At 37.2% G+C, this 115343-nt stretch carries 99 protein-coding genes and 2 riboswitches; of the genes, 31 read left to right on the top strand and 68 right to left on the bottom strand.

From position 1 onward, the window contains the following. A partial coding sequence (locus Q0R51_RS02330; protein WP_294756407.1) for a hypothetical protein occupies positions 1–247 on the bottom strand: 247 nt, incomplete at its 3' end. 58 nt (positions 248–305) lie between these two features. On the opposite strand from Q0R51_RS02330, the gene Q0R51_RS02335 reads away from it, so the two are divergent. The 7 genes from Q0R51_RS02335 (at position 306) to Q0R51_RS02365 (ending at position 17007) form a co-directional block, all read left to right on the top strand. Then, positions 306–656, top strand: coding sequence for an LPXTG cell wall anchor domain-containing protein (locus Q0R51_RS02335; protein ID WP_294756409.1), 351 nt, complete (start codon positions 306–308; stop codon positions 654–656). A 138-nt stretch (positions 657–794) separates the two neighbouring features. Further along, complete coding sequence (locus tag Q0R51_RS02340; RefSeq protein ID WP_294756410.1) at positions 795–4235, top strand: BspA family leucine-rich repeat surface protein; 3441 nt, start codon at positions 795–797, stop codon at positions 4233–4235. 633 nt (positions 4236–4868) lie between these two features. Further along, entirely contained in the window at positions 4869–9323 is a 4455-nt protein-coding gene (locus tag Q0R51_RS02345; protein WP_294756411.1) for an SLAP domain-containing protein, read from the top strand. Positions 9324–10030: 707 nt separating this feature from the next. Beyond that, complete coding sequence (locus Q0R51_RS02350; RefSeq protein WP_294756412.1) at positions 10031–11671, top strand: SLAP domain-containing protein; 1641 nt, start codon at positions 10031–10033, stop codon at positions 11669–11671. Positions 11672–11932: 261 nt separating this feature from the next. After that, a complete protein-coding gene (locus Q0R51_RS02355) occupies positions 11933–13933 on the top strand; it encodes a BspA family leucine-rich repeat surface protein (RefSeq protein WP_294756413.1) in 2001 nt (666 codons plus the stop codon). 300 nt (positions 13934–14233) lie between these two features. Beyond that, positions 14234–15307 carry a P1 family peptidase gene (locus tag Q0R51_RS02360; protein WP_294756414.1) on the top strand — a complete coding sequence of 358 codons (1074 nt, stop codon included), beginning with the start codon at positions 14234–14236 and terminating at the stop codon, positions 15305–15307. 83 nt (positions 15308–15390) lie between these two features. Beyond that, positions 15391–17007: an alpha-glucosidase gene (locus Q0R51_RS02365; protein WP_294756416.1), complete on the top strand. Its 1617-nt coding sequence runs from the start codon at positions 15391–15393 to the stop codon at positions 17005–17007. 159 nt (positions 17008–17166) lie between these two features. Here Q0R51_RS02365 and Q0R51_RS02370 read toward each other — a convergent pair whose 3' ends face one another. After that, positions 17167–18771: an ABC transporter ATP-binding protein gene (locus Q0R51_RS02370; protein ID WP_294756418.1), complete on the bottom strand. Its 1605-nt coding sequence runs from the start codon at positions 18769–18771 to the stop codon at positions 17167–17169. 345 nt (positions 18772–19116) lie between these two features. After that, a complete protein-coding gene (locus Q0R51_RS02375; RefSeq protein WP_294756419.1) occupies positions 19117–19623 on the bottom strand; it encodes an O-acetyl-ADP-ribose deacetylase in 507 nt (168 codons plus the stop codon). 418 nt (positions 19624–20041) lie between these two features. Between Q0R51_RS02375 and Q0R51_RS02380 the strand changes: the two genes are divergently transcribed. After that, on the top strand, positions 20042–21334 hold the full coding sequence (locus tag Q0R51_RS02380) for a gluconate:proton symporter (RefSeq protein WP_294756420.1): 1293 nt from the start codon (positions 20042–20044) through the stop codon (positions 21332–21334). 53 nt (positions 21335–21387) lie between these two features. Beyond that, positions 21388–22275, top strand: coding sequence for a dihydrodipicolinate synthase family protein (locus Q0R51_RS02385; protein WP_294756421.1), 888 nt, complete (start codon positions 21388–21390; stop codon positions 22273–22275). Positions 22276–22412: 137 nt separating this feature from the next. Here the strand turns inward: Q0R51_RS02385 and Q0R51_RS02390 are convergent, their stop codons facing one another. From Q0R51_RS02390 to Q0R51_RS02425, 8 genes are all read right to left on the bottom strand, one after another. Further along, positions 22413–23270 carry a sugar ABC transporter permease gene (locus tag Q0R51_RS02390; protein ID WP_046325641.1) on the bottom strand — a complete coding sequence of 286 codons (858 nt, stop codon included), beginning with the start codon at positions 23268–23270 and terminating at the stop codon, positions 22413–22415. A 2-nt stretch (positions 23271–23272) separates the two neighbouring features. Then, positions 23273–24631: a carbohydrate ABC transporter permease gene (locus Q0R51_RS02395; RefSeq protein ID WP_122038130.1), complete on the bottom strand. Its 1359-nt coding sequence runs from the start codon at positions 24629–24631 to the stop codon at positions 23273–23275. A gap of 66 nt (positions 24632–24697) precedes the next feature. After that, positions 24698–25921 (bottom strand): extracellular solute-binding protein, encoded by a 1224-nt coding sequence (locus Q0R51_RS02400; protein WP_294756424.1) that lies wholly within the window; start codon positions 25919–25921, stop codon positions 24698–24700. 70 nt (positions 25922–25991) lie between these two features. Next, positions 25992–27098 carry an ABC transporter ATP-binding protein gene (locus Q0R51_RS02405; protein ID WP_122038132.1) on the bottom strand — a complete coding sequence of 369 codons (1107 nt, stop codon included), beginning with the start codon at positions 27096–27098 and terminating at the stop codon, positions 25992–25994. Between the two features lie 4 nt (positions 27099–27102). Then, positions 27103–27780 carry a beta-phosphoglucomutase gene (pgmB, locus tag Q0R51_RS02410; protein WP_294756428.1) on the bottom strand — a complete coding sequence of 226 codons (678 nt, stop codon included), beginning with the start codon at positions 27778–27780 and terminating at the stop codon, positions 27103–27105. Beyond that, positions 27765–30038, bottom strand: coding sequence for a glycoside hydrolase family 65 protein (locus Q0R51_RS02415; RefSeq protein WP_294756430.1), 2274 nt, complete (start codon positions 30036–30038; stop codon positions 27765–27767). Before Q0R51_RS02415 ends, pgmB begins: the two co-directional genes overlap by 16 nt. 146 nt (positions 30039–30184) lie before the next feature. Next, complete coding sequence (locus tag Q0R51_RS02420; RefSeq protein ID WP_294756432.1) at positions 30185–31909, bottom strand: glycoside hydrolase family 13 protein; 1725 nt, start codon at positions 31907–31909, stop codon at positions 30185–30187. 11 nt (positions 31910–31920) lie between these two features. Next, the gene (locus Q0R51_RS02425; protein ID WP_294756433.1) at positions 31921–33588 is read right to left on the bottom strand and encodes an alpha-glucosidase; all 1668 of its coding nucleotides are present in this window, start codon (positions 33586–33588) and stop codon (positions 31921–31923) included. Positions 33589–33799: 211 nt separating this feature from the next. Here Q0R51_RS02425 and Q0R51_RS02430 point away from each other — a divergent pair, with 211 nt between their 5' ends. Continuing rightward, positions 33800–34918 carry an NAD(P)-dependent alcohol dehydrogenase gene (locus tag Q0R51_RS02430; protein ID WP_294756434.1) on the top strand — a complete coding sequence of 373 codons (1119 nt, stop codon included), beginning with the start codon at positions 33800–33802 and terminating at the stop codon, positions 34916–34918. A gap of 580 nt (positions 34919–35498) precedes the next feature. Here Q0R51_RS02430 and Q0R51_RS02435 read toward each other — a convergent pair. From Q0R51_RS02435 to glpK, 3 genes are read right to left on the bottom strand one after another with little or no spacing between them, the layout of a single operon-like run. Continuing rightward, positions 35499–36449, bottom strand: coding sequence for a LacI family DNA-binding transcriptional regulator (locus Q0R51_RS02435; protein ID WP_294756573.1), 951 nt, complete (start codon positions 36447–36449; stop codon positions 35499–35501). 12 nt (positions 36450–36461) lie between these two features. Then, entirely contained in the window at positions 36462–37235 is a 774-nt protein-coding gene (locus tag Q0R51_RS02440) for a tyrosine-protein phosphatase (protein ID WP_122026614.1), read from the bottom strand. Between the two features lie 26 nt (positions 37236–37261). Then, a complete protein-coding gene (gene glpK / locus Q0R51_RS02445; protein ID WP_294756436.1) occupies positions 37262–38764 on the bottom strand; it encodes a glycerol kinase GlpK in 1503 nt (500 codons plus the stop codon). A gap of 141 nt (positions 38765–38905) precedes the next feature. On the opposite strand from glpK, the gene thiD (Q0R51_RS02450) reads away from it, so the two are divergent. Beyond that, positions 38906–39718 (top strand): bifunctional hydroxymethylpyrimidine kinase/phosphomethylpyrimidine kinase, encoded by an 813-nt coding sequence (thiD, locus tag Q0R51_RS02450; RefSeq protein ID WP_122026616.1) that lies wholly within the window; start codon positions 38906–38908, stop codon positions 39716–39718. Positions 39719–39783: 65 nt separating this feature from the next. Then, positions 39784–40461: a type 1 glutamine amidotransferase gene (locus Q0R51_RS02455; protein ID WP_294756437.1), complete on the top strand. Its 678-nt coding sequence runs from the start codon at positions 39784–39786 to the stop codon at positions 40459–40461. Positions 40462–40589: 128 nt separating this feature from the next. On the opposite strand, the gene Q0R51_RS02460 is transcribed toward Q0R51_RS02455, so the two are convergent. From Q0R51_RS02460 to Q0R51_RS02470, 3 genes are all read right to left on the bottom strand, one after another. Beyond that, positions 40590–40790, bottom strand: coding sequence for a hypothetical protein (locus Q0R51_RS02460; RefSeq protein ID WP_294756439.1), 201 nt, complete (start codon positions 40788–40790; stop codon positions 40590–40592). 216 nt (positions 40791–41006) lie between these two features. Continuing rightward, entirely contained in the window at positions 41007–41648 is a 642-nt protein-coding gene (locus tag Q0R51_RS02465; protein ID WP_294756440.1) for a Fic family protein, read from the bottom strand. Continuing rightward, a complete protein-coding gene (locus Q0R51_RS02470) occupies positions 41641–42063 on the bottom strand; it encodes a helix-turn-helix transcriptional regulator (protein ID WP_052724676.1) in 423 nt (140 codons plus the stop codon). The genes Q0R51_RS02465 and Q0R51_RS02470 overlap by 8 nt, the downstream gene beginning before the upstream one ends. Positions 42064–42739: 676 nt before the next feature. On the opposite strand from Q0R51_RS02470, the gene Q0R51_RS02475 reads away from it, so the two are divergent. Then, on the top strand, positions 42740–43084 hold the full coding sequence (locus Q0R51_RS02475; RefSeq protein WP_294756443.1) for a hypothetical protein: 345 nt from the start codon (positions 42740–42742) through the stop codon (positions 43082–43084). Positions 43085–43226: 142 nt separating this feature from the next. Here the strand turns inward: Q0R51_RS02475 and Q0R51_RS02480 are convergent, their stop codons facing one another. Together Q0R51_RS02480 and tenA are read right to left on the bottom strand one after the other, a co-directional pair. After that, positions 43227–43643, bottom strand: coding sequence for a hypothetical protein (locus Q0R51_RS02480; RefSeq protein ID WP_294756444.1), 417 nt, complete (start codon positions 43641–43643; stop codon positions 43227–43229). Between the two features lie 495 nt (positions 43644–44138). Next, on the bottom strand, positions 44139–44798 hold the full coding sequence (tenA, locus tag Q0R51_RS02485; protein ID WP_294756445.1) for a thiaminase II: 660 nt from the start codon (positions 44796–44798) through the stop codon (positions 44139–44141). A 214-nt stretch (positions 44799–45012) separates the two neighbouring features. Then, positions 45013–45111: riboswitch (TPP riboswitch) on the top strand. A gap of 75 nt (positions 45112–45186) precedes the next feature. Between tenA and thiM the strand changes: the two genes are divergently transcribed. Genes thiM through thiE form a run of 3 tightly spaced genes read left to right on the top strand, consistent with a single transcriptional unit; the run spans position 45187 to position 47466 of the window. Next, positions 45187–45975: a hydroxyethylthiazole kinase gene (thiM, locus tag Q0R51_RS02490; RefSeq protein ID WP_294756446.1), complete on the top strand. Its 789-nt coding sequence runs from the start codon at positions 45187–45189 to the stop codon at positions 45973–45975. 11 nt (positions 45976–45986) lie between these two features. Further along, positions 45987–46790, top strand: a complete 804-nt coding sequence (gene thiD / locus Q0R51_RS02495) for a bifunctional hydroxymethylpyrimidine kinase/phosphomethylpyrimidine kinase (RefSeq protein ID WP_294756448.1) — start codon at positions 45987–45989, stop codon at positions 46788–46790. 13 nt (positions 46791–46803) lie between these two features. After that, on the top strand, positions 46804–47466 hold the full coding sequence (thiE, locus tag Q0R51_RS02500) for a thiamine phosphate synthase (RefSeq protein WP_294756451.1): 663 nt from the start codon (positions 46804–46806) through the stop codon (positions 47464–47466). 101 nt (positions 47467–47567) lie between these two features. Here thiE and gap read toward each other — a convergent pair whose 3' ends face one another. Further along, positions 47568–48587, bottom strand: a complete 1020-nt coding sequence (gap, locus tag Q0R51_RS02505) for a type I glyceraldehyde-3-phosphate dehydrogenase (protein ID WP_265667343.1) — start codon at positions 48585–48587, stop codon at positions 47568–47570. A 105-nt stretch (positions 48588–48692) separates the two neighbouring features. Here gap and Q0R51_RS02510 point away from each other — a divergent pair, with 105 nt between their 5' ends. Then, positions 48693–49424, top strand: a complete 732-nt coding sequence (locus Q0R51_RS02510; RefSeq protein WP_294756452.1) for a LysR family transcriptional regulator — start codon at positions 48693–48695, stop codon at positions 49422–49424. A gap of 92 nt (positions 49425–49516) precedes the next feature. On the opposite strand, the gene Q0R51_RS02515 is transcribed toward Q0R51_RS02510, so the two are convergent. The 3 genes from Q0R51_RS02515 to Q0R51_RS02525 form a co-directional block, all read right to left on the bottom strand. Further along, the gene (locus tag Q0R51_RS02515) at positions 49517–49720 is read right to left on the bottom strand and encodes a hypothetical protein (protein ID WP_294756453.1); all 204 of its coding nucleotides are present in this window, start codon (positions 49718–49720) and stop codon (positions 49517–49519) included. 124 nt (positions 49721–49844) lie between these two features. Then, entirely contained in the window at positions 49845–50660 is an 816-nt protein-coding gene (locus tag Q0R51_RS02520; protein ID WP_294756454.1) for a LiaF transmembrane domain-containing protein, read from the bottom strand. Then, positions 50660–51121 carry a LytTR family DNA-binding domain-containing protein gene (locus Q0R51_RS02525; protein ID WP_294756574.1) on the bottom strand — a complete coding sequence of 154 codons (462 nt, stop codon included), beginning with the start codon at positions 51119–51121 and terminating at the stop codon, positions 50660–50662. Before Q0R51_RS02525 ends, Q0R51_RS02520 begins: the two co-directional genes overlap by 1 nt. A gap of 269 nt (positions 51122–51390) precedes the next feature. Between Q0R51_RS02525 and Q0R51_RS02530 the strand changes: the two genes are divergently transcribed. Together Q0R51_RS02530 and Q0R51_RS02535 are read left to right on the top strand one after the other, a co-directional pair. After that, positions 51391–51663, top strand: coding sequence for a type II toxin-antitoxin system RelB/DinJ family antitoxin (locus tag Q0R51_RS02530; RefSeq protein ID WP_046325662.1), 273 nt, complete (start codon positions 51391–51393; stop codon positions 51661–51663). Positions 51664–51675: 12 nt separating this feature from the next. Continuing rightward, a complete protein-coding gene (locus Q0R51_RS02535; protein WP_187157070.1) occupies positions 51676–51993 on the top strand; it encodes a type II toxin-antitoxin system PemK/MazF family toxin in 318 nt (105 codons plus the stop codon). Positions 51994–52152: 159 nt separating this feature from the next. Here Q0R51_RS02535 and Q0R51_RS02540 read toward each other — a convergent pair whose 3' ends face one another. The 4 genes from Q0R51_RS02540 to Q0R51_RS02555 all read right to left on the bottom strand — a co-directional run bounded on the left by Q0R51_RS02540 (position 52153) and on the right by Q0R51_RS02555 (position 56986). Then, positions 52153–53964, bottom strand: a complete 1812-nt coding sequence (locus tag Q0R51_RS02540; protein WP_294756455.1) for an FAD-binding protein — start codon at positions 53962–53964, stop codon at positions 52153–52155. 36 nt (positions 53965–54000) lie between these two features. Next, complete coding sequence (locus Q0R51_RS02545) at positions 54001–54192, bottom strand: hypothetical protein (RefSeq protein ID WP_294756456.1); 192 nt, start codon at positions 54190–54192, stop codon at positions 54001–54003. A gap of 205 nt (positions 54193–54397) precedes the next feature. After that, a complete protein-coding gene (gene purB, locus Q0R51_RS02550; protein WP_294756459.1) occupies positions 54398–55693 on the bottom strand; it encodes an adenylosuccinate lyase in 1296 nt (431 codons plus the stop codon). A 3-nt stretch (positions 55694–55696) separates the two neighbouring features. After that, a complete protein-coding gene (locus Q0R51_RS02555; RefSeq protein WP_294756460.1) occupies positions 55697–56986 on the bottom strand; it encodes an adenylosuccinate synthase in 1290 nt (429 codons plus the stop codon). Between the two features lie 196 nt (positions 56987–57182). Here Q0R51_RS02555 and Q0R51_RS02560 point away from each other — a divergent pair, with 196 nt between their 5' ends. After that, on the top strand, positions 57183–58175 hold the full coding sequence (locus tag Q0R51_RS02560; RefSeq protein ID WP_294756462.1) for a GMP reductase: 993 nt from the start codon (positions 57183–57185) through the stop codon (positions 58173–58175). Positions 58176–58438: 263 nt separating this feature from the next. On the opposite strand, the gene Q0R51_RS02565 is transcribed toward Q0R51_RS02560, so the two are convergent. From Q0R51_RS02565 to lysA, 13 genes are all read right to left on the bottom strand, one after another. Next, complete coding sequence (locus Q0R51_RS02565) at positions 58439–60340, bottom strand: helix-turn-helix domain-containing protein (protein WP_294756464.1); 1902 nt, start codon at positions 60338–60340, stop codon at positions 58439–58441. Positions 60341–60394: 54 nt separating this feature from the next. Beyond that, positions 60395–61453 carry a tyrosine-protein phosphatase gene (locus Q0R51_RS02570; protein WP_294756465.1) on the bottom strand — a complete coding sequence of 353 codons (1059 nt, stop codon included), beginning with the start codon at positions 61451–61453 and terminating at the stop codon, positions 60395–60397. Further along, entirely contained in the window at positions 61453–61944 is a 492-nt protein-coding gene (locus Q0R51_RS02575; protein ID WP_046325671.1) for a PTS sugar transporter subunit IIB, read from the bottom strand. Before Q0R51_RS02575 ends, Q0R51_RS02570 begins: the two co-directional genes overlap by 1 nt. Continuing rightward, positions 61919–62362 carry a PTS sugar transporter subunit IIA gene (locus tag Q0R51_RS02580; protein WP_110446782.1) on the bottom strand — a complete coding sequence of 148 codons (444 nt, stop codon included), beginning with the start codon at positions 62360–62362 and terminating at the stop codon, positions 61919–61921. Before Q0R51_RS02580 ends, Q0R51_RS02575 begins: the two co-directional genes overlap by 26 nt. Before the next feature lie 18 nt (positions 62363–62380). Next, complete coding sequence (locus Q0R51_RS02585) at positions 62381–63217, bottom strand: PTS system mannose/fructose/sorbose family transporter subunit IID (RefSeq protein ID WP_294756467.1); 837 nt, start codon at positions 63215–63217, stop codon at positions 62381–62383. After that, a complete protein-coding gene (locus Q0R51_RS02590) occupies positions 63214–64032 on the bottom strand; it encodes a PTS sugar transporter subunit IIC (protein WP_294756469.1) in 819 nt (272 codons plus the stop codon). The genes Q0R51_RS02585 and Q0R51_RS02590 overlap by 4 nt, the downstream gene beginning before the upstream one ends. 204 nt (positions 64033–64236) lie before the next feature. Next, positions 64237–65307 (bottom strand): aspartate-semialdehyde dehydrogenase, encoded by a 1071-nt coding sequence (locus Q0R51_RS02595; protein WP_294756471.1) that lies wholly within the window; start codon positions 65305–65307, stop codon positions 64237–64239. Beyond that, a complete protein-coding gene (locus tag Q0R51_RS02600) occupies positions 65304–66491 on the bottom strand; it encodes an aminotransferase class I/II-fold pyridoxal phosphate-dependent enzyme (RefSeq protein ID WP_294756472.1) in 1188 nt (395 codons plus the stop codon). Before Q0R51_RS02600 ends, Q0R51_RS02595 begins: the two co-directional genes overlap by 4 nt. A 16-nt stretch (positions 66492–66507) precedes the next feature. Beyond that, the gene (gene dapB / locus Q0R51_RS02605; protein ID WP_294756473.1) at positions 66508–67266 is read right to left on the bottom strand and encodes a 4-hydroxy-tetrahydrodipicolinate reductase; all 759 of its coding nucleotides are present in this window, start codon (positions 67264–67266) and stop codon (positions 66508–66510) included. Beyond that, the gene (dapA, locus tag Q0R51_RS02610) at positions 67266–68189 is read right to left on the bottom strand and encodes a 4-hydroxy-tetrahydrodipicolinate synthase (RefSeq protein WP_294756475.1); all 924 of its coding nucleotides are present in this window, start codon (positions 68187–68189) and stop codon (positions 67266–67268) included. The genes dapB and dapA overlap by 1 nt, the downstream gene beginning before the upstream one ends. An 18-nt stretch (positions 68190–68207) precedes the next feature. Beyond that, complete coding sequence (locus Q0R51_RS02615) at positions 68208–69347, bottom strand: N-acetyldiaminopimelate deacetylase (RefSeq protein ID WP_294756476.1); 1140 nt, start codon at positions 69345–69347, stop codon at positions 68208–68210. A gap of 4 nt (positions 69348–69351) precedes the next feature. After that, positions 69352–70062 (bottom strand): 2,3,4,5-tetrahydropyridine-2,6-dicarboxylate N-acetyltransferase, encoded by a 711-nt coding sequence (dapD, locus tag Q0R51_RS02620; protein ID WP_294756477.1) that lies wholly within the window; start codon positions 70060–70062, stop codon positions 69352–69354. Positions 70063–70071: 9 nt separating this feature from the next. Further along, positions 70072–71385: a diaminopimelate decarboxylase gene (gene lysA, locus Q0R51_RS02625; RefSeq protein WP_294756478.1), complete on the bottom strand. Its 1314-nt coding sequence runs from the start codon at positions 71383–71385 to the stop codon at positions 70072–70074. A gap of 85 nt (positions 71386–71470) precedes the next feature. Then, a riboswitch (Lysine riboswitch) is annotated at positions 71471–71649 on the bottom strand. A gap of 279 nt (positions 71650–71928) precedes the next feature. Here lysA and Q0R51_RS02630 point away from each other — a divergent pair. Together Q0R51_RS02630 and dapF are read left to right on the top strand one after the other, a co-directional pair. Next, the gene (locus Q0R51_RS02630; protein ID WP_294756479.1) at positions 71929–73281 is read left to right on the top strand and encodes an aspartate kinase; all 1353 of its coding nucleotides are present in this window, start codon (positions 71929–71931) and stop codon (positions 73279–73281) included. 17 nt (positions 73282–73298) lie between these two features. Then, positions 73299–74288 (top strand): diaminopimelate epimerase, encoded by a 990-nt coding sequence (gene dapF / locus Q0R51_RS02635; protein ID WP_294756481.1) that lies wholly within the window; start codon positions 73299–73301, stop codon positions 74286–74288. Between the two features lie 146 nt (positions 74289–74434). Here the strand turns inward: dapF and Q0R51_RS02640 are convergent, their stop codons facing one another. Genes Q0R51_RS02640 through Q0R51_RS02650 form a run of 3 tightly spaced genes read right to left on the bottom strand, consistent with a single transcriptional unit; the run spans position 74435 to position 78578 of the window. After that, entirely contained in the window at positions 74435–76297 is a 1863-nt protein-coding gene (locus tag Q0R51_RS02640) for a beta-glucoside-specific PTS transporter subunit IIABC (protein ID WP_294756482.1), read from the bottom strand. Then, on the bottom strand, positions 76294–77145 hold the full coding sequence (locus Q0R51_RS02645; RefSeq protein WP_294756483.1) for a PRD domain-containing protein: 852 nt from the start codon (positions 77143–77145) through the stop codon (positions 76294–76296). Before Q0R51_RS02645 ends, Q0R51_RS02640 begins: the two co-directional genes overlap by 4 nt. Positions 77146–77165: 20 nt before the next feature. Beyond that, entirely contained in the window at positions 77166–78578 is a 1413-nt protein-coding gene (locus tag Q0R51_RS02650; RefSeq protein ID WP_294756489.1) for a glycoside hydrolase family 1 protein, read from the bottom strand. Between the two features lie 297 nt (positions 78579–78875). Between Q0R51_RS02650 and Q0R51_RS02655 the strand changes: the two genes are divergently transcribed. The 3 genes from Q0R51_RS02655 to Q0R51_RS02665 all read left to right on the top strand — a co-directional run bounded on the left by Q0R51_RS02655 (position 78876) and on the right by Q0R51_RS02665 (position 81974). Then, complete coding sequence (locus Q0R51_RS02655; RefSeq protein ID WP_294756491.1) at positions 78876–79772, top strand: alpha/beta hydrolase; 897 nt, start codon at positions 78876–78878, stop codon at positions 79770–79772. Between the two features lie 70 nt (positions 79773–79842). Continuing rightward, positions 79843–80721, top strand: coding sequence for an AraC family transcriptional regulator (locus tag Q0R51_RS02660; protein WP_294756493.1), 879 nt, complete (start codon positions 79843–79845; stop codon positions 80719–80721). A gap of 74 nt (positions 80722–80795) precedes the next feature. After that, positions 80796–81974: an MFS transporter gene (locus Q0R51_RS02665; RefSeq protein ID WP_294756494.1), complete on the top strand. Its 1179-nt coding sequence runs from the start codon at positions 80796–80798 to the stop codon at positions 81972–81974. A 79-nt stretch (positions 81975–82053) separates the two neighbouring features. Here Q0R51_RS02665 and Q0R51_RS02670 read toward each other — a convergent pair whose 3' ends face one another. From Q0R51_RS02670 to Q0R51_RS02700, 7 genes are all read right to left on the bottom strand, one after another. Beyond that, positions 82054–83457, bottom strand: a complete 1404-nt coding sequence (locus tag Q0R51_RS02670) for an APC family permease (protein WP_122026651.1) — start codon at positions 83455–83457, stop codon at positions 82054–82056. Positions 83458–83466: 9 nt separating this feature from the next. Continuing rightward, a complete protein-coding gene (locus Q0R51_RS02675) occupies positions 83467–84195 on the bottom strand; it encodes a gamma-glutamyl-gamma-aminobutyrate hydrolase family protein (protein WP_294756495.1) in 729 nt (242 codons plus the stop codon). 173 nt (positions 84196–84368) lie between these two features. Beyond that, on the bottom strand, positions 84369–85922 hold the full coding sequence (locus Q0R51_RS02680; protein WP_294756496.1) for an ATP-binding cassette domain-containing protein: 1554 nt from the start codon (positions 85920–85922) through the stop codon (positions 84369–84371). 274 nt (positions 85923–86196) lie between these two features. Next, positions 86197–86640, bottom strand: coding sequence for an ASCH domain-containing protein (locus tag Q0R51_RS02685; protein ID WP_294756497.1), 444 nt, complete (start codon positions 86638–86640; stop codon positions 86197–86199). Further along, complete coding sequence (locus Q0R51_RS02690) at positions 86640–87032, bottom strand: cytidine deaminase (protein WP_046325692.1); 393 nt, start codon at positions 87030–87032, stop codon at positions 86640–86642. Before Q0R51_RS02690 ends, Q0R51_RS02685 begins: the two co-directional genes overlap by 1 nt. 43 nt (positions 87033–87075) lie before the next feature. Next, on the bottom strand, positions 87076–87561 hold the full coding sequence (locus tag Q0R51_RS02695; protein WP_294756498.1) for a GNAT family N-acetyltransferase: 486 nt from the start codon (positions 87559–87561) through the stop codon (positions 87076–87078). 144 nt (positions 87562–87705) lie between these two features. After that, positions 87706–88593, bottom strand: coding sequence for an SDR family oxidoreductase (locus Q0R51_RS02700; RefSeq protein ID WP_046325694.1), 888 nt, complete (start codon positions 88591–88593; stop codon positions 87706–87708). Positions 88594–88753: 160 nt separating this feature from the next. Here Q0R51_RS02700 and Q0R51_RS02705 point away from each other — a divergent pair, with 160 nt between their 5' ends. Both Q0R51_RS02705 and Q0R51_RS02710 read left to right on the top strand, forming a co-directional pair. Further along, positions 88754–89119, top strand: a complete 366-nt coding sequence (locus Q0R51_RS02705; protein WP_198202936.1) for a DUF805 domain-containing protein — start codon at positions 88754–88756, stop codon at positions 89117–89119. Between the two features lie 368 nt (positions 89120–89487). Continuing rightward, complete coding sequence (locus Q0R51_RS02710; protein WP_294756501.1) at positions 89488–90045, top strand: hypothetical protein; 558 nt, start codon at positions 89488–89490, stop codon at positions 90043–90045. A 159-nt stretch (positions 90046–90204) separates the two neighbouring features. On the opposite strand, the gene Q0R51_RS02715 is transcribed toward Q0R51_RS02710, so the two are convergent. The 5 genes from Q0R51_RS02715 to Q0R51_RS02735 form a co-directional block, all read right to left on the bottom strand. After that, entirely contained in the window at positions 90205–90396 is a 192-nt protein-coding gene (locus tag Q0R51_RS02715) for an IS3 family transposase (protein ID WP_294756504.1), read from the bottom strand. 273 nt (positions 90397–90669) lie between these two features. Then, positions 90670–91836, bottom strand: coding sequence for a MalY/PatB family protein (locus tag Q0R51_RS02720; protein ID WP_294756505.1), 1167 nt, complete (start codon positions 91834–91836; stop codon positions 90670–90672). Positions 91837–91841: 5 nt separating this feature from the next. Then, on the bottom strand, positions 91842–92732 hold the full coding sequence (locus Q0R51_RS02725; RefSeq protein WP_294756506.1) for a DUF3737 family protein: 891 nt from the start codon (positions 92730–92732) through the stop codon (positions 91842–91844). A 434-nt stretch (positions 92733–93166) separates the two neighbouring features. Then, positions 93167–94282, bottom strand: coding sequence for a glycoside hydrolase family 172 protein (locus tag Q0R51_RS02730; protein ID WP_294756507.1), 1116 nt, complete (start codon positions 94280–94282; stop codon positions 93167–93169). Position 94283: 1 nt separating this feature from the next. Continuing rightward, complete coding sequence (locus Q0R51_RS02735; protein ID WP_158593832.1) at positions 94284–95630, bottom strand: glycoside-pentoside-hexuronide (GPH):cation symporter; 1347 nt, start codon at positions 95628–95630, stop codon at positions 94284–94286. A 160-nt stretch (positions 95631–95790) separates the two neighbouring features. Between Q0R51_RS02735 and Q0R51_RS02740 the strand changes: the two genes are divergently transcribed. After that, complete coding sequence (locus Q0R51_RS02740) at positions 95791–96804, top strand: LacI family DNA-binding transcriptional regulator (RefSeq protein WP_122026665.1); 1014 nt, start codon at positions 95791–95793, stop codon at positions 96802–96804. Between the two features lie 55 nt (positions 96805–96859). Here the strand turns inward: Q0R51_RS02740 and Q0R51_RS02745 are convergent, their stop codons facing one another. Further along, the gene (locus Q0R51_RS02745) at positions 96860–97609 is read right to left on the bottom strand and encodes a sulfite exporter TauE/SafE family protein (protein WP_294756509.1); all 750 of its coding nucleotides are present in this window, start codon (positions 97607–97609) and stop codon (positions 96860–96862) included. 99 nt (positions 97610–97708) lie between these two features. Between Q0R51_RS02745 and Q0R51_RS02750 the strand changes: the two genes are divergently transcribed. Continuing rightward, positions 97709–98266, top strand: coding sequence for a TetR/AcrR family transcriptional regulator (locus Q0R51_RS02750; protein WP_294756511.1), 558 nt, complete (start codon positions 97709–97711; stop codon positions 98264–98266). Between the two features lie 65 nt (positions 98267–98331). Next, positions 98332–98940 carry a hypothetical protein gene (locus tag Q0R51_RS02755; protein ID WP_294756513.1) on the top strand — a complete coding sequence of 203 codons (609 nt, stop codon included), beginning with the start codon at positions 98332–98334 and terminating at the stop codon, positions 98938–98940. Between the two features lie 267 nt (positions 98941–99207). On the opposite strand, the gene Q0R51_RS02760 is transcribed toward Q0R51_RS02755, so the two are convergent. The 5 genes from Q0R51_RS02760 to Q0R51_RS02780 form a co-directional block, all read right to left on the bottom strand. Then, positions 99208–100230 carry a branched-chain amino acid aminotransferase gene (locus Q0R51_RS02760; protein WP_294756515.1) on the bottom strand — a complete coding sequence of 341 codons (1023 nt, stop codon included), beginning with the start codon at positions 100228–100230 and terminating at the stop codon, positions 99208–99210. Positions 100231–100533: 303 nt separating this feature from the next. Then, a complete protein-coding gene (locus Q0R51_RS02765) occupies positions 100534–102630 on the bottom strand; it encodes an ATP-dependent Clp protease ATP-binding subunit (RefSeq protein ID WP_294756516.1) in 2097 nt (698 codons plus the stop codon). A gap of 205 nt (positions 102631–102835) precedes the next feature. After that, entirely contained in the window at positions 102836–105367 is a 2532-nt protein-coding gene (locus Q0R51_RS02770) for an ATP-binding cassette domain-containing protein (protein ID WP_294756518.1), read from the bottom strand. After that, the gene (locus tag Q0R51_RS02775) at positions 105367–106233 is read right to left on the bottom strand and encodes an alpha/beta hydrolase (RefSeq protein WP_294756519.1); all 867 of its coding nucleotides are present in this window, start codon (positions 106231–106233) and stop codon (positions 105367–105369) included. The genes Q0R51_RS02770 and Q0R51_RS02775 overlap by 1 nt, the downstream gene beginning before the upstream one ends. A 3-nt stretch (positions 106234–106236) precedes the next feature. After that, a complete protein-coding gene (locus tag Q0R51_RS02780) occupies positions 106237–107532 on the bottom strand; it encodes a PTS sugar transporter subunit IIC (protein WP_294756520.1) in 1296 nt (431 codons plus the stop codon). Between the two features lie 148 nt (positions 107533–107680). Here Q0R51_RS02780 and Q0R51_RS02785 point away from each other — a divergent pair, with 148 nt between their 5' ends. Continuing rightward, a complete protein-coding gene (locus tag Q0R51_RS02785; protein ID WP_294756521.1) occupies positions 107681–107914 on the top strand; it encodes a hypothetical protein in 234 nt (77 codons plus the stop codon). A gap of 61 nt (positions 107915–107975) precedes the next feature. Here the strand turns inward: Q0R51_RS02785 and Q0R51_RS02790 are convergent, their stop codons facing one another. The 7 genes from Q0R51_RS02790 to Q0R51_RS02820 all read right to left on the bottom strand — a co-directional run bounded on the left by Q0R51_RS02790 (position 107976) and on the right by Q0R51_RS02820 (position 114832). After that, on the bottom strand, positions 107976–108683 hold the full coding sequence (locus tag Q0R51_RS02790) for a DUF975 family protein (protein ID WP_046325716.1): 708 nt from the start codon (positions 108681–108683) through the stop codon (positions 107976–107978). Between the two features lie 235 nt (positions 108684–108918). Next, positions 108919–111201 (bottom strand): D-alanyl-lipoteichoic acid biosynthesis protein DltD, encoded by a 2283-nt coding sequence (gene dltD, locus Q0R51_RS02795; protein WP_294756524.1) that lies wholly within the window; start codon positions 111199–111201, stop codon positions 108919–108921. After that, on the bottom strand, positions 111194–111433 hold the full coding sequence (gene dltC / locus Q0R51_RS02800) for a D-alanine--poly(phosphoribitol) ligase subunit DltC (protein WP_046325719.1): 240 nt from the start codon (positions 111431–111433) through the stop codon (positions 111194–111196). Before dltC ends, dltD begins: the two co-directional genes overlap by 8 nt. A gap of 31 nt (positions 111434–111464) precedes the next feature. Continuing rightward, complete coding sequence (gene dltB, locus Q0R51_RS02805) at positions 111465–112709, bottom strand: D-alanyl-lipoteichoic acid biosynthesis protein DltB (protein WP_294756526.1); 1245 nt, start codon at positions 112707–112709, stop codon at positions 111465–111467. Further along, positions 112709–114223, bottom strand: a complete 1515-nt coding sequence (dltA, locus tag Q0R51_RS02810; RefSeq protein ID WP_294756527.1) for a D-alanine--poly(phosphoribitol) ligase subunit DltA — start codon at positions 114221–114223, stop codon at positions 112709–112711. Before dltA ends, dltB begins: the two co-directional genes overlap by 1 nt. A 13-nt stretch (positions 114224–114236) precedes the next feature. Next, the gene (locus tag Q0R51_RS02815; RefSeq protein WP_046325722.1) at positions 114237–114389 is read right to left on the bottom strand and encodes a teichoic acid D-Ala incorporation-associated protein DltX; all 153 of its coding nucleotides are present in this window, start codon (positions 114387–114389) and stop codon (positions 114237–114239) included. A gap of 122 nt (positions 114390–114511) precedes the next feature. Beyond that, a complete protein-coding gene (locus tag Q0R51_RS02820; protein WP_294756528.1) occupies positions 114512–114832 on the bottom strand; it encodes a hypothetical protein in 321 nt (106 codons plus the stop codon). Positions 114833–115343: the final 511 nt, after the last annotated feature.

Consider the following 115343-nt stretch of genomic DNA (forward strand, 5'->3'; position numbering starts at 1 on the left):
ATGGATCAACACCTTCTGATGGATCAACACCTTCTGATGGATCAACACCTTCTGATGGATCAAACACTCCTGGTGGATCAGCCACTTCTGATGGATCAAGCTCTTCTGGTGGATCAACACCTTCTGGTGGATCAACTACTCCTGGTGGATCAACCACTCCTGGTGGATCAACTACTCCTGGTGGATCAACCACTTCTAATAGTTCAAATAACTCTAGTGATTCTAATAGCTCCAATGGCTCTATCACTTCAAATGGCTCCAATAGTTCCAATGGTTCAGGATCAAACAATAGTAGCGGCAGCAATGTGACTAACAATAAGTCAAAGAAGAAGTCTACTAAGAAGTCACATAAAAAACACCGCATGGATAGGCAGAATAATTCTAAAACTGTTAAGCACTATCAGAATGCTAATAAAGGATTTAGAGAGAAGCATAAAGCTGATCGTCAAACTAATTTGACAGCAGCAAGTGGCAAATTAAATAAAGCTGCTAACACCAATAACCCACAAAAAGGCATGATGGGTCAGGACAGCAGAACTGATGTATTGCCACAAACTGGTACAGAAAAGCACAATAGTTTAGCCATGCTGGCCTTAGGCAGCTTAGCCTTAGCAACTGCCCTAGGAGCTGCTTGGCTTAACCGTAAGAAAGACTAGTTAAATTATAATAAGTAAAAAACGTTCTATATTATTAAATATTGGGCGTTTTTTGCTCTAGCTTAGCTTAGTTTGACTTTTACTAAGCTCAGCAATATACTAAACTTATATTAACATGCTGTTTAGAAGAGGAATTATATGAATACACATAAGAATGCTAACAAGCAAGGAGAAAAAATATTGCTCGGTGGCGTGGCCGCTGCTGCTTTAGGCTTAATTAATGCCAAGCCCCAGACGGTGAAAGCAGCTAATCAAAATGGCACTCGTGCCACCAAGAAGACTGCGAGAAGAGCGGTCAAGACTAAATTAAACTATCAAAGTGAAACTGCTTCAGAAACTGAAGGTGAAACAGCTACTGACGGCCCTACTAACCAAACCAGCAGCAGTCAAACTGCTGGCAGTGAGGCTAATGTAGGAACAGCAAGCAGCAAACCTGAAAGTGGACAGGAACAAGCTGGTGCTAATAGCAGTACAGCAAGTGGCAGTAGTCAAGATGCAATCACAGGTAATACCAGCGATCCAAGCACCACAGACAATACAAAAACTGATAAGCACGAAGCGGGCTCTACACAATTTGACCCTGCTAAAGCCACTAGGGCAAGCTTTCCAAGTAAATGGCAAGGATTAGACATCAGTTTCGACGATGAAGGTGATATATTAAAAATTAGTGGTGGTACAATTGATAACAGTGATAATCATACTATCAGCTTGTACTACAACCTAAATAGTCAAAATCAAACGTTAGCTGCTGATATTAAAGAAATTGATATCACTGGCAAACTCAAAATTATTGGCTCTGCAGCGGATCTGTTTACTAGCCTTGAGAATTTAGAAACTATCAAAGGTCTAGATAACCTTGATACTTCTGAAGTTACCAGCATGGAAAACATGTTTAGTAAAGATAAAAAACTAAAAAATATCGATTTATCTAGTTCAACTACTTTTAAAACAGATAAAGTGACAGACATGTCATATATGTTCGCTAGTGACGAGTCTTTAACTAAGTTAGATTTATCCCACTTTGATACCTCAAATGTTACTAACATGACGCATATGTTTGAAAGCTGTGTGGGACTTCATAGTTTTGCATTCCCAGCTACTTTTAAAACAGATAAAGTAACAGACATGTCATACATGTTTGATAACTGTAGTCAAGTTTGGTCAATTGACGTAACCAAATTCAATACTTCTAATGTTGAAAACATGGCATATATGTTTTATAATTGTCAAAGTTTTCTTACGTTAGACGTATCAAGCTTTGATACGTCAAAAGTGACAGATATGTCATATATGTTTGGTGCTTGTGTTAATTTGCTTAAATTAAATCTGCCGACTACCTTTGTTACCGACAATGTTCAAAATATGAAGGGAATGTTTAGCGGTTGTGAGTACATAACTGAGTTAGACTTATCAAAGTTTAATACTGCTAAAGTAACTAATATGGCGAATATGTTCGGAGGTTGTAGCAAATTGACAAAGATTACTGCCTCTGATAACTTTACTACCGCAAATGTTACTAACATGAGTGACATGTTTTCTGGCGATATCGTAATTACTACTGATAGTATAAACAAATTAATATCCAGATTCGATACTAGCAAAGTCACAGACATGACAGAAATGTTTGATGGCTGCTCACAAGTAACTTCACTTGATTTGTCTAAATTTGATACTGCAAATGTCGGAAATGTTTCTGAAGAACTATCTCGTGCTGGTATGGAAAGAATGTTTAGTGGCTGTGGTAACTTAACTACTTTAGACTTAAGCAATTTTGATACTAAAAATGTCCGTGATATGAGCTGGATGTTTAATAACGATAAAAATTTAGAAAGTATAAATCTTAATCTTTCTCTTTTCAATACCTCTAACGTTATTGACATGAATCACATGTTTGAAGATTGTCATTCATTAACTAGTGTTGATGTCAGTCATTTTGATACTTCAAACGTACGTGATATGAGTTACATGTTTGATGAATGTATTAAATTAACTGCAATAGATGTTAGTCATTTTAATACTGCCAAAGTAAAAGATATGACGAATATGTTTGCATATTGTGAGTCTTTACCAAGTTTAGATGTCACTAATTTCAACACGGCAGCTGTTACTGATATGTTAAAAATGTTCTGGCAATGTTCAAATTTAATCAGTTTGGACCTATACAACTTTAATACCAGAACAGTTTCTGACTATACTGACATGTTTCAAGGCTGTGATAAACTAGCAAAACTTGACCTTAGTAGTTTTGATATGAAAATTTCAGCATCAACTATTGGTGATATGCTTAGTGATCTTCCATCTCTTGAAGTGCTTATACTAGGCAGAAGAAATGATTTGAATATAGTCAATAATTTTTGGGACGGTGGTTTAGGCAACAATCATGATGGCAAAGAAGAAGATGTCTGGGTTAACATGGGAGTTAATAAAGACAACGGTGGTCTTCAGCCTAGAGTTCATTCTTGGACTGGTGCTGATTTAATGAAAAATTATGATGGCAGTAAGGATTATGATGTGTACGTTAATATCAATAAAATTCCAAATCCTTGCAGTATTACCATTAATTATCAATTGGGAGATGATAAAACAGCCAAACTCTCGCCAAACGATTATCAATTCGGTACTGCTGGTAATGATGTGGTTATTCCAATCACAGCCAGAAAGTTGCCTACCTACAAACTTGCTTACGTTGAAATTAATGGCAACAAATATACCACAGATAAATATGAAGATGCGTTGAGTAAACTAAAGTTTACTAATGATCCTCAAACTGTTACCTTTGGATACGAAAAGAGTAGTACTGGGACTAGTAATGGCTCTAACAGCAACGGTTCTGACAGCAATGGTTCCGATAGCAACGGCTCTGATAGTAATGGCTCTGGCAGCAATGGCTCTGATAGTAATGGCTCTGGCAGCAATGGTTCTGACAGCAATGGTTCCGATAGCAACGGCTCTGGCAGCAATGGTTCTGACAGCAATGGCTCTGGCAGCAATGGCTCTGGCAGCAACGGTTCTGACAGCAATGGCTCTGGCAGCAATGGCTCCGGTAGTAACGGATCTGGCAGCAATGGCTCCAGCAGCAACAGTTCCGGCAACAGCAATCCTAATACTTCAGTTCCAAATAACACTAACAGTTCTTCTGGAAATAATGGCTCAGTCAATAATCCTTCGTCTTCTAATAGCCAAGGATCCAATAGTCAAGGCAGTAACACTGGCAATTCTAACAACAATTCCAGTTCTGGCAGTAATGGTCAAAATAATGGCAGCAACTTGCCTAACAATGAACCAAATAACATTCCATCACTTGTGAATCGCAAACCCAAGACTGTTAAACCTCATAAAACTTTTAATAAGGGATTTAATATCAAAGGTAAAAATGCAATTCGTGACCAGCAACTAGCAAATAGTCTAGATTACAATGGCCCTACTTCAACTGCACGAACCACCTCAGATGATAGTTTAACTGATCCCTTGCCGCAAACTGGTAACGACAAGCATAGCAGTTTGGCAATGCTGGCTCTAGGCAGTTTAGCTTTAGCAACTGCCTTAGGTGCAGCCTGGTTTGGTCGCAAAAAAGACTAGCTAAGTTTTAATTAATAAAGAATGTTCTAAATTGCTATTTATCATAATTTACATCTTTATGATCACAAAGGTAGCCATAAAGCCGGCTAATATTATAGTGATGCAAGTATTACAGCTATGGTAAGACCTATATTCAAAGTTAAGAATACTATGACTTGGGTAATGATATGTTTGTCAAAACTAATAAAGTTTCTGGTAGTAGCCGTAGGCTAAACTAAAACATAACACTTATATTTACGCTATAAAATGTAAACGCTATGGGAAAAAACCTAAAGGTTGTATGATTGAGATCTGTAGATGCCCTATCATAACAATATTACAGGTCATAATACATTTCAGGCAAAAATCAGTATTTTAAAAAAGCCAACTTCTAATAAATAACAAAAAACAAAATATTCGTAAACGTCTCTCTGATTTTAGTAATCGAGAGACTTTTTTTATATATATTAGATATTCATGTATAAATAAATATGTTAAAAAAATGATATTTCACAATAACTTTTTTATACAAAAATTTATTTATTAAAAAATTTATAAGATTATTAGTATAAACTACTTTGCTTTTCCCAAACTTTACCTGTATATTTAATGGCATGTATTTTTAATAAGTGTATGTATACCTTGGAGGGTAAAATGTATAAACGAAAGAGTGTAAATCAAACTAATAAGAAATTCTTATTTACCAGTGTCGCGGCTACTGTTTTAAGCTTAATCGCAATTAATCCTGACTCTGCCAAAGCAGATACTATATCTGACACGGGTAGTCCATATCATGATTCAAATAACAATATCACTAGTACTGCTTCAAATAATTTTGGTGATGACACAAGTTCTGCTACACCCACATCAGGAAATAGCTCAGATTCTGCCACAACTACTATAACTTCAAAAAGTACTAACTCCCCTAGTACTCAAGATGAAAAAGTTCCTACTCAATCAACTTGGAATGGTTTAAAAATAACTTTTGATAAGAAACAAGGGATATTAACTATTTTTGATGGTGCCATTCATAATGAAGATGGTAAATTAGACCTTGGCTTTCACATTGCAGATGACGTTAACATCACAACTGACGTTAAAGAAATCAGGTTTAATGGAAATGTTAAAATTTACGGATCCGCCCATGGCCTTTTTAATGGTCTCAATCAATTAACGTCAATAAAAGGACTTGATAAGCTAGATACTTCTGACGTTACTGATATGTCAAACATGTTTTCTTTTTGTGGAGAACTAATTGATCTCGATCTATCCAGCTTCAATACTGCAAAAGTTACTAATATGACTTCCATGTTTCAGAGCTGTAAAGCATTACAAAAGCTTGATATCAGTAATTTTGATATGAAAAATGTCCCTGTTGACTCGCAGGACTTGGAGAATAAGGATAAGAATAAGACTATAAACATGCTTGTAGACTTGCCAAGTTTATGCGCTATAGGTATCAGTAGTAAAAATAAGCTAGAAGGTTCAAATCTAATTGATAATACCTATCCCAATAAATGGATCAATGTGGGTAATGGAACAGAAAATAATCCTCAAAACAGTTATCCATTGAGCTCAGGTTTACCAGAATTACCGTGGACTATACATAATATAGTATTTAATTATAAAAAATTAACTGAAGAGGAATTTATTCGCTATAACGTTATAGTGCATTACTATGATGATAGTAAGAATGATATTACACCAATTGGTTATGCATATGTAGCTGATAATGACTTTAGTAAATTAACACCAAAGAACATAGCTGGCTATACTTGTCAATCTGACAACCTTCCTACTAAGCTGGAAAAAGATCAGGGTACTATACCAGAATTCTATTTTACGTATACTAAGAATAAAGATACAACTGATGGCAATGGCACTGGTAGTAACGACTCCGGTAGTAACGGTTCTGACAGCAATGGATCCGATAGCAACGGTTCCGGCAGTAATGGATCTGGTTCCGATAGTAACGGATCTGGCTCTAATGGATCCGACAGCAACGACTCCGATAGTAACGGGTCTGGCAGCAATGGATCTGGCTCCAATGGTTCCGGTAGTAATGGCTCTGATAGCAATAGCTCTGACAGCAATGGATCCGATAGTAACGGATCTGGTAGTAACGGATCCGACTCCAACGAATCCGATAGTAACGGATCCGGTAGTAATGGATCTGACAGTAATGGGTCAGGTTCCAATGGTTCTGGTACCAACGACTCCGGCTCCAATGGATCCGACAGTAACGGCTCTGGCTCCAATGGTTCCGACAGCAACGACTCCGGTAGCAATAGCTCTGATAGTAACGATTCCGGCTCCAACGACTCTGGCAGTAATGGTTCCGACAGCAATAGCTCCGACAGTAACGGGTCTGGGTCCAATGGTTCCAGCAGCAATGGCTCAGGTAGCAACGGTTCAGACAGTAATGGATCCGACAGCAACGGTTCTGGCTCTAATGGTTCTGGTAGTAACGATTCCAGCTCTAATGGTTCCGACAGCAATAGCTCCGACAGTAACGGGTCTGGGTCCAATGGTTCCAGCAGCAATGGCTCAGGTAGCAACGACTCAGGCAGCAACGAATCCGACAGTAACGACTCCGGCTCCAATGGTTCCGACGGCAATAGCTCTGGCAGCAATGGCTCAGGTAGTAACGATTCCGGTAGCAACGGATCCGACAGCAACGAATCCGACAGTAACGGATCTAGCTCCAATGGTTCCGGTAGTAACGGATCTGACAGCAACGACTCTGATAGCAACGACTCCGGCAGTAATGATTCCGACAGCAATGGTTCTGACAGCAATGGATCCGATAGTAACGGTTCCAGCAGCAACGGCTCTGGTAGCAATGACTCCAATAGCAATGGTTCTGACAGCAATGGATCTGATACCAACGACTCCGGCTCCAATAGTTCCGACAGTAACGGGTCCAGTAGCAACGACTCCGATAGTAACGACTCCGGCTCCAATGGGTCCGATAGTAACGGATCTGGCAGCAATGAATCCGATAGTAACGGGTCAGGCTCCAATGGCTCTGGCAGTAATGGATCTGATACCAACGACTCCGGCTCCAATGGGTCCGATAGTAACGGATCTGGCAGCAATGACTTAGGTAGCAACGACTCAGATAGTAACGACTCCGGTAGCAATAGCTCCAGTAGTAACGGTTCCGGTAGTAATGGATCTGATAGCAACGGATCCAGCAGTAATGATTCTGGCTCCAACGATTCAGATAGTAACGGGTCCAATAGTAACGGATCTGGCAGTAATGGTTCTGGCAGTAACGAATCCGATAGCAACGGATCCGGTAGTAATGGATCTGACAGCAATGGGTCAGGTAGTAATGGATCTGATACCAACAACTCCGGCACTAACAACTCCGACAGCAATAGCTCTGAAAGTAATGGTTCTGGCTCCAATGGTTCCGATAGCAATGGTTCTGACAGTAACGATTCCGGTAGTAATGGCTCTGATACCAACGACTCCGATAAAAACGACTCCGATAGTAACGGATCTGGTAGTAACGAATCAAGTAGCAACAACTCAGACAGTAACGGGTCCGACAGCAACGACTCCAGCAGTAACGACTCCGACAGTAACGACTTAGGTATCAACGGGTCCGGCTCTAATGATTCTGGTAGTAACGATTCCGACAGCAATAGCTCTGATAGTAACGGATCCGACAGCAACGACTCCGACAGCAATGATTCTGATAGTAACGACTCAGGCAGCAACGACTCAGGCAGCAACGTTTCTGGTAGCAATAGCTCTGACAGCAACGACTCAGGCAGCAACGGCTCAAGCAGTAATGGTTCCGGTAGCAATGGCTCCGATAGCAATAGCTCTGACAGCAACGGCTCAAGCAGTAATGGTTCAGGCAGCAACAACTCCGGTAGCAATAGCTCCGATAGTAATGATTCCGGCTCCAACGACTCAGGCAGCAACGGTTCTGACAGTAACGACTCCGACAGCAACGACTCAGGCAGTAATGATTCCGACAGCAATGGATCCGGTAGTAATGGATCCGGTAGTAATGGATCTGACACCAACGACTCCGATAAAAACGACTCTGGCAGTAACGGATCCGGCAGCAACGGATCCGACTCCAATAGTTCCGACAGTAATGACTCCGACAGCAATGGATCCGATAGTAACGGATCTGGTAGTAACGGATCCGGTAGTAATGGATCTGATAGTAACGACTCCGGCTCCAATGGTTCTGACAGTAACGAATCAAGTAGCAACAACTCAGACAGTAACGACTCCAGCAGCAATGATTCTGACAGCAATGGATCTGGCAGCAATAGTTCCGACAGCAACGACTCCAACAGTAACGGATCTGATAGTAACGACTCCGGCTCCAATGGTTCTGACAGTAACGGATCTGGTAGTAACGGGTCAGGTTCTAATAGTTCCGACAGTAACGGATCCGGTAGTAATGGATCTGACACCAACGACTCCGATAGTAACGTCTCAGACAGCAACGATTCCGACAGTAACGGGTCTGGCAGTAATGGTTCTAACAGTAATGGTTCTGACAATAACGGATCTGGCAATAATAACCCCGGTAATGATGGTTCTAGCAACCCAATTTACCCTGTTTATCCTATTATCTCGGTTAACCCAAGTAACCCAATTATCTCTGTTAATCCTGTTAGCTCGGATAAACCAGATGTTATCAAGGTACCGGTTCAACATAATTCTCAAACTGCAGTTATCAGAACTGTGCATCACAATTCTTACATATATGACCGGAATGGCAAGCGCAGACTTGAAGAATACTTTGTCGGCAAAAAGGTTAAAACTTATGGCGTTATAGTCATTAAAGGTAAGAAGTTTTATGATTTAGGTAATAACCGCTACATTAAAGTAAACAACGTTTCCGGTGTTATCCGTAAATTGAAGCACAACGCTTATATTTACACTAAGAAGAATAATAAAGTTAAGCGCCTTGGACGTAAAGTTTTAAAGAAGAATAAGAAAATTAAGCGTCTTGGACGTAAAGTTTTAAAGAAGAATAAGAAAGTTAGAACTTATGGTGGTGCAGTCAAGATGCACAACAAGTGGTACTACATTGTAGGTAAAAACCAATATGTAAAGAAAGCTAACTTTTAGAAATTAGGTATAGCTAAAATATTCTTACACTACTTTTGATAGTTTAATTTAGAAGTAAGACTAGGCATGACATCCTAACAAGATAGTTGGGGTGTCATGCTTTTTTTAATAAAAAAGCAACTAGCGCTAGCAACGCATCAATGAAGATACTCCGTAAAACACGTTAACTTTTCGAAGCTTTTTATTAACAAGATTATGAATAAAAAATGTTAATGAAATCACCCTAAGTAAAAGTATTACTAACTATATAGGGAGGTAGCTACATTACATCAGGTAAGACTTCAAAAAAGAAAATGATCAGATAATATTTAGTACTTAAAGGCTTTCATAATTTAATCAAATTATTTTTAATAATGAAAATAATAGTAAAATGTTGGCCATTAACAGCAGGAAAAACAAGCAAAATTTAACTGAAATCAGGATAGGTAAAAGCAGCAGTCTAGATAATGAAATCTTTTAGAACTAGGCCCCATTTGCTAGCTTAATTGGCATATAGTTCAAGGGCAGAAAAACGGACTCAGACTTTAATTATACCCTATTCTTTTTTGACACTCTTAATTTATAAATTTACATTTTTACTTTATTTACTTGTACCAAAAAATTTCTAAAACTGTATAAAAACACATTTTATGATATTTATTTGTATGAGATATGTGTATATAATAAATTACAATGTAATAAAAATTTAATGGAGGAAGAGTGTTAATATGCATAACAATTTTTATCATAAAGGTAAAAAGATTTTATTCACTAGTATGGCAGTTGCTGCGTTAAGCGTAATTGCAGTTAGTCCTGTTGCAGCTAAGGCTGCCGAAGCACAGGGAGAGCAAACTTCTAAGACTCCTGAAGTTAATTCCGGTGATAACGCTGGCGAAAATGATTCACACATGCTATGGGCTTCAAGTTGGACTAAGGGCATTTATAGTTATGACGAAAAGACTAAGACTTTTACTATTAGACTAGGTAAAGAAAATAAATTTAACAATCATTATGCAGGTGATCAAGAACCACCTATCAATCCCGCCCGAATAGCTTGGAATATTGATGATGTTAACACAGATGAAATTGAAACCATTAACATTGACGGTCCTGTTATTTTCGAAGGAGATGCCAGTTTATTATTTGCTAATTTACCAAACTTGAAGAAAATTGAGGGATTAAACAACCTTAATACAAAAGAAGTTACTAGCATGAAAGAAATGTTTGCCAATGATCCTAAATTAACTTCAATAGACCTGTCAAACTTTAACACTTCTAACGTAACTGACATGATGGGTATGTTCTTTGGCGATGAAGCATTAAGTACTTTAGATGTATCCAACTTTAAGACAGATTCAGTAGAAGACATGTCTTATATGTTTAGTGATGATTCAAGTTTAACCAAAATTGATGGCTTGGAAAAATTCAACACCGAAAAAGTTACTAAGATGTGGGAAATGTTTAAGGGTGATAAGGCTTTGACATCCCTAGACATTAGTAGTTTTAAGATGCTTGAAAATAATGAAACCATTAAAGATAACGTTTCTGACACTAACAATACCGATGATAATAAAGGTACTACAAAGCCATCTCATCAAACATATACCATTGATCAAGATATGTTATCAGGTATGGATAGCTTAAATGATATTAAACTTGGTGCAAACAATATCATTAACAATTCAGGACTCCCTGGTTCAGTAGAAGAGAGTCTATATAATGGAAAAACTAGCTGGCTTTTAAAGGACAGTAAAAATAAGAAGTTAAGTTCAGTAGAACTTATGCAGAAATTTGACGGTAAAAATGATGTTACTGATTATGTAGGTGAATACACGGCTACAAAACCAGTAGATAACAACAATACACCAGCTACTCCATCTACTCCAAGTATGCCAACTACACCAAGCAATCCAAGCATACCAGTTGCCCCTTCTATTCCAAGTACGCCAGTTACTCCATCCAACAACAATACTACAACTAAGCCAAACACTAACGTCAAGAAGGGCGTTAAGAGAGTTGTTACTCACAATGCTTACATCTTTAACCAAAATGGTGTACGTGTAAGTGGTGAATTTTATGTTGGTGATTCCATTACTACTTATGGCACTAAGTATATTAACGGCAAGAAGTTCTATGACTTAGGTAACGATCGCTTCGTCAAGGCCAACAACGTTACAGGTATTAACCGTAAATTAAAGCATAATGCTTACATTTACACTAAGAAGAATAATAAAGTTAAGCGCTTTGGACGTAAAGTTTTAAAGAAGAATAGGAAAGTTAGAACTTACGGTGGTGCAGTCAAGATGCACAACAAGTGGTACTATATCATTGGCAAGAACCAATTTGTTAAGAAAGCTAACTTTAGATAATAAAAAATACTTTTCATAAATAAAGAAACCCAATTAGTAGGTGTCACTGCTAATCGGATTTCTTTTTGCTTGGAATAATAACTCCTAGTGTAAGCAAGCCAGCTTGGCAATTTATTAATCAAATTAACTATTTGTTCTTTTCAAATAAAAGTGTATAAATTATGTTAATAAACTAAAAGGATGTATAATACCTTTAATAAATTATAAGCTAAATATTAATCATGTATACATTTATTTTATTGTTGAAGAAGGAATAGTAACATGAGGAAGAAAAAGAATTCTAAGCAAGCAGAAACTTCATTAATGTACTTTAGCATTGCTGCTGCCACCTTAAGCTTATTAGCCATGACCCCTAAAACAGTTAAAGCCGATGAGACAGTGCCTTCATCCCTTACCAAGCAAACTGTTGCTGGTAAAAATTATGCTAACAATAAAGTTGCGTTCCCTAAATCTACCACAAACGATCAACCAAAAGTTTACACTCCAGAATCGCCTCAAGCTCAAGATTCAACCCCTACTCCAAGTCCTGATACTTTTAAGTGGGGAAACCTCAACGTCACTTATAGTAACCACGCAGTTACTGTTCCCGGCGGCAGTGTTACTCAACCCGGATCTATGGCCTACATTAATGGCATTAACAAGGATGATATTCAGGAAGTGAAGTTTACTGGTCAATTAAAAGTTAATTCGGCTGCAGAATTGTTCAGGGGCTTACCTAATTTAACTAAAATTACCGGTCTAAAAAATCTTGATACATCTGATACCATTGACATGAGGTACATGTTTGCAAATTGTGAAAATTTAACCAGCATAGACGGCATTGGTAATTTACAGACTCCCAAAGTTACTAATATGCTTTATATGTTTGCGGATTGCGGTAAATTGACTGACCTGGATTTGTCCGGCTTTGATACCACCAACACACAATATGTAGAAGGTATGTTTCAAGGTTGTAAAAATTTGCAGAGCATTAAGTTTTCACCTAAATTCACAATAGCTAATGTAAACAGTATGAAATTCATGTTCGATGGTTGCTCCAGTTTAACTGCTCTAGACCTTAGCAAATTTAATACTAGTAATGTTACCAACATGATAAGAGTTTTTGAAGATTGCTTCAGCTTAACCAAGTTAGACTTGTCATCGTTTGACACTTCTAAAGTGAACGATATGATGGGAATGTTTAATGGTTGTAGTAATTTAAAAGAACTTAATCTCAGCAGTTTCGTCATAGATCCCGGTATTGACAAGGGTTATATGTTAGATGGACTTACTAAATTGAATACCCTTAAACTGGGTAAAAGTACCCATATTAATGAGTCATATCTTGATACTCCAGGAACATGGGTTAATGTTGGCAATGGCACTGAAGACGCACCACAAGCAAATCAGAAATTGAATTCCAATGATTTAGCGTCCCAAGGAATTGGTGATACGTATATCCGTCCGGGTGCAGCTATTAAGGCTTTTTATTTAGATATTGACGGCAAGTCTATTGCGGATGAAACAGGTTTAAATGGTAAAATCGGTAACAGCTATAAATTGAGACCTAAAACAATTCCAGGATATATTATCAAGGAAATTCCCGCTAACGCCAGTGGCTTTTTCACTGATCAGCCGCAAAGTGTCAAGTTTGTTTATTCCGCTGTTCCTGTATCCGTCCCTTCTATTCCAGCCGCTTCAACCCCAGTCAAAGCCGCAAATGTGATTGTTCATTATCAAGATGAAAGCGGCAATAAACTTGCACCCGATACGGTATTACAGGGTAATGTCAGCGATGGCTATATTACCTCTCCTGTAGAAATTGCAGGCTATACGCTAAAGACCAGGCCTGATAATGCTACTGGCTTTTACAGTGATCAAAATCAAGACGTTACTTACATTTACACTAAAAATGATACTGGTTTAAGTCCTGTTACAAGAACTGTCTTCCATAATTCATACGTTTATGATGCAAATGGCGTCCGCAAAACGGGTGAGTATTTTGCTGGCGAAACGGTCAAAACTTATAGTACTAAGCTAATTCAAGGCAAAAAGTACTATGATTTGGGCAATAATGACTTTGTCAAAGCAGTTAATATAACTGGAGTTAACCGTAAATTAAAGCATAATGCTTACATCTACACTAAAAAAGCTAAACGTTTGGGCCGCAAGGTATTGAAAAAGAAATATACGCTAACAACATATGGTGGAGCTATTAAAATTAATCATAAGTTATACTATATTGTTGGTAAGAATCGTTATATTAAAAAAGCCAATTTTTAGCAATTTAAAAATAATTAATTAGCAAATTTCTGACTCTTTAGCAAATACAGTTAATAAAGATTAAATAGAATCAAGCGGTTAATAAACTGTTTGGTTCTTTTTCTTTGCCTTGTTTTTCTGCCAATCTGATCCTGACTAGCAGATTGTGGAAATTGTTGTGGCCAAAAGTTATGCACTATGCTATGTTGACTACCTACTCTTACGTCAGATTATCTTTGTAGAGTTGTTTTTGTCTTGCATTAAAATTGGCAAACCGTTTTAATAAGAGAAGAAAATTTTTAAAAAACAAAAGGAGTAAAAATGGGACTTAACAAACCACTTTTATTTGCGCTTAGCGATACTAAGCCTGGACCAAAAAACTTAATTACAGATGTTGCCGGAATTACAGTTGGCCACAAGACAATTGTCACTGATAGACTCAGAACCGGTGTCACTGTAATCAACCCTTGCCCAGACAACATTTTTCGGAAAAAAATGCCGGCTGCTACACATGTGATTAACGGCTTTGGCAAAAGTACAGGTTTAATTCAAATTAATGAACTGGGTACAATCGAAACGCCTCTAGTGTTAACCAATACTCTCAGCGTGGGCACTGCCTCGATGGCTTTGGTCAAAAGAATGCTGGCCGAAAACCCTGAAATTGGCCTTTCAACTGGTAGTGTCAATCCGATCATTATGGAATGTAATGACAGCTCAATTAATCATATTCGCGATTTGGGTGTCACTGAAGATGACGTTAACGATGCTTTTGCCACTGCCACAACTGATTTTGCTGAAGGAGGCGTTGGTGGCGGTACAGGTATGCGCTGCTATGAACTTAAAGGTGGTATTGGCTCTGCATCAAGGCAAGTCGAGATTGACGGTAAGACCTTTACAATGGGCGCGCTAGTCATGTCCAATTTCGGTCTTAGCACTGATCTCAATATTTACGGCCATGCTATTGGTAAAAAGTTTGTGGATAACAAAGACAGTAAGGAAAAAGGCAGCATTATCACAATAATTGCTACCGATATTCCGTTTAACTCGAGGCAATTAAAACGCATTGCCAAGCGTTCTGGTATTGGCATTACACGCACTGGCTCCTTTAGTGGTAATGGCAGTGGTGAGGTTACCCTAGCTTTTTCTACTGCTAACCGCGTAAGTCATTTTCCTGACCAGGAATTAAGCACAATTCAGGCAATTACTGATGACAAAATTGACCGCTACTTTAGGATTACAGTTGATATTGTCAATGAAGCCATTCTCAGTTCTTTGGCTCACGCACAAACAACACCTGATCGTGACGGCAAGCCCATGTTATGCTTAAAAGATGCTTTATTGCAGCTGGGCAATGACGAAGAAGCACTGCAATTACGCTCAGATTTAGGACTTTAATCAGATACCGGTAACATTAATTCTCATTATTCTGCAGTGTTATAATTAACTGATAATGTTAGCGATTGCAAAGGAGAATTAATATGACACCTTGGTGGAAAAATGCAGTAATTTATCAAATTTATCCCAAGTCCTTCCAAGATAGCAATGGTGACGGTATCGGAGACCTACCCGGCATTATTAGTCACTTGGATTATTTACAAAAATTGGGGGTTGATGCAATTTGGCTTTCGCCAATTTACAAATCTCCTGGCATCGATAATGGTTATGATATTGCTGATTATGAAGCAATTGATTCGCAATATGGCACCATGCAAGACATGGACAGGCTGATCAGTGAGACTAAAAAACGCGGCATTCGGATCATCATGGACTTAGTTGTTAATCATACCTCTGATCAACATCAATGGTTTATTGAGGCACGTAAAAGTAAAGATAATCCTTACCGCGATTTTTATATTTGGCGTGATCCTGTTGCTGATCATGAACCAAATGATTTAAAATCTGACTTTTCAGGTTCTGCCTGGCAATTCGATGATCAAACGGGCCAGTATTATTTACACTTTTTTGCCCCGCAACAACCAGATTTGAATTGGCAAAATCCGCAATTACGGCACAAAATATACGACATGATGAACTTCTGGCTTGATAAAGGCATTGGCGGCTTCCGGATGGACGTAATTGAACTGATTGGCAAGGAACCTGATCGTAAAATTCGCGAAAATGGTCCACAACTTCATCATTATCTTCAGGAAATGAACCAAGCTGTTTTGGCTAACCGTGATGTAGTCACTGTTGGTGAGACTTGGAGTGCCGACCTTGACAGCGCCCGTAAATATTCAGATCCCGCTCGACATGAACTCTCAATGATTTTTCAGTTTGAAGATCAGAATATTGATAAGCAAGCAGGAAAACCAAAATGGGATCTCAAGCCGTTTAAAGCCAGTGATCTTAAGGAAGTTTTGCTTAAATGGCAGACACAAATAGATTATAACCACGGTTGGAACAGTTTGTTTTGGGAAAATCATGACATTCCCCGTGTCATTTCACGTTGGGGTGATGACGGTAAATACCGCGTACAATCTGCCAAAATGTTTGCCATTGCCCTACATTTAATGCGTGGTACCCCCTATATTTATAATGGTGAAGAAATTGGTATGACTAACTGCCCGGTCAAAGATATTTCAGAAATTGAAGACCTCGAGAGTATCAATATGTATAATGAGCGAATCAAGCAAGGTTATACCAAAGAAGAACTTATCAGGTCAATCAATGCCAAAGGACGCGACAATGCCCGCAGGCCGATGCAATGGTCAACGGCTAAAGCTGCTGGCTTTACTACTGGTAAGCCTTGGCTGGCACTTAATCCTAATTATCAGGATATTAACGTTCAAGCTGCTTTGGCGGACCCACAATCAATTTTTTATACCTATCAAAAACTCATTAAATTACGTCATGAAAACGAAATTATCACTAATGGCAGTTTTACCCCTGTTCCTGCGAGTTCTAACGTCTTAGCTTATTACCGTGAACTTGCTGGTGAGCGCTGGTTAATCGTTGCCAATTTGACTGGTAGTATTGAACAGTTTTCTGCACCAGATAAAATTGACCAAGTTTTAATTAGTAACTATAATGCACCGCAATCACTTAACAACATTAACTTAAGGCCATATGAAGCCTTTGCCATGATTGTAAAATAAAAGCTTTGTTTATGTGAAAATACCTCCAAATTTGTCCTAAATTTGGGGGTATTATTGTGACTAAATTACCAAAATAAGATTTAGTAATTAAAAAGCTATCACTGGTGAAGCTTTGCCGTCACTTTACCACAAATAATGCTTTGAATTCAGTTTCACAGCCTATTTATCTAAAATAATATTTCCGTCAAATAAGTCAGCTGTTTCTTTTTGTAGATGATGTGTTACTAAAACAACGGTTTTATTTTTCTGAGCCAAAATCAACTTTTCCAAGGAAATGCTGGCCGCCTTATCTAATGATGAGGTCGCCTCATCAAAAAGATACACTGGTGTATCACGTAAAAGTGCCCGTGCAAGCGCAATTCTCTGCTTTTGCCCACCAGATAAATTAGACCCCTGATTTGCCAGTATCGTGTTGATGCCAGCTGGAAGATGGGCAATTATTTTATCAATGCCACATGCTGCAATGACCTGGTTTAGCTTTGCAGGAGCAACCTTTTGCCCCAAAGTTAAATTCCATTTTAAACTAGCCGCGAAAATATAGGGCGTTTGTTCGACATAAGAAATTACTCGATGCAACTGGGTGTCAGTTATTTTAGCATAGTCTATGCCACCCAATTTAAGCGTGCCAGTATAATTTTTTAGCAGACCACTAATAATATTAAGCAGTGTTGATTTGCCTGCAGCAGAATCACCGAGCAAGAGGTACTTTTTCCCTTCTTCAATAGTTAAATTCAGATTGTCTAAAATTGGTTGGTTCTTCCCCTGATATGTATACGAAAGACCCTTAATTTGAATTTGACTGGCAGCAATTTCAGTTTTTTGATCAGGCTGCGTGACCGTTTTAATATTTGCCAGCTTATCCATAATTGGTTTAAGTGATCTAAATTCTTGCCAGTTAAAGCTAATACCGCTTAATTCGGCAAAAATTGTACCGGCAAAATATTGCGCACCACTAATAGTTCCCACTGGCGTAAGATGCCGCAAAATCAAATAGCCACTCTGGGCTAAAACAATTACTTGGCTTAAATAGGCAATACAATTGGTAAATGATTGGGTAAAACCAGTTGCCTTAACGTAATCAACAGCATTTTTCTTTACATCTTTAGATCCCTGATTAATTCTTTTAACAATTACCTGGGGTAAATTTGCTAAAAATAAGGTATTGAAGCCATTCAGGACATCATTAATTTTATTAACCAATCGTTCTTGCGCATGGGAGAATTCAAGGGAACGTTTAGATAACCATTTTGAAAACAAATTAGGTACCACTGCCATAATTGCAGTTAAGATAACAACAGTGGCAAGTAAGCTAACCTGAAAATATGCTAAAGTGACTGCTCCCAGCAAGATTTCGCTAATTTGTTGCACAATCATCATCAGGTCGTCTACGCCAAAGTCATTAATCGTGTTAATATCATTCGTTAGCCATGACGCGTAAGTTGCAGTTGTTTGCTGATGAAAGGACTGATACTCCGACTGGGCCAACTTTTGTGCCACATCCTGCCGAATTAGCAGATCAATTTGCTGCTTCAATTTTGTTTGATTGATTGAAATTAAGTAGGTAAAGATCGCGTACATGACATAGGCAGCAGCCATAATTGTGACCCAAATAAAAAACAGTTGGGCATGCAGTTTGGTGACCTGAGTTAGGGCATTTGCACTGGCAATTCCTGCAAGTGTTGAAAAGCCGGAATTAATAACAGTTAAGGCAATTACTATACTAAATTGCCACTTAGCTCTTTTAAAATATTTGATTAAAGGCATATTCCTCCTAATTTTTATTTTTTATTAATATTTTTAATTAATAATATTACTTTTTTCATTTTTACTCAAGTTTATCTAGCATTAATTTTAGCTTGTCCTGCCTCACAACTACGAAATTGGCGACACTCTACCAGTAGTCGAGGTCCAGCAACTAATGAACGTTTATAGTTAGTCAACTTTCAGAACTGTTTTTATATAAAAAACCAAGTCATGTTACTGGCTTGGTTATTATTTTATAGACAAGTTAATTATAATTTAATAAAAAAGTTAAAGGGATAGCTCGACATTAGTAAGATTAATTTTTGAAAAGCAATTAAAATTAACCTTCTTAATTTATACGCAAGCCTATTTTTTAACTTCTGTTCGGTATAACTCTGCTGTTTTAGCATCAAACGCACACATAATAATCTTCATTTGATAGTCAGAATGTTCCGTGAGCCAATTCCGCACGGCTGTAAAAGCAATATGGGCAGCTGGTGCAGCAGGAAAACCGTAAGCTCCAGTAGAAATTGCCGGGAAAGCAATGCTATGCAGATTATGATCTTTAGCTAAATCTAACGAATTTATATAACAGTTCCTTAATAACTCATTATCTTGTTTAGAACCTGAATAAATTGGTCCCACAGTATGAATGACAAATTTAGCAGGCAACTGATATCCTTTGGTAATCTTAGCCTGACCTGTTTCACAGCCATGAAGCTGTCTGCACTCGGCCAGCAGTTCTGGTCCAGCTGCTTGGTGTATTGCACCATCAACGCCCAAGCCACCTAATAAAGACTTGTTTGCGGCATTAACAATTGCATCTATAGTTAATTTAGTAATGTCGCCTTGAATAATTTTGAGATTTTCCATAAGCATAGCCTCTTTTTTATTTCATTCTAAACCTAAAAAGATTTTTTACTTAAAATGTTATCTGTAAACTCTTTTTTATAATTAACTATTTTTAGTCAAAGTCTCAAGGTTAAGTAATTCTACATCATAAAAATTCTTTATTTTGCCAATAAAATTATCTCCATTAGTTTCTATTTAATCGCTGTTTTAAGGTATATGTGTATGCGATCAGTAAAAAACTTTCCCAAAAGTATTGCTTTTTTCTTCCTAATGTATCAGAATTAAACATAGGTAAGCGCTTACCTAAAAATATATTTATTGCAAATAAAAAAAGATAGGTGAAATAGCTAAGTCTTTGACTAAATTACTTATTCGGTTTATTTGTAGTTTTATACTATCAATTTAGATTTGTTTTTAAGCTAATTAAGGAAGAAAAATTATGGTTTCATATATAATTCCGATTTTACTATTAATCAGCTTTTTCCTTTTTATTTATTTCATACTAAAGGGCGGCAATTTAACAATTGGCCTATTTGTGATGGCTATCTTGTGGGCTATCATTGGACTTGTTCCCTTTGACACAGCTATCAAGAAAATATTCACTGAACCAGTTCTTGGTTATGGACCAACAATTATTTATATCATCTTTGGTTCCTGGTTTGGCCGAGTACTAGTTGAAAGTGGCATAGCGTCTTCTATTTCTGAAGAAACAAATAGGATTGGTAAAAAGAAACCTTTATTATCGGCAATTTTAGTTTTATTGGTTACTTCGTTTATTTTTATCAGTGCATACGGAGTTGGCTCAGTTATAGCTATCGGGGTAATTTTATTACCGATTATACTATCAGTAGGCATTCCGCGCGACTTGGCTTTAACAACTTTTTGTTTAGCTATCGGTGCGCCAATGTACATTAATGTGGTTTTATTTAATCAAATAAAACCTTTCTTTCCATCCGTTACCTATGATAACAAGTATCTGAAATTCGCTTGGATAGCAGCGATTATCCAACTGGCATTCGTAATACTTCTGCTCGTCTTAAATCGTAAAAAAATCGACCCTGCAAAAGCACAAGAAAACCTCGCAGTTATTGGTGCCAAAATTGACAACAGTGATCAGCAACCAAAAATTTCAAAAATTGCTTATATAGTACCAATTGTCCCAGTCGCAATGAATATGCTTTTTAAGTGGGATGCTGTACCGTCACTTACTTTAGCTGCAATATTAGCCATGCTTTTGACGAAAAAAATGAATAACTATAAGAAATTAGTAGATTTCATTAATGATACTGTCAAAAAAGCTATATCAGATATTGCTGGTTTAATCATGTTCTTAATGGCACTGACAATGTTTACAGGAGCCGCCAAAATTGACGCAGTTCATTTTAAGCCCCTGTTCAGTGCAATTTTGCCTCATGGTCACTTAATATTAGCGCTGATATTTGGAGTATTAGCTCCATTAGCACTATTTAGAGGTCCTCTACACGTTTGGGGAGCTGGTGCGGCTACTGCTGCAGTTCTTTCAGGTACCCATTTATTCAGTGATTATTTCTTACTACCACTGTTACTGATTCCAAGTTTACTTGCAGTGTCTACTGACGTTACACAGTCTTGGAACATTTGGGGACTTGATTATATGAAAGTTGATACCAAGAGTTTCCTAAAATATGGGGTGCCAACAATGTGGATTGTGTCTATTATCAATGAAGTTGTGGCCTTTATGTTTTTCGGCTAAGTATTAGTTAAAATTGGAAATTAAAATTATTATACAGAAATGGAGACAGAAAGATGAAGAAAGAATATATTTGCCCTATTTTGACTATTTTAAAAGATGAAAGTACTGTAGATTTTGACGCTATGCATAAGCTGTATGACCGCCTGATTGAAGATGGAATTTCAGAAATTGCTCTTTTAGGCAGTTGTGGAGAATTCTATGCTCAAACCTTTGAAGTTTGTCAATCTTTAGTAGAAGATGCAATTAAGTATATTGACCACCGGACTAAAGTTTTAGTCGGTGCCAATCGTATGGATGATCAATTAACTATTAAATTTGCTAACAAAGCTCTGGAACTTGGTGCAGATGGCATTTTGCTTGTAGGACCATATTACATGTCTTGTGATAGAGCTGGTATTATTACCTTCTATAATAAGATGGCTAAAGCTATTAAAGGTGATATTATAATCTACAATTATCCTGACAGAACTGGTTATGATGTTAACGCTGACATTCTCTTAACTTTATTAAAAGACAATTCCAATATTGTCGGAATTAAAGATACTGTTGGAGACGTCAACCACACTCTCAACACTATCAAAGTTGTAAATGCAAAGTACCCTGAATTTAGAGTTTACACTGGCTATGACGGTAATGTAATTGATGTAGTTAAAGCTGGCGGTCAAGGTGTAGTTGGCGGATTATCTAACCTCTACAGTCATGTTTGTGTTGACTTGTTAAGAAACTATGAGGCTGGTAATGATGAGCAAGTGGCAAAAGAACAAAAGACAATTGCTGAAGCTTCTGAACTATTAAATATAGTTAACCCATTTATGACTTTATTCAAATATATTCTCGATCAAAGAGGAATTCCGAATAACGTTGTGGCTTTAACACCATCTTCTCCAATGTCAGATGAACAAAAGCAAAAAGCTTTAAGCATTTATGACAAGACAATATAAACTAGTTTATATATGACATACAAGGTTTGGTTCTGATGCAATAGGTTGGAAGCAAGCCTTTTTTGTTCTATTTTTATATGAAAATTTTGAGTAACAAAAAATGCGACTCTTGTGAGCCGCATTTTTCTTACTAAGTCCTATCCCTTTTCTGCGCCAGCCGTAATACCGTTGACGTAAAACTTCTGCATGAAGACGAATAAGATCGTGATTGGAATAGCGATAATCACACAACCAGCAACAAACTCCGCAAAGTACGCGGTAGCATTGCCTTTAGTGTTGTGCACCATGTTATAAAGTCCGTACGCAATTGTGTATGTTTTAGGATTGCCAGAGGTTGACAAAATAATTCCCGAGAAAATAAAGTCAGTCCACGGACCAATAAAGGCTGTTAAAGCAGTGTAAACTATCATGGGCTTAGCTAATGGCAAATCAACGTGCATGAAGATTTGCCATTTAGTGGCCCCGTCAATTTCAGCTGCTTCATCAATTGAAAATGGTACCGTGTCAAAGAAGCCTTTGGCAACGTAGAATCCCAGTCCGGCACCACCGACATATACCAGTAGCAGGCCGCCAAGGTTTAACATGTTTAAGCCCTTTAAAATGTAATAAAGAGCAATCATTGACATAAATCCAGGAAACATTCCTAAGACTAGTGCAATCTGCATGAATGGCTTTCTAAACGAAAAGCGTAGCCGTGATAAAACATAAGCAACCGAAATCGTTAAAAAAGTAGAAATGATCATTGAAAGTATAGAAACAATTAATGTGTTAATAATCCAGCTGACTAGTGGGTACTGTGAATTAGTAAAAATACCAATGTAGTTGTCAAAAGTAAATTTTTCAGGCCAAAAAGTTGAAACAAATCCCGTATCATTATAGGAAAAACTGGCTAATATTATCCAGATAATTGGTAAAATCCAAACTACAGCCAGGATAATTAATAATAGGTAACGAAAAATGAGTGAAAGGCGTTTTTGATTTTGATATGATTTCATTTTTAGCCCTCCTTAAAAGCATTGGTATGGCGGTATGCAATTAATGAAAATACCGCACTAATAATAAAGATGAGAATACCCAAGACCGCTGATGCATTGTAGCGTTGCTCCTGACCAAAGGTTAAGTTGTACAGCCACGTTACCAACAGGTCGGTAGAACCTGCACCATTATACTTGTTATTCATTGGTGCTCCTCCAGTTAACAGGAAGATCACGTTAAAGTTATTAATATTACCAATAAACTGTTGAATAAGAGAAGGCGCCATCACAAATAATATTTGTGGAAAAGTAATTGACTTGAATACCTGTAAGGCATTAGCACCATCGATTTTTGCGGCTTCAATTTGATCCGTTGGCAAATTTTGAATAATCGCAGTCGAAACCAGCATTGAGACCGGGATACCGATCCACATATTAACAATAATAACCGTTATTCGTGCTACCAAAGGTGAGGCTTGACTGTCAATAAAATGTAACGGATGAGAAATCCAGCCGATATTCATTAAGATATTGTTGAGTGCGCCCTGATAATCTAAGAACTGAGCCATCATTAACAAAGAAACAAACTGAGGTACAGCCCAGACAATCACAAAGATTGTCCGCCAGAAGCCTTTATGTTTTATTCCTTTAGATTCAATCAGTAAGGCAAGCAAAACTCCAAAAAAGAATGTTGTTGCCGTAGCAGCTACCGCCCAGACGAGTGTCCAACCCAAAACCGGAAAGAACGTGCCTGAGAGGTCACCACTAAGGACATTGCCAAAAGCTTGAAATCCTGTCCAAGAAAAGGCAATTGGGTGTTGCCGGTTATAGTTGGTAAATGCCATTGAAATCATAAAGATTGTTGGCAAAATGGTAAAACAGAGAATACCGATGATTGGAAAAGTCATCAGAGTATCATGCAAACGAGAATCAAACAAGTTTGCCAGTTCTTCTTTATTGGTTAAAATGTGTTTGCCATCCCGCTGGAGCACATAATTTTTTCTGGTAGAGCGCAGATTGACAATGTATAAGTAAACCATTGCAATACAAACAATAATTGCCAGTAAGCCAAACAAAAGAATCAAAACGGAGTTTGAAGGTTGCTTGGTAATATAAACGCCTTGTGCGCTATCATAAACAACCTTTTTACTTTTAATTGGTCCCAAACTTGACAACATACTAATTGCGGATATGCCACTAAAAACAAACCAAGCAATAAAGGCCACTTCTGCCAGCAATAATGCTAGGCCTTTTACCCATTGCTTATTTGCCAAAGCATTGGAACCCATAAAAAAGAATGATAATTTAGTAGCAATATTGCCTTTAGACCATACTTCCTTAAAGGTTGCCTCAGGTGCCGCATGTTTTTTCTTTCTAAACATAATTCTTCCTCTTCTTGAACAAAAAGGTTGGGCACTACTTGTCCAACCTTTAAGTATTTTAATTAACTATTTCTTTGATGAGTGCTTAGCTAATTTATCAAGTTGTGCTTTATATTGATCAGGTTTAACTTTACCATCATATGCACCATTGATTAGAGGAGGAACATCGTTCCAGAAGACAGACATTTGTGGTAATTTCGGCATTAAGACTGAATTGCCAGGTTTAGACATTTCAATTACAGCATCAGCAACTGGATCGTTCTTAATTACTGGGTCATTAACTGCTTCCTTAAGAACAGGGATTTGACCAGCTTCTTTATGAGCAATTAATTGTGACTTTTTATCTGTAATAAATGCTGCTAATTGTGATGCAGCCTTAGGGTTCTTAGTATGAGCATTAACAGCGAACCCTTCGATTCCCAAAAAGGCCTGCATTTGCACATTCTTGCCATCAACATTAATCATTGGGTACTTAGCAACAGCAAAGTTCTTACCTAAAATCTTTTTAATATTAGCCGCGTTCCAAGGACCATCCAAGATGGCTTGAGCGTTGCCCTTCTTCAATTGGTTCAAAGCATTAGAGGTCTGCATTACGCCCTTGTTATTCTTTTGCTCTGCAAACCACTTCAATGCGTTAACACCTTTAGCAGAATTAAAGGTTGAGCCCTTCAAATCTTCACCACTGTCACCATAAAGCTTTGTACCAGCAGAGAAGAATACCGGCCACATAACATAAGCGTTAGTAAAGTCTGTTGCCACAACTCCCTTTGAAGTTAAAGTCTTCCAGTCTTTTACATCGCTTGCTGATAATTTAGACTTGTTGTAATAAATTGTTTGTGCTTGTTGTGCATATGGATAAGCATAGATCTTGCCTTTCCAAGTTACACCTTTAGCTGCAACGTCAATGTAATTAGACTTGATATTGTTACTATCTTTTGGTGACAGCGGGTTAATATAACCAGAATCTGCCAGTTGGCCTAATTGATCATTTGGTGCTTCAAAAACATCGGCTGCTTTTGAAGGGTCCTTGCCCACATCAGTTTTAGCATTAGCTGATCCGGTTGGATTTTGCGTAACGCGCACTGAAATATTCTTATGTGATTTAGTAAAATCACTGGCAATTTTCTTGTAGTATGATACCTGGTTAGTATCAACCCATAAAGTCAACTTAGTATTTTGATTACTACTGCTGCTTGATGAAGAGTCTGACTTACCATTAGAACATGCTGCAAGTGACATTGCAGCTAAAACTGCTGTACTTCCTAAAGCTACTTTCTTCCAAATACTCATGTTATTTACCTCCTAATATAAAACAACATGTTTTTATATCAATGACAATTGAAGTCACTGATTTTATTCCCTAATTAACTACCGCCAAGGTCGTATCCTTGTCGAAAAAGTGTGCTTTGTTCAAATCAAAGCCCATCTTGACTTTTTGCCCTGGTTGATAAACATCTCGGGCATTGATGTTAGCTACAAACTCTGTTTCATCCACTCTTTGGTAAAGCTGAATAGTAGCGCCTAAGAGTTCAGAAACAACGACTTCAGATTCGACCACCGCGTCAGGCCAAGTTTCTAAAAAGGCCTCTTCTGCGTGGATATCTTCTGGCCGAATACCCAGTATCAAGTCGCGGTCATTATAACCCTGCTCATTAAGCAATTTTGACTTGCCTTCAGGTATTCCCAGATTAAGGCCCTTGCCATCAGTGACTTGACCGTCGTGATAGTGGACATTAAAGAAATTCATTTGCGGTGAACCGATAAAGCCGGCGACAAATTGATTAACTGGATGGTTATATACTTCCTGCGGTGTCCCAATCTGTTCAATTTTACCAACTGACATTACGACTACCCGGTCAGCCAAGGTCATAGCTTCAGTCTGATCATGAGTAACGTAAATTGTAGTTGTACCTAAGTTCTGATGCAGCTTGGCAATTTCTGCCCGCATGGAAACACGCAGTTTCGCATCCAAGTTTGACAGGGGCTCATCCATCAAGAAGATGGGAGCATCCCGCACTATTGCCCGTCCTAGTGCAACTCTTTGCCTTTGACCACCAGAAAGTTCTGCCGGCTTTTTATCCAAATATTCACGCAAATTAAGAATCTTAGCAGCATTTTGTACCCTTTTATCAATCTCATCTTTATGATAATGGCGCAGTTTCAAGCCGAATGCCATGTTATCGTAGATTGACATGTGCGGATAAAGCGCGTAGTTCTGGAAAACCATGGCAATGTGACGGTCTTTGGGTGCCACATCGTTCATTACCTTGTGATCAATTTCAAGAGTACCTTTGCTAATATCCTCTAATCCCGCAATCATTCTTAAAGTAGTTGATTTACCACAGCCTGAGGGGCCGACAAAAACAATGAACTCTTTATCTTTAATGTGTAAATCAAAGTCTTTCACTGAATAGTGATCATTGCCTTCATACTTTTTACACATATGGTTTAAGTCAACTTCAACCATATCTTTAACCTACCTTCTTATTATTTTTCTTAAATACAGCCACAATTTTATCCAGCTTTAATTCTTCTGTAGATTTAACGATATAATCAGCTCCTTTAAGTATTTGTTTATCTCCAATTCCCACTGCAAACTGGTGCGCAGCCTTAATTGCCGCAACACCGGCAGCCGCATCTTCAAAGCTAATTACTTCATCATTATGCAGCTGCAATAATTGCTGTGCTTTTTGATAAATTTCTGGATCCGGCTTACCGCGTTCCAGTAAAGCAGGATTAACAATTTGATCAAACTGATCAGCAATACCTAGCTTACTCAAGATTTTGGGGGCATTTTTAGAAGCAGAAGCAATACACATTTTCAGACCTGCCTTTTTGGCGTCTGCCAGTAATTCTGTGATTCCGGGCAAAATATCGGCTGACGTCATGGTTTCGACCTGTTCTAAAAACTTTTCATTTTTTTCTGCCGCAAATTCTTCTTTTTGGGTCTTGGTGTACTTATTTTCCTGCTTGCCATACTTCAGAATTAAATCAAGAGAGTCCATCCGTGATATTCCCCGCAGAGAATCTAACTGCGCACTGGTCAATTTAATACCCAGTTCTTGAGCTAAATTATTCCACGCCGCCAGGTGAAATTTGGCTGAATCCGTTAGGACACCATCTAAATCAAAAATTAAGCCTTTAAGCACTTTTGTTCACCCTCTTTTAAAGTAATCTTTTGTTCTTTAACTAAAATCGTTAGTTCCTTTCCGCTAATTAACGTAATGCGTGTCTCCTGCTGCGTTACTTCTACCTGAATTAAGCGGCCACGATAATTAATTTTAAAACTATACCCGGTCCAATTATCTGGCACAAAAGGATTAAATTTCAATTGATTGTGACCATAACGCATGCCGGCAAATCCCTGGACTATTGCCAGCCAAGAACCGCTCATCGAAGTAATGTGCAGGCCGTCATCTGTATCATTATTGTAGTTATCGAGATCTAGGCGGGCTGTGCGTTCATAAAATTCTACTGACTGCTTTTTACGCCCTAATTCCGCGGCCAAAATTGAATGAATACAGGCGGAAAGTGAACTTTCATGCACCGTCAACGGCTCATAAAATGCAAAGTTACGCTCTTTTTGTTCCTTGGTAAACCTGTCATCCAAGTAATAAATACCCTGCAATACATCGGCCTGCTTGATGAAAGGTGACCGTAAGATTTTATCCCAAGACCAATGCTGATTTATTGGTCTTTGGTCAAGCGGAATTTCTGTAGCCGGTCTAATATCTTTGTCCAAAAAATCATCTTGCTGTAAGAAAATGCCGCGTTCTTTATCTTCAGGTAAATAAATATTTTCAATAATGTCCTGCCATTTTGCCTTTTCTTCTTTAGTTACGTTTAAACGCTCCTGAGCAGCCTTATCCGCAAGTGGCAGTCTCTTTAAAGTATATTGCAATACCCATTGCGCCATAATATTGGTAAACCAATTATTATTAACATTATTGTCGTATTCATCAGGTCCTGTTACTCCGTGGATAACATATTTATGCCGCCATTTAGAATAATGGACTCGATCAGCCCAAAATCTGGCAGTGCCTACCAGGACATCCATGCCTTCGTTCTTAACGTATGATTCGTCTCCCGTATAGCTAGTATACTGTTTGATTGCAAAGGGAATATCTTCATTACGGTGTATCTCTTCAAAAGTAATTTCCCACTCGTTATGACATTCAATCCCGTTAAAGGTTACCATTGGGAAAAGTGCTCCGGCCAAGCCCTGCTGCCTAGCATTATAATAGGCACCGTCAAGTTGATCATGTCTGTATTGTAATAGCGCCCGCGTGACATTCGGCTTAGTAATACAAAGATACATCGGAAAGATAAAAGCCTCTGTGTCCCAATATGTGGCTCCACCATATTTTTCACCAGTAAAACCTTTAGGACCGATATTAAGTCTCTTGTCTTCACCGTAATACGTCATGAATAACTGTAAAATGTTAAAACGAATACCTTGTTGCGCTTCATCATTGCCGGTAATAACCACATCACTTTTAGTCCAACGCTTTTGCCAAACCGCAGTATGATCAGCCAAATTTTCTGCAAAGCTTTTTGATTGCAATTGTTGCATCAACTCATCCGCACGATCACTTTGCTTTTCGGGTGCTACATCACGACTGGTAATTACGATCACATCTTTTTCTAAAGTGTAACTTTCTCCAGCATTTAAAGTAACTGCCAATTTCTCGCTTAACTTTGCTTTTGCCGTTTTAACAGTACCCTTAACAACATGATTATTATTTCTTAGGCCTGCTTTTAATAAAACCGTAAACTGAGGCACATCGTAAGGATTAGGCTTGGTTATAACTTGAATGGAACGCTTTGCAGCATTCTCATTACAGCTAAGCCAAAAATGTTCATTATAGTTACTATCTTCATTAGTAACTGTGCCGTCAAGCGTTGAATTAAACTCAATTTCTGCCTGACCTGCAAGTACAGTAGCTTTAACAGTGATTAAAGCCGCTTCTTTTAACCTGATGTGTAAAAAACGCTGAAATTCAAACTTGACTTTAGTATTTGCACCCTCATAAATAAAGCTGCGGCTAAGCAAGCCTTGATGCATATCTAATTCAAAATAAAAATCTGTAAATTTAATCTTGGCTAAGTCAATTTTTTCATTATTAACTGTGATGCCAATTCCAATAAAGCTGGGGGCATTAATGGTTTTGCCAAAATATTTCGGATAGCCGTTTTTCCACCAGCCTACTCGCGTTTTATCTGGGAACCAGACACCTGCTAAGTATGTACCCTGCAGTTGATCGCCAGAATATCCTTCCTCAAAATTACCGCGCATCCCCATATAGTCATTGCCAATCGCAGTAATGCTTTCCTGCAGCCTTTTATCCACCGGGGAAAACCTGTGTGTGGCAACTTTCCATGGGTCAACCTCAAAAATTCGTTTCATTTACTTTCGCTCCCTCTTTGGTGAGGTTTTTGTTTACGCTTTCATTATTCGCAAAAACGGGGTATTTGACAATAGCAAAATCGCTGTTAACGGTATCAGAATCATGTTTTAAAAAAACAACCAGCACCAACTAGTTGTTTTTAAAATTAATTTGCAAGTTCAATGACAAATCCGTGCTCGGCAAGTTGTCCAGCTGCAAAATTCTGACTTAATACTACTTGGCCGTTTGTGGCAACAGCAATCTTATCAGGACTTGTATTAAAAAGAGCAGTGATCTTTTCTGCACCAATTCGCTTAACTTTGATTAAGCCGCTAGACGTAACGCTTAGACTGATTGTGCCGTTACCTAAAGTAGCAGCATGGTTATTTCTAAAAGCAATCAGCTTTTGCACTTTATTCCAAAAAGGCGTGCCCTTTTTTTGCCAGTCCATTGGCTTGCGGCAATCAGGATCTTCTCCTCCCGTCATTCCCATTTCAGTACCGTAATAAATGCACGGACTGCCAGTCTGCACGAACATAAAAGTCAGGGTTTGCAAAGCCAGCGCTTTATTTTCACCTGCAAGCGTCAGTAAACGGGCGGTATCATGAGAATCAAGCATATTCATCATGGCCTGATTCGTGCAATCGCGGTACATCATTAGTTGATCAGTAAGAGCCGCAACTAGTTCCTGGGCTGTTTTTGTTTTGTGCAGAAAATGTTCCTCAATCTGTAAAGTATACGGATAATTCATCACTGCAGAAAACTCGTCACCGTTGAGCCAAGGCCGTGCACTATGCCAAATTTCACCTACAATATAGAAGTCCGGTTTAATTGCAGTAAGCGCATCATGAAATTTTCTCCAAAAATGATGGTCTACTTCGTTAGCAACATCCAGCCGCCAGGCATCAATATCAAAATATTTTACCCAATAAGTTGCAATTTCCAGCAGAAAATCTTGGACTGCAGGATTGGCAGTATTTAATTTCGGCATTTGTCCTTCAAAAGCAAAGGTATCATAATTTGGACCGCCCGCCTCAGGTCCTTGATATGGTTTAACTGGAAAATTATTAATATGAAACCAGGATGCAAACCGCGACTTAGTGCCATTTTCTACTACATCCTGCCACTGCATTGACTGGCCGCCTAAATGATTAAAGACAGCGTCCAGCATTACCTTCATTCCCCTTTTATGAGCTTCACTCACAAACTTGGCAAACAAATCCTTGTCACCAAAATCAGGGTCAATTTGCAGATAGTCTATCGTATCATACTTATGATTGGAGCTAGCTTTAAAAACCGGACACAGGTATAACCCATTAACGCCCAATTCCTTTAAATAGTCCAGATGGTCAATAATGCCCTGTAAGTCGCCCCCGTAAAAGTCTTCTCGTCCGGGATGATCTTGCGGATTCCAGGGTTTTGTGCCTTGAGGGTCATTATTTTTATCACCATTGGCAAAGCGTTCAGGAAAGATCTGATACCAAACAGTGTTTTTAACCCAGTCAGGAGTTTTGGTTTGATCAATTTCATGCAAGTAAGGTAATTTGAAGTAGCTGCTGTCAGCTGCTAAATTTGCTGCGGTAAAGTCTTTGATCCCGCGGTCTCCAACAATTTTATGGCTGTCATCCTGGCCAATGACTTCGAAAGTATATTTAAGGCGGCGATAAGGAGCTTTCAAAGTTGCTACCCAATAATCAGTTACCTGCCCTTGTCCCGCCTTAGTCATGACCACCGCTTTATCAGTCTTGGTATCAAGATAATTATCTGTATAGTGAACTATTATTTTTTTAACATCATTTTTGGCACTATGGAACCGAATCCGCACATGGTGCTGACTAATGACAAAACAGTCTTCGCTTTCTGTTCTATGTTTCAGGGCTGCTAATTGCATTTTTTCCTCCATTATTTACTTAAAACCACACCAGAATACGGCATCAAAATCAATTCATCCTTATTCAAATAATGCTGTCCGGCAGTTAACATGACTTTCCTATATTCACCAGGTATTTTAATTTTTAATTTTTGACTGCTTAGTGAAACAGCCACGATTGCACTATCATTTGCTAAATCCCGCTGATAAACGTAGCTGTCATTAGCGGTTGCTAACAAGTAAAAACTACCTGATTGAAACAAAGCCGTTTTTTTCAAACTAATCAGATGTCTGTAGAAGTTAAACATACTGTCAGGGTCATCCAGTTCGGCCTGAACATTAGCGTTATTTTGGCTTTGACCTTCAAGCCACGGACTCACTTTTGAAAAACCATAATTTGGCTTTTCAGTTGTCCACGGCATCGGCCCTCGTGCCGGCATTTTGTGGGCTTGGCTGACCATTTTTAGTGCTGCTGCTTTTGTTAGACCCCAATCTGCAGCTTTCGTGATAAAGCCTTCCGCCTCTTGATCATTAAACTCTTCTTCAGCAGTAAAAAGCAGGTTTTTTAAACCCAATTCTTCGCCATAGTAGATAATGGGGATTCCTCGTTGCAAATACATCAACATTGCCAAGCTGCGTGTCTGAGTTTCAGTTTTTGCTATTCTGGTAGCTAGCCGCGGCATGTCGTGATTGCTCCAATATAATGTAGGTTGAGAAACCTGCGCCAGAGTTTGTTGCCAAATAACCTGTGTCTTCTTAAAAGCATCCCAGTCAAGTCCTTTAGGCTGAAAATCTGCAGGCAAGTTAGGATCAATGTGCCCTTGATCATCCTTAAAATAACGAAAAGTAACAACACTATCTAAAAGATGGTGGTCTTTTGCCGTATAGTCCGCTGCTAAGTTAACATTAGCGCTGGCAGCTTCCCCCAAAAGCAAAGCTTCCGGATAATCCTTTTTTATTTGCTCACAAAATGGGCGCAGCCACTTCTGAACTTGGGGCAAATTAGCAAAAAAGGGTTCGGCAACTACCGTTTGGTCGTTTTCGTTTGTAACTTCCTTTACCGGAAAACTTTGCCGTAAATCTGCCTTGGCAATATGAATAAAAGCGTCAAGGCGCAAGCCATCTATTCCTTGAGCCAACCAAAATTCCGCAATTTTGAGCATTTCTTGTCTTACTTTAGGATTACACCAGTTTAAATCGGGCATGTGCTTGTCAAACAAATGGAAATAAAATTGGCCTGTACCTGCCGGATCCGGCTCCCAAACGCTGCCACCGAAAAAGCTGCCCCAGTTATTGGGACGCTGATTATTTGCACCTGCAAAAATATAGTAGTCGCGGTATTGACTATGCGGATCACTTTTGGCCTTTTGAAACCATTTATTTTGATCAGAAGTATGGTTTAAAACAAAATCTAAAAGCACATGAATCCCTACTTGGTGACAAGCAGCAATTAGAGCTTTCATGTCTGCCATTGTTCCCATTCGGGGATCGATTTTAAAGTAATCTGCCACATCATAGCCGTTATCAACCTGCGGGGAAACAAAAACAGGATTTAGCCAAATAGTATTAATACCCAGCTGTTGTAAATATGGTAATCTCTGCCTAATTCCATTTAAATCACCAACACCATCATCATTACTGTCTTGAAAAGACTTGGGATAAATTTGGTAAATTATTGCATGCTCATACCAGTGCGTCATAATTTTATACCTCCACTTAAAGTTTAGCGGAGAAACCAGGTGAGAGGCAATGATAATAGCAATGTTACCGCTATCAAAAAAAACACTTATTAGTTCAATATAAATTAGTGTAGTGCGTTATATTCAGGTATATTTTTTCCAAAAAACTATTGCATTTTTATGTGTACAGGTTCACAATAATCTTGAAATCGCTAACAAGGAGGATTTTTTTATGAAAATAAAAGCTGCTGTTGTTAATAAAATGGGCGATCCGTTTGAGATCGAAGACAATATTGATTTGCACGAAGTAGGACCAACTGACTTGCAAATTCATATGGTAGCAAGCGGAATTTGCCACTCAGATGAAGCCTTACGCAAAGGTGATTCAAGTGTTGGTTACCCGGTAATTCTAGGACATGAGGGTTCTGGTATTGTTGAAAAAGTTGGTGACCAAGTTAAAAACTTCAGTGTAGGCGATCACGTAATTTTATCTTTCTACGCTGATGGTATTTGTGATAATTGTTTAAAGGGTATCCCAACCCAATGCCGTCATTATAGCGACTATAATCTTTCCGGTGTCCGTGCAGATGGTGATGATCATTTCCAAAAAGATGGTCACAGAATTTGTGATATGTTTAACCAATCATCATTCACTACCACTACTGTAGTTGATCAGAGAAACGCGGTAAAAATTTCTGATAGTATCGACTTGCGCAAAGTTGGCCCTCTCGGCTGCGGCTACGTTACCGGTTCCGGTACTGTTTTCAACACTCTGAAAGCTAGACCAGGCGATACCATTGCTGTCTTTGGTACTGGCGCAGTAGGATTAGCTGCAATGATGGCTGGTGTAATTAGTGGCTGCACCAAAGTAATAGCAGTTGATGTCGTTCCAGAGCGGCTTGAATTAGCTAAAGAATTAGGTGCCACACATACAATCAACAGTAAAGAAGAAGACCCAGTTGCCAAGATCAAGGAATTAACTGGTGGATATGGTGTTGACTGGACAGTTGATACTACTGGTGTTTCTGGCGTTATTAAAAATGCTGTCGATGCCTTGGCACAGGGCGGCACTTGCGCAGCAATTGCTGTAACAGCACAGAATTTGACCATTTCTACTTGGAACGATCTTTGCGTCGATGATAGAAAAGTAGTTGGCGTTAACATGGGTGATGCCATTCCACAAGTTGACATACCAAGATTGCTTGAGTTCTATCAATTAGGGAAGTTTCCGTTTGATAAGACTGAAAAGTTTTATCAATTTGAAGATATTAATCAGGCTAATGCTGATTCAATTTCTGGTAAAACAATCAAACCTGTTTTAATTATTGATCCTGATTACAAACCTGAATAATAAGGAAAGTAATCTTACATTAAAACGATTTATTAGAGTCTGAGAGAATTAATTTTTCTCAAAAAAATATGACCCCCAAATTTAGGACAAATTTGGGGGTCATATCATTCTTACTTGCCTTTTGCTTAATTCCATAATAAAATTTTGGTATTGGACAATTTAATTATTGTTCAAAATCCCAGAAATGTGTGAAATTTGGGAAAAGCAAGATATATTTATTTTTAAATAATTAATGCCAAACTTTTTTAAAAAATTGTTTTGGCATTTTTTGTGAGCTCATTTATATCAGTTCAATTCTCTTGCGCGGATTTCATACCGTAAAAATATACATATTAAAATCTTTATTTTAAGCTAATCTGTGATAAAATAAATGGGTGCAAAGTAAATCTGTTATTCATATTTTTTACCATAGTTTGTGATTAATTAAGTAGAAGTAATAATCTACTTTAGTGTTGGTGAGTGGTCAGACATGTTGTCTGGCCACTCACTTTTTTTGCCTCAAAAAACTACACGTTAAAAAGCACCTAGTAATCAAGCCCGCTATCTGATTATTATGTGTATTTCTCTTTGTACTTATATTTTACCTGGTTGATTCTCTTTTAACTAAGGAAGGCTTAATTAGTGCCTCTCCTTGAGGAGACCCTTTTTGATCAATTTTGCGTAAGAGCATGTTGGCCAAGAGTTCACCCATTTTAAAAATTGGCTGTTTAACGGTAGTTAACTTCAAGTTGGAAACCTGATCCAGAAAAACGCCATCATAGCCAATCACACCAAAGTCAGCCGGAACTTTAGCCTTTTCATCCTGCAATTGCCTGACCACTCCTGTAGCAATGCGATCACTGGCACAGATAAAACAAGTATCTTTAGGAAACTTGTGGAAATTATTTTTGATTACTTCTTGCGCAGCGTGACTGTGATTAGCAATGCGGTAGATTTGCGGGACCTTTTTATGCTTCTGTAAAGTATTGACATAACCCGTTTCACGCGAATACTCAAATGGCTCTCTGACATCAATGCCAATGAAAATAACGTTTTGATATAACCGCGAAAGTGCATATTTTGTCGCCAGTTCTCCACCAAACTGATTATTATTGTCCACATAATCATAGCCATGATGATTTTCGCCAAATAAAATAAAGGGTTTTTTAAGGCTGTCAAATAAAGCATAATCACTGGAGCGGGCACCAGTAATCAGGTAGCCGTCAAAGTTGCCATCTTCTATTTGATTTCTGTCTGTAACCAGTTGGATGGCGTATTGTTTTTTAGATAACCCACGGGCAATGCCAAATAGCAGGTTCATATAATACGGCTCTGTCGTATCTACATCTTCCAGCGTGACAAATTTAATCACATTTGTCCGCTTATTTACCAAAGCCTGAGCAACATAATTAGGGTGATAATCCAGTTCATCCATCGCCTGTTCAACTAATTTGCGCAATTCATCGGTTACTTGTTCAGGATGATTAATCACCCGCGAAACTGTCATCTTTGAAACATTAGCCTTTTTAGCAACATCAAGCAAGGTTACCATCACGATTCGCCTCTAATCTAAGTACATTCGTTTTAGTTGAGCCAAGTCATCATCATTAAAGCCCAATACTTTTTTAAAAAAGGTGGGAAAATCGCCCCAGCCGCCACGAACAGTTTCCGTAATGCCGCGAATTGCTATGCCCTCACCTTTAGTGACGTTCATTTTGGAAACCATTTGCGTAATTTCATCATTACTTGGCAATTGCCGAGAAACTGCAAAATCATAAAGTTCATTGGTTAACAAATAATCACGGGCAATAGTATCATCATCTACACCTAATGCCATTAAGATCAAGGCAGATACCATTCCCGTTCTATCCTTACCAGCACTACAGTGGTAAACCAGTGCTTCATCTTCTGGCAATTCCAACAGTTCCGCAAAAACGCGGGCAAACATTTCCTGGCTGTGGGAACTTAGCAGAGTTTGTTGATAAATCCGACCAATAAAATTATTATGCATATCAGGAATATGATGCAAAAAGCGGTAGATTGACCGGTTATTTTGCACATCATTGATATTGTCAGAATATACGGGCAAATCAACATATTTCACATCGGGCCATGACATATCAGGTGAAGAGGACTTTTCGTATTCAGAGCGCAGGTCACAGTCGACAGTGACGCGTAACTTAGCTAATTTAACCTGGTCTCTTGCTGTTAAAGAGCTGAGTGAATCTGAACGATAAATTTTATTCCATTTAACTGTCTGACCAGTTACGCTTTGATAGCCTCCAACATCGCGAAAGTTCATCGGACTATCTAATGCAATTATTCGATCATGTGCCACTTTGTTGTCCTCCTTTTATCATAAAATTACTCACTGTGGGCAAAGACTTGGGTGGCCTTCACGGCTTTTTTCCAACCCTGATACAAATGTTCCCTTTCGCTTTCAGGCATCTTCGGTTCAAAAGTTTTACCTACTACGAAAATATCCTTTAATTCATTAACATTTTGCCAATAACCTACGGCTAAGCCCGCTAAGAAAGCTGCACCCATTGAAGTAGTTTCCAATATTTTAGCACGCTCAATTTTAATACCTAAGATGTCAGACTGAAATTGCAGCAAATAGTCGTTATTGGAAGCACCGCCATCAACGCGCAAAGTCGGAATTTTAATACCCGAATCAACTTGCATCGTATCCACTACATCTCGCGTTTGATAAGCCAGCGACTGTAGTGTGGCCTTGATAAAATCTTTGTCATTTGTTCCACGTGTAATACCGAAGACGGAACCACGGGCTTCGGAGTCCCAGTACGGTGCACCTAGCCCTGTGAAAGCCGGTACCACGTAAACCTCATTTTCAGACTTTGATAGCCTGGCTGCCTTCTCCGAATCCGCTGCCGTCTTAATCATTTTGAGCGAATCACGCAACCACTGAATAGCGCTGCCGGAAACAAAAATAGAACCCTCTAAAGCATACGAAATTTTGCCGTTTAAACCATACGCAATAGTAGTCAATAAATTATTGTCAGATTCTGTAGGTTGTTCTCCAGTATTCATCACGATAAAGGAGCCGGTGCCATAAGTATTTTTAACCATGCCCTTTTTCAGGGCTAACTGGCCAAATAAAGCCGCTTGTTGATCACCGGCAATGCCGGCAATCGGTACTCGTCCACCAAAAAAAGTATAAGACTTGGTGTAGCCGTAAATTTCAGAATTGGACTTTACCTCCGGCAACATTACTTTAGGAATATTAAGCAACTTTAAAATGTCGTCATCCCAAGTTAAATCATGAATATTGAAAAGCATCGTTCTTGAGGCGTTAGTATAATCAGTCACATGAACTTCACCAGCAGTTAAATTCCACAAAAGCCAGCTGTCAATTGTTCCAAATAGCAGCTCGCCATTTGCGGCCTTTTCTTGTGCTCCAGCGACATGATCTAAAATCCAGCGAATTTTAGTGGCGCTAAAATAAGGGTCAATTATTAGTCCCGTCTTTTTGTGGATCAGATTGCTATAGCCATCTTTTTTTAGCTTTTCTGCTAAGTCGGTCGTCTGCCGTGATTGCCACACAATTGCGTTATAAATGGGCTTACCGGTTTTTTTATCCCAAATTACTGTGGTCTCACGCTGGTTGGTAATGCCTATTCCTACTATTTGCTGTGGCCGCACTCCAGAATTGATGATTGCATTGGCAATTGTTGTTTGCACTGCGTGCCAAATTTCTTCTGCCTTATGTTCCACCCAGCCCGGTTGGGGAAAATATTGGGGGAATTCTTTTTGTGAAGAGGCAATTTTTCTGCCCTGATGGTCAATTATCATTGCCCTGGTTGAAGTTGTGCCTTCATCAATTGCCATAATATATTCTTTTAACATCTTTGATCCTCTCCGACAGAAAGCGGTTTTATCTTCATTTTACTACTAGGCCTTGCTTTTACAAGAAATTATTATAACATTATGCTTGTTTTAAGTTATACTGGTTACATAGAGCTTTTATTAAATGGGGATATATCAAAAATGAAAAAAGAAATTATTGCTTTAACAATTGCTGGCAATGACAGCGATGGTAGTGCGGGAATGACCGCTGACCTGCATTCTTTTTATGCTAGGCAAGTTTATGGTATGGGGCTTTTGACAGCCGCAGTAGCTGGTAATACTACTGGAATTTACGCCCAGGAAGTCATGCCAATTCCTTTTATTCAAAAGCAGTTTGATGTCCTAAACGATGATTTTAAAATTGATGCACTTAAAACTGGTATGCTTGCTAACAAAGACGTAATTGCTTGTGTTGCCGCCAATTTGCATAAATATGACATGGGTAAAATTGTGCTTGATCCGGTCATCATGACTAAGCATGGTGATACCCTACTTGATGATGATGCTTACCAAGCGTTTCTTGAGCAATTAATGCCACTGGCTGACATTATTACGCCTAATTTTTATGAACAGAAAAAGTTAACGGGCTTAAGTTTGGATACTAAAGAAGAAATTCGCCAAGGTGCTAAAAAGCTGCAGGAGATGGGCGCTAAAAACGTGTTGATGAAGGGGCGCCATGATAACTCCCAGCAGTCCCAAGTGACTGACATCTTATTAACTGCAGATGGCGAATTCCACGAATTTACCAAGCCGTTTATTAATACAGATAGAATTAATGGTACAGGTGACACTCTATCTGCTGTAATTGCCGCTGAATTAGCCAAGGGAAAGACCATTATTGACAGTGTGCAAATTGCCAAGGACTTCACGTACGAAGCAATTGCCCATCCTATTGCAGTTGGTTCTAAATACGGTCCAATCAATCATTTTGCAGCGCAGCAAAATCTTAAATAACTATTCTTTGCCCACTTCTAACTATTAAGATATACTTTAAACAAGAAAATAGGGGTTGGTAAATAATGGCGAACAAAATAATCAAGATTGCATATTTATACGAAGACCTGATGAACACCTACGGTGATTCTGGCGATGTTAAAATCATCAGGTTTTTGCTAAAAAAACAGGGCTATGATACACAAGTTGATAATATTTCTCTTGGTGATCAATTTAACGCTTTTGATTATGACTTTGTCTTTTTTGGCGGTGGACAAGATTTTGAGCAAACCGTTGTTGCTAAAGATTTACCACGTCATAAAGAAACTTTGACAAAGTATATTAACGCAGGCAAACCTATGGTAGGCGTCTGCGGTGGCTATCAGCTAGTGGGCACATATTATAAAACTAATGCTGGAGTGACAATCAAAGGGTTAGATATTCTACCTTTCCATACCGTTTTTAAGGCAGATAAGCGCATGATTGGCGACACCCGCTACATGAGCGAATGGGGCGAAGTCAAGGCCTTTGAAAATCATTCCGGGCAAACTTATTTTGACGATCAGGATAAGTTGCATCCCTTAGGAGAAATGATTGAAGGTTATGGCAACAATCCCCAAGATCACGTCGAAGGCCTGCGCTACCGCAATTTTATCGGTACCTATTCTCACGGACCGTTGTTAAAAAACTTGAATGTCGCCAACGCCATAGTGAAGATGATTCTAGAATGGCATGATGAGCGAATAGCAGCTAAAACAAATTAATTGCAAAAAAGCTACTAGACGTAGTAAATGATATGACCCCTGAATTAAGACAATTTCGCAGGTCATATTTTTATGTCTAAATTGTCTAAGCAAGACAAAATTGAAATTTTTCATCTTTGGCAGAACTATCAGGTTGGAGCAGTTCGCTTGTTACCGTCGCAGAACATTTGCTGGCGCATATTGTGATACATCAGAGTTAGTGCTTTATCGGTGGCAGTACGATCACTGACTAACAGCTGCTTTAAATATTCCTGTTCCTGGCCCTCTTCAATCATAGGTGGTTCAAACTCGCCCCGGTAAGTTGCTACACCGCCTGAACCATTACGCAAATATCCTGGAAAGGCAGCCGTATCGCGGGCAACAATCGCATTAAGCCCCTTTTCGAAGTTTAAGTCCAGGGGCTTTTTTTCATTGATAGCAAACTGCCAACGCGCTTCAATTGAACAATAATATTAATATCATCGATTGGAATGCCGTCAACACCCAGGCCATCAATGATTGTCTAGGTTTGCGGCATGGTGGTAGTCAGGCCTTCAAAGCGTGAGTTAGTGAAGACTAATTTGGTTAGATTGGTTTTGGCTAAGTGTCTTTCCAGCACTTTGCTGCGAGGCTAGTACTTGAAACGCCCGATTGCGGCTGGGGGTGTTCTCAACTTTAATCAGTTTAGCAATTTTGTCAACGTTAGCTTCATTTTGCGCTTCAATCATCTCTTTGTTTCTTCGCGGATAGTCAATTACTTGGCCATGATTAGCCGCGTATGCAGAAAGAAAAACTTTGCAGCTACGGCCGTTGCCCTCTCTAAACGGGTGCATGAAATTAATTGCGTCTAGCAGCTCAGCATAGTCTTTGTTAGCCAAAGGCTTGCCCGCGGGGTGCTTGTGCAGCATGTTATTAATATCTTTTTCGGCAAAATCGAATCTGGTATGATCAAAAAATTCATACCCGTTTTTATTGAAATTGCCGGGGCGATATTTACCGGCCCAATCGTATAGTTCACCAAATAAGAATTGGTGTACCTTCTTAAGGTCTCCGATATCGTTTATTTGGGGCTTTTTTTGTAACAAGAACAAAGCATTCCGAGCGGATAGCTCATATTCCTTTTTCTCTAACTCCTTTGGGTCATGGATATGGAGCTTATTTTTTAGGACGCCATTTGAATACAAGGTTTCACTAATCCAATCACTCATTATCCTTGCCCCAAATTTCTTCAAAGCGCTCAGCCACTACTGGATCAGGCTGGATAGCTTCATCAAATAATTCCTGGATATCTGATTCTGTAGGATTCCACCCTTCCAGGTGGTTGACTTCCACGACAGTTCTAATTTGTTGGTAAATTTCTTTATTAGCAATGAAAACGCCTTGGATAGTCTGCGTTTCATCGTTTATATCTAAAATATATGGTTGTGTTTCTAGCATATTGAGTAAATCTCCTGGCTTCTCTTTAAGTGCGATTGCAAAGGCATTAAGGACCCTAATTGACCAGGTCTCAATTGGTTTAACAATTGAGTTTCTTAAAGTACTAAGTGGGACGTTGCTGGCCTCAGCGACTTTAGCGACGCTTATATTTTTGCTTTTAAGTAGTTTAACGATTGTTGCACTCATTTTAAAACCTCCAATATCTGTACTTATATTATACCATATTTAGTCACTTTTATATTGATATATGGTAAAAAGCGATATTAGATTTTAAAGTAGTGCTATTCAAGTTCTATACCTGTGGATTGTATTACCTGCTTATTGGAAATCACAACACTATCTGTTTTGTCTTTATTTAATTGTATCTCCGCTTAGTAGAATTTTCTTGTTTTTTACTATTAACTAGCACATCGTTCCAATCTTTACCAATAGTTTTGGCAGGCTGTAAATTGCTGAATTGGGGTGTAGTGGTCAAAATTGCAATTTTCGAATTTGATTATTTACAAAAGGAATGATTTTTTGTTGTAGGCTAATTCAGGAATATCTTTATTTTCCATATATTTTAATGAGACTTACATCGTCACCTTTGACCTCAATAACCACTGTGTTGTCAATTGTTGCTATATTTTAATAATAGAAAAAGTATTAGAGTCTATATCAGATTTTTTATATATTGCAACAAGCTCAAAAGGCTCTGCCGATGTATTATTCATCTCAGGCATATTATCATTTGATGCAAAAACGGCATTAATTCTTAAAACCCAAAAAGTGATATAATTAAGGCTACTATTAATAAAGAAGACTGTTTATATTTTTTAAATTCTGTTTTCATAATTTTTTCTCTCTTCCTAACATATTAAAAATGAGCAAAAATGAAAAAATAACAAAAACTATAACTGTATTTATTTTAACATTTCTCTTTATAGGCATGGGAATGGGCTTTATACATTATTATAGAATTAATTCTTTAGAAAAAACCGTATATCTTAGTGCTGGCGAAAGAAAATATTCATATAACTTAGACACATATAAATGCTTACATAATAAAAAAATTGCTTCTGTTAAAATAACTACTGATAATCAAGGATCTTATGATACGCTTTATTATGTCGGAAGAATTAATAATAGATATTATGGCTTTCTATTTAAAGATCGTGGCATATTAAGAAAAGCAAAATTAGTTTATATTAAAAAAATTGATGAATAATAGCATATTAGCTTTTAATATAATGATTTCAACAATGCGAAATAACTGAACTAAAAAAGGCAGCTTAAGCTATATGACCCCAAAATTTAGGACAAATTTGGGGGTCATTCATAACTCTACTGCCTTTTATGAATTAATGAAATTAACCGTAATATTGATCCTGGTCTAAAGCAGTTTCATCGAAATTAACTATCATAAATTCATAGTTTGAAAAACACTCCATCCAATTGTTAAAATAGTCGTTCTCTTTTTTTAGCGACTTACTATTTTCTTCTCCTTCTATTATAAAAGGCTTTGAACGTATATTAAAATTTGCATGTATTGCACCCAGCAAATTCAATAAACACAAGAAATCTTTTGCTGAATCCACACTTACATGAAAGGATTTAAACGAGTTATTATTTTCGCCAAGATATCTTTTTGCTCTATTATACTCATCAACAGATTCTGTTTTAAAATTTTCAACGCTATTTACATTCTCTTCGATAATAGCTGTCGGAGCTTGTTTTTTAAAAAAATCTAGTATCTTTCTTAATTTAAAAAATTGTTCATCATTCATTTTTATCATTCCCATTTAAAAGTCTGTGCTTGGAAACATTATATCTCCTAAGAAGCAATCAATTTAACCGCTTAAAGTGGCTTAGCCATATCACCCACGAGTGCAAGAGTGAGAATATTGCGGTTAAGTTTGGCATCAGTCTATACCGCCAACTCTATAACTGACGGTTCTTGCTTTTTTGCTTCCGCCAGCATAGTAGTGCATTGTTAGCTTTCCAGACTAATTACAGACTAGAAATACAGGGTTAGGATCAGTTGCTTTTAGTTCATAATATATGCTGCCACCAGAAGCCCACACTTTATAAATTCTTAAATAATAATTAATATAATAATATTACGTAAATCTACATTATTACAAAATAAGTACATCTTGCTTTCCCCAAGTTGCACACTTTCCTAGGACTTTGAACAATAATCACATTGTTCAATATCAAAATTTTATTATGAAATTGACTAAAGACAAGTAAGAATAAAATAAAAACGGTTTTTGCAAAAGTTACTTCCAATCTTGTTTTTCATAAGCCATCTGCCAAAACTGCAATTCATAATAGCTGCTGCGTACAAATGCAGTTTGCATTTGCTCAAGTTCTTCATTAGTGGCACTTTCAGCCAAAGAATTGGTTAAATGCAGCATTTTGGCTACATTGGCACCATACCACTCGCCATCATAAGTATCAATCCACTCCTGATAATAAGAAACCGGTGAACCTTTTTCTGCCATTTTTTGGCCAATTTCCTGATAGAGCCAGTAACATGGTAAAAGCGCTGCAACCGCTGGTTTAACACCAGATCGCTTTAATGTCATATGCATATGGTTAACGTAGTTATAAGCTGTTGGCGCCACCGGAGTTTTAGCAATTTCAGTCGCAGTTATTTTTAATTCTTCAAAAAAATGGCCTCGCACTGATATTTCGACATCTTTCAAGTCTTGCGCCCCTGCCAGTAAAAACTTCTTTACTTCCTGATTATCCGTTTTTGCCGCAATCAATTCATGCAATTTGCTGAATTCTCTTAAATAATAACGATCCTGCAACAGATAAAATTTAAAAGTTGCAATTGGAAGTTCGCCACTTTGCAATTCCTTAATAAATGGATGCACCATACTTTTATGCCACAATGCCTTCCCCGCTTCGTGCAGTCGATCAGTGAAGTTCATGATTGTTCTCCTCCAAATTAAATACTATTTGTTAAAATAACTTTTGATTAATACTAATTACATTTTATTAAATATTAACTATAATCACTATAATTTTTTGTTTTCTAGCACATTTTTAATATTAGTTAAAATACTAACACTTATAGCTTATAATAAATAGCGTCTTTATCAACCTAACGTTGTAATAAGCAATAAAATACGCTATAATTGTAAGCGATAACACGAGGGGTGCCTTTTTGGCTGAGATGAAAATATTTCAGACCCTTTGAACCTGTAAGTTAATACTTGCGTAGGAACGTGTCAAAACTGCTGAAGCTTTGGCATTTCCGCATGCCAAAGCTTTTTTATTAGTCAAAAATTTCAAGAATATTAAATTAGGAGTAATAAAATGCAGTTAAAATTATTAGACAAATTACGAGCAGAAAACCCTGTTATTTTCAATATTGCTAATTTTGTAACAGTTCAAGACGTGGCCAATGCTGTTAATGCTATTGGTGCTTCACCAATTATGAGCAATGAAGTCGCTGAAGCTGAAGAAATAGTGCGGATGGCTGCCGCTGTGGCAGTTAATATTGGCTGTTTAACCAAGCAGCAAATTAACCACATTAAAAAAGTGGAAGATTTAGCGCGCCAATATAATAAACCCATAGTATTTGATCCCGTTGCCGTTGGCGCCGTGGAGTACCGTTATAAAATCACAGATAAACTTTTATGGGATTTTCATACCAGTATTATTCGCGGCAATATTGGTGAGATCGCTGCCTTAGGTGGCTTTGATTGGAGCTCAAAGGGGATTGATGCAGGCTCCGGTTCTGGTGATATTGATGAAATTACTGCAAAAACAGCGCAGAAATACCACTGTACAGTTATTGCCAGTGGTCCTACAGATACAATTAGTGACGGTAAAAGACTGGCTCATGTTCACAACGGCTCACCACTTTTTAAAACTCATGTGGGCTCAGGTGATATGTTGTCCAGTATTGTCACAGCTTTTACCGCAGTCACTGATGATCCGTTTGAAGCGGCTCAGATAGGTGCTTTAGTTTTCAGTTGTGCGGGTCAAATGGTTGTCCAAGATCATCCCGGTGTTGGACCAGGTACTTTTGGTATGTACCTCATGGATTATTTGTATAAAGTAACAGTCGCTGATATTAAGCAAATTGCTGATTTTGATTAAGGAACTTCATGATGACAGAAAAAATTAATTCTTTTCCCCAGGTTTTAACTATTGCCGGAACAGATTCAGGTGGTGGTGCCGGGATCATGGCTGACCTTAAAACTTTTCAAATGCAAAAAGTATTTGGAACAGCTGTTGTAGTAGCAGTGACAGCACAAAACACTTTGGGCGTCCAAAAATCTTTTTTACTGCCACTGGAAATGGTTGACGCCCAATTTGCATCTTTAGCAGCAGATTTTCATATTCGTGCTTGTAAAACGGGAATGTTAGGTGATGCAGCTCATGTTCACCAAGTTGCACTTAATTTGCAAAAGTATGACTTTGGCCCTGTTACCATAGATCCCGTGATGATTGCTAAGGGTGGGGCTCCATTATTAAGTCAAGATGCTGTCGCCACCGTTAAAAACGAATTGCTGCCTTTAGCCGATCTAATCACACCTAACTTACCAGAAGCAGAAACTTTAACTGGCATCAAGGTACAAAATCAAAGTCAATTTCCTGAATTAGCTCATAAACTACAAGATATGGGCGTTAAAAATGTGCTAATTAAAGGTGGACACACTAATAGCGCAGAAGTAAAAGATTATGCTTTATTTGCCGATGGTACTGATCTTTGGGTCAGCAGTTCCAGAGTACATACTAAACGCACTCACGGCACCGGTGATACTTTAGCTGCAGCAATTACAGCTCAACTCGCTTTAGGTCAAAGTTTACCTGCCGCAATTAAAATTGCCAAAAAGTACGTTACTAAAACCATTAAGGAAACTATTCAAGTTGGTCATGGTCACGGCCCCTTAAATCATTGGGCAAAGTAATTTAGGAGAAATAATGCAAGACTTTAACACTGAATTTTTACATGCTTACTTTATTTGTGGCAGTCAAGATGTGCCAAAAGGTAAAACATTACTGGGCATAGTTGCAGAAGCACTTGCTGCCGGTATCACGGCTTTTCAGTTTCGGGACAAGGGTCCTAATTCAACTTTAAGTAAAACTGAGAGACTCCCTATGGCGCAAAAACTGCATCAATTGTGTTATGCGTATCACGTGCCCTTTTTCATTGACGATGATGTCAAGTTGGCCCAACAAGTTCATGCCGAAGGCGTCCATGTTGGTCAAAGTGATGAAGAAATTAGACAGGTCATTAAAGAAGTTGGCGAGCAAATGATTATCGGCTATTCCTGTTCGAATTTAACGCAAGTTGAACAAGCCAATAAAATTAGCGGAATTGATTATTATGGCAGTGGCCCAATTTATGCCACCCAGTCTAAAAGTGATGCCGACCCCGAAATTGGTATTGCCGGCTTAAGCCAACTGGTCAAAAATACTACTCGGCCAATTGTTGCTATTGGCGGGATAACTGTTAACGATTTAGAGGCAATCGCTAATACTAAGGCAGCTGGGGCTGCGGTAATTTCTTTGATTGCCCAAAGCAATGATATTAAGCAAACCGTTAGTCAAATGCTTACAGCACCATGGATGAAAAATGACTAGCAAATTTTAAAAGCACAAAAAATGATTCTGCACTTGGCAGAACCATTTTTTTATTGATGATAAACAGTTTTTAATTATAAAAATATGAGCTATATTGATAATTAACCTAATTGGGCAACTTTTTGCAGTGTTCTAATCATCTGAGCTACAAAGCCGGATTCATTATCATACCAGGCGTAACCCTTAACTAATTGTGCACCGTCATCACCAGTTTCAACTTGAGTCAGAGTCGGATCAAAGACCGAGCCATACTCAGTACCAATAATATCTGATGATACAATCTGATCATCATTATAACCAAAAGAAGGATTACCTTCAGTGTGCTTTTTAATTTTGGCATTAAACTCTTCAGCTGTAACTTTTTGCTTTAAAATAGCGGCTAGTTCAGTAATTGAACCGGAAATAACAGGGACTCGTTGAGCAATACCTGTAAGTTTGCCGTCTAATTCAGGTATAACTAGTCCTATCGCTTTAGCTGCTCCTGTAGAATGGGGAATAACATTAGCAACTGCGGCACGGGCATTACGGACATTGCCTCCACGGTCAGGTCCATCCTGCAACATTTGCGAAGCAGTATAAGCATGAGTGGTAGACATGATTCCTACCTGAATGCCAAATTCATCGTTCATTGCTTGTGCTAATGGTGCCAAGCAATTAGTGGTACATGAGCCAGCGGAAATAATTTGATCAGAGTCAGTTAGTTGGTCATCATTTACGCTGTAGACAATTGTCTTCATATTACCTGCGGGTGCTGAGATCAGTACTCTTTTAACACCGGCATCAAGGTGTGCCTGTGATTTTGCAGTTGAAGTGTAAAAGCCGGTACATTCAAGCACTATTTTGACACCATCATTTTTGACCCACGGAATTTGACTAGCATCTTTTTCCGCATAAACCGGAATATTTTTACCGTCAATTACAATACTATTAGTGGTAGCAGTCACTTCATGATGAAATTGGCCATGCGCGGTATCATACTTCAATAAATGTGCTAACATAGCTGGTGAAGTCAAATCATTGATTGCGACAATTTCGATATCATCACTGGCCACTTCATATATTCGCCGTAAAGCAAGTCGGCCAATGCGGCCAAAGCCGTTAATACCAATTTTTGTAGTCATAATAAGTTCCTCCTTTTAGATTACAGAATTAGTATATTAAGATAAAATTGTCTTGCATAATCTAAGTTTATAATAGAGTTATCACTTTTAATGATATGGAGCAACATGAATTTCAACGACTTACATATTTACCAAACAATTTATGAAACTAGATCGCTTAACAAAGCAGCACTGAAATTAGGCTACACCCAATCCAATATTACAGCCAGGCTCAAAGCACTGGAGCAAGAACTGAATACGCCCCTTTTTGTGCGTTCTAATTTAGGAGTCAAACCAACCAAAAACGGTCAAAAAATGCATGATTTCGCCACTAAAGTTTTACAAAACTACCAAAACCTGAAAGAAGATTTGTCTATTAACAAGCCCAAAGTCCTCATTTCTGAGTTGCTTTTTGGCTATATTATTACCCAAAAAGCACCATTTTCATTTGAGCACTACGACATTATCATTAAAAATACCAATGAAATTCAAGAATTAATAACTAAGCATCCCTATGACATGGTCTGGACTTTTACCCCTATTACTCTACCCAAATATTCGCTAATCAAAAAAAGTCATTTAGAAGCCTGCTTTTTAAAGGGCAATAAAAAAACAGCCGGCAAAGTACCAGTTGCCATAAACGCAGACATAAATTGTCCTTTTCGTAACTTAACTCTTAAGTTAACGCAAAATAAAAACAGTGTCACTGAAATCAATTCTCTGGAAATGATTTTAGAGCTGGTTAAAAAAGGTCAGGCAACTGCATTACTGCCCAAATATTTAATTAATGATGATCTAGTTGCAGCTGATTCGCAAGTTTGGAATATTCCCTATTATTTTTACCGCTACCAGCTGTAAATAAAACATCCAATTTTTACTAATTTAAAACCTAATTGAAATAAAAAAGTACCGAGGCACTTCTAGCCTGGTACTTTGAATTTTTAGAAAAATTATTTTTTCGCCCGTAAAATTTTGGCCTTGGCATCATTGTAGCCGTCAATGTAGCGTTCTATTTCAATTGCTTTATTCTGGGTAACACGATTAACTAAGTTAACACCTTTTTTAGGAAAAGCCTTGAAAGAATGACTCTCTGCATAGTCCTTTTTGGCTTGTTCACAACCCATTTGATAATCACTGAGAGAACTCTTTTTCATAGCAATTTTTGTTGCATGATAGGTATAATCATTGGTATCACGCCATTTTTAATATGCTTTTTCAGCATCTTTATAGTTTTCTTTGACATAATCATGTAGCTGCTTTAAAGCAACTATTTTATTTTTATACATAATTAATTTCAACTTCAGACATACTGCAGTGGCCGGTCAAAACCAACGTGGGACCATCGCCACTAGATTCACCAGAAATTTCCAGTTCTCCCAAAACAAGATCTAAGTTTTCACTATTAACTTTCCATGAAAGTGGCACATAAATTTCAATTTCACCCATGGTACCGTTAATATCTACTGTCACTACATCGCCAGCAGCCTTAGCCTGATCAAGGTAGACTTCAACTTCACCTAATGAAGAATTAATCATGACACTACGTAAATTTTGTGAATGAACATAGCGTGAAACTGATGACAGCTTCTGATTTATTACTATATCTTCACCATCAGTATGGTCTTTACTCTCATTAATGGTATCGCCATCAGTTGTATAATCTTTACTGTCATTAATGGTATTATTATCAGTCGTTTTATAACTTTTACCAAAGTCTGACCAATCATCATAGTAATCCCTAGGATTAAATTTATGTTTAAAGTAGTTTCCTCCTAAAAACCAGCTTTTTCTAAAAATTAATGTCAAACCTATATAAATCAGCAATGCAGCAATCAATACTGTCCATGGAACAATTTTGGTAATATGCAATGGTTCAGCGTAAACAATTAAGAGAAAAGCAATAGAAAAAGTCGTACCAAACAAGCTTCTATCTGCTAGACTTTCAATTAAAGCCGCTCCAAACACAATAGTCCAAATAATCATACTTACTTTCAAATGAAAAGAAAACAGGTGCAGCTGATTCATTACCAAGAAAATAGCAGCAGCCACTAATGCTATCCCCCAAAATATTTCTCTAATTTTATTTTTTCTCATTATGATGACCTTCTCTCGTTTAACCTATCATTTAAGTTATGGTAGTAATGACGTGAAACATAGACAGTTTTATAAGAATCGCGAAAATTAATTTTACAGTTAGAAATCGAACGTGTTAACGCATAAATTTGATTTAAATTTAAAATTGTTGACTTAGAGACCCGCATGAATTGATTGTTTAATAATTTTTCTAATTCATAGAGTTTATAATCTACTGTAAAGGCATCCCTCGCAGTATGTGCAATCACTTGTTTATCTTCTGTTTCAAAAAATAAAATTTCGTTCATACTCAAGTAATAGGACACGTTATCTTTTTTACATTCAATTTGATCAGGATGGCTGCTAATACCTTGAAGTTGACGGTAGATTTGTTCAACTTCTGATGTCACAGCTTTAGCACGGATAGTTACACTAGTTTCATCATTATTCAGATCCGGATCCAGCTCTATTTTTATTTTCACGCTTCTCACCTGCCCTTCATCACTTGATGATTTAATTAAACGCTAATTTTAATATAAAATCTAGCCTTTTTAACTAAGTGGTAATCTTAAGAAACCAAGTGGTATATTTTTTTGGTTCAGAAGAAAAGAAAAAATTCAAAGTCAGTTTTAGTATAGTATTTTATTTAAGACAATTTTTAGGCTAAAATTTGCAAAAAGTACCTAAAATATGCTATTTTAGGTACTTTTATGATATTATTATGTAACAAAGTAATTTCGGGAGGCAAATCATGGCAACTAAGATTGTTACTAAAAGATATTCTGTTAATATAGACAAACAAATAGCGGATACTGCAGAACTAGTTATTAGAAAAATTGGTCTTAAACCTAATGATGTGATTTCAATGATGCTTACACAGATTGCTGACAAAGGCAAACTACCTGTAGCATTTTCAGTTGACGATTATGACCATCTAAAAGATGAAATTATTGCAGCTAGTCGTAAAATTCCTGCACAAAAGGTTGAAACCTCCAAAGAAATAGCTGACTTTTTTGCAGATTAAGGAGACCAGTTAATGAATTTGGGCGATATTTTTATAACATACCTTGAATACGAAGATGTACCAAATGGAAAAAGTCGGCCAGTTTTATACATTGAGCAGGATGATGAATTTTATTATGTATTTAAAATTACTAGTAAATATCAAAATAAGTCAAAAAGCATTCGCGCAAAGTATGCTAAAATTACCGATTGGCAAAAGTCTGGCCTTAACAAGGAATCGTGGATAGACTGTAATAAACGGTATCAGCTGAGAATTGATAAAACGAGACTAAAAGGTATAGGTAATTTAACGATAACCGATTTAAATAATCTTAAGAAATTTATGTGGTAGAGAACAACAAGGACAAGTATGAAAAAAGCACTGAGTTTTATTATGATATGACTCCAAATTTGTTCTAAATTTGGGGGTCATATCATTATATTCAATGCCTTTTAATTGTTCTAAGAGAAGCCGAGATTTTTCAAACCCTTCTAAATTCCAAACAACTATTTATTTAATTTTACTTAATGCATCCCTGACAGCGTCTTTTAATCCTCTAGTGGTATTAGAGGCACCAGAAATTGCATCGACATCAACTGTATTTGCATTAACCATTTTTGCTGGTAATTCATTAATTGCCTTTTGACCATAGTCATCGGATTCAGCTTGTTTCAGAACTTCGATATTTTTGAGATTCTTTTGCTTATCAGCCGTTACCCTGACAACAATTTCATCTCCCATCCCTTTAGTAGATTTACCAATATATTGTTCAGGACCAGTTGGATATTCTTCTTTCTTAATATCAGAACCAAGTGGCCGTGGCTTTAACGGCTTTTCATACTTAGGAGAAGGTACATTGACTTCTGCTACATCATCTTTAGGATGAGCTGCATTTTGGCCCGCAATCTTACCGAAAATCAAGCAGTCCGCAAGATCGGACCCACCTTGATATAAGTTAGACATATTACTGCCCAGCTCCCCGGCACCATATAAATGAGGAATTGGTTTGTGCTCTGGATCAAGAATTTCAGCACGAGCATTTCTTCTAGGACCAGCTTCGGACCAGCCAATAGTTTGTACTAGCGGTATGGCATAATACGGACCCTCTTCAGAAAATGCACTTAAAGTAGCAGGAGCACGATGATAAGCATAATCATGTTTCTTTTCAGCAAAGAAGTTAAATTCGTCAATTGTACTTTGCAGTTTATCCCCAGCAACTCCCATCTTTTCTGCTAATTCAGAAACAGAATCAGCTTTAAGAACGGAATTAAGTGCTTTATTATCAGGGAAAGTATCAATTTCACTGATCTTGTCATATTGCTTTTGATCAAAGACAAAGTAAGGATGAATTGGATTCAATGGTTTGTACCATGAACCATGATTTTCTACATAGCCTTCACGTGCTCCTTGATCTTCCTTAAAGTAGCGTGTGCCGTCATCGCCAACCGTAAAAATACTGCCTGTATAGAAGACCGGGTTACCCATATAAAATGGTGCACGCTTCATCCCAGGTTCATAAAAAGCAAAAGCTTGTTGCATTCCACCGGCCGCATACATTGACATATGCCACATATCCGCACCTATTTCGTGGGCCAGGTCAATACCCTTACCTTTATTATAAAGTGAACCCAGTGGCACTAACTTGTGTGAACCAATGTAATCCTGAATCATTTGCGGATTATTTTCGATACCACCAGTGGTTAACACTACACCATTTTTAGCGTAAACGTTTAATAAAACATGATCACGCTCAATTTGAGCTCCGACAACTTTTTTACCAGGAGTTTGCAAGATATGCTTAACAGGTGCAGAATACCAGACATCAATTTTATCACTACGATCGAGTACTTTTTGCCGTAAAATATTCCACAATGAAGCGTTAAAAATACCTTTCTCCATTGTGATCATGTCATAGCTTTTAGCACCAGGTAAATTAGGATGATCGGCAATTACTGCATCATCCGGCAATCCTAAAATAGTTTTGTAGCTAACAGGTTCATTCACATCCAGATATTTTCTAAAATATTCTTTCATGTGTGTAATGCCATGAACAACTGTATCTTCTATTTCAGGGTCAATGCTAAAGTGCTGGGCCAAATGCTCGTAGTAAGCACGATAATCTTCTTCGCTGCTACTATAACCTACAAGTTCAGCAGCATACCTTGTATTACCACCTTCATGACCTTCTGGAGCAGAGTCAACTATTAGCACTTTAGCGCCACTATCAGCCGCAAAGCGAGCCGCAGTTGCTCCGGCTCCACCAAAACCTAAAACTACTACATCATAGCTTGCATCATAATATGTATGATCATTAACTATCATATGATTACCTTTCTTTCATAAGAATAATTTTTAAAACTATTTATATTCTTCATCAAAAACAATAATTGGTTTTATCATGCTGCCATTTACTGAATCCTTAATGGCATCATTAATTTCCTCTGATTGATAAAACTTAACCATTTTATCAAGTAAAAACTTGCCTGAACGATAAAGGTCAACCATTTCAGGAATAAAATTCCTGCGGCATAGAATCGCCTTCAATAACACCGGTAAGACACTTTGAAGCTGATAAAAGATTAATCATCGGGCTTAGTTCCTTAATTGTCTTGCCCCCTATAGTTTTACTTCAATTTCATTTTATTGTTAACAAGCTCAGTTTATCACATAACCGCTTACATTAAACTGGACTTATCCAAAATTTAATTTTTGAGTATAAAAAAAGCTCACATTCAAGTGAACTTTTATTTATTAATTATTCCAAACCAACTTTTTTGAAAATCTCATCTACATGCCGTAAATGGTAATGATAGTCAAAAGCATCAGCTACATCTTCTTCAGAAAGGTAATCCATGATTGGACTATCTTCAACTAATTTTCTAAAGGAAATTCCCTCATTCCAAGACTTGTTAGTTAGCTTTTGGACCATATCATAAGCATCTTCACGAGAAAGACCAGCCTCATCAATAAGCTTTAACAACAAGCGTTGTGAGTAAACCAGGCCATAAGTTTTATCCATATTTTTAAGCATTGTTTCTGGAAAAACATCAAGATTAGTCAAAATACGGTTAAAGCGATCAAGCATATAATCGATGCCAATTGTTGTGTCAGGTAAGATTATTCTTTCAGCACTGGAATGGGAAATATCCCGTTCATGCCAAAGTGATATATCTTCATAGGCTGTAATAATATGGCCACGTAAAACTCGTGCCATACCGCAGAGATTTTCAGAGCCAATGGGATTGCGCTTATGGGGCATTGCCGAGGAGCCTTTTTGCCCAGCACGGAAGTGTTCTTCTACTTCGTGGATTTCAGAGCGTTGCAAGCCTCTAATTTCAGTTGCCCAATTTTCAATACTGGTAGCTATTAAAGCCAAGGTCGCAATATATTCAGCGTGTAAGTCGCGCGGCAAGACCTGGCTGGTAATAGGCTGCTGAGTTAAGCCTAGCTGCTTTAAAACACTGGTTTCAACAGCTGGCGGTACGTTAGCAAAAGTCCCAACGGCTCCGGAAATTTTTCCTGATTCTACCCCTTTTGCTGCATGTTCAAAGCGTTCAATATCACGCTTAATTTCCGCATACCAGCGAGCTAATTTCAGGCCAAAAGTAGTAGGTTCAGCTTGAACGCCGTGAGTCCGACCCATCTCAACCGTATTTTTATACTTAAGTGCTTTTTGTGCAATCGTCTTTTTTAGATCTTGCAAATCCTGCCGAATAATTTCATCAGCCTGCTTTAAGATGTATCCTTGGGCTGTGTCAACAACATCAGTAGAAGTTAAACCAAAGTGTACCCACTTTTTCTCCGGGCCCAGACTTTCGGAAACAGTACGGGTAAAAGCCACCACATCATGGTGCGTTATCTGCTCCAATTCTGCCACCCGTTCAGGTGTAAAACTGGCATTTTGGGCAATTTTAGCAGCATCTGTTTTGGGTACTTCACCTAATTCACTCCAGGCATTGGTGGCGGCTATTTCTACCTTTAACCATGCTTCATATTTATTTTCATCCGACCATATTTTGCCCATTTCAGGGCGAGTATAACGTTCTAACATAAATTACATTTCCCACGGATTCTGTAACACGATTGTTTGCTCACGGTCAGGTCCTACTGAAACAGTAACAAGAGGAATACCAACAAGCTCTGAAACACGGTTTAAAAACTTCTGTGCATTTTCCGGCAAGTCAGACCAACTTTTAGCACCCGTGATATCTTCTTTCCAAGCAGGTAATTCCTCATAAACAGGCTTACACCGGTCTAGTTCTTTCAGGCTGGCAGGATAATAGTCAATTTTTTGACCATCGAGTTCATAAGCAGTTGCAATTTTAATAGTGTCAAAGCCGCTGAAAATATCAAGTAAGTTTAGACTTAAGCCGTTAATACCAGCTGCACGTTTGGCATGACGTAAAGCCACTGAATCAAACCAACCTACGCGGCGAGGACGGCCGGTAACCGTACCATATTCATGAGCAGTTTCACGAATCCGGTCCCCAGTTTCATCTAATAATTCAGTTGGAAAAGGACCAGCACCAACACGAGTAGTATAAGCTTTGCAGACACCAATAACAGTTTTTAACCGGTTGGCGCCAACGCCGATACCACTGGCAATACCGCCGGAAATGGTGTTCGATGAGGTAACAAAAGGATAAGTCCCTTCATCTATATCAAGCATAATTCCCTGTGCCCCTTCAAACAGGACTTTTTCATTGTTATCAAGAGCATCATTGACTAACACCGAAGTATCAGTGACATATTTTTTCATTTTTTGACCATATTCATAATATTTGGCAAAAATATCCTCAAATTTAAGTGCCGGTTTACCATAAATTTTGGTAAATACTTCGTTTTTCTGTTCTAAGTTAGTACGTAATTTTGCTTCAAAGGTATCTTTTTCAAGTAAATCACAAACGCGAATACCAATTCTGGAAGCTTTGTCCATGTATGCTGGACCAATACCGTTTTTAGTAGTACCGATTTTTTGATCGCCCTTTGCTTCTTCTTGGTATTCATCTTGCTTAATATGATAAGGCATGATGATGTGAGCACGATTAGAAATCTTTAATTTACTGGTGTCTATGCCTTTTTCTTCAAGATTTTTTAATTCATTAAATAAAACTTCAGGATTAATGACCACGCCATTACCGATTACGGCACCTTGTTTTGACGCAAAAATGCCTGACGGAATCAAGCGCATCTTAAAATCTTGACCATTAATTTCAATAGTATGACCAGCATTATTACCACCATTTGAGCGCACAGTATACGCTGCTTCATTACTTAAAAAGTCAGTGATTTTGCCCTTTCCTTCGTCGCCCCATTGACTACCAACAACTGCAACTGCTGTCATTTTTATTCACCTCATTAAATTTCTACAAATATCACGTAAATAGTCTAGCAATTTGCCCACATTTAGTCAAATTTAAATGCGAATTATTATAGTAGCCAGATTTTTAATAGTTCGATTTTTCTGTTGACAAAAAAAGTATTTTTGATTATAGTTACTTCGTTTGCAAAGATTTTTTATTCTAGGAGCCGATTTATTTATGAGTAATTATTTCAGTATGGAAGCCTTTGATTATGACGACATCCAGCTTGTGCCCAACAAGGGAATTATCAAAAGCCGTCATGATGCTGATACTAGTGTAAAGTTTGGAAACCGAACATTTAAAATACCTGTTGTGCCAGCAAACATGGAAAGCGTCATTAACGATGACTTGGCAGTCTGGCTGGCTCAAAATGGCTACTACTACGTCATGCACCGCTTTCAGCCTGAGAAGCGTCTTAATTTTATCAAAATGATGCATGAAAAAGGCTTATTTGCTTCAATATCCGTCGGTATTAAAAAAGGTGAATACGACTTTATTGACCAATTAGTCAGTGAGAATATCAAACCTGAATATATCACAATTGATGTTGCCCACGGTCATTCTATCTATGTCATTGATATGATTAAGTATATTAAAGAAAAATTGCCTGACACTTTTTTAACAGCAGGCAATATCGCAACCCCAGAAGCAGTACGTGAATTAGAAGGTGCAGGAGCCGATGCCACTAAGGTGGGTGTTGGCCCTGGCCGTGCATGTATTACCAAACTTAAAACTGGTTTTGGTACTGGTGGCTGGCAACTAGCTGCTTTAAGAATGTGCAGTAAAGTAGCCAGCAAACCATTGATTGCAGATGGCGGTATCCGTTATAACGGCGATATAGCGAAATCAATTCGTTTTGGCGCTACTATGATCATGATTGGTTCAATGCTTGCGGGACATGAGGAGTCTCCAGGCAATGTGATCAAAATTAATGGCAAAACTTACAAACAATATTGGGGTTCAGCTTCAGAAGTCCAAAAGGGTGCTTATCGCAATGTTGAAGGTAAACAAATGCTGGTTCCATATCGCGGACATATCGCGGACACTTTAAAAGAAATGCAGGAAGATTTACAATCTTCGATTTCTTATGCTGGTGGTAAAGACCTTAGTTCAATTAAGTTGGTTGATTATGTAATTGTTAAAAACACGATTATGGATGGCGATAAATAGCTAATTTCATGATTTTATTCCCAAATTATTAATAAATATGGTAATTATTTCTTTTTTCCGTTAAAATAAAATTTATCTCAGCTCTGGTAGGTAGTCGGTGCTGGGATTTTTTATTCTCTCCAATAGTAAATATTAGTCGATGAAATTAAATATATATATGTACTATCACAATTAACGCCAACAGAAAAACTCTCAAACTGGATAAATTCAGTTTGAGAGAGCTGATTGCTATATTTAAAGCAGATTATCTTTCTCTAATATATTCATCTCATAGTTTGGTCATTCCTCACAATATTAAAGTATTGTTGCAGTTCAGAATCACCATTTTTAATTTCCAGTAATCCTTTGCTAGGGTCAAGAATTATAATCTGTAAACTAAAAATCTTATGACAATTTATATATACAGGCCGCTTAAACTTAAGAACAAAATAACGTTTCTTAATTTTGTGGGGGCCCAGAAGGGTGAGGTACATATTATAAGGGTATGCATGGTAGCCTTCATTTAATATTAAAGCTGCAACATAACTAACAAAATTGTTTTTATGTGTTTGGGGGATGCCTAGTTGTTTAATCAAATGATTAGCTACTATGTCCTGAATTTTTCCTTTTAAAGCATCTATTTTTATTATCACTGGCCGCTTAAAATAATTGGCAATTGAACCAATAGTTCGTTTAGTGGACAGTATTCTTTGCCACAGAGCCATTCTTAGCCCATCATCTGAAAAAAAGGAAAAAGTTATTTTGGGAATATTTATATTTTTATAACCTGGTTTAGTTTTTGAGGAAACTAATAAGTAATCATATTTTGAATAATCAATATTTTCCAATTCATAAGAATAAACAAAAGTATAATTTGCATTATACTTATTTAAATCAAGTTTACCTATTAAGTGTTCACTGGCTAATTTACCATAGTCGTTTACAACCAAGAAATTAGTGGGAAAGTAACTGTTTTGCTTTTGATGAATTTTACTATATAAGCCCAGAACTATATCGTTAAACAGGCTGTCGTTTAACTCTTTTTTATTATAATCAGCACAAGAATTATATAAAGCAACTGTTAAAGAACTTGTAGCAAAAATTTTGCGAGCAACTTTTTCAGTTGCTAGTTCTAAATTGAAGCAAACAAAGTCATATTTTTTCTTAAGGTATCTGATAAAAAAACTGCGATGAATGTATGAAGCAATATCAGAACCTTTATTAATGCATAGTGACAATTGCTCTTTTAAAACAGCACAAACTTGTTCAACCTGTACCTGTACTTGCTGAGAGCAGGTTTTTAATTTGTTCAGATCAGGAATCTGATCAATTTCGGAATTAATTAGTAAAAAAATAGCTAAGCATAGTTCTTCTTTAATACTATTTTTAATTAATTTTGCTGCAATTATAAATGCCTTGTTATGCATCAATTCAACTTTAAAACTATGACTAATCTTTAAACTAATATCTGGCCGTAATTTATAAACTAGCAGATATTTTGTTACTTGCTTGAAGCCATTATCCGTTAAAGGGAAATCATATTCATGAATTAATTGGAGTAAAGTCTGACTTTTATTTAGTAATTCAGTTTTAGTAACACCATATTCAGTAAAAGCATATTCTGGTAGCAAAGCGTCTTTTTGTTCAAAACTATATATATCAAATAAATCTATCAAACATGAACGAACAGCGCCCGTTTTGCCTACTACCTTCATGCCATAGTATGGAACAGATTTTACTTTTAAATTATAAATACTTAAAAATTTTTTCACATCGCGCATATCTTTTTTGATAGTCGCGGTACTAAAATTTAGTTTTCTCGCCAACTGGTCGATTTTGATGTAGTTTGGACTCGCACACAGAAATCTGCAAATTTTAGCAATACGTAACTTATTACGAAACAAGTAATTAAACTTGAGATTTAAATATTCAGAGCAATTCTCCTTTAATAATTTCAACCAGTCACTTTCTGCTAAAGAATAATCAAGCAAATATCCTTTAGCTCTTTGATTGATAATTTTGACATCATGACCGTTATTACGTAAAGCCTTATTAATCTGCTCAAATTCTGTATTCAGCGTTCGCGCTGAAATTCCGCTTTTATTTTTTAATTCAGAAATAGTAAGTAAATCATTGTTTAAAAAAAGATTTAACAACTCAATTTCACGGTAAGTTAAATTCAACATTGTTTTGCCGTCTTCCTTTTTAAGACAATATTAATACTTACTTTAACTTAAAACTTATGCTTTTTCTAATAATGACTTGCGTAAACTCAAATATTCTGATTCAGTCAGACCCAACTTGTCAGTTGCATACTGATAAATTGTGCCGTATTCGCGCATTATTTTGGTAATTGAAGCAGTAATAAATTCTGCTCTAGTGTCAAAAAGGGCATACATATAATCCGCAATTGCTTTATTACCAGTTTGTTGCAAAAATTTTTGATAGTAACGAGCATTTTTCTTAACGCGTGCCCGTTTAGTTAGCATGTAATCATAAACCAGTAATTCTGCTGGTACGCCCAGAATTCCTTCCAAAACCATGAAGCCAAAGCCAGTTCTGTCTTTACCGCCACGGCAATGTTGCAAGCTGGGTAAATACTTACTTTGGGCCGTAACTTTGATAGTATTACTAAAAGCCTCTAAGCTTGCAGGACTATCGACAAAGGATTCTTGTTGTCTGATCATTTGATCATTACCGGTTTCTCCTTTAGCTAGTGCTTCTTTAGCCCTTTCTTTCATATCTTTACCGGTATCTAAGTTTTGGGCTCTGCCAGCGATAGCAGCTGTTTCTGCATTAGGATCAAAATTAAAAGTATGAATTGCAGGATCAATAACAGGGTCAGGCGTATCTTTAACTTCAATTGCACCACGAAAATCAATTATTGAATTTAACCCCAAATTTTTAACAAAAGTATAGCCAGAAGGCTCTAAATTGTGCAAATAATCAGAGCGATAAACTTGCCCCCATTTGATTCTCATGCCATCACTTGTGCGATAGCCACCAATATCGCGCAGATTATACATCCCTGGAACAGGCAGTATGCGATAACCAAATAACAAAGGCTCGTGATTCTTAAAATTCAGAATGAAATAAGTTGGCCTAACAGTTGAGTATGTAAATTGAAAGCAGACCTGTGTTTTATTACTGGTTAACAAATACTTTTTTTCTTTAGTATATTTATCATTATTCAGAGTCCAATATAATTCATAATCAGGTAAATTCTGCTCATCAGTCTTAATATCTACTTCCGTTTGTCCATCATCTAAAACATATGCTTCTGCGTAGTCGATTTTCATTAGTTCTTTCCTTGCACTTGTTCAATATATTCTTTGATTGGTGTAGGCGCATCATAAGCCGCCATTTGAAAGTTTATTTCTAGTCCTGAGTCAACCAATTTGTCTAGAGCATCCTTTTCTTCCGGAGTAAAGCACAAGTCATTGTTGTAGCGAATTGTACGTTCTTTACGCTCTCTCATACCACCAAAATTAACTGACTTAATGTCAACCCCGCCTTCAATTAAGTGCAATAGATCAAGGGTACTGGTCAATATTAAAAACGTGGTCTTTTTTATAGGATTTTTCTTGTAAACTCGAATAAATTTATCTACTCCAAAAACATGCACGATATAGCCAGGAGCAGCCATTTTCAACACTTGCTCTTGCACTGGGTTACTAGCTGCCCTATCACTGATGCATATGATTTGTTCAGCACCAACATGACGCAGCCAGGAACTGGCAACCTGACCGTGAATTAATCTGTCATCAATACGAGTCCACTTGATTGGCATTTTGCTTCTCTCCTTCTTTTGCTTTTTCAGTAATATTCACTAACGCTTGCGGATATGTTCTTTCAATAATCTTCTTAGCTTCTGCTAAATTTTCAGGATTGCTTAAGCATAGTTCCAGTAAAACTGGCATATTTAGCCCCGAATAAACTAAGACATTTTCATTTGTCAAGGTTAAATACGTAGACACATTAGCAGGGGTGCCACCAAAAATATCAACTAAGATAAGAGTTTCCGCATTTTTTTCGTTGAGCGCTTTTAATTTAGTCTGAATTTCCTCAAGACTTTCTTCATAAGTTTTACCTTTAGTAACAGATAAAACTGCAACATTTTTTTGCGGCAGTCCAATAATCATTTCAGCCGACTTTAATGCTTCCTGAGCAAACAAGCCGTGACTGGCCAAGATAATATTTATAGCCATCAGTAACCTCCTTACAAATTATTTGATAATTCCCATTACTGCTAAAACTGTTCCTAAAATCAAAATAGCAAATATTAACCAAGTTAAATATTTACGTGGTAAATATGAGTGTAATTTATAAAGACCTAAGGTAAACAGCAAAGGTAACAGCTTTGGCATCACGCCGTCTAGTAATTTTTGGATGACAATTTTTGTACCCTTGGTATAAATTACTGTACCAACATTTATCTTGACGTATTGGGCAATGAGCGCACCTATAACCATGACACCGATCGCTGTTGAAATATTAATTATCTTTTGCATAACCTTCTTTTGGTTACCACTTTTAATAAATTCTGTGCCCTTTTCGTAACCAAAAATAATTCCATAATATTTAACAACAATATTAATTCCGTTATAAATGACAAACATCAATATAGGTCCTAATACATTTCCTTGTAATGCATAGGCTGCACCGATACTACCGGCAATAGCCTGAATGGTTATTTTAAAGACACTGTCGCCAATACCAGCTAATGGTCCCATCATTCCGGCTTTGATAGCAACAACTGCTTCTTTTTCATCCTCGCTGGTTGTCTCTTCAACAGCTGCAGTAATTCCCAGAATCATACCTGTTGCCGTAATTTGTGATAAAAAGTAGGTCAGATGGCGCTTCATAGCTTCTATTCTAAGTTCCTTATTATCACCATAAAGACGGCGAATAATTGGTACCATCGCATTTAAAAAGCCAATAGCTTGAGTCAAGACCAGCGTCGAAGTAACGTTTAGTCCCCAAATTTGCAATCGCCAAAAGACTTTATTTAAATCCTTACGGGTAATTTTTTTACTTTTTTTAGTTTCCACTTCATTACTCATAGGTCGTACCCCGTATCTTCATCAACTTGCTGATTATTAGAACTACTATTTTCTGAACCCATTTCGTTTTGCTTATCTATAATTTCCATAATGTAGGAATAGATCACGGCAAAAATTAAAGAAATTAAGGTTACTGGCAAAATGCCTAAGTTTAAATAGGCTGATAAAACAAAGCCAAAAATTAAGAATGGCCACAATGTGCCCTTCATCATCATTGTCATTAAAATGGATAATCCCACAGCAGGCAATAAAGATGACGCTGTTCCCAAACCATTTAAGATGTTGCTTGGTACAACAGCCAGTATTTTATCAATTATGCCCTTTTGGAAATAAACAAACAGAAATGTTGGTACTGCTCGAATTGAAAACTGTATGAGAAAAGCAACAATATTTATTTGCATTATCCCACTTAAATCACCGTTATCAGCCAATCTTTGAGCCCATGGTTCGAAAAACTGTTTTAATACCCGCGTAACTACTATTAACTGTTGAATTAAAACAGCTACAGTAGTGGCGGCAGCGACTCCAGCAGCAATTCCTTTTGGTGTAGCACCTGTTCCTGAAGTAATTGAAACAGTAACTCCGATAATTGTCCCGACAATCATATCTGGTGTTTGATAACCCGCCATGTTGCCCAGGCCCATCCACATTAATTCCAATGTAGCGGAAATCACAAGTGCCGTTGGCAAATCTCCCAGGATAAGTCCTACAACCGGTCCAACCAGCAAAGGTCTCCGAAACATTTGCGGTCCTTGATCGTCAAATGAACAATATCCTGCCCAAATTGCGATCAACAAAGCATTTACAAGACTCATTAACGTACTCCTTTCATCTAAATAACTTTTTAGTTATTCAATTAATACATTGTCAGTATAAAATAGCGCTTTCATAACCTCCATGGATTTTTTATCGTTTAAAATTGCAAAAAAATAGTAGGAAGTCAGCTTAAAAGTAATCAAATAAACCAAGCTTATATTATTTATACAAACTTGGTTTATTTCATTTAATTAAATATAGAACTAACTATTTTTTGGCACACGCACTAAATTATCTCTTACTAAACATTCAGCAATTTCTACTGTATTGCTGGCAGCACCCCTTAATAAGTTATCAGCTACGATCCACATATTAAATGCACCAGGATTTTCTTGATCTGGCCGAATACGGCCCACGAAAGTTTCTTTTTTACCGATCGCTAAAAGTGGTTGGGGATAGATCTGATTTTCAGGGTCATCCTGTAAAACAAGGCCAGGAGCTTTTACAATTTCCTGCTTTATTGCCGCTGTTGTTGCAGTTTCGTCTTGCAACACAAAATAAACCGTTTCGCCATGACCAATTTCAACCGGTACGCGGACACAAGTAGCAGTGACTTTAATCTTCTTTGAGTCCTGATCATTAAACAAAATCTTTTTGGTTTCATGAATCATTTTCCATTCTTCGTGCGTGTACCCATCATCTTCAAAAACATCAATTTGGGGTAATAAGTTAAACGCCATAGGATAATGCTTTTTAGCAGAGGCGGTGGGCAGGATTTTAGCTGCTGTCTTTTGCTTATTCAACCTGTCCTGAGCTTGCTGCAGCAGCTCCGCCCAAGCTGCTTTACCAGCACCCGAGACGGCTTGATAAGTTGAAACAATAATTTGCTTAATTCCCCATTTAACGTGCAGCGGATAAAGCGCAGCTACCATCTGAATGGTCGAGCAATTAGGATTAGCAATGATGCCATGATGATTAACTAATTGGTCATCGTTAACTCCCGGAACAATTAAGGGCACATCATCAGCCATACGAAAAGCACTAGTATTGTCCACACATACCGCCCCTCTTTTGACAGCTTCAGGCAACAGCCTCTTTGACACAGCTCCGCCAGCAGATGATAAAACTAAGTCCGCTCCCTTAAATGAATCAGGTTGTGCTTCTTCTACTGTAATTGCTTGATTTTTAAATGTTAATTTTTTACCTGCCGACCGCTTAGAAGCTAGTAGTTTGATTTGTTTGACTGGAATTTTAGACTTTTCCAGTTCACTAATTAAACGCTGACCTACTGCACCTGTGGCACCAAGAATTGCAACTACGTATTTTCTCATCAATTTTCACCTTTTTCTGCTAAAAACTGTTGGATGCGATTCATTGCTGTATGCAAGTTTTCATCGCTGGCAGCGTATGAAAAACGAATATACCCTTCACCGCCAGGACCAAAAGCATTTCCGGGCGTGCCCCCGACTTTAGCCTTGTGAGCCAAGTCCAGTGCAAAAGCCTCATCATCTTGACCATAACTTGCCGGTATTTTGGCGAAAACATAGAATGCTCCTTCACTGGCATGGGTTTCAAGACCCATATTGTTTAACGCACTAACAATATAGTCACGTCTTTTTTGATAAATTGGCCGGGCCTTTGCTGGATCCTGATCACCATTTTCCAAGGCCTCAGTGGCTGCCGCTTGTGCAGGATTAGATGGAGCTGTAACCAGAAATGCGTGCATCTTTGCAATTAAACTAATTAAAGCAGCTGGTCCAGTCACATAGCCTAAACGGTAACCGGTCATCGCGTGCGACTTGGACAAGCCATTAATCAACAAAGTGCGTTCGGGTAAATAACGCGCAATCGAAACATGCTTAAAGTCATACGTTAATTCACTATAAATTTCATCAGAAATAACATAAAGATGATGCTTTTTAATAATCGGTGCGATTTGCTTTAAAACAGAGCTAGGACATTCTCTGCCAGTAGGATTAGTAGGATAGTTAAGTAAAATTGCTTTAGCATGAGGATGCTCATTTAAAGTTTTTTTCAGTGCCTGCGGGGTCAACACGAAATTTGTATCTGCCGTATTGATGGCGACCAATTCAGCTTTAGTGTATTGAATTAGCGGAAAATAAAGAGCATAGGATGGCGTAGGCACAATAATTTGATCGCCTGGTTGAAATAGTGCCAACATGGTTGCAGCTATGGCCTCTGTCGCACCGACCGTGACAATAATTTCACTTTCAGGATCATAGGTTAAGCCTTGCTTGCGCTTTAAATAATTGCTGATAGCCTGACGCAGCCTAGGTGTTCCTTTTTGGGCCGAGTAATGCGAATCATTATCTAATATACTTTGGGCTGCAGCTTTTTTAACATGTTCAGGTGTATTTAAATCGGGTTCTCCTAAAGTTAATTTAATTAAATCGGGAATATCGTCAACTTTTTGGGCAAAAGCACGGATACCAGAAGGAGGAATTTTTACCAAGGGAGTATGAATAATTGAAGTTAAATCAGTAGCTAATTGGGGCATTTCGTTCTCCTTGTAATTACAAAATCTGGTCTAAACCGACCACTAAATCTGTTAAATCCATTACTCGGCTCAAGGCTACTTTAACGCCCTGCATAAATGAAGAACGGGAAAAAGAATCTTGTCTAATAGTTAAAGCTTCGCCAGAGCCGCCAAAAAGCACCTGCTCATGAGCTATATAGCCGGGTAATCGCACAGAGTGAACAGGAACTCCATCATAATCAGCACCGCGAGCTTGAGAATCGCTTGTTGTTTTAGAACAATTTTCTGAATTGCGGTTTTCTGCTATCACTTTGGCAGTCGCAATAGCCGTAGCACTAGGGGCATCCCTTTTATCAGCATGATGCATCTCAATAACCTCTGCATCAGGAAAGTACCGCGCCGCCTCTTGTGCAAACTTCATTAATAAGACAGCCGATAAACCAAAATTTGGAGCAATAAGGCCACCAATTTTCTCTTTTTTTGCCAGTTCTTGTAGCTGTTTTGTTTGTTCAGAAGTTAAACCACTTGTTCCCACAATTGGGTGCATATGGTGCTTTAAAGCAAATTTAGTATTTTCATAAACTGCTTGTGGAGTCGTAAAATCAATCCAAACATCAGCAGCAATATCGACCATTGCTAAATTATTAAATCGCTTAACCTCAGGCTTAAAATCTGAACTCTCAGATGCAGTAGGTGCCAAAACTGCTACCAGTTGGCAGTCCGGTAATTTTTCAACTAATTGAACTGCTTGTCTGCCCATAGATCCTGTGGCACCAGCTATTAAAATTTTCTTCATTAATCTACTCCTAATTCTAGTGGCAGTTCATGCAATAATGCTGCTTCACTTAAACCTAAATGAAGAGCTAATTGCCGCTTTTCTGTTTCATTTAAATCCACAATCGGTAACCGGCAGCCGCCAGCTGGCAATCCTTGGGCGTTAAGGACGGCCTTAACAGGTGCCGGTGAAGGATACATAAACAAAGCTTGCATTTTCGGCATTAGTTGCCTTTGCAATTTACCTGCTGCAGCGATTTTCCCCTGATCTAAGTCATCATACATTTCCCGCATAGCTTTGACATAAATATGAGAGGCTACCGAGATTACGCCTCTTGCCCCTAAGACCTTAGCCGTTAAAGACTGCAGGTCTTCACCTGTATACACCAAAAAATCTTTTGCTGCATGTTCAACAATATATTCCAAATCTTCTAAGTCTGAACATTGCTTAACACCAGCAATTTTAGGATTATGCGATAACTCAACTAAAGTTTCCTTAGTGATCTTAATTCCTGTTCGACCCGGAATGTTATAAATAATGATTGGTACAGGCGAATTTTCAGCCACCTTTTCAAAATGAGCTGTAATTCCCCTTTGATCCGGCTTGTTATAGTAAGGTGCTACTACCAGTGCCATATCAATACCGGGAATTTGTCCCACTTCTTGAGTAAATGCAACTGTCTGTGCAGTATTATTGCTGCCCGTACCGGCAACCACTGGCACACGTCCAGCAATTATTTGAGCGAATTTAGTGTATAATTCAATTTTTTCGTCATGGGTCATTGTTGCTGTTTCACCAGTAGTACCACCAATGACAAAACCAGTGCTACCTGTGTTAAGTAAATGCTCAGTTAATTTTTTCAGACCAGGATAGTCAACTTTATCTTCCTTATTAAAAGGAGTAATTAGCGCGGTCATTAAATCTGCCTTGTCAAAATTAGTCATATTTTTTCTCCTTTTGAACTACATGTGACTCAGTAAAAACCCTATCACTGCTTTAATTCCTACTTCTATGGCTTCTTCATGCGGGTTGAAGGTTGCAGAATGAAGTTGCGCATCATTATCCACTCCCAGCCAGAACATGGTGCCGGGAATTTGTGCTAGTAAATAGCCAAAGTCTTCACCTGTCATAGCCGGTTGCATCTCTTGGTAATTAATTTGAGCATTTTCCTTCATATAATTAATGAACTCACTTGTGATTTGAGGATCATTTTCAACTGGCCAATAGCCGCCTTGATTAAGCTGCAAATCAACTTTAGCATTATAGCTGTGTGCTATTCCTTGAGTTATCTCCCGCAGACGCTGATCAATTTTTTCAATCATTTTTTGGGTTAATCCGCGAATGGTTCCTTCTAAATGAGCATGACCGGCAATCGCATTTCTAACTGTTCCAGCCCTAACTTTTCCTATTGTAATAACACCACCTGCAATGGGATCAATACTGCGCGAAATAATTGTTTGAATTTGCTCTATTAACGCAGCTGCAGCCACTACCATATCATTAGCTTGCTGCGGATACGCCGCATGTCCATCCTTACCAGATAAATCAATATTGATTTCAGTTGTACCTGCAAATAAAGTCCCTAAGCGGCAGCCAATTGTCCCAGTAGGTAAATCTGGAGTATCGTGCAAAGCAAAGAATTCATCTGGGCGCCATTTACCAGTAAAAATTCCTGCCTCATAGGCTTTTTTCCCGCCACTCTCACTTTCTTCAGCAGGTTGAAAAAAGAACAGTAAATTGTCTTGCGGTTGGTGATCGCAAAAATAAGCTAGAATTCCCAAGGCTACTGTCATGTGGATATCATGACCACAAGCATGCATTTGACCTTGATTGTGGGAAGCAAACGACAGGCCGGTCTGTTCTGCAATTGGTAGACCATCTATATCTGCGCGATAGCCAATCGTTTTTTGCGGTTCTTTCCCTCTAACTCTAACTAAAATAGCTGTAGGCAGTTCAGAACATGTGCGAATTTCAATGTATTTTTGATTAAAATTACCAATAACTTGCAAGAGATATTTCTGTGTTTGATATTCGTGCAGAGCTAATTCTGGAATCTGATGCAAGTCACGCCGAATTTTAATTAGTTGCTCGGAAGTTAACATTAATTCACAGCTTTCTTAATCCCGGCTCAATTCCTGTCTTAGAAGCCGTTTTTTGATCACGCATTTTAATAATTTTTGCCGGTACTCCGGCAACGACACTGTTTGCAGGTACATCCTTAGTTACTACTGCTCCAGCAGCTACTACCGCATGGTCGCCAACTTGAACTCCTTCTAAAACTACGGCATTGGCACCAATCAAGACATCCTTGCCAATTTTCACAGGTTGTGCCGAAGCCGGTTCGACAACTCCGGCAATCACCGCGCCTGCTCCTATATGGCTGTTCGCACCAACAATTGCTCTGCCTCCTAAAACAGCGTTCATGTCAATCATGGCATTTTCACCTATTTCTGCTCCAATATTAACGACAGCCCCCATCATGATCACCGCATTTTTGCCTATTTCAACGTTTTCACGAATTAGGGCCCCCGGTTCAATTCTGGCAGAAATATTTTTCAAATCTAGCAACGGAATGGCAGAATTACGACTAACATTTTCCAATTGGTAATCAGCAAATTTGTCAGAGTTTTTTGCTATAAAAGGCCCCAAGACTTGCCAATCTCCCAAAACGACCCCAGTATGATTTTCAATAAAAGTTTTGCAGTCTGCTGGCCAATTTAACTGAGACAAATTTCCTTTGACATAAACTTTAACTGGTGTTTTTTTAGTTGAATTAGCAATAAAATTAATGATTTCGGTTGCCGTCATTTTTTTCATATTTATAATTTATCCTTCCATTTGATAAAAACGATCATGACTAACTAGATCCGCATAAGTTTCACGTGTAACTACTTCTTGTGCTTGCCCATTTTCTGCAAAAACAACTGCTGACCTGGGAACACGATTATAATTAGATGCCATACTATAGCCATAAGCACCAGTTGCTAAAACCGCAATTACATCTCCCGGCTTGCTTTTAGGCAATGCCAATTTGTCAATAATAATGTCGCCTGATTCACAGTAGCGACCTGCAAGTCTAACCGTTTCTACTGGTTCTGCATGTGGCTTTTCTGCTAATACTGCCTCATATTCTGCTTGATAAAGTGCTGGTCTGATATTATCACCCATACCACCATCAACTGCTACATAAGGCAGCAGTCCCGGCACTTCTTTGCGTGCACCGATTGTATATAAGCTATAACCGGCCTCACCGACAATCGACCGTCCTGGTTCAATCCAGATAGCCGGCATTTTTAAGTGATCTTCCTGTACACACTTTTTGACTGTCTGCACTATTTGACTGATGAAGGTTTGAGCAGTTACTGGATGATCCTGCTTGGTGTACCTGATACCGAAACCACCTCCCAAATTTAACACCTGAGGTTGATAGTCATATTTTTGTTTCCAGCCGCTGACTAACTTCATCAACTTCTCTACTTCAAGTTTAAAACCCTCTGTTGCCAAAATTTGTGAACCAATATGTGCGTGCAATCCAATTAATTCCATTTGTGCGTCAGCTTTAACTTGCAAAAACGCCTGCTCAGCCTGACCCGAACGAATATCAAAGCCAAATTTGCTGTCCTCTTGACCGGTTTGGTCATATTCATGTGTATGAGCAGAGACCCCTGGAGTTACTCTCAACATTACCTGCACGCGAGTATTAGTTTGGTTTAAAATCCTTTTTAACAGTTTAATCTCAGTAAAATTATCTAAAATAATCACGCCCACATGGTTTTGGACAGCCATTAACAACTCATCTGGGGTTTTATTATTACCGTGAAAACTGATTTTGGCTGGGGGAAAACCAGCTTTAAGTGCAGTATATAATTCTCCACCGGAAACAACATCGATGTGTCCACCCAGTTTATTGATTATCTGGTAAATTGCAATTGTGGCAAAAGCTTTGCTAGCATAGCTAATGGCATAATCTACCTGCTCTTTTTCAAACGCAGTTTGGAAAGCCTGAAATTGCCGTTTGATTTTCTGGACGTCATAAACAACTAAGGGGGTACCAAACTTCTTTGCCAGTTCTAAAGCATCTACTCCCCCAATTGTCAAATGACCCTGGGCATTAGTTTGATAATAATCATTAGCAGCCATTTAAATCTCTCCCTTTTTGTTAAATAAAAAAGGCTCTTTTGTTGTACCTAACAAAAGAGTCCTTCAAGTTATTATCTGGTATCAATTTTGTCGATAGCGCTCCGCGAATATAAAATTGCGACAGTCCATAATCTGTTAGATTACGTCCCAGCTTATTAATTACCGCAATAATTAATGCTTCGGCAACCGCCCCTTTGACTAGTTTCTTAGTTTTTGCAGAAACTCCACCAGCTACTCTTGTTGGTTGCAACCTCTTCGATTTATTAAAATATTATTATTAATTAATATGATTGTCAACCATTTTTACTGACAATTGCTTTTTAAATTTTTAAATAAAAATATTATTTTTTAAATTTAGTTATTTTTCCCCTTGTCAAACACTATCATCATCAACACTTTTAGCGCAAATTTTAATCCAATAACATGACGCAAAACAGCCTCTTTAATGAATAACAGCTTTCTTTTGCAGTTGAAGATTAAAATTTTAATGTTAAAATCCAATACTAATTACTTAAATTAAATTTAATTGTGAAAGGTATTAACATGAAAGTTGTAAAATTTGGTGGTAGTTCTCTAGCAGACGGAGAACAATTTCAAAAAGTTTTAAAAATTATTGATGCTGATCCAGCACGTAAAGTGATCGTGACTTCTGCTCCCGGCAAAAGGTCTAAAAACGACACTAAAGTAACAGATCTATTAATTACATATGCAGAAAACGTACTTAATAACCAAGATTACAGTGCAACGGTAAAAGCGATTTGGACCAGGTACCAGAATATTGCAGATTACTTTCAAATATCCGAGCAATTAGTAAAGCCTCTGTTACAGGAATTACTCAATCTTCCTCAACTTTCTTATCCAAACACAGATTTTTTAATGGCGGGGTTTAAAGCACATGGTGAAAAACTGAGTGCACAGCTTCTAACTTTAGTTCTGCAAAAGCACCAGATAGCCGCCCGCTTTTTGGATCCCGCAGAAGCCGGCTTTATGGTTACTAATAATGCTAACGATACTCAAGTTCTACCAGAAACTTATAAAAATTTACAAAAATGGGTACAAACTGCAGATTTACTAGTCGTGCCCGGCTTTTATGGCATTACAGAAGAAGGCTTAATAGCAACCTTTTCTCGGGGTGGATCTGATATTACCGGAGCAATTTGGGCACGGGGAATTAAAGCAGATTTATATGAAAACTTTACGGATGTAGATGCAATCTATGCAGCTGACCCCAGAATTGTTGCGCATCCCCGTGCCATTAAGGTTATGACATACCGTGAGTTGCGGGAGCTATCATATGCTGGATTTTCTGTTTTCCATGATGAAGCCATTATTCCCGCAATTGAAGGCCGGATTCCCGTAAACGTCAAAAACACTAATCTTCCAGAACTGCCAGGAACAATGATTGTCCCGCAAAATAGTTTTACCCCGCAAAGTACAATTACAGGTGTGGCAAGTTCTGGACATTTTGCCGCATTATATTTACATAAATATTTACTAAATAAAGAAGTTGGATTTACACTTAAATTACTGCAAATATTCTATAAATTTAATATATCATATGAACATATGCCATCAGGAATTGATGATTTGACCGTTATTTTTGATAAAAAACAATTTGATAAACAAATTCGTCAGCAAATGTGTCTTGCAATTCAGAAAGAACTTCAACCTGATCAACTAGAATGGATTGATGATTATGCCATCATTATGGTGGTTGGAGAAGGGATGCGCAACAAGATTGGTGTAATGAAAAATATCACTCTGCCTTTAGCAGAAAAGCATATTGCCATTCATATGATTAACCAGGGTGCTTCACGCATTTCAATCATGCTAGGCACCAAAAAGGCAGACGCAGCTGCCGCTGTTAAAGAAATTTATCACCAGTTTTTTAATTAATTTAAGGAGAAATTTTCATGATACAACTACAAAAAGTTCACGGCTCACAGAATAAGTTTTTTCTACTTGATCAAACTCAATTTCAAACACCATTATCTAAGGGAGAATTAGTCAACTTGACGCAACAGATAACTAAGCCGGAAAGTGGCTTACTTAATGGTGCTGACGGTTTACTAGTGGTCAGCAATTCAGACCATGCGCAAACTCTAGGAAAAATGGAAGTTATCAATGCTGACGGTTCTTTTGCTTCCATGTGTGGTAACGGGCTAAGGACAGTAGGCCGTTATTTAGCACAAAAATATCATAAAGAAACATTTAAAGTTGAAACTATGCAAAACGATTTGCGTGTCAGCTGTCAGCCAGATTGGGCTCAAGAAGTTAAGGCAGTCAGTGTTGAAATCAGTCCTGTCAGTTTTGCAGCTACTGCTCTCCCCTTTACTAATTTAGGTTATTCTGAATTAATTAATCAAGAAGTGCCAGAACTGGCACCAAAACTGAAATTTTCAGCAGTTGCTGTCCCTAACCCCCACTTGATCAGTTTTGTTTCCGATGATATTTTCAAAAGCGACTTATTAGCAAAATTAGGCGCAAAACTAAATCAGAAAAATCCATTTTTCCCGGATGGAGTAAATGTTAGTTTTGCTCAAGTTTTGAGTGCGCACCATCTATTTGTACGCACTTTTGAGCGAGGTGTAGGCTTCACCAATGCCTGTGGTACAGCCATGTCAGCTGCAAGTTTAATTTACGCTTTGACCTGTCAGTCAATGAATCTGTTTGACAAACTACTGACTGTTTCTAATCCTGGCGGCTTTGTTCAAACTAAAGTTCATCGCCGTGGCCATGGCTATTGGATAGAGTTAATCGGAAATGCTACGATTACACATTATATTGACGTTGCAGAAAGTGAATTACACCAGAAGCATCCCGACTTTAATAATTTTAAGGTTACGCCCGCTATGGAAGATGAGGCATATCAAGAATTTATTACCACACATGGCAATAACTAATTGTTGTCTTAGTACTAGCAGAATTTATTGTTATTAAAAAAGTGACTTCAAAAGGTTGATTTCCTTCTGAACTCACTTTATGCACCAAATTTTTTAAGTTTGGAATTTTTATGAAGAATAATATTCAAATAATAATCAAGCAATTATTATATTGCGTCTGCAGTACTTGCTTGTGCAAGTAGGGTATTATTATCAATTCCATCAACACGAACTTCATCTTTTAAAGAAACTTTTCCACTAGTTACTATGATCGGACTAATAATATTATATTGCTTTTCTACTTTTTTTAGATCAAAAGAAATCAATTTTTGGCCCTTTGAAACTTTCTGCCCCTGAGTTACGTAAGTTTGGAAAAATTTCCCGTTTAATTCAACCGTATCAATACCTACATGTATTAAAACTTCAATACCATTTTTCCCACGTATTCCGACAGCATGACCAGTCTGTGCTATAACCGCAATTGTACCATCAAACGGAGCTTTTACAACACCATTTTTAGGTATAATTGCAAAACCATCACCCATTGCACCAGAAGAAAATGCTGTATCAGGTACTTCTTTCAAACTAACCAGGTCTCCTTCCATAGGTGCAAAAATGTCTATTGTTGACAAATCTTCACGAGTTGCATTCTCTTTACTTACATCAATAACAGGTTTTTCATCTTCTACGCCAACTTTAGGTTGTAATACTAATACTAATAGCGCAGTCGATACTATTGCAATTCCCAATCCAATTATTACATGAATAAATTTAGGCATAAGTGCGTAGACAGCCAAACTTAATATATTTGATGGTGTAAAACTGCCCAGATGATAACCCATTGCTGAAACATAAGCTGCTCCAAGGCCTCCACCTATACAAACGGATAATAGTACGCGCTTATATTTTACGATGACACCATATAATGCAGGTTCTGTAATACCTAAAATAGCAGAAATACCTGATGCATAAATGACTGATTTTTCTTTTTTGGATCTTGTTTTAAATGCCATAGTTAAAACTCCCGTTGCCTGGGCAAAAGTCGATACTAACATTGTTGGCATCAAAACATCATAGCCTTTTGAAGCGAAATTTTGGAAAATAATTGGGGTTAATGCTTGATGCATACCTGTCATAACCAGCAATGGGCGTAATCCGCCCAAGATGGCACCAGCTAAAGCACCAGAAAATGAAAATAGTTTCATCGAAGCAGCAGATAATATACTGCCTAAATAATTTCCTAAAGGTCCTATGGCTATTAATTCAATAGGAATCATTATAATTAAAACAACAGTTGGTACAAAAATAACCTTTAGCATGTCAGGCATATGTTTATCTACAAACCTATATAAATAACTCATTATCCATACAGAGAGAATAATAGGTAAAACAGATGCACTATAATTTATCACGGGAATAGGCAACCCTAAAAAATGATAATTACTGATTTTGCCCACATTATTAATCAAACTTGGATAAAGCAAAGCACCAGCTAGAACTGCTGATAATATTGCATTTGTCTTAAAGAGCTTTGCTGCTGATATAGCCAATAAAAAAGGTAAAAAATAAAATGTAGCATCGGCCATCAAATTAAGAATAATATAAGAATCAGATTTTTGTGATATTAATGAAAAAGATGACAGCAGTCCCAAAATTGCTTTCATCATACCGGCACCAGCAATAGCTGGAATAACCGGCAAGAAAACATTTGAAAAGATTTCAAGTAATTTGCTGAAAAAGCCTTTCTTTTCTTTCACATCAGTTTCTTGACTTTCTTCTTGACCAATACCTGTTAAATTCGAAATTTCGTCATACCAATCAGCGACTGCTGGTCCTATGACAATTTGTAATTGGCTATTTTGAAATTGAGTGTTTAAAACTCCGTTAATTTTGCTAATTGCATCTAGATCAGCTTTTTTATCATCAGCAAGATTAAATCTTAATCTTGTCATGCAATGGGTCATACGTTGAATATTATCAACTCCACCCACATCTTTAATGATTGAATTTATCTCATCTTTATGTTTCATATTTGTTCTCCTCTTACATCAGCCAGCCGGGCTAAATGAATTGTTATATACATTTGCTCCTCATCATTTATATCAACTTGAAAGTCGTGCAGTATTACTTTTCTTATTTTTTTAGCTAAAGAGTATTCGAAGGGATATTTTTCAAAAACAATCTTTGCAATGTCAGCATCGATTTCATTTGTTTCCTTACCATTTTCAAAAATTCTAATAATCATATACTGTATGTGACGAACAAAACGGCTATATGCCAAAGAATCTTTGCTAATATTTGGCATTTCTTTTTCAACTATGGCTAAAACTTTCTTTAATGCTTCAGTTAAGCGTAATATGTTGTGAGTACTTTTATTATCTTTGATAGTTGCATCTACAAAATGCATTGCTATAAAGCCAGCTTCGTCTTCTCTTAATATCGTAAATTGATATTTTTTAACAACTTTTAATGCATACTCGCCAATTTTGTACTCTGTTGGATAAAACTTTTTAATATCTAAATTTAAAGGATTCGGAGTATATATTCCATCACGCGCCTTAGAAATAGCGTAATCTAGGTGATCAGTAAGACTAATAATAATATTCTGGTTTAAATTTGTATCTAATAGCTTTTTCCCATAATTAATTATTTTGTTACTTGTCTCAATTAAGTCAGTTGAAACTGAAGTTAAAATGTTTTTAACTGATGGAAAAAGATTTCTATTTGTCATCACAAAAACTTCGTCACTATTCTCAATAGAGATAGTCTGGCCTCTTTTTTTATCATGACCTATTCCTCGACCAACTATAATAACTTGGTCACCATGTTCATTAATAACTTGAACAGCATTGTTATTTAGTATTTTAATAATATGCATACTATCCCCTTCAACCACTATTAAAATAAGCAATTACCGTTCGTTTTTATTATTTCTTTATAAACATTGAAACTATCTTTCTTTATTCTCCTCATCGTTCCCTTGCCGTCATTATCACGATCAACATAAATAAATCCGTAACGCTTATTCATTTCTCCCGTACCGGCAGAAACGATGTCAATTGGTCCCCACCAAGTGTAGCCAATAATTTTACAACCATCCTTTATTGCTTCACCAATTTGTTTAAGATGTTTTTTAAGATAATCTGAACGTTCTTTATCATGAATTTTGCCATCTTCACTTATTTTATCTACAGCGCCAAGACCATTTTCTACTATAAACATAGGACAATCGTATCTGTCTTGAACCAAATTACACATCCAACGCAATCCCAGGGGATCTACTGGCCAACCCCAAGCTGAATTCTTTAAATAAGGATTTGGTTTTCCAACCACTCCACCAGTATCACCATAAATTTTCATTCCATCTTCAAAAGTACTAGAACGATAATAGCTGAATGCTAAAAATTCAGATTTATATTTTCTTATTAAGTCAAGCTCCTCATCAGTAATGTCAAGTTTGACATTATATTCATCCCATATTCTCTTTACATATCCCGGATAGCAGCCTTTTAATTGCACATCCGAACTGACAAATGTTCTTCGTTGTAACTGTAAAGCACCAAAAACATCCTCAGGTTTGGGGCTTGCTGGATAAACAGCTGCTTGACTTAAAGAAAGCATAATACCCATATGAGCATCAGGCATTATTTTTTTAGCTAATTTATTAGCTAAAGCATTGGCAACATACATATTATGCTGAGCCTGATAAATTTGAGAAAGTTGATGAGAATAAGTACCCGATAAATCCATTGCTGCAGCCGCATATGGAATGGTTTGTGTATTGTTCATTTCATTAAATGTCATCCAATAGTGTACTTTATCGCCAAAACGTTCAAAAATTGTTTTGCAAAATTTAATATAAAGAGATATCAACTTTTTGTTTTCCCAACCATTATATTTTTTATGTAATGCTAATGGTGTTTCATAATGCGATATTGTTACTACGGGCTGAATTCCTAAGGCCAGCATTTTATCAAACAAGCAATCATAAAAATGAAGTCCCTTTTCGTTGGGGGTCTCTTCTTCTCCAGTAGGATAAATTCTCGTCCAAGCAATAGAGGTACGAAAACATTTAAAGCCCATTTCAGCCATTAATTCCAAATCTCTTTCATAATTATGGTAAAAATCAATAGCTTCATGACTGGGATAAAAAGTATTTGGCAGAACTTCTTCGTCGTGCTCATTTTTCGCAATCCCATGTTGTGTAGTATCTGTAATTGCAACACCTTTTTCATCTATATTCCAAGCACCTTCTGCTTGATTTGCTGCTATCGCTCCACCCCATAAAAAGTCTTTCGGAAAAACAGACATATAATTTACCTCCAAAATAAAAAAGGCAATACCACTCGTTCTCTCGAACAAGAGGTATTGCCTGATCGTATCAGTTACAAACCGAATATTCAGTTAAGATTATTTTACCGCTTTTCTGTAAGCGGTGTCAATGACAAAAATATTTTTTAAGTTGATTTTAATTGAAATAAAGGCTAATTTTGATAAAATTTAAGCTGCTCAATCGCCACTTTGAAGTGACTTTATAGCCTTTCTTTTTCATAATAGTGAAGTAAAATATACTTGATAAAGCGATTTCACAAAAAGGAGTGCTGTAAAATGTCAGAACCAGATTATCAAAAATTAGTTCAAGAAATGCGTAGCGAATTTAAAAAAGGTGATGACCAACGTGATGAAGGATTGCCAACACAAATTCCCGAAGTAGAAAGATTCGATAATATACCTTATGGTGACGATCCCAAGTATCAGATACTTGATGTGTACTTACCACAAAAAAGAACTAATGACAAACTACCGGTTATTGTCAATATCCACGGTGGCGGCTGGGTATATGGCACTAAGGAAACATACCAGTTCTATTGTTTAGCTCTTGCTAAAGCAGGCTTTGCAGTAGTTAACGCCAATTACCGGTTAGCACCTGATGTTGTATACCCGGGCGAGTTAGATGATATTAATCGGGTATTTCATTGGGTAGCCGAAAAAGAAAATGCCGCTAAATATCAGTTTGACCTAGACAATGTCTTTATAGTTGGAGACAGTGCTGGCGGGCAAATGGGTGAACAAATTTTAGCAGTTTATACCAATAATGAATACCGTAAATATTTCGGCTATTCTGTACCTAACTTAACTATTAAAGCAGCGGCTTTAAACTGTGGCGCTTACTTCTTAACAGAAATTAATTCAATTGCTGGTGCACCTGAAGCCTATTTCAGACCTGAAATTCAAATGGAGAAACACGACGAACTAAATGTAGAGCAATTCCTAACACCAGCATTGCCACCCCTGTTTATCATGACTTCTACCGATGATTTTCTGCGTGATAATGCCTACATGCTTTCAGGCTATCTCCATGCTAAAAACATTTACCATGAACTTCATTTTTATGGTGATAATGATCATCGTCGGGGACATGTTTTCCACGTTAACCAAAAAGACGATTTGGCCAAAAAGTGTAATGAAGATGAATTAAACTTCTTCCGCAAATATCTCAATTAAATAATATCTACCAAAACTGGTTGAACTAGTATAATTTAGTTCGACCATTTTTAGTAAAGGAGAAAATATCATGGCACTTGATAAGCATGAGTTAGTGCAATTAGATGAACTTCCTGTTTTTATTAAGGTTCATCAATACCCGGGCTCCTCAGAAGTACCTCCTCACTGGCATCAAAGTATTGAACTGAGTTTTACACTAAGAAGGAAAATTGACCATTTTATTATTGGCGGGGTAGATCATGAAACGCATCCTGGCGAGATTTTAATAATTAATACCCAAGTTGTTCATAGCGTGCGCAATCTTAACAATGCTAAAAACGATCTAGCTTTAACCTTGCTTTTTCCTTATTCCCTAGTATTACAAATGTTTCCTGAAATGGATCATTATCAATTTGAAGTGCAGCCTTTTGAAAAATTAAGCTTAGAGCAGGCAGAGCAATATCATTATTTACAAACTTTATTGAGTAAAATTATTGCAATAAAATCTGCACCAGCTAAAGCTTTTAAAAATCTAGACTTAACTATCTTTAGCTATCAGGTTTTAAAAATTCTACTCAAATACTTTTTAAAACAACGAGATAATAAGGGGCAAATATCACGTAACTTAATTATTACCGAACATTTGCGCCATGCTCTAGATTATATTCAAAATCATTACCAAGAGCCAATTACACCCCAAAACATTGCGGACAGCTGCCACTTATCACGGCAATATCTGCAACGAATTTTTCATCAAAATATGGGAACTACTATCGGTAAATATCTTAAGAACTTTCGGGCACAAAAAGCATATCAAGACTTATGTCATACTGCTATGACTCTCACAGCAATAGCAATGAAAAACGGCTTTAGTGGTATCCGCTCTTTAAATAGAGCAATGGTTTATTATTATGGCCAAACTAGTATGCAAATCAGAAAAAGTTCCTCAGCGCCAGATCAAAGCTACTGAAAGCGTTATTTTAACTGTAAAAAGAGAGTAATATATTATTAAAACTAGTATTAAATAAAAAAGAGGCAATTAATATGAAAAAATTTAATCCAAAATCTGGATTATTCAAATGTGCTTTATTATCAATATCATTAATGCTAATGATAGCACCACAAATTTCTTCAGTACTGCCGTTGATGTACTCATCATTTCCGCAAGTTTCACGGACTGCCGTAGAAACATTAAGCACAATTCCTAATATTGGAATTGTTGTAGGTCTGATTATAAGTCCCTTTTTAATAAAACTGATCGGAACCAAGCCAACGGTTATTACTGGTTTAGCAATTGCTTTACTGGCAGGCACATACCCAATGTACGCAGCAAGTTATACACCAATTTTAATTTCCCGTTTTCTTTTAGGAGCCGGGATTGGTCTCTTTAATTCATTAGCTGTTAGTCTGCTGTCCAAATTCTATCAGGGCAACGAACTATCAACCATGCTTGGTTTTCAAAACTCAATGGGTAGTGTAGGTGCTGCTGTATTTTCATTTTGTGTTGGTCTCTTAGCCGTTCTAGGTTGGCATGCAACTTTTGCAATCTACTTAGTAGCACTGCCAGTCATGCTATTATTCGGCTTAGTAGTGTCATTACCAAATGAAAAAAGTAACGAAACTGGTACAGAAAATTCACCAGTTAAAGAGGAAAACAAGATCAACGGCAGCGTCGTGGAAATCTCTCTTATCATGTTCTTCATGTATGTCTTCTTTATGCCAATGACTTTTAAATTACCACAATTAGCCACTACGCAAAAAATTGCCAACGTCAGTCAAATTGCTTTTGTTTCAAGTGTAGCAACTCTAGTTGGGATACCTGTCGGAATGTGTTATGGCTATTTGAAAAAGAAACTGCAAGATTTAATTTTACCAATAGGTTTGTTGCTGCAAGTCGTTGGACTGTTGGCACTTGCTTACGCTTCTAATCTACCAGTATTGGTTATTGCTGTTATTGTCTTAGGCACTGGGTTTGGTCTGTCAGTTCCTTATATTTTTAACTGGCTAGATGAAGCAGCTCCGCGAAATTCGGTCAACTTTGCTACGACGATTACTTTAGTGCTTGTAAATGTAGGTTGTGCCGCTTCACCGACAATCATAGACTGGTTAGGCAGCAATTTAGGCAACGGTTCACCTCGTGCCGATATGACAATGGCTGGAGCTGGCATGATTATTTTGTTCTGCTATAGCTTGATCCACTATTTTAAGGTAAGAAAGCACTAGAAATAACTAAATATAAAAAGAGTTGACGTGATTTTTTCACGGCCAACTTTTTTTATATATGTTAATTTATCCTGGCAAACTACTGCTGCTTGCTTCTTTCTTTTCTAGAGAACCAAAACATAAATAGTGGTAAAATGATGAACCCAAAGATCATCATGAAAATTGCATACCAGTTAACACCAACGACTTTACCATTCTCAATAATACCAAATTGTGCTTGCCAGTTATATTTAACCAGCAAAAAGATTACTAAAATTATTGACAATATTGGTACAAATATATCAGTTAAAACATTCTTAGGAGCTGGTAAAATTGGTTGTTTATTCTTACCATAGTAAAAGCAAATTACTGCCAGCGGAACAATGATAAAGCCTAAAAATCTGACCATAGCACTCAATGTAATCAAGTTAGTCATGTTATATTGAAAAGCCAAAGGTACTAAAATTGCTAATGCTTCAGAAATAAAAAATGTTTTAATAGGAAAGTTATTTTTAGTTCTTTCGGTTAAAGTACCTGGTAGTTGATGTTCACGAGCCATTGCTTCCAAAATACGTGGAGCATTAAAACTAGAGGCAACGTTAATTCCTAGCATAGAAATAAGCGCACCAACTAAAATTACATCCCGCAATACTTCATTTTTAAAAATAGCACTGACTGCTACCACTTGTTTAGTCGTCATCAGCGCCTTAGGATCCAGCACCATCGCTACTGCCACTACCCCAATATAAATAGCGGCGATAACTAAAATTGCTAGCGGAATAGCCTTTGGTAAGTTTTTTTCTGGCTCTTGCATATCTTCTGAACCAGAAGCAACAGATTCAAAACCTGTAAAAGCATAGAACGCTGAAACAACAGCCATCACAAGTCCTGTAGTAGTTAAAGTTGGTACTATTCTTTGTCCGTTTTGTGTTATTTGGTCAACAGATGACAAGCTATGTGTAGCTCCAGTTTTAATAAGTAAAACAACACCCGCCACAATAATTAAAATTAATGCAGCTAATTTACCTGCAGTAGCCATGTTCATAACAAATTTCACAAACTTTTGTCCAAATAAGTTAATTACAGTAACTACTATCATTAATATCATAAAGCCAATAGTAACATTTAAAAATTTATCGGGATTGCCACCAAAAATAGAAATAGTTGATTTGATAACACCAACAGCCATCACTCCCCAGGCAACACTGGCAGAAAAGTAACGCAAAATGCCAACGTAAAAACCAACGTTATCACCAAAAGCAGCTTTAGAGTAAGCATAAGAAGCACCAGACTTGGTGACATATTTAGCGGCTGCTGAAAATGAAATGGCTAAGACTGAGGCAAAAATTGCAGCAATGAAGTAGACAATTAAAGCTTTACTCCCTGCCTGACTAACTACACTACCAGGTGTTAAAAAGATACCGGAACCAATAATTGAGTTAATAGCTAAAAGAACAATCGACCAAAAGCCAAGTTTGTCTCCTGCATTTTTGTTTTGAGTCATATTTACTCCCTACTTGGCATTTTCAACCACAAATTTAAATAAATTATTCATATACTTAGTATTAGGATTGTTATGTAGCATTTCTGGGTGCCATTGAATCGCCAAAACAGTACCCTGTTTATTTTCAAGCCCTTCCGGGACGCCATCGCTTGCATCTGCAACTTCAAGCAAATCTGGCGCTATGTCTTTAATTAATTGATGGTGAAAAGAATTAACCATGCATTCAGTCTTACCCAATGTTTTAGCTAATAAGCTGTTTTCCTTAATTGTTACTTTGTGAGTAGGCAAATCAGGTGTATGACCTTGTTCGTGTTTTAGAGTTTGCTCTGAGCGATAACTAATATCCTGGTAGAGACTGCCGCCATGTGCTACATTAATAATCTGTGCCCCGCGGCAAACTCCCAGAACGGGTTTATTAGATTCTTCAGCAATTTTTAATAAAAGCATGTCAAAGTGATCTCTCTGAGGCCAAATGGGACCAATTTTAGGCATTAATTCTTCACCATATAAGTGCGGATCAACATCATGTCCACCAGATAAAATCAATCCTTGCACATGAGCCATCTGGTTTTTAATAACTTCATCATCTTCAGTAAAAGGAATTATAAAGGGAATTCCGCCATTTTTAACAACAGAATCCACATAATCCTCATTAACATAACTACGTCTGTATCCTGGAAACATTCCAGCAGAATCAATCATTTCAGATCCTGCTATGCCAATAACTGGTTTAGTCATTTTTCCTCCTTAATCAAACTTATACTATTAGTTATTAACATTATAATAGTTATTAGCAATTTGCGTGTGCCATTTGTTTTTAATATTGACCCCTTAATTTGCTTTACAGTAAAATACTTAAAGTAAAACAAGCCATCCATAATTTTTGCTACTGTTGTCCCAATTAATAAAACCTAGTTCTTTTTTGAAATTTTATTTATTTCCCGGGAAATATTTTCAATGTCATTAAATGAAGCATTAGGATCGGAAATCAGTTGGTCTAATTTAAATTGTAATAAACTGATTTGATTAGCAGTCTTAGCATTTTCTTTACTGGAGAAATCACTAGGAGTTATTAACTTGTGATTTTTTATTTTCCAAGAAGTAAAGTTTAAGTTTTTTAACAGGTTCTGATCGTGAGAAACTACAATAACAGCAAACGGATAGTTTCTTAAAAATTCTGCTAAAGCATTAATAGATGAAATATCTAAAAAATTGTCCGGCTCATCAAGGATCAGTAAGTTATGTTCACCTAAAAGCACTTTTGCCAATTTAAAACAAACAAGCTGTCCTCCACTCAAAGCACTAACGCGATTATCCAAAGATCTTTGCAAATGCAAGTCACCTAAAAGCTGCATTGTAGTGGTTTTATTAAAAATGCTGTTTTTATATATTACCTCTTTTACTGTAGCTGTTTCTTCAGTTTCCTGCGCCATATTTTGTTTGAAATAGCCCATTTTTAGCTGTGGATTAAGCCAGACAGCCAGTTTTTTGTGAAATAATTTTGCTAAAAAAACTGATTTCCCAGCACCATTTTTTCCAGTTAACGCTATTTTTTCTTTTCCTTTAATCTTCAACTCTTTAGTTATACTAAATAATTGCTTTTTATGTAGAGTAACACTTTGAGTTTCGAATCTGACTATGCTGCTTTTCTGTGACAACTCCAGGTTCATATTTTCAATATTGCCTAAAGTGATTGGCTGATGAACTGGCGGCTTTTCCAACGTCGTTTCTGATTTAGCTATACGCCTTTTCAGTAAAGTACTTTTACGAAAAAGGCTTTTTTCTAAACCGCTGCTATCTTTTACTTTCCAATCGGACCAAGAAATACTTTTCTTTTTCTTAGTAGACTTTTTAGCCCTAATTTCGTACTCCCTTTGATCTTTTCTTAGTCTTTTAATCTCAACTTGTTTTTGAAAATACTCAGTGTTCTGCCTTTTTTCTTGTGCTCTAAGAAATTGCTGGTATTCGTCATAAGTACCTTTAAATTCATAAACTTGCTGGTCCTTGATCTGCCAGATAACATTGACAAGCTTACTTAAAAAAGCCTGATCATGACTAATTAACAGAATTGGTTGTTTTAAACTGTCTAAGGCTTTAATTAGCCATCTTTGTTGCTCAATATCTAAATTAGATGTCGGCTCATCCAAAATTAGCAGAGAATTCTGAGTTTGATTTATCTGAAGTAATGCTCGAACAATAGCTGCCTTTTCCTTTTCTCCACCACTTTGCTCACTGTTATTTAAAATTTGTGGTACTAAAATAGTATGGCAATTTCTTTTAACTTGCCCCTCTACCTCAAAAACTGTAGGCTTTTCAGCAATAATGTTGACTAACGTAGTTTTACCTACACCATTATCACCTATCAAACCAACTATTTGTCGGTCTTGAACATTTAAATGTGGAGCTTGAAATAAAACCTCACCTTGATATTCTACTTTCAGATTCGTTATTTTAATATATTCCATGTTAACACCTGCTTTTTGCTAAAGAAAAAGCACTGATAACCAAATTGCCCATAATTTGATTAGCAGTGCACAAAAAGCTAGTGAAACTAAAAAATCACCACAAAAGAGAACAAAACTAATTTCTGATTATCGGCAAAAAAGCATGACAAAAGCTTTGGTTATCAAACTTTTTGCTTACTAATAAAACCAGAAATTAATTCTCCATTTTGGCAATAACCTCTTTCTCTAAATTATTTTAACTATATCATATTTTTTTCATTTTGCAACGGTCAGATTAATCAATCTTTGCAAAAGTTTCACAAACCATTGGCGCTTGAGGATAAAATTTTTGCCCATTAGCTTTAAATTCTTCTTCAAAGAATTGATCATGAACTGTGCGCCAATATTGATAACTGCGATCTCCTTCTCCTTCATGATAAGCATGCTCTGCGGAAATTTGATTATACGGAATAATTTCTACAACTTTGTCTTGGACAACACAGACGGGTTTACCTTGACTATCGAGAATTATGTTCCAATCGCCAACTTTAGATATATCTTCATCACCTGGTACATATTCTGAAGTTGTGGCAGTTTTTATGCCTCTCTTAACTAACTCAGCCAATTCATCTGCATCTTTTTCACTATAACCAAAAGACCAAGCGTCAACTTTAGTGCCGGCAGGCAAATTATGCTTAAGGCAAAAATCCTGCCAAAATAGTTTTACTTCTTTGTCCATTATAGCCACCATTCTGGGGTTAATTCGCCCATTGTAGCGACTTTGTCCTTTTCATAATCCAGCATAATTTCAACTTGTTGATAATCTTTTTCCATTAATTGAACAATAAATTCGCGACAAGCACCACAAGGAGCACCATTTTTACCATCTGCCATTAATGCTAAAACTCTGCTAATTTTAGTTTCACCATCTGTAATCATGTTAAAAAGCGCACTGCGTTCCGCGCAGACACCTAACCCACAAGCTGTATCAACACAAACCCCAGTATAAATTTTTCCTGATTCAGCTAGAACAGCAGCAGCGACTCCACCAGCTTCCATATGAGGACCAATTGCATTGAACCCTTGCACTTTTTTCGCTGCGTCATACATTTTTTGCCATGTTTTATCCATATTTTCCCCTTCAATTTTTTATAAAATATCTATAAAGCTAAACTCAAATCTTCTTTGACATAATATTGAATTTATAGATGCCGCCATTTGAATGCACATTTTCTGTACCTGTTTGGACATAACCTGCCGTTTGATAGACTTTAATCGCACGCAAATTAAAGTCAGCAACGGATAAAACAATTACTTTATAGTCATAGTTATCTTTGACAAAATTTTCAATGACTGACATAAATTCGCTGCCCAAACCACGACCAGTTAGATTAGGAGCTAGTCCCAAGCCAACTTCAACTTGTTCTTTTTTCTTCTTATCTGGGTCAAGACAAAAGAAAGCGACTAAGTTGCCGTTTGTATCCAAAACCTGAAAGTAATTATTTTTACGTAACTGGGGAGAAATTATTTCATCATAATCTTCTTGATCATTTTTCATATCATAAAAAGCATATTGTCCGTCGTAATGCCACTCATCTGCAATAATCCTGGCATTTTTTTGCGACAGTAGTGCTATTTTTTGAAAAATACTTTTATTCATTTCTTCACCTCTATTCTTTGGATATTAAATACTAATTAATTATTTAATATACTGAAGCCCTATCCAAAAAGCAAATTTTGCATAAAAAATCCGCTTTTACTTACATGAAAGTAAAAACGGAAATTAAATTTTATTTATTATTCCTTAATTAATAGCTGGTCCACCTGTGGCACCATATACTTGGCCTGTCACATAACTTGCCAAGTTTGAAGCCAAGAAAATATAAACATGAGCTATTTCATCAGGTTGTCCTGCGCGTTTCAACAGTACTTGCTGACCAAATGTAGCAAGAGCATCGGTTGGCTGACCACCACAAACTTGCAGAGGTGTCCAAACAGGACCAGGTGCAACACTATTAACTCTAATTCCTTTAGGAGCAAGACTTTGAGCCAAATTAATAGAAAAGCTGACAATTGCTGCTTTGGTAGCTGCATAATCAAGCAATATTGGTGATGGACTGAAGCCTTCTAAAGAAGTCGAGGTCAGAATTACGCTGCCCGGCTTCATATGCGGTACTGCAGCCTTAGCCATCTCAAACATTGAAATGATATTAACTTCAAAAGTATCATGCACTTGATCCATCGACAAATTCTCTATGCCATCAACATTTTGTTGGATAGCTGCGTTCATTACCAATAATTCTAAACTGCCCAATTCTTTGACAGCTTTTTCAACAACTTTTGCTGCTTCGCCACGTTTACGGAAATCAGCTGGCAGCAAAACTGCTTTACGTCCAGCCTTTTTAATCAATTCAGCTGTGTCTTTAGCATCTGACTCTTCTTCTGGCAAATACTGAATGGCTACATCTGCTCCTTCTTTGGCAAAGCCAATCGCTACAGCGCGGCCAATACCGGAGTCACCACCTGTGACAAGGGCATTGCGACCCTTTAACAATCCATGTCCTTCATAGTCGGCCATGTCGCCAGCAGGCGCTGGATCCATTTTACTTTGCAGTCCAGGATATTCCTGTGATTGCTTAGGAAAATCATCATGATGATAACGCTTTAACGGATCTGATAAATTATTGTCCATTTGTACTTTCTCCCTTCAATAAATTCAAGTTCAAGATACCGCTTTTATAATAATAAAACAAAAATATTGCTTATTAATTCATATAAAGCCTTTATCTTTGCCCATTCTCTTGCAATGCACTATGATGAATTTATTAGGTAAAAGTAGGAGGAAATATTTAATGATTAAATCATATAAAAAGTTCTGGCAGAATATTTTAAATTTTTCCGGCACTGCTAATCGTTCAGAATATTGGTGGCCGGTGATTATAAATTGGATATTGGCTTTTGTTTTGATGAATTTGGTTGAGAGCCTATTAGGTCATTCAATTAATGATATTTATAATTGGGGCGATTGGAGCATCAAGACGAGCTCTCTCATCATATCCTTTGTTGTCTGGATTGCAATGTTATCTTTGCGCTTTCGCCGTTTACATGACAGTAATCATTCTGCTTGGTGGATTTTAATCATGATAGTGCCAATCATTGGCGACATTTGGTTCATCATTCTTATGTTATTACCATCCAAAGCAAATAATTACGATTAAAAAGTATTTCCGTTTCAATAAAAATTTAGCTTTATTTAAAGTAATATAAATCAGGTGCAATAATTTACCTTTAGTGTCATTATTGCGCTTTTTCTTTGCCAGCTAATATTTCTTCCGGCTATTTTTACGCTCATCCATGTTATGCTTTTTGGTAACTTCATTATAAAAAGTGAGTTTGCGGTCAATTACTTTTATTAATTTATCCAACATCATCATTTATGCAATAATTCTTTTAAATAATGAACCCTGTCTCAATCATCAAGTCACTCGTAATAATGTTTCACATGAAAAGAGTAATTTTTAATTTAAGCATATCAAGTTTGTATAATTTTAATCCTTGCTATAATTAGGAAAAGGAAGTATATTTTATGCATATTAAAAACAAGTTAGTAAAATGGCCAAAAATTATGTTGCCAACAAAAACGTCACAGAAATTATTTAGTCAATTCAATCAAAGAATTGCACAGATACCACAATTATGGGAAAGAATTAATTCAAATAATTATTCATGGAATTTATCTGGACTACAACAAATTCAAAATTTATTGCAGATTTGCGCTAAGCATAATAAACATATTGCAGAACAACTAAAACAATTATCCACAGAAGCAAATGAACAATTAGTCTCTGTCTTTAAAAACAGAACCTTTTTAAAAATTCTTGCTCAGAAAATGCAGCTATCACCACAAACAACAAAAAAGATTCAAACTTTATTAGATAAGTTCACAAGTAGTAATGGCAAAATTTCTCCAGGTAAACTTTTGATCATAGTTTTGTTTATTGCAATGGGTGCTCAGCTACCGCTAATTTTTGAAGACTCGGTTAATTTCAAAGGCATCATATTAGCAGTCTCAACTATTCTTGACTACATCACCACTGCCATTCAACTTGCTCAGCACTTTCAAAAAAATAAATCTAAAAATTAATTTTTTACAACTTAAAAACGGCAAATAAAACGGTTGTTTCAACAAACAATATATAAATAATCAATTAAATATTTGTATATTTAGCAAATTAATTATATAAATTAAGAGTCATAGTAAATTTGTGATGTGAACCCTAAAATTGGGACACTTTATTAATTACTAATTGAGGACTAACTTCTGATATTCAATTGGAGTTAGTCCTTTTAGTTTGATTTCTATTCTTTTCTGATTGTAATACTCAATGTAGTCTCTGATTGCATCTTCTAGTTCAGTGAAATTTTTAAACTGCTTCTCAAAGCCAAAAAACTTTTCTCGTTTGAATATTCCGAAGAAGCTTTCCACTAACATCATCAAGGGAATTGACCTTACGTGCTATTAACTGTGACTTAATGCAATGACATCAAAGCCGCTTACTTAAATTCTAATTTAATTAATATTGGTTTTGGCAACATTTCCCGGGAAATAACACTGACTCAAATATATAATCTGCCATATTTATTACCTTTTTGTTTTTGAGTTTCACATGAAACATTAATTTCGGTTTATAACACTAGTTAGCTTTTTTTATTACTTTCTAATCAAAAAACGACTATGCTAATTGCCATAGTCGTCCTTTTAACAAATTTAAGCAGAATATTCTGTCAGTCCTGTCTTTAACCTTTCTAAGCCATCTTTAACCATTGTTAACGGGCAAGCAAGGTTCATGCGTAAAAAGTTGTGACCGTTACCGCGATAAATACTCCCCGGTGATAAAACCAGACCTGTTTTCCTTTCTAAGTAATCTGCTAATTTTTGTGAATCTGTACTAATCCGTTCAACATCAAGCCAAATTAAATATGTTGCCTTGCCTGAGACCACTTTTATTTGGGGAAGATTATTGCTGATAAACTCTTGAGCATATCTAAAATTAACGTTTAGCTGCTTAATCAATGCTTGCAGCCAATCATGACCATGTTCATACGCAGCAATTGTTCCCGGAATGGCGAGCAAATTTGGTTCAGCCACCTCATCACTATTAAGACCGCGATTAACCATAGCACGCAAGTTATTATTCGGTACGATAGCAGTTGCTGCATGTAAAGCTGCAACGTTAAAGGTCTTACTTGGCGAAACCAAGGAAATGACGTTGTCACGTGCAGGACCATTTACTGAAAAGGCAGGAGTATAATCTGGCCCTTTGCGTATCAGATCACCATGAATTTCATCAGACAAAAGTACCACATGATGTTTAAAGCATAAATCAGCAATTTTTTGAACTTCTGCTTGAGTCCATACCTTTCCTACAGGATTATGCGGATTACAAAAAATCATTAGTGTCGTCAGAGGTAATGCTAATTTTTGTTCCAAGTCTTCCCAATTGATCTTATAATTTGAACCATCAAATTGCAGGTCATTACTTAAAACGTGTCGACCGTTATTTTCAATTGAATTATAAAAAACATTGTAAACTGGTGCTTGCACTAAAACATTGTCACCAATGTGAGAGATTCGCCGCACAACTGCAGAAATTGCTGGTACTACACCCGTAGTAAAAATTAGCCATTCCTGCTCTGGCCGATGACCGTGCTCTTTTTCATACCAATCTACTACAGCATTAAAATAATCATTTTCAGGCCACTCATAGCCAAAAACACCGAGACTAATTTTTTCTTTCATTGCAGCAATAATTTCCGGTGCAGTTTTAAAGTCCATGTCGGCAATTGACATTGGTAAGTCGCCCTTTTTAACATGCCACTTGACTGAGTCTGTCGTACTTCTATCCGGTGCATTAACAAAATCATATTTATTCATTATATTTAATCCCCTGGTTTCTGATTTTCATCTGAATGATCAATCTTCTCATCAATTTTAGCACAGATAATTTCCGTTTTAGCGGGATTAATTTTTTGTGGATCTAGAATCAATTTACCAATTGCAGGAGCAGCAATTCTACCGGAAATTGGATTCTTGACACTGTCAATCTTACTTGGAACCGTAGCGTCAATATCAGAAACATATTCAAAAGCTAAGTCCGTGTGAATTAAATTGGTATTTTTTAATTCCAAATGGTCAATGTAATTAAGTCCTTGATCACTTTCAATCTGACAATTAATGAACTTAATATTGTGGCCATTCCAGGCCAAATATTCACCATCTATTAGCGAATCATACACAGTAACATTTTCACAGTTCCAAAAGGCATCTTTAGAGACAAAAGTAGAATGATGTACTTCAACATTTTGGGCACCATCAAAAACATAGTTGCCAACCACACTGACGTGGTCAAGATAAATATTTTGACTATCTTTGCCAAAATAGTCACCGTTAATTTGACTATTGGTAATGCGAATGTCCTTACATGTCCACATTGTTTCTTCAGCATTCGCAAAATGAACATGGTCTAAATTTATTTTTTCTGCTCTTCTAAATAATTTGGGTGCCTGCAAAGCTGAATTTTTAATTGCAATATTTTTGGTATACCAAATACCGCTACGAGCCATAGTTTCAAAAACAGTATTAGTGACAGTGATGTCATTGTCATACCACAACGGATATTTCCACTTAAAAACAGAGTCTTTAATGCTAATTTTGCTGGCTTCCTTTAGTGGTGACTCACCCTCTCCAAAAGTGATTCCTTCCAGCTGTGCATCTTTTAGTCCAAAAAGAATTCTTTCACCTGCAAAAAAATGATTTTTGATAATGCTCATTCTGATCTCTTTTCTTTGATATAATTGGCGGGCTTTAATTTTTATTTAGATAACCAAATTGCCTTATTTTATTATCCACTGAAAAGTATTCAATATAAAATACCAATTAATTAGGTCCTGCTATTACAAAAAGTTATACTAAATTACTTTTCAATTATATAAATATTTTACCATTCTGCTAAAAGTTTAATGTATATTTTTAAAAAGCTGGAAAGGCTTTTTAAATAACTATTTTATTGTAGCTAAAGATAGACCATCTAACATGAAAATCATTAAATACAGTAAAATTGTGTACTTTTTATAAAACACGGCGTTCTCAAATAGATGCAGAGTACAATCAAGGAACCTGGAATTTTGACAGTTCTCTGCGCTCGAAAAAACGTGGTTCTGTTTTCGTAGCAGAATCACGTTTTTAATTTGTCATTTATAAATACCTAGCGCGGCACCCTTTCCGGTTGAGGAGCAATAGCTGGTAAATCACTTGCTTTTTCTGTTGAGTACCAATAGGCAACTGCAGCAACATCATCTGAACGCTCAAACAATTGAATATCATTATTGCCAATTTGCTGGACAGTTACTTTTAAATCGTGTTTAAACCGAATTGGGTCCAATAAGTGAAAGCGATATAACCCATGCATTGGCAAAGCATCATTGCCAAAGGCATGTAATGGCATTAACTCACCATTATTAAATTCATCCCGAGTATGATCGACCTTTGACATAAATGGATATCCCATAAAAGGTCTTTGAAAAGTTTGGGCGTAAGTCATACCGTTTTTGTCTTTTTGATGAAACGCCCACGCTCCACCAAAATAATCTTCAGTACCTGTAGAAGTAACTGTTGGGTAATTGGTATCGCCATCAATATAAAATTTGAATTCTCCTTCACCCCACCAATAACGTTGTAAGGCGCAGACTTCAAAATAGACTCCTACAAAATGTCCAGGACCTTTTATAGAAGGTAAAATTACAAAATCATTTTGTTTTTGAGTATATTCTTGTCTATTCCAAGCAGCGTGAAAGTATGCGGCATCTTCGGGCACATCTTTGATAACATAGTCAATACCATAAAAGAAACCGTCAATATCACCAGGATGTTCGTTTGTGATTGTGATTTTAGCGGATTTTCTAAAAGGCATTGGAAAGTAACTGTTAAAACCCCCTGTTGGATTAACAGTAATTAAAGCAGAATTAATATCACATCGTTCGCCAAAGCCATTACAGAAAAAATCGCCAATAGGAACTTCAACTGCAGGTTTGTCTGCTCCGTCCCAATACATTCTCAAAACTACATCCCGCAGTACAAAACTACCAGCTGGAGTTGCATCAGCAATTGTCATCCAAATATGCCTGATTTCTCCTGCAGAATGAATATCAGCTATGGTTACAGTTTTTCCTTGAGGTAATTTAATGGAACCATTGCCTTTGCGGCTGGGTCCCAAGTCACTGGCACTCATAGCGGCTTTACCCTTAGCGCCCGTTAAATTTTCAGGTGATATTGTCCGATTTTCTTCATTTAAGTTAATTCGAGTTAAATCAGAAATGTTCATTTTAATTCTCCTTATTAGTCATTTTTATTTGGTTATAAATTTTATCAAGATTATAAAAGTACATTACTACAATTGATAATACAATCATAGCTATCGGTAACAAAATAAAGTTAGCCTTAATAGCAAAGATTGCTTTACCAGATTGAACATGATGCGGCACATATTGGCCCCAACTTAGTAAAAAGCCGGTAACTGCTGAAGTAATAGCCATTGCCAACTTACCAATGAAGCCATTAATGGCTGAGATTAGGCCAGACAAATTGAGCCCAGATTGCCACCGACTATAATCAACTGGATCGGCTTGCATTGAAAAGTACATGTTTTGCCGAATGCCATGGCCAAATGCATATAAGATTGAGCCTAAATATATATAAAGCAAACCTTTGTGTCCCAGTAACATTATTATCAAACCTAATGCAGCTATACCACTTCCTAAAATAAAGACATTACGCTTAATTAAATGTTTAACTAAAAACGGTGTTATGATTGTTCCAATCATTGGGACAAAATTTATTAATCCTGCAACTATTGCAGCTTGCGCTGCACTGCCAACAACATAAGTAAAATAATAAACTAACGAACCCTGTACAAAGAAATTCGATGCCCACATAAATAGTGTACTAAAAGCAAAAACTAACCATGGCTTATTTTTAAACAATGCCTTGAAACTTTCACTTAGTTTAACAGAACTTTTAACGCTCTTAGGATCATCGATTTCGTGTAAGTTGTGAAAAGGTACATACAATATAAAAATTGCTACGACACAATATAGGCTCATTACTAAAACAAAACCTTTTTGTTGATTGCCACCACCGAAAAGCTTAACTAAGGGTAGCGTTGCAACGCTAACAAAAGTTGCACCTAAAAACGAAAAAACCATTCTGACCGTTGACATATTAGTTCTTTCAACTGGATCCTTAGTCAGATTAGGTAAGATTGACGATATTGGAATATTTACTAAGCCATAACAAATGGAAATGCCTAAGTATGTGACATAAGCGTAAATTAATTTGCCTGTCATCGATATATTTGGTACACAAAATAATAATATACCAAAAGCAGCTAACGGAAATGCGCCAAAAAAGATATAGGGTAAGCTTTTACCCCAACGTGAATGTGTTTTATCAATAATTACTCCAGTAAACATATCTGCAAAACTATCAAATATTCGAGTTACCATAATCATTGTTCCAATTGCTGCACTTGCAATGCCAGCTACATCGGTATAAAAAAACATCATATATAACGTCAATACGTTCCACACCAAGTTACAAGCAAAATCTGAAACACCATAACTTATCCGATTTTTCCATAAATGATATGTGTTTAATTTCTTTGTTTGCTTCACAATATTTTTCTCCCTCTCTTTTTCTGCAAACGTTATCAGTAAACGTTTACTTAAATAATAAAACTTATTTAAAGACTTTTCAAGAAAAATATAATCAAAAATAAGTAAACGTTATCTATGATGTATAATGTAAGTAGTAATTAAGAAAAGCGTGATCAGAATGTCTCAACAACCTAGTATCAAAGACGTAGCAGCTAAAGCACAAGTATCTATTGCCACTGTTTCCCGTGTTCTTAACCATAAGGGTGGTTTTTCAAAGATTACCTTTGATAAAGTTCACAAGGCAATGGCAGACTTAGGATATCAGCCGAACCGCCTAGCTCAAGCATTAAAATCTGACTCAATAAAAATGATTGCACTCAGTGTACCGTTTGTTTGGCATCCCTTTTATGCAGAGTTTGCTTATTATGTTGAAGCGGAATTACAAAATCGTGGATATGGTATGTTACTTTCAAATAACCAAAGCGATCCCGCGAGCGAAAAAAAGTTTTTACAAATGGCACAAGAAAACAAAGTTGATGGCATAATCGGCATTACTTATAACGATATTGATCCTTATCTATCCACCAACATTCCATTTATCAGTATTGACCGTTTCTTTGATACTTCTACGACTCCAACAGTAGCGACTATTACTTCCGATAATTATCATGGCGGTGAAATTGCTGCAAATGAATTAATCAGACGGGGTGCCAAAAAAATTGCTTTTGTTGGCACCTATGCTAACTATCCCAATGGATCCTTAAATCGTAAAAAAGGGTTTCTTAAAATAGCAAAAGAGCAAAATGTACCTTACCAGGTTTTTGAATGCAGTGAAACTGACCCTGAAGCACCTTTATTATTGGACAAAGTCATTAACCATCTTGATAACATCGATGGCATATTTACTGTTAATGATGAAACAGCTTATCAGTTACTTTTTAAACTCCAAAATTATTCGGTTAAAATTCCTGAAGAATTACAATTAATTGGGTATGATGGTTTTCAAATGATGCCAAGCATTGCACCCAGTCTTTCTTCAATAGTCCAACCTGTTAAAGAAATTGCACGATTAGCAGTCGATAACTTAATTAAATTAATTTTGCATAGCCGTGAAGTTGACAATATTGTTGTTCCCATAGCCTTTCGAGCTGCTCAAACAACTAAAAACATACAGCAAAATAAAATAATTTAAAAAGCACCAGTATTAGTTGAATACTAGTGCTTTTAAAAATTTTACGTAATAATAGCTAAAGCAATGACTTAGCCCCTAATAATATAAGCAAAATGCCAATTGTGGGTTTCATGTAACGAGTAATTTTAGTTTGGGCTAAAATCTGGGCCAGTCTGGGTGCAATTATTGCACCTAATATGGCACCAATCATCAAGGGCAAGCCAGCAGTCCAATCTACCCGGCCGTCTGCAATATGAAAGATTGCGCCCGTAATAGTCATAAAAACTAAAACGTAAGTTGAAGTTGCAGTAGCTTGAAAATCTTTTAATCCTAACAAAAATAAGCCACCGATAATAACAGCACCACCGCTCATACCGGCTACGCCAACCATTAAGCCACCCAAAATACCATAAATTCCAGCTTCCATTCTGGCAAACTGCGTTTTCTTAACTGTTTCTGCGGTTTGCGCTTTTTTCTTAAATAACATGTTAATGCCAAGCACTACTAAGACAATTCCTATTAGCCACTTATAAATTTTAGCGGGAATATATTTTGAGACCAGTGCCCCGATTATTACAGCTGGAATTGCCGTGAGTAACATTTGATTACCCACTCTAGTATTAATTTGTCTTTGGCGGTAATAACTAATTGCCCCGATTATTAATGAAGGTAAAGCAGTCACTAGTGAAGTTGAAGAAGCTGTTGCCGCATTTAAGCCAAACAAACCGGTCAAAATTGCCAGGTAGATGGCTGCGCCGCCGCCACCAAAAAGAATAACAAAGGTTCCTATTACTAACCCTATTAATCCTAATAAAAAAATTTTCATAATGCTTGACCTCTTAATTTTTACCATATCTTGTGTTATAGTTACAATATGTAATTATAATTTACAAGTTGTAAAAGTCAATCAAATAGGAAGTTTAGTATGTCACGTCAAATTTTATCTAAAGAATTAATTATAAAAACCAGTATTAAATTAATTGAAAACAAAAAAGGAAATAATTTTGCGACCATTGCCAGAGAACTTGGTACTCAATCACAGGCTTTATATAACTACTTTCCTAATCAGTTAGCGCTAAATTATGCTATAGTTGCACGGATAATTAGTTTAATGATTGATCAGCTGCGACGAAACTTATTTGGTAAAGCCGGCATGACAGCAATTATTGATTTTGCAATGGAGTTTCGCCAAATAGCTCTTAACCATTTTCATTTAACACAATTTGTTTTAAAAATGCCGCGGACTAATATGTATCCTGAAACTACTGCAGCTTTTAATGATCTAAAATCTATTTTTAATCAAATGATAGCAACAAAGTTCACTGACCCTAAAAAGCAACTATTAGCAAGCAGATGTATCAGGGATTTGGCAATAGGAGATATTGTCAATGTCGGAACAGGTTGGTTTGCGGATAAATCGTTACCAGCCGATAAAAGTTTTCGCAAATTGCTGAAACAAAGTCTTTGCGTTATTGCAAATTAAATTATATATATTATCTTTATTTTAGATATTTGTTCAATAATAGTTTTTAATACTGGGAGGAAAAATTGAATTTTAATCATAGCGAGTTTATCAATGTTAATACGCAAGCTAATACAGTTGACCTAAAGGAAGAGCCCATTCTTCGTGTGATAAAAGCTAAAAAACTCGCAAAGCCTGATGAAAATACATTTACTAAATTAGCTAATTGTAATTTTCATAATGGTATCATAGAGGTGCAAGTTTTAAGTCGACTATTGCCTGATGCTCCAGACTATGCACGTGGCTTTATTGGAATTGCTTTTCGAATTAATGAAGATAATTCGGCTTTTGAATCTTTCTATATCAGACCCACAAATGGTCATACAAAAGATCCAATAAGAAGGCGCCATGCTGTTCAATACTTTTCGTATCCACATTATACTTTTAAATACTTTCGCGATAATAAGATTACTAAATATGAAAATTCAGCAGATATCGGGCTCAATCAATGGATCACTATCAAAGCAGAAATAAAAGATGAAACTGGAAAGTTTTACTTAAATAACAACAGCAACCCTATTTTAAAGGTCTCAAGCCTTAAACATGGTTCAAAAGCCCAAGGTAGTGTCGGCCTTTTTGTTGATATTGGTACCGAAGGCTTCTTTAAGAATCTAAAAATTATTTCGACAGATTAAAAGATCCTGGTGAATAACAAAGTCTAAATTGGATACTAAAGCAGTCTGACCTGTGGTATAAGTTTGATACATGACGATTGGTCTCTGACCTATTTGAGTTTGGTAAATAAATAATATCAATACCGAGCAGAATGTATATGAAAAAAGCACTGAGTCGTAAAATGATATGACCCCCAAATTTAGGAGTCATATCAAAACTCAATGCTTTTTTGTTGGTTTGGGAAGAGATAATTTTTTCCCAGACTCTTATGTTCCCGATATTTAAACTTATTCTACTGTTTGGACCCAGCCCTCTGGGCCCTTTTTATTACCGTACTGAATATCAACTAATTCATTATAAAGCTTAGTCGTTACCGGGCCAGTTTCCGTTTCACTGTAGATAACGTGCTTTTCACCCTTGTATGTAATTGAACCTACGGGGGAAATTACAGCAGCTGTACCCATCGCACCAGCTTCTTTCATGTTGAACGCTTCTTCCAAAGTGATTTGACGTTCAACTGGGTTTAGGCCTTGCCACTTAGCGACTTCTAAAAGTGAGCGCTTAGTAATAGAAACCAAAATCGATTGTGATTTTGGTGTGACAAATTGACCTTCTTGGGTAATGCCGTAGAAGTTAGCACCACCAAATTCATCAATATATTTATGTTCGCGTGGATCCAAGTAAAGACAATCGGCAAAGCCGTTCTTGTGTGCTTCAACGGACGGAAGCAAGCTGCTGGCATAGTTGCCTGATGTCTTTGCTTGACCAGTACCAGCATATGCGGCACGGTCGTATTCACTAACAATGTAATCTGCAGGGTTCAATCCTTTAATATATGCACCAACTGGAACCGCAAAAATGCGGAAAGTATATTCGCTGGCTGCTTCGACGCCTAAAACTTTAGTTGTTCCCACCATAAGTGGCCGTAAATACAGGGTCGCACCACTGTCGTACGGTGGTACAAACTCTTCGTTAGCTTTAACAACTTGTTTTACTGCATCAACAAACCTATCTTCAGGAAAAGGCGGCATGGCTAACCGCTTTGCTGAAAGGGTAAAGCGGTGTGCATTTTGATCAGGTCTAAACAGGTTGATTTTACCGTCTTTTCTACGATAGGCCTTTAAGCCCTCAAAAATTTCCTGACCATAGTGCAGGACTTCTGCACCTTCAGAAAATGTCATGGTTGAATCTTCAGTCAGTTTCCCTTCCTGCCATTCACCATCTTTATATTTTGCCTCATAGCGATAAGGCAGATCTCGATACTTAAATCCCAGATTTTTCCAATCTAGGTCTTCTACTCGTTGTTTCATTTGAACTGTCCCCTATAAAAAACTACATAAGCTAAAAATTTCTCTTTAGCTTTTAATATTAATTTAATTGTTAACTAATTTAAACTAATTTCTTTTTATTGTCAATAGTTAAACTGCTCTATTCCCCAATAAAATAATTTGAACTTCTAATAATAAAACAAAAGCAAAATTTTGTATGTGCATCTAGTTTCACGTGAAACGAATATATTTAAAAAAAGAGCCATCCCTTTGTGATATGACTCCCCAATTTATCTTAATTTCAGGGTTTACATCACTTTCATAGGATGACTCTCATTTTTAAAATTAGTCTTGCTTTGCACTATCTTTAGTTTCAGTATCAGTTTTTGCCGAAATGTCCAAAATTGCGGCATCATTTAGGTAAACATGTTTATCATCTGCTGTAAACTTAACTGTCTTAGTGTCAGGCTTTTTCATTAATAACTTGGCAATTGGCGTTTCCAAATCTTGCTCAACGACTCTACGCAAAGGTCTTGCACCAAATTTCTTATCATAGCCCTTGTCTGCTAAGTAGGCTTTAACTTCATCAGAGACTTCAGCCTTGACACCTTTTTTAGCCAAAACATGTGCCATTTTATTCAAGTAGATATCAATAATCTTATTCATATCATCTTTGGTCAATGAATTAAACGGAACAACAGCATCAAGTCTATTCAAAAATTCTGGTCTGAAGTAGGCCTCAAGAGCTTTAATCAGCTTATCATGATCAACTTTGCCGTCTTTTAACAATTGGTCAGAGTAGCCTGCATTAGAAGTCATGATTAAAATTGTGTCCTTAAAGGAAACTGTTCTGCCCTGAGCATCAGTTAAGCGCCCATCGTCCATGATCTGAAGCAAGGCATTGAATACTTGTGGATTAGCTTTTTCAATTTCATCAAACAAAATCAAACTGTATGGTTGATGACGAACTTTTTCAGTTAATTGGCCGCCTTCACCATAACCAACATAGCCCGGTGCCGAACCGATCAATTTATTAACTGCCATCTGATCTTGATATTCAGACATATCCAGTCTAATAAGATGATTTTCACCACCAAATAGCTGAATAGCTAATTGTTTAGCTAATTCCGTCTTACCTACACCAGTAGGTCCAGTTAGCAAGAACGTACCAGTGGGACGATCATTGTCTTTGAAAACTTGTTTACGGGCAATCGCATCTGTAATGACGTCAACAGCATTATCCTGATCAATAACTACTTTCTTTAATTTCTCAGCCAAGTCAAGGTTCTTTTGTCCTGCACTTGCATGTAATTCACTCATTGGAATCTTAGTCTTAGCTTCGATTAAAGCGTAGATATCTTCATCAGTAACATGTGGAGTGGCAGCGTCATCCACGTGATTAGCCTTATCACGCAAGTCTTCGACTTGTTTTTTCAACTCGTTTGCTCTACTATAATCTTCTTTTTTGACAGCTGCTTCTTTCTCACTTTCAAGCTTTTTAATCCGTTTCTTTAAAGTTGCTTCATCGCTGGGAATTGTATCAAGACCCTTTTTAGCACCTGCCTCATCCATTAAGTCAATGGCCTTGTCAGGTAAATAACGTCCCTGAATATAACGTTGTGACAATTCAACTGCGAGTTTCAAAGCACTGTCATTATATTTTACGTGATGGAAAGACTCATATTTATCCTTTAATCCTTCCAAGATTTTAACGGTAACGTCTGCTGATGGTTCCGGAACTTGTACTGGTTGGAACCGACGTGCGAGTGCCGCATCATTTTCAATTCTGCGATACTCACTTGTAGTCGTTGCACCAATTAAGTTTAAATCACCACTAGCTAAAGCTGGTTTCAAAATATTAGCGGCATCACCGTTATTATTCTCAGAATCAGTAGAACCGGCTCCAACTATATTATGCAATTCATCAATGAACAAGATAATATTCGGATTCTTTTTTGCTTCGTCAATCACTTTCTTAAGGCGCTCTTCAAAACTGCCACGCAAGCTTGATCCGGCAACCATATCATTAATATTAATTGCGATAATATGCTTGTCCTTCATTTTATCAGGAACATCACCTGCAGCAATCTTTTGTGCCAAGCCTTCTACAATAGCTGTTTTACCAACCCCGGCAGGTCCAATTAACACAGGATTATTCTTCTTGCGCCGACTTAAAATTTCAATTACTTCTTGAATTTGTTCGTCACGCCCAATTACAGGATCGTACTTATTCTTCTTAGCTTGTTCAACCAGATCAACACCAATTGGCTTTTGACCTTGTTTTTGGCTCACTTGTCCACCTTGATTCAAATCTTGTGGAGAAATATTCATACTACTGGAGTAGTGAATAGGAATAGCACCATCGTTGTCGTTAGTATTGTTAAAGAATGAATTGTTTAGTTCGTTAAATAAATCGTCAAAATCGTTATCAAAATATGCCATATGCAAACACCCCTTTGATAGGTTATAAATTTGTAATTAGCACTCGTTTGGTTCGACTGCTAATTACTTACATATAATATTATAGCAGGTTATCCACAGAAGGCAAAAATTATGATTGCTTTTTCCACAGTTTTACCGTTTTTTCCACAAAAGAAAAAAGCATTGCTATAAAAGCACTAATGCTTCTCTTTAAGACTTTTCACTGCTATTTTTGATACAATTTAAATTGTTTTCGCAAATATTTACCAGTTAAACTATTAGATTTTTGCGAAATATCCACAGGAGTGCCATTTGCAATAATTTTCCCGCCTTGCAGCCCACCTTTTAGTCCCATATCAATCATATAATCACTGTTTGCCATAATATCCAAATCGTGTGTGATTGTAATAATAGTTCCTTTTTGTTCAAGTAATCTTTGAAAAACATGCAAAAGGGTTCTGACATCTTGCGGATGTAGGCCAACGGTCGGTTCATCAAAAACAAATAGTGTCCCATTTTGTCTTTGATGGATATGACTGGTTAGTTTCAAGCGTTGTGCTTCTCCTCCCGACAAAGCTGGGGTAGATTCTCCCAAGTGCAAATATCCTAGACCCATATCATGTAAAGTTGTGATTGTTTTATTGATTTTTGGTTCGTTTTTAAAAAGTTTTTTGTCCAGAGCATCATCAACGGAATAATCCAAGACATCCGCAATACTTAAGTTATGCCATTTTACTTGTAAAACTTCTTGGTTAAAACGGTGACCGCCACATACAGAACATGTTTCAACCATGTCCGGTAGATATTGGATGTCAAGTGAAATTACACCGGTTCCGTTACATGCCGGACAGGCACCCTCTTTGTTATTGTAAGAAAAATGTGACGCATGGTATTTTAACTTTTTTGCTAGTGGCTGTTTAGCAAAGAGTTTACGCAAATTATCCATGATATCAGTATAAGTTGCAACAGTTGACCGTTGATTTTTACCAACAGGTGTAGAGTCAACACTAATTACATTTTTAATAGCATCATTCTTTAAATTTTTTACCCAATCAGGACCATTCTTAAGATTTTTTTGTGCTTTAAGTGCAGGAATGAGGGAATCGAGAATTAAGGTAGTCTTACCAGCGCCAGAAAAGCCGGTAACGGAAGTTAAGCGATTGAGCGGAATTTGAGCATGAATATTCTTTAAGTTAAAACGTTCAGTAACATCGAACTCAACTTTACCGTGTTTAAAAATTTGGTCAGTTTTTGCCGTGTGACGAACTAGGAGTGGTGCCTTACCAGTTAAGTAAGGACCAATCAAAGACTGCTCACTTTGCTCGATCTCACTAGGTATTCCCTGGGAAATAATCTCGCCACCCCGGCTGCCTGACCCTGGACCAATTTCAATCACCCAATCGGCTGCCTTAATGATTGCAGTTTCATGATCAACTACAACTAAAGAGTTTCCTTGATTAACCAGTTCATGAAATATATCAATCAGTCCAGCCACATTATCAGGGTGTAAACCCACCGATGGTTCATCTAAGACGTAAAGCACACCGGTAGTTTCCGTACGCAAAGTTCTACCAAGCTGAATTCGTTGCAATTCCCCAGTAGACAGACTGGCAGCCTGTCTATCTAAGCTCAGATAGTCTAGGCCTAATTTTAGCAGGGGCTTGACTTGATGCATCAATTCACCGGTTAAATTTTCTGCCAATTCTTGCATATCTTGTGGCAGGGAAGCTAAAATCTCACCCATATAATGGTTCAGTTCACCTAAAGTTAGCTGTTCAGCTGCAACAATATTTTTTCCAGCAACTAACTGCTGCCAGCGACTGGGATCAATGCGATAGCCTTGGCAGCGGGGACAGGTACTGAACTTATAAAAGGAGTTAATTCTTTGCAATCCACGTTCGGATTTTGTGGTTTTGCGTGAATTAGCTACGGCATTATAAGCATTTTCATATAACGCGTCTAGATGATATACGCGTCCAGTAGAAGTTGGCAAATCAATCGGAACTTTACGCTCTTTTCCATGAAGTACAATTTCTTTTTCCTTAGCATTCAGCTCTTTATATGGAATATCGGTCCGTACCCCCAGTTCTCGGGCAATACGCCACATCCAATTTCGTCCGGGAATTTGCCAAGTTGCCACTGCTCCCTTTTCAAGAGATAAATTCTCATCTGCAATGATTTTACTATCATCAATTTCTTCAACTGTTCCCAATCCCTGACATTTTTGACACGCACCATCAGAATTAAACGCAAAATCTTCTGCACTAAAAGCATAAAATTGTCTCCCACATGTAGGACAAGTTAATCGTCCCATAGCTGCCCCCGTTAGATCCATGGCTTCAGCTATTTTAATCGTTGCTGGTACTCGGTGACCGTTGGGGCATACAGGTGAACCTAAACGGGAAAAAATCAACCGTAAGATGTTAAAAACTTCTGTAACTGTACCTACCGTGGAACGGACTCCAGGCACAGCAGGCCTTTGCCTTAGAGCTAAAGCTGAAGGAATATGTTTTACTTCGTCAACCTGTGCACGACCAACTTGACTAATACGTCTTCTGGTATAAGCTGCCAAGGAATCAAGATAGCGTCTTGCGCCCTCTGAGTACAAGATTCCCATCGCTAAGCTTGATTTGCCAGATCCGCTTAACCCCGATATCGCTACAAATTTATGCAGGGGAATATCAACGTTGATGTTTTTTAAGTTATTAACTTTACCACCAATTACTTCAATTTTGGTCGGCTGTTTTTGATATTTCATTAATGATTGCCCTTTCTTTTAGCCGGTTTTAATGGCTTTTCTGGCTTCTTTAATAAGTACTGTCTTATGGCCTGAATTACTTGTTTGTTTTGCGGCAAATCAGAGTGATCTGCCTTTTCACCTGTAACTGTTATTGCAGTATAGTTTTTTACTTGATTTTGAAAAATAAATTTACCTGCAGCTACACTTGATTCAGGTACGATGCCATCAGATTCGTAATTTTTGCCGCCAGAAAGAGAATAAACTTTTAGATTGGTTGGCAGTGCTGAACGCTTTTTAATAAAATTAGCCAGCATTTGCGTTCTATTATTAATATTATTTTCAGTAAAATTATATGGCGTACCTAAAGTCATTAATTTCTTGATTTTGATATCATTTGAATACTCAGAATAATAGTGCTCCAGCCAGTAAGTCCAAATCAAACCGCCGTTAGAATGACCAAATGCCTTAAAATTATTGAACTTATAATTTTGGATTAACGACTCAAATGCAACATTTAGCCACTTAGCTTGTTTTTTAATATTGGAATAGCCGTCTTTATTGTTATCAAAACCAATAATAATAAAGGGCTCCAAGTCATTTTTACCTATAGAGCCAGTGTAAGTCAATTTTGCTTCACGTGAAACTCTAATTTTTATTACACTATGTCTGTTAAGTGTCGTTTTATTAAGTTCATCAATTAACTGGTTAAAGCGCTCGGTGGTAGCACTTGAACCCGGAACCATAATTACAGGTGAAAGAAGCGATTTACTAAGTTCTGCTCGTGATTTATTATCTTTTTTCATCCAAAAGAAGCTGGGAACAGCAAGCATAATTAAAATAATAATAATCAGGAGCAACCATTTATAGTTAGGATTTTTATGCATCTGCTATTTCATCTCCTGATTTTTAATTCTTAATTCTATCTTTTCATTAATCTTAATTACAGGTAGCAATAAAAAGATATCTAATAAAAACAACAATAATGTAAAAATTAGTGTTGCCCAATTGCCGTTAGTGCCAAAAAAGGAAACCAATAGTCCCGGAGTCCCTTTTAAATTCTGGTAAACGCAAACTGGAATAATATGTAAACTAATAGCTGCTACAGCTATTGTCATATTAATCAGAGGAATTAAAATGCTCGGTAAGATAAAAACAGGATTTAACATTAAAGGTAAGCCAACTGTAAATCCCAGTCTTGAACCAAAAGCAGCAGGCAACAAGTTAATTTTAGCATTTATTTCGTTTTCCCTGTTATCTCTTCTGCTAAGCAGTAACACAATAACAGCCAAAGCAACGCTGGCACCGCCCATTATGCCATAACTGTTAATAAGTGAGCTGCCCAGATATTTATATGGCACATTCCAAGAATTACCGTGTTTTAATGTATATGTTAAATTTTCTGCAGTAAAGGCGCTATTTACTATTCCCGCTAAGGAGCGCAACGGATAACCAATTCCAAGCCAATCCAAAAAAGTAATTACGGCTGTCAATAACAGCACTTCGCCAAAATTATTAGTAGTCTGAACCCTGCTAACAATTTCAGTAAAACTGGCGGAATTAAGTAATTTAAGCTGTAGTTCATAAATTAAAATACCTAAAAAAACACCCAATAATAATGAAACAGCGCTTGGTAAAACGGCATCCCCTGCTCTTTTTTGAATTACTTTTGTGCCCTCATATTCAACGTAAGAAAAGTCCTTCCCTAATAAATGAAATATTTGGCCCACACAGTATCCTACAATTAAGGCAATAAAAACTGCATTAATTTGTAATAAACTGGCGGTAAAAGGCATACGAGCATTGCGTCCACTACTGGAAGCATATGAGCAGAAAAGCATTATCAAAACTGCTGTTAGACCTGCCATAGTTGAATCTTTGTGGTAAAGGCGTGCGGTGTAACGAGCCATAAAATAACTGGCATAAACGCCAAAAACCCCAAAAGTAATTTCTACCATTCCCCGGCATACAAAAGAACCACCATACCAAATGTGATCTGATAAAACTTTATCCAAATTGAAAATATTATAGATTAACCCGTTAGGTGTAAAGATCAAATCACCTAAAAGCTTAAAATAGGAGCCAACTACAGCAATTGGCATTAGCATCGCCATAGTCCGTCTTGTGGCTCGGAAAAAAGAAAATTCCTGCAGGCGAGCTATAAAATTGATAGTGCATTCTGTCATTATTTCAAACCTGATTTTTAATTATTATATTTAAAAGAAAATAATACTCTATTTTTTTAATGCAAGCCATTTTTGTTACCCATTATCTTTTTTATTATTAGTTGTGAATAAAATGGTATAATGAAATTGTATTTTAAGAGGCGAGAACATGAGCAGAAAGAAAATCGAATTAACTGATAAAGTGGCAAAACTGACTGATAAATACTTAGAAACCAATGATACAGATTTTAATGCCCTAATTAATAAGGCATTAAAACTATACCTATTAGATCATTTAAGTTCCAGCCAAATCAAAGATGCGCTTAAAAAAACCGAGGATTTTACTTCTGAATATGCGGGAAAATGGTTTCAGGAAAGTATTGAGGATTTAAATAAATACTAAACTTTCTTAAAACAAAAAGAGCAAGACAGTTATTGTCCTGCTCTTTTTGTTTGTTACCAATTTACTTTTTTAAATACCGCTCTCCGGCCAATTGCCGATAAAAATTAGCTTTGGTTGTGCGTTCATAAGGAATCAGCCAAATAAACCCAATACCTAAAGTAATAATACACAATAGGTACCAGCCAATAAAGCTTAAATCAAGCACGAACAATTCCCACTTATGACCAGCCATTAACTGGCGACTTGCAGTAATTGCTGTTGTGGCATGCACCTCTTGTCCACTTTCCACTAAATCATTAACAATATATGGTGTCATAGCATAAGAATAGGATTTGATTATCCCGGGAATGAATAATAATAAAGTCCATAAAAATTGAAAAATATAGCTAAAAAGAAAGTTCAAAAATTCCGGAATAAAGCGACCATCGGTAAAAACAGAAAAAATTCCCTTAAAAAAGCTTAACCTTTCTCCGCGAGCAAAATGTAAAAATGTTATCACCATGCTCAACATGAAAAAGCTGCCAATAAAAGTTAAACCTGTATCAGGTCCTATTTGTCCTGCCCAAAACGCTGGCTTAAACAGTGAATCAATTGAGCCGGTTCCCATAACATCATTTACATTATTCGCAGTCTTAAGTGAACCACTTACTGCTGGTCTAGCAAAAAAGAAGCCGACAAATAGCGTCATTACAATACCAATACTAACTGCCCAGCCCCAGTTATGACGAAGCCGATTTCTAGCTTCTAGTTTCAGTTCTGCCCTGTTCATAACTTATCTCCTTATCTAGTATATACTAATTACATTTTACTCTCGTATAATGGTACATCGCAAAGAAAACACAAAAAAGCCTAGTTCCACCAACATCGGAACTAAGCTCACACAGTGTTTGTGTCACCACTACTGACCACATATAGAAATTTACATTTTCGCTACCGGAGAAAATGATTACTTCCCTATGGCGACACAACAGAATTTTAGCATGCAATTAACCAAAAAACAAGTTTTAGCCAATTATATTTGCACTGTAAGCCCTACGGCCAAGCAGTTCCAACATAATTTGATTTATTTGCCCTTTTAGTTGGCCAAATCGACCTTCACGCGTTTTATTAGATTGAATAATCAGAATAGTTTTGGCATTATTGGTGCTACGCATGAAAGTATAATAACCCTGTCCGGCTCCATTAGCCGTTTTGGTTTTCAGCTTAATATTGTTATAAAAGCCACCATTATAATAGGCCGGCGGGGCCGCTTGGTAAAGCAATTTGCGGCTCCTGCGGGTTAGTAAACTACCAGTCAGCAGATATCGTATTACTTTAGCCAAATCATGATTTGACATTACTACTGAGCCAGCACCTAACTCACTATGAGCATCCCTGAGAGCTGCTTTATGCTTAACTACATCATAGCGGCCTTTGCGGTAAATCATACCCGGTACTAAATGACTGGCAATAATTTTGCCCGGCTTTGACCACAAAAATTCTGTTTGTTTCAACTTTAACGGTCTGACATAGGTATCGCGGAATAACTGCTCATAGCTTTGGCCCGTTATTTTACTCATAATGCCGCACAAGTAAACATAATTTAACGAGCTATAATGCCACTTATTTAACAAGGCGGGCTCAAAGACAGTGTTAGCAGCATCATGTTGGATATTATCTTGATCCGAAACAAAATGCTTTTGTCCCAGTCTTGCCCCTGATTTAAGATCAAGACCAGCGGTCATTGCCAGCAGGTTCTTCAGCCTAACCTTCTTTGCCCCAGCAATTTGCGGATAAAATTTACTTAATTTATCCTGCAGACTTAACTTGCCCTCCTGCACCAGGTGCATGATAATTGCGGCAGTCATTGATTTTTGTACTGAATTAATTAGATAACTAGTGTCAGTGTTATTGCCTAAAGCATAGTTAAGCATTACTTTGCCATTTTTAATGACTAGAATTGAGCCCTTTATTCTGAGAGCATCAATTTGCTGGCGCACTATTTTCCTTTTTAGTGAATCTGATTTGCTAAAATCATGTAGCTTTTGGTTTATAGTTCTGATTGCGTATGGCTTTTTTTGCCACTTTTTACTATAAAAATAGTTATGAATATTATAGTTATGCGGCACATTTGCTTGCGCCATAAACGGTTTTACTGCCCGGTCGACTGCTACCCAGCCGCGCCAACCTAGGTGAATCGTATCTTCCATGAAGTACTGTTCACCGCCGCGTTTGGACAAATCAGTGACATTATCAAAACCTTGACTGGCCAGCTGGTACTTAATCTTGGAAACAGCCTTTTGGTACATCGTTTGTGACAAGCCCGTATAATTAGACCACTTTTCATTGATCGGCGGGATAATGAATAGCACATTGGTATGCTGTTTGGCAAACTGGTGCAACATCAGTTCAAAATCACTGTATTCTACTGATTTAGTGTAGTTAAAGTGTCGTTGACTGTCCTTCAATTTAACCAATAAACGTTTATTCAAGCGCCGCTTAAAAAAGCGGTTATTAATGCCAAAGCTATTCGAATTAGTGTTAAGTTCTGCCTGCTCACTTGCCACTTGGTCTAAGCCCTTGACTGAATAAGTAGCCGGCAAGAGTTTAGCCTGCTTATTGATCTTTTTGATACGGTCACGTAATTGAAAGGTACTAAAAAACTTATCTTCATTGTTAAGTATGCGCCGCTGATTTTCCAAGTAGAAACATTGAAACCCGGTCAGCTTTTCTCCGCGGGCAACTCTTTTCATTCCCAGCTTAATAACGCCTTTTACTTCCGGCATCTGCAAAAAACGCTTGGCCGCATAGCGTTTAGTTACACTGGTTTTCTTGCTGTTTAAGAGAAAATTGCAAGCCTGCAGCGGTGAATAGTACAGGGCAAAAGCATCTGGATTTTGCCCTTTCTTGGTAAACCACTGCGGTGAAACAATCACCACAGCTTTTTTGCCCTTAAGCTGTTTTGACGTGCCCTGCATCTCTAAGAAGTGTGCCAAAGATTGGCTACCTGGCCCACCTAATAAAAACGGCCGGTAATTGCGGTGATATTTTTGCGCAATTACACTCGGGTGCAACGGGTCAAGCCGTGACAGTTCACTTGAGCCATAAAAAGGCACATAGTCATCTTTAAAGGCATCCTGTTTCATTAAAGAGCCTTTAAAAATGGTCGTAGTCTGGGAATTAGCAGCTTGATAAATAGCACCTTGCGAAAAAGTCCGTTCCCACGGCAGTAAAAAGATGACCAGTAACAAGATGGCGGCGCAGAGTACTGGGCCAAAAATCTGCCACAGCCGGCGTTTGTTACTCATTTTCTAAATTTTCCACCTTTGCCACAATTTTATTAGGCGTATCCCATTCGTTTCTATCGAATTCAGAAACGGGGACATCAATTTGGAATTTTTCCTGTAAATTTAATAGCATTTGGACACTAGCCATTGAATCCATTAAACCATTGGCAAAAATATTTTCATCCATTCTGTCTGCTAAATCTTCACCAGTTAAATCTTGTAAAATTGCTAAAACTTCTTTTTTGGTATCCATTGTAAAAAAACTCCTTAGATAAAATTCTTGCTTACTTCCAGCCAAACCAGAGTTGACTGAGAAAACCTGAGAATATCAGGAAACTAAAACAAACCACATTGAAAGTGACAAAGGTAGCCAGCCATTTGGTGTATTTATTTGATGGCAATTTGTCTTTGTGCTTCTTCTTAAACCGCAGCCAGCAATCATTGATGATAATGGCCACAGCATGAAACAACCCATAAACAATATAATACCAGGTTAGTCCATGCCAGAAACCCATCACCAGAAACAAGAGCAGGTATGCTGCCTGCGACAGCCTGACTGGGTTTTTGAACAGCTTTTTCTTCATGGCAAAGAAGGTAAACCGCATATAGATGTAGTCCCGAAACCAGAAGGACAAAGTCATGTGCCAGCGGTTCCAGAATTCTTTAATATTTTGGGAAATAAACGGCTTATTAAAGTTCATTGGGGTGTGAATACCCATAAAGTAGGAAATTGACACGGCAAATAAAGAATAGCCGGCAAAGTCAAAGAACAAATACATGCTGTAGCAGTACATATAAGCCACTAACCACCAAGAAAGTTTTAAACCGCCATTAGCCGTACCTGTTATCATTGCTGCTCGGGTAATTCGAGGCAGCCAGTAGGTACCAAAGAACCAGCCCAGAACAAATTTATAGAGAAAGCCCTGAAACAAATAGCGGGTTGCCAGCTCCAAGTCATTTAAATATTGCTCACGCTTAGGAACAGCATCACACTCCTTGGCAAATCTGCGGTAGCGATCAATTGGCCCCGATGAAATGGTGGGAAAGAACAAGAGAAAGCGTAAATACGTTCCGAGATTAAGCTCTTTAATGGCACCATCGCGCACTTCCATTACCACCTGCACGGTCTTGAAAGTAAGATAGGAAATACCTAGAAAGGCCAAGACTCCCGGAATTTTAGCTTGCGGAAAAGCAGTCTGCACTTTGACTAAAATCAGGGGCACAATTGCTAAAATGACGGCCAAGTAGAAAACCCAGGTTTTATTTTGACTATTTTTACGCCTGCGATAATAGAGATAGCCGTAGGAAACCAGGAGCTGAAACAGAATATAAATGATTAAACTAACGCCCTGTTGCCACTTTTCCGCATCAAAAATAAGAAAAAGAAAAACTAACGAGAACACAACTTCATAAGTTTTGAAGCGATGCCCCCAATACAGCCCGATGATAATGGGGATTAAGCCAATCATCAAATACACAAAGTAATGCGGATTGGAATAAGGCTGTAAGTTAATGAAGTTAAAGTTCACTACTCGTTGACCTCCTTAATGACGGCCTTAATATCAACTTTGCCATTTTGTGAGACTGGTAATGTTTCACGGTAAACATAACGTTGCGGAATCATATATGGCATCAGATCTTTAGCTAAATCATCCCGAATCATCTTGGTAATTTCTGCTTCGGAATATTGTTCTTTAACGCCATCTTTGAGTTTGATTTCCGCTACAATCTGCTTAACTGTATGATCTTGATTATATTTAGGTGCAGCTACACCATGATCAACCAGTTTATTCATCCCGATATAATGGTTGATTTCTTCCAGTTCAATGCGGTAGCCGTTAAATTTGATTTGGAAGTCAATCCTGCCTCGATAAAAGAGCATGTCGTGGTCAAAGAAGCCCTCATCACCTGAACGGTGACTCAGATATTGGTCAGCTGGGTTTTTAAAGAAAGCCTTAGCAGTCTTCTCCGGATTATTCATATAACCCTTAGATGTACTTGGGCCAGTAATAATAATCTCGCCTTCATCTGGCTGATCACCTTTAGTTTTGTCAATAGTTATTTTGGTGTCCGCTTTAACCTTGCCAATTGGCAGACGGTCATATTTCTGTAAAATTGCATCTGTAATTTCCACTTGGGTGACTGCAACTGTTGTTTCGGTAGGTCCATAGGTGTTAAAAATGCGCGCTTGAGGAAACTTCTTTTTTAGCATTACTACTTCATTGTGGGGCAATTCCTCTCCACAGAATAAAAAGTGAGTCAAGCTTGGGTGATAAGCAGCAGTAAAAGTTTTATCCAGAAAACACATTTGCGCAAATGACGGGGTTGAAACCCAAACATTAAACTGCAATTGAGGCAGAGTCTGAAATAATTGAGCAAAATTTTGCGTCACTTCGTGTGGCAGAGCCACTAACTTTCCTGCTCCAACTAAAGCCGGATAAAGACTCATCACTGAAAGATCAAATGAGTACGGTGCTTGCGACAAAAATGCTGGATGCTGAGGCAGATCAAAGTCTGTCATTTCCCAGTTAATAAAGCTAAGCAGATTATTATGACTAATCTGTACGCCTTTAGGTTTACCACTGGTGCCTGAAGTAAAAATAATGTAAAAGTTGTCATCGCCTTGGACAAAGTTTGCAGTATCGGGTTCATAATTGCCCTTTTCTACATCTTTAGGACGTACAACCTTAATAGGTGGCAAGTCAATTTCAGGCAGCTCATCAATTGCCAGAATTGCTTCGGACTGAGAAACCTCTTGAATCATGACTATTCGTTCTGCATTAGAGTAACTGGCAATAGGAATATAGGCATGACCAGATTTAACACAGCCCAAGAAGCTGGCAACCATTTCAAAATCCTGACCGCCCCAGATCATAACGGGACTTTGCGGTGAAAGTCCTAAACCAGTAATTTTATGAGCCCATTCATCTGAGCGTTTTTTGAGATCACCGTAAGTATTAGTTTGACCTAAATAGTCATAGGCAATGCGTTCAGGATCAGCTTGAGCAACTTCATCAATTTTTTTAATTACATTTTCAATCATGATTTGTACCAGCTTAAAATTCGTTATAAATAAAGTGAACAGAAGTCAGCCCACTATATTGATATAAATAAATTAATACCATTAAAATGACACAATAGATAACTGTTGTTAAAATGAATTTCCCAATACGTTTTCCACGTGAATCATTTTTCTCTTTTTTAGCCATAATTTCATATCTTTCTCAATATTAATAAAATGTACTATCGAATATAGTACTACTAAAGTTTTGCCAACCAAAAATCCACCTCAAATTTTTACCAAATTTAAATATTTTCCCGATTCATCCGTTTATTGTTCGTCGTTCAACTTGCGACAATCATTATAAGCAAAACAAAGCGGAATTAAAATTATGAATGAGCCAAACAGTATAGTAATTATTAATAAGATAAAAAGATTAGTTGGCTTTAACCAACGTTCACTCTCTGCGGTAGTTAAAATATATACGGCAAATAAAATTGTAAAAATTAGTTCCCCTAAAAACGTGTAGGCCAATGCACCTTGACCAATTAATTGGTATAGCCTTAGCCAGACGCTTGCCGGAAGTAAACAAAGCCACCCAGAAAAGCGTAACCAGAAAGTAATTTTTTTACGATAATCTTGTCTACCCATTTTTCTCCTTAAAATCTCAATTATTCCTCTCAAATAAAGTAAACCTAATTATAACAATGAGTTTTGTAACAAACAATTTTGTAGCAACCAAAATTTGTATTTTGCCATTTTCGTCATACTTTTTTCACATTTTATAGTTATACTATAATTGTGATATAGAAAAGATATAGATCTTTTCTATATCATACTCAACTTTTTGTTTTTCATTCATACTCCTCCAAGTATAATAATGAAAAAACCGAAATGACTTTACAGGTCATTTTCATATCTATCCCTTTCGACTCACGTGCGTTACGTGAGTTTTTCTATACTCTTAAACAGTTCTAAAGAAATTCTTTACTCTTTTATAAGAGATTTTCTACCTTAACTTCATAATTTAGAGATATCATTTTAAATGTAGTAAGCAGTAGCAATGCTTACTACATACTCCCACTTTTTTATTTCATTCATTCTTACTCCTTCAAAGTAGATGAAAACTAACAGGCTCGCACACCTTGCGAGCCTTTTTTCT

This window comes from uncultured Lactobacillus sp. (assembly GCF_946477725.1).
In the GTDB taxonomy this organism is placed as follows: Bacteria; Bacillota; Bacilli; order Lactobacillales; family Lactobacillaceae; genus Lactobacillus.

Coding starts and splice junctions, on each gene's coding strand:
- Q0R51_RS02415 (WP_294756430.1), bottom strand. CDS start 30,038: ATGAAACGAATTTTTGAGGTTGACCCATGGAAAGTTGCCACACACAGG.
- Q0R51_RS02710 (WP_294756501.1), top strand. CDS start 89,488: ATGCATATTAAAAACAAGTTAGTAAAATGGCCAAAAATTATGTTGCCA.
- Q0R51_RS02715 (WP_294756504.1), bottom strand. CDS start 90,396: ATGATGTTAGTGGAAAGCTTCTTCGGAATATTCAAACGAGAAAAGTTT.
- Q0R51_RS02430 (WP_294756434.1), top strand. CDS start 33,800: ATGAAAATAAAAGCTGCTGTTGTTAATAAAATGGGCGATCCGTTTGAG.
- Q0R51_RS02760 (WP_294756515.1), bottom strand. CDS start 100,230: ATGAAACAACGAGTAGAAGACCTAGATTGGAAAAATCTGGGATTTAAG.
- dapD (WP_294756477.1), bottom strand. CDS start 70,062: ATGAAAAAAATGACGGCAACCGAAATCATTAATTTTATTGCTAATTCA.
- dltC (WP_046325719.1), bottom strand. CDS start 111,433: ATGGATACCAAAAAAGAAGTTTTAGCAATTTTACAAGATTTAACTGGT.
- thiD (WP_294756448.1), top strand. CDS start 45,987: ATGACAGAAAAAATTAATTCTTTTCCCCAGGTTTTAACTATTGCCGGA.
- Q0R51_RS02355 (WP_294756413.1), top strand. CDS start 11,933: ATGAGGAAGAAAAAGAATTCTAAGCAAGCAGAAACTTCATTAATGTAC.
- Q0R51_RS02565 (WP_294756464.1), bottom strand. CDS start 60,340: ATGTTGAATTTAACTTACCGTGAAATTGAGTTGTTAAATCTTTTTTTA.
- Q0R51_RS02745 (WP_294756509.1), bottom strand. CDS start 97,609: ATGAAAATTTTTTTATTAGGATTAATAGGGTTAGTAATAGGAACCTTT.
- Q0R51_RS02655 (WP_294756491.1), top strand. CDS start 78,876: ATGTCAGAACCAGATTATCAAAAATTAGTTCAAGAAATGCGTAGCGAA.
- Q0R51_RS02585 (WP_294756467.1), bottom strand. CDS start 63,217: ATGAGTAATGAAGTGGAAACTAAAAAAAGTAAAAAAATTACCCGTAAG.
- Q0R51_RS02820 (WP_294756528.1), bottom strand. CDS start 114,832: ATGGGTAGACAAGATTATCGTAAAAAAATTACTTTCTGGTTACGCTTT.
- Q0R51_RS02510 (WP_294756452.1), top strand. CDS start 48,693: ATGAATTTCAACGACTTACATATTTACCAAACAATTTATGAAACTAGA.
- Q0R51_RS02725 (WP_294756506.1), bottom strand. CDS start 92,732: ATGAGCATTATCAAAAATCATTTTTTTGCAGGTGAAAGAATTCTTTTT.
- Q0R51_RS02385 (WP_294756421.1), top strand. CDS start 21,388: ATGAAGAAAGAATATATTTGCCCTATTTTGACTATTTTAAAAGATGAA.
- Q0R51_RS02750 (WP_294756511.1), top strand. CDS start 97,709: ATGTCACGTCAAATTTTATCTAAAGAATTAATTATAAAAACCAGTATT.
- thiM (WP_294756446.1), top strand. CDS start 45,187: ATGCAGTTAAAATTATTAGACAAATTACGAGCAGAAAACCCTGTTATT.
- Q0R51_RS02350 (WP_294756412.1), top strand. CDS start 10,031: ATGCATAACAATTTTTATCATAAAGGTAAAAAGATTTTATTCACTAGT.
- Q0R51_RS02390 (WP_046325641.1), bottom strand. CDS start 23,270: ATGAAATCATATCAAAATCAAAAACGCCTTTCACTCATTTTTCGTTAC.
- Q0R51_RS02570 (WP_294756465.1), bottom strand. CDS start 61,453: ATGAAAATCGACTACGCAGAAGCATATGTTTTAGATGATGGACAAACG.
- Q0R51_RS02405 (WP_122038132.1), bottom strand. CDS start 27,098: ATGGTTGAAGTTGACTTAAACCATATGTGTAAAAAGTATGAAGGCAAT.
- Q0R51_RS02615 (WP_294756476.1), bottom strand. CDS start 69,347: ATGTTAACTTCCGAGCAACTAATTAAAATTCGGCGTGACTTGCATCAG.
- Q0R51_RS02790 (WP_046325716.1), bottom strand. CDS start 108,683: ATGAACAGGGCAGAACTGAAACTAGAAGCTAGAAATCGGCTTCGTCAT.
- dltA (WP_294756527.1), bottom strand. CDS start 114,223: ATGATTGAAAATGTAATTAAAAAAATTGATGAAGTTGCTCAAGCTGAT.
- Q0R51_RS02540 (WP_294756455.1), bottom strand. CDS start 53,964: ATGATAGTTAATGATCATACATATTATGATGCAAGCTATGATGTAGTA.
- Q0R51_RS02400 (WP_294756424.1), bottom strand. CDS start 25,921: ATGAGTATTTGGAAGAAAGTAGCTTTAGGAAGTACAGCAGTTTTAGCT.
- Q0R51_RS02395 (WP_122038130.1), bottom strand. CDS start 24,631: ATGTTTAGAAAGAAAAAACATGCGGCACCTGAGGCAACCTTTAAGGAA.
- Q0R51_RS02630 (WP_294756479.1), top strand. CDS start 71,929: ATGAAAGTTGTAAAATTTGGTGGTAGTTCTCTAGCAGACGGAGAACAA.
- Q0R51_RS02695 (WP_294756498.1), bottom strand. CDS start 87,561: ATGAATAAAAGTATTTTTCAAAAAATAGCACTACTGTCGCAAAAAAAT.
- Q0R51_RS02340 (WP_294756410.1), top strand. CDS start 795: ATGAATACACATAAGAATGCTAACAAGCAAGGAGAAAAAATATTGCTC.
- Q0R51_RS02530 (WP_046325662.1), top strand. CDS start 51,391: ATGGCAACTAAGATTGTTACTAAAAGATATTCTGTTAATATAGACAAA.
- lysA (WP_294756478.1), bottom strand. CDS start 71,385: ATGGCTGCTAATGATTATTATCAAACTAATGCCCAGGGTCATTTGACA.
- Q0R51_RS02765 (WP_294756516.1), bottom strand. CDS start 102,630: ATGGCATATTTTGATAACGATTTTGACGATTTATTTAACGAACTAAAC.
- Q0R51_RS02370 (WP_294756418.1), bottom strand. CDS start 18,771: ATGCCTTTAATCAAATATTTTAAAAGAGCTAAGTGGCAATTTAGTATA.
- Q0R51_RS02775 (WP_294756519.1), bottom strand. CDS start 106,233: ATGCATAAAAATCCTAACTATAAATGGTTGCTCCTGATTATTATTATT.
- Q0R51_RS02580 (WP_110446782.1), bottom strand. CDS start 62,362: ATGGCTATAAATATTATCTTGGCCAGTCACGGCTTGTTTGCTCAGGAA.
- thiD (WP_122026616.1), top strand. CDS start 38,906: ATGAAAAAAGAAATTATTGCTTTAACAATTGCTGGCAATGACAGCGAT.
- Q0R51_RS02600 (WP_294756472.1), bottom strand. CDS start 66,491: ATGCCCCAATTAGCTACTGATTTAACTTCAATTATTCATACTCCCTTG.
- Q0R51_RS02380 (WP_294756420.1), top strand. CDS start 20,042: ATGGTTTCATATATAATTCCGATTTTACTATTAATCAGCTTTTTCCTT.
- Q0R51_RS02685 (WP_294756497.1), bottom strand. CDS start 86,640: ATGGACAAAGAAGTAAAACTATTTTGGCAGGATTTTTGCCTTAAGCAT.
- Q0R51_RS02665 (WP_294756494.1), top strand. CDS start 80,796: ATGAAAAAATTTAATCCAAAATCTGGATTATTCAAATGTGCTTTATTA.
- dapB (WP_294756473.1), bottom strand. CDS start 67,266: ATGAAGAAAATTTTAATAGCTGGTGCCACAGGATCTATGGGCAGACAA.
- Q0R51_RS02670 (WP_122026651.1), bottom strand. CDS start 83,457: ATGACTCAAAACAAAAATGCAGGAGACAAACTTGGCTTTTGGTCGATT.
- Q0R51_RS02455 (WP_294756437.1), top strand. CDS start 39,784: ATGGCGAACAAAATAATCAAGATTGCATATTTATACGAAGACCTGATG.
- Q0R51_RS02815 (WP_046325722.1), bottom strand. CDS start 114,389: ATGGCTAAAAAAGAGAAAAATGATTCACGTGGAAAACGTATTGGGAAA.
- Q0R51_RS02475 (WP_294756443.1), top strand. CDS start 42,740: ATGAGCAAAAATGAAAAAATAACAAAAACTATAACTGTATTTATTTTA.
- Q0R51_RS02705 (WP_198202936.1), top strand. CDS start 88,754: ATGATTAAATCATATAAAAAGTTCTGGCAGAATATTTTAAATTTTTCC.
- gap (WP_265667343.1), bottom strand. CDS start 48,587: ATGACTACAAAAATTGGTATTAACGGCTTTGGCCGCATTGGCCGACTT.
- Q0R51_RS02345 (WP_294756411.1), top strand. CDS start 4,869: ATGTATAAACGAAAGAGTGTAAATCAAACTAATAAGAAATTCTTATTT.
- dapA (WP_294756475.1), bottom strand. CDS start 68,189: ATGACTAATTTTGACAAGGCAGATTTAATGACCGCGCTAATTACTCCT.
- Q0R51_RS02470 (WP_052724676.1), bottom strand. CDS start 42,063: ATGAGTGCAACAATCGTTAAACTACTTAAAAGCAAAAATATAAGCGTC.
- Q0R51_RS02730 (WP_294756507.1), bottom strand. CDS start 94,282: ATGAACATTTCTGATTTAACTCGAATTAACTTAAATGAAGAAAATCGG.
- Q0R51_RS02660 (WP_294756493.1), top strand. CDS start 79,843: ATGGCACTTGATAAGCATGAGTTAGTGCAATTAGATGAACTTCCTGTT.
- Q0R51_RS02640 (WP_294756482.1), bottom strand. CDS start 76,297: ATGAAACATAAAGATGAGATAAATTCAATCATTAAAGATGTGGGTGGA.
- Q0R51_RS02680 (WP_294756496.1), bottom strand. CDS start 85,922: ATGGAATATATTAAAATAACGAATCTGAAAGTAGAATATCAAGGTGAG.
- Q0R51_RS02590 (WP_294756469.1), bottom strand. CDS start 64,032: ATGAGTCTTGTAAATGCTTTGTTGATCGCAATTTGGGCAGGATATTGT.
- Q0R51_RS02700 (WP_046325694.1), bottom strand. CDS start 88,593: ATGGACAATAATTTATCAGATCCGTTAAAGCGTTATCATCATGATGAT.
- Q0R51_RS02645 (WP_294756483.1), bottom strand. CDS start 77,145: ATGCATATTATTAAAATACTAAATAACAATGCTGTTCAAGTTATTAAT.
- Q0R51_RS02560 (WP_294756462.1), top strand. CDS start 57,183: ATGAGTAATTATTTCAGTATGGAAGCCTTTGATTATGACGACATCCAG.
- Q0R51_RS02555 (WP_294756460.1), bottom strand. CDS start 56,986: ATGACAGCAGTTGCAGTTGTTGGTAGTCAATGGGGCGACGAAGGAAAG.
- Q0R51_RS02690 (WP_046325692.1), bottom strand. CDS start 87,032: ATGGATAAAACATGGCAAAAAATGTATGACGCAGCGAAAAAAGTGCAA.
- purB (WP_294756459.1), bottom strand. CDS start 55,693: ATGTTAGAACGTTATACTCGCCCTGAAATGGGCAAAATATGGTCGGAT.
- Q0R51_RS02575 (WP_046325671.1), bottom strand. CDS start 61,944: ATGCCAATCAAGTGGACTCGTATTGATGACAGATTAATTCACGGTCAG.
- tenA (WP_294756445.1), bottom strand. CDS start 44,798: ATGAACTTCACTGATCGACTGCACGAAGCGGGGAAGGCATTGTGGCAT.
- dltD (WP_294756524.1), bottom strand. CDS start 111,201: ATGAGTAACAAACGCCGGCTGTGGCAGATTTTTGGCCCAGTACTCTGC.
- Q0R51_RS02365 (WP_294756416.1), top strand. CDS start 15,391: ATGACACCTTGGTGGAAAAATGCAGTAATTTATCAAATTTATCCCAAG.
- Q0R51_RS02520 (WP_294756454.1), bottom strand. CDS start 50,660: ATGAGAAAAAATAAAATTAGAGAAATATTTTGGGGGATAGCATTAGTG.
- Q0R51_RS02515 (WP_294756453.1), bottom strand. CDS start 49,720: ATGAAAAAGAGTTCTCTCAGTGATTATCAAATGGGTTGTGAACAAGCC.
- Q0R51_RS02780 (WP_294756520.1), bottom strand. CDS start 107,532: ATGACAGAATGCACTATCAATTTTATAGCTCGCCTGCAGGAATTTTCT.
- Q0R51_RS02785 (WP_294756521.1), top strand. CDS start 107,681: ATGAGCAGAAAGAAAATCGAATTAACTGATAAAGTGGCAAAACTGACT.
- Q0R51_RS02480 (WP_294756444.1), bottom strand. CDS start 43,643: ATGAATGATGAACAATTTTTTAAATTAAGAAAGATACTAGATTTTTTT.
- Q0R51_RS02360 (WP_294756414.1), top strand. CDS start 14,234: ATGGGACTTAACAAACCACTTTTATTTGCGCTTAGCGATACTAAGCCT.
- Q0R51_RS02740 (WP_122026665.1), top strand. CDS start 95,791: ATGTCTCAACAACCTAGTATCAAAGACGTAGCAGCTAAAGCACAAGTA.
- Q0R51_RS02675 (WP_294756495.1), bottom strand. CDS start 84,195: ATGACTAAACCAGTTATTGGCATAGCAGGATCTGAAATGATTGATTCT.
- Q0R51_RS02535 (WP_187157070.1), top strand. CDS start 51,676: ATGAATTTGGGCGATATTTTTATAACATACCTTGAATACGAAGATGTA.
- dapF (WP_294756481.1), top strand. CDS start 73,299: ATGATACAACTACAAAAAGTTCACGGCTCACAGAATAAGTTTTTTCTA.
- Q0R51_RS02435 (WP_294756573.1), bottom strand. CDS start 36,449: ATGGTAACCTTGCTTGATGTTGCTAAAAAGGCTAATGTTTCAAAGATG.
- Q0R51_RS02650 (WP_294756489.1), bottom strand. CDS start 78,578: ATGTCTGTTTTTCCGAAAGACTTTTTATGGGGTGGAGCGATAGCAGCA.
- Q0R51_RS02770 (WP_294756518.1), bottom strand. CDS start 105,367: ATGAAATATCAAAAACAGCCGACCAAAATTGAAGTAATTGGTGGTAAA.
- glpK (WP_294756436.1), bottom strand. CDS start 38,764: ATGTTAAAAGAATATATTATGGCAATTGATGAAGGCACAACTTCAACC.
- Q0R51_RS02720 (WP_294756505.1), bottom strand. CDS start 91,836: ATGAATAAATATGATTTTGTTAATGCACCGGATAGAAGTACGACAGAC.
- Q0R51_RS02375 (WP_294756419.1), bottom strand. CDS start 19,623: ATGGAAAATCTCAAAATTATTCAAGGCGACATTACTAAATTAACTATA.
- Q0R51_RS02465 (WP_294756440.1), bottom strand. CDS start 41,648: ATGAGTGATTGGATTAGTGAAACCTTGTATTCAAATGGCGTCCTAAAA.
- Q0R51_RS02425 (WP_294756433.1), bottom strand. CDS start 33,588: ATGACGCACTGGTATGAGCATGCAATAATTTACCAAATTTATCCCAAG.
- thiE (WP_294756451.1), top strand. CDS start 46,804: ATGCAAGACTTTAACACTGAATTTTTACATGCTTACTTTATTTGTGGC.
- Q0R51_RS02420 (WP_294756432.1), bottom strand. CDS start 31,909: ATGCAATTAGCAGCCCTGAAACATAGAACAGAAAGCGAAGACTGTTTT.